Here is a 100504-nt window from a genome sequence, read left to right on the forward strand (position 1 = left end):
GTGGAGTTCCGGGTCCATGTCCCGGCCGGGCGCCTCTTCGTGCTCGGGGACCATCGGGCGAACTCGGGCGACTCCCGTTTCCACCCCGACGCGGGCTACGACGGAACCGTCGCGGAAGACGCCGTGGTCGGGCGCGCCGTCGCCGTCGTCTGGCCTCTGGGGCACTGGTCCACGCCGGGGCACAGGGAGCGCTTCGCGCGGGTCCCCGACGCGGCGTCCGGCTGGCCCGTACGCACAGAGGACTCGCATAGTCTGGCCCAGGCGCGGCCGAAGGCCGGCGTCGCGCTCCCGACCCCTGCGGAACTCCCGCTCGTTATGGGAGTGGTGGGCCCGCGCCTCCTACGGCGCGGGCAATGGCTCGAAGTGAGGAGAGAGCGTGGGGGACGTCGCGGTGGGCGCCCGGTCGGGACACGAGGGGCCGGAAGAGCCGGAGCAGGGAGGCGCGGGACCGGCCGGCGCCGGAGAAGGGCGGGAGCCTGAGGTGACCGAGTCCGAAGCGGACACCCCGCGAGGCCATGGCAGGACCAGCGCCCCGAAGAAGCCGCGGCCATTCTGGAAGGAACTGCCGCTGCTGATCGTCATCGCCCTGGTCCTGGCGCTGATCATCAAGACGTTCCTGGTGCAGGCGTTCTCGATCCCGTCCGGCTCGATGCAGAACACCCTCCAGGTGAGCGACCGGGTGCTTGTCGACAAGCTCACGCCGTGGTTCGGTTCGAAGCCCTCGCGCGGCGAGGTGATCGTCTTCAAGGACCCTGACCGCTGGCTGGAGAACGAGCCCACGCCCACGCCCAACATTCTCCAGAAGGGCCTCAGCTTCATCGGGCTCATGCCGTCCGCGGATGAGAAGGACCTGATCAAGCGCGTCATCGGGGTCGGCGGTGACACCGTCGAGTGCAATGGCACCGGCCCCCTCAAGGTCAATGGCAAGCCGCTCGACGAGCCGTACGTCTTCCAGGGGAACACCCCCTGCTCGGTTGACGAAGGCGGGCAGTTCAAGGTCAAGGTGCCCAAGGACAAGCTGTGGGTGATGGGTGACCACCGTCAGGCGTCGGCCGACTCGCGGTACCACCAGACCGACCGCAACCAGGGCTTCGTCCCGGTCGACAACGTCATCGGCCGCGCCTTCGTGATCGCCTGGCCGCCGAACCGCTGGTCCACGCTCTCGGTCCCCGACACCTTCCACCAGTCCGGCCTCAACGCCGCGGCCTCCGCCACCGCTCCGGCCGCCCTCGGCCTCGTGGGCGCCTTCCCGCTCGTGCTCTGGCGCAGGCGGAGGCTTTCTGCCGAGCGTACCGACGGGTAGGGTGCCTCCCCAGACCGGCGATCATCGCGGCCGGACGCCCCGTGTGCCGGGTGCGCCGGCCCGGTGACGCACCGTTCCATCTGGGGGCACCACCATGAGCGCATCGTCCGGTACGGCCCCGCCCGGAAGCCGTAGGGGAAACGTGCTGTCGGGCATCGTCGTCGCACTGGGATTCGTGCTGCTCGTCGGTGGTTTCGCCTGGGGGGCCTGGGAGTACCGGCCGTACACGGTGCCCACGCCCTCCATGACCCCGACCATCGACGCCGGGGACCGCGTACTCGGGCAACGCATAGCGGGCGACGAGGTACGCCGCGGCGACGTGGTCGTCTTCAAGGACCGCGCCTGGGGCGACGAGACGCTGGTCAAACGCGTCGTGGCCGTGGGCGGGGACAAGGTCGCCTGCTGCACGAACGGTCATCTCACGGTCAACGGTGAGCAGATCGCCGAGCCGTACCTCCCCACCGACGCCGCGCACCGCGGCACGCGACTGCCCGAGACGGCCGTGCCCAAGGGCCGCCTCTTCCTCCTAGGCGACGAACGCGCCGGCTCCCTCGACTCCACCGCCCACCTCGACGACGTCGCGCGCGGCTCCGTGCCCCGCTCCGCGGTCTCGGCACGCGTGGACGCCGTCGTCGTGCCGTGGCGCGGCATGCTGGAGCGCCCGAGCGGCTTCGCCGGGCTCCCGGGCGGCATCTCCACGCCTGGACCGCTGCGCCTCCTCCTCGGCTCCGTCGTTCTGGGCGCCGTACTGATCCTCGGCGGCGCGGCGTACGGCCCGATCGCGCAACGTGGCGCGCGACGCCGCGCCGCGCGACGCCGGAGGGCGGCGGCGGCGAGTGCGGCCTGAGGGCGGTGGAGACGGGCGTACGCGCCGGGACGGCGGTACGTACGCGGACGACGTGGGCCGCCGGGGCGGCGCGGGGCGTGACGACGCGGCGTGTGACGACGCGGCGCGTGAGGGCGCGGTACGTGAGGGCGCGGTACGTGAGGGCGCGGCGCGCGACGGCATGGTGCGCGGGGGCGATGGCGCGGCGGACACGCACGGCGGGTCGATGTCGCCGTCTGACGCTCCGCTCGGCGCGTACGACGCCACGCTGGGTGACGGGGTGCGACACCCCGGAGACGCCGCGCGGGCAGATGGCGCGCGCGACGTCGCGTCACGGCCTGTGCCCCAGGCGGCTCTGCCGCACGACACCACTCCACTACGCCGCGTAGCGCGCGTCGTCCTGCTCGATCCGGATGACCGCATCCTCCTGATTCACGGACACGAGCCGGGCGACGTGACCGACGCGTGGTGGTTCACCCCCGGCGGGGGCCTGGAGGGGACCGAGACGCGGGAGCAGGCGGCGCTGAGGGAGCTGAGGGAGGAGACGGGGATCACCGAGGTCGCCTTGGGCCCCCTGCTGTGGAGACGGACCTGTTCCTTCTCGTTCGCGGGCCGGCGCTGGGACCAGGACGAGTGGTACTACCTCGCCCGTACGGCGCAGACCGGTACCGTCGCGGAGGGGCTGACCGACCTGGAGCGCAGCAGCGTCGACGACGCCCGGTGGTGGACGTGCGCCGAGCTGGAGGCCACGTCGGAGACCGTGTATCCCACCCGGCTGGCCTCGCTCCTGCGACGTCTGCTGCGCGGGGGGCCGCCTCCGGTGCCCGAGATCCTCGCCACTGAAATCGCCTGAGAGCGGATGGGCAGGCGCACAATGGGGGGACGCACGGCTGAAGGAGAACCGTCATGAGCGCCGAGGACCTCGAAAAGTACGAGACCGAGATGGAGCTGAAGCTCTACCGGGAGTACCGCGACGTCGTCGGCCTGTTCAAATACGTGATCGAGACCGAACGGCGCTTCTACCTGACGAACGACTACGAGATGCAGGTGCACTCGGTGCAGGGAGAGGTGTTCTTCGAGGTGTCCATGGCGGACGCCTGGGTCTGGGACATGTACCGCCCCGCACGCTTCGTGAAGCAGGTGCGGGTGCTCACGTTCAAGGACGTGAACATCGAGGAGCTGAACAAGACCGACCTGGATCTTCCCGGCGGCTGAACAGCGACGACGAACCGACCCGAAGGGGCCCCGCGCGCGAGCGCCGGGGCCCCTTCGGCGTCCCGCCTTACCCCATGAAGACGGGTACGCGGTCCAGCCTGGGGATAACTCAGCGTTCCCGCCGACACGCATCACCCGAACGGGTGGGCGATTTTTCTTTTTCTTCGAAGTTATCCACAGATTCTCGTTCGGCCCTCCCGCGCGCCCTCGCCGTCCGTCACAGTCGGTGAGGAAGGAGGTGGTGTCCGTGAACACCAGAACGGCGCTGGGCAAGTACGGCGAGGAAGCCGCGGTGCGGGCGCTCCGCACGGCTGGGCTGCGCATCGTGGCACGCAATTGGAGGTGCGGGCGGGCCGGCGAGGTCGACATCGTGGCCATGGACGGCGACGCCCTGGTCATCTGCGAGGTGAAGACCCGCAAGGCGGAGGGTTTCGAGCACCCCATGGCGGCGGTGAGGACCGCGAAGGTGGAGCGATTGCGGCGGCTCGCGGAGTTGTGGCTGAGCAAGCACGGAGGGGCACCGCCGGGAGGCGTGCGCATCGATCTTGTGGGGGTCCTCGTCCCGCGGCGGTCGGGGACTCCGGAGATCGAGCACGTGCGGGGGGTGGGCTGAATGGGCTTCGCCCGTACCTGCTCGGTGACTCTGCTCGGAATCGACGCGGTCGTGGTCGAGGTCCAGGCCGACCTCGAACCGGGCGTCGCGGCCTTCGCCCTCGTCGGGCTGCCCGACAAGAGCTTGGTCGAAAGCCGGGACAGAGTGCGTGCCGCCGTCGTCAACTCCGGTGCCGAATGGCCGCAGAAGAAGCTGACCGTCGGACTCAGCCCCGCTTCGGTCCCCAAGAGCGGCAGCGGCTTCGACCTCGCGGTCGCCTGTGCCGTCCTCGGCGCCACGGAGCGGATCGACCCCGCCGCGGTCGCCGACCTCGTGATGATCGGCGAGCTGGGCCTCGACGGACGCGTACGGCCGGTACGCGGCATCCTGCCGGGCGTCCTCGCCGCGGCCGACGCCGGCTACCGCCACGTGGTCGTCCCGGAGAGCTCAGCGGCCGAGGCGGCTCTCGTACCCGGGATGTCCGTCCTCGGGGTACGCAGTCTGCGCCAGCTCGTCGCCGTGCTCGCCGGCGAGACGGTTCCCGAGGAGGAACCACTCGTCCCAGGCCGCCCCGATCCACTGCTCGCGGGCCTGTCGATGCCGGGCGCGGGCCTCGGGACCGGTGTGGCCCCCGGTCTCACGGACCGACAGCCGGACCTGCAGGACGTCGCGGGCCAGTACACCGCTCGCCGCGCCCTGGAGGTCGCCGCCGCCGGCGGGCACCACCTGTTGCTGCACGGGCCGCCGGGAGCGGGGAAGACCATGCTCGCTGAGCGGCTGCCCGGCATTCTTCCGCCACTGACCCGCCCCGAGTCCCTGGAGGTCACCGCCGTGCACTCCGTGGCGGGCATGCTGCCGCCCGGGCGGCCACTGGTGGAGTCACCGCCGTACTGCGCGCCGCACCACTCCGCGACGATGCAGTCACTCGTGGGTGGCGGCGCCGGGCTGCCCCGGCCCGGCGCCGTCTCGCTGGCGCACAGAGGAGTGCTTTTTCTCGACGAGGCACCCGAGTTCCATGCGCAAGTGCTGGACTCCCTGCGGCAGCCGCTCGAATCGGGGTACGTGGTGATCGCGCGTTCGGCCGGGGTGGTGCGGCTTCCGGCGAAGTTCCTCATGGTCCTCGCGGCCAACCCCTGCCCCTGCGGCCGCAGCGGCCTCGTGGGCGACCCCTGCGAGTGCCCGCCCGCCATGGTGCGGCGCTACCAGGCCCGGATCTCCGGTCCGCTGCTCGACCGGGTGGATCTGCACGTACGTGTCGATCCCATCGGCCGGGCAGAGCTCCACCGGGACCGTGCCGACAACGAGTCCACGAGCGTCGTGGCCGCACGGGTGCGCGAGGCGCGGGAGCGCGCGCTCGCCCGGTACCGCGACGAGCCGTGGCACTGCAACAGCGAGGTACCCGGCCACGAGCTGCGCACCCGCTGGCCACTCGCTCCTGGCGCGCTCGACGCTGTGGCGAGGGACCTGGAACGCGGCCTGCTGACGGCCCGGGGCCTCGACCGGGTGCTGCGCGTTGCCTGGACCCTGGCCGACCTCGCGGGTCACGACCGCCCCGACGCGGCGGCCTTGGCGCTGGCTCTCGAACTCCGTACCGGCGTACGCCGCGGAGCCGCCCTCACGACCGGAGTCCCCGCATGAGCGAGATCGCCTCAGGGCCCGCCGGGGCGGGGCACAGCGAACGCCTGGCGCGCGCCGCGCTCAGCCGGGTATTCGAACCGGGCGAGCCGAAGACCGGTGCCCTGCTGCGCACCAGTGGTGGTGCCTCGCCGCTCCTGGAACGGCTGCGCGCGGGCGGGGGGCCTCCGAAGGGCTTCACGAGGGACCGCTGGGAGGGGCTGGCCGCGCGGGCACTGCGGGCGGACCCGGAGCAGGACCTGGCGCGCGCGGCGGCGGTGGGCGCACGGTTCGTGTGTCCAGGAGACCTCGAATGGCCGTCCCAACTCGACGATCTCCAAGACACCCGCCCATTGGGACTGTGGGTGCGCGGACCCGCTGACCTGCGCGTGTGGTCGCTGCGAGCGGTCGCCGTCGTGGGGGCAAGAGCCTGCACGGACTACGGCACCTACCTGGCCGGGGCGCTCGCCGTGGGCCTCGCGGAGCGGGGCTGGGTCGTCGCTTCGGGGGGAGCGTTCGGAATCGACGGGGCAGCGCACCGCGGGGCCCTGGGCGCGACCGGAGGCACGGTGGCGGTGCTCGCCTGCGGCGTCGACCGCGGCTATCCCCCTGGTCACGCGCGCCTCCTCGCCCGGATCGCCGAGCAGGGGCTCGTGGTCGGTGAACTGCCGCCGGGTGAACACCCGACGCCCAGCCGCTTCGTGACGCGCAACCGCGTCATCGCGGCGTTGACCCGGGGGACCGTGGTCGTCGAGGCCGCGCTGCGCAGCGGGGCGCTGGTCACCGCACGTGCCGCCGAGCGGTTGGGGCGCCACGTCATGGGAGTTCCGGGCCCCGCCACCAGCGGGCTCTCCGCCGGCGTGCACGAACTCCTACGCGGCCAGGCCCACCTGGTGACGGACGCGGCAGAGATCGTGGAACTGGTCGGTGAGATAGGGGAACTGGCTCCGGAGAAGCGCGGACCCCTCGTGCCGAGAGATCTGCTGAGCCGAGAGGCGGCGACCGTGCTCGCCGCGATGCCCGCGCGCGGGATGGTGTCGGCAGAGAGTGTCGCCCTGGCCACTGTCACCGCCAAGGACGACGTGATCGCGCGCCTGTACGAGCTCCAGGCGCTCGGGTTCGTCGAACGGGACGGTGACGGCTGGAAGTTGACACGCCGGACGCGGACCACGGCTTCCCCGGGAGGGGAAAGAGGTGGTCGCCTGTGACCCGAGCGGGACGGCGGGGGCTCAAGTCCCCGCCGTCCCGGGGGCGAAGCGCGTAGCGCCGTCGCGGAGCGTAACGGCACGCGAGGTCTCGCCGGGGGAGCGGAACGTATCTGCAAACGGGTAATCCCCTAACATGCGCACATTGCGACACCGTAGTCACGCTACGCTCACGACACTCCCACTCTCAGCAGGCGGCCGGGCGGACCCCGCCCTCGCGGGCCCGGCCCGCGTCCGAATCCCTCAGACGAACACCCCAGTTCGGCCCAGAACGACCCAAGGCGACGCATGCCCCAGCAGATCTCCGACTCCGACAGCGCGGCAGCTCCCCTTGTCGCCGGTGGCGACAGTGTCCAGCGCCGCGCGCCCCAGTCGGTTGACGAACTCTGGCGCATGTACAAGACGACCGGTGACGCGCGGCTCCGAGAGCAGCTGATCCTGCACTACTCACCGCTCGTGAAGTACGTCGCCGGCCGCGTGAGCGTCGGTTTGCCCCCCAATGTCGAGCAGGCCGACTTCGTCTCGTCCGGGGTATTCGGGCTGATCGACGCGATCGAAAAGTTCGACATCGAGCGCTCCATCAAGTTCGAGACCTACGCGATCACCCGGATTCGCGGCGCCATGATCGACGAACTGCGCGCCCTCGACTGGATTCCTCGCTCCGTCCGCCAGAAGGCGCGCAACGTCGAACGCGCTTACGCGACGCTGGAGGCGAAGCTCCACCGGACCCCCACCGAGGCGGAGGTGGCGCGGGAGATGGGCGTCGGCGTGGAGGACCTGCACGCCGTTTTCAGCCAGTTGTCCCTCGCCAACGTCGTGGCGCTGGAGGAACTCCTCAGTGTCGGCAGCGAGGGCGGTGGCCGACTCAGCATCATGGACACCCTGGAGGACACGGGGGCCGACAACCCGGTCGAGGTCGCGGAGGGACGCGAGCTGCGCCGACTGCTCTCGCGGGCCATCAACTCCCTGCCGGACCGTGAGAAGACCGTGGTGATGCTCTACTACTACGAGGGGCTCACACTCGCGGAGATCGGCCACGTCCTCGGCGTGACCGAGAGCCGCGTCAGCCAGATCCACACCAAGTCCGTGCTCCAGCTCCGCGCGAAGTTGTCGAGTTTCGACTCCTGAGGCCGGCTCCGCGCGGCGAGCGCGACGTGGTCGGCCCGCTCAGGGCGGCCGCGTACGGGGCGACGGTGCCTTTGCGAGAATTTGACCTCCTTTCATGTATCGGTACCCCGCGCCCTGGGCCGACGGGTGCGGCGTCCGTAAAGTGGACGGGTGCCAAGGATTCGAGCGGCCTCCGTGGCCGAGCACCGAGCGATGCAGCGCAGTGCCTTGCTGGACGCCGCGCGGACCCTGTTGTCCGAGGGCGGGACCGACGCGCTGACCTTCCCCGCACTCGCCGAGCGCACCGGCCTCGCCCGGTCCTCGGTCTACGAGTACTTCCGTTCCCGGGGCGCCGTCGTCGAGGAACTCTGCGCCGTCGACTTCCCCGTATGGGCGGCCGAGGTCGAGCTCGCCATGACGGAGGCATCCACCGCGGCGGAGAAGATCGAGGCGTACGTCCGCCGTCAGTTGGACCTGGTCCGGGACCGCAGGCACCGCGCCGTCGCCGCGATCTCCGCCAGTGAACTCGACCGCGGCGCGCGGGAGAAGATCCGCGCCGCGCACGGTGGTCTCGTCGGTCTCGTTGTGGACGCGCTCAGCGACCTCGGCCACGAGGAGCCGCGCCTCGCGGCGATGCTCCTCCAAGGTGTCGTCGATGCCGCTGTGCGCCGGATCGAGCTCGGGGTCGCCGAGAAGCCGGGGAAGATCGCCGACGCGGCCGTCGCCCTCGCTCTGCGCGGAGTGACCGGCGGCTGACCCGCCGCTCCCGGCGTGCGGGCCGCTCCTCGCCGGCCCCGCCGTGCGTGGTGACCGCGTGCGGGCCGGGCGCAGAGACCGGGACCGGCTGTTCGGCCGGAGAAGAGGACGACGTTTGCCGCGCGGAGACCGGCCGGGCGACGTGCCGGTGGGCGGGCGGCAGCAACGGATGGGCGGCGGGGTCCGCTGAGGCGCTCGACCGCGGTGCCTCCGGCTGCGGGAGGGGGCCGGTGGGCGGGAACAGCCGGGAGGGGCCGAGGCCGAGCAGCTCGGGCGGCAGCAGGCTCAGCGGGTTGAGGTACGTCTTCCCGCGACGCAGTCCCCAGTGCAGGCACGGGGTCCCGCAGTGGTACGCGCCGGCTCCGCTCAGTACGCCGAGCGGCTGCCCCGCCTCGACGAGGTCCCCCTTGCGCACGGACGCCACGACGGGCTCGTACGTCGTCCGTAGCGGAGGGCTGCCGGTGCCGGGCAGTTCGACGCTCACCACCCCGCGGCCCCCCACCGGACCGGCGAAGACGACCCGGCCGGCTGCCGCGGCCCGGACGACCGTGCCCTCACTCGCTCCCAGATCGACACCGCGGTGGCCCGGACCGTACGGGGTGGCCGGAGGTTCCCAGCCGCGCAGTACCGGGGGCGGTGCGGAGACAGGCCAGGAGCGCGCGGCCGGGTCCAGAGTCGTGGGCGCGGGGGAGTGGGGCGACTTTCTCCCGAGGCCGCTATCGCTCGTGCCGCCGTCGCCGCCGCCCGGGGCTGTGGATTTCCGTACCGATGTACTGCTTGTCCTATGGGCGCTGGTCATACGACTGCCGGTGGCGCTGGTCGGGCGAGTGCTCGTCGTACGGACGGTAGTCGTACGAGTGGTAGTCGTACGAGTCGAAGTGGGCGGCCTCCTGTCAGTGTGGCGCTGCGGGGGGCACCCAGCGGTGTGTGTCCGGGGCGGGGACTGCGTCGGAGCCGCCGTCGCCCGGGCCCGGCTTGCCGTGCAGTCGTGTGCCGCACCCTCCGGGCCTTCCTGCGCGGCCCATGTCGCCGCCCAGGCCGCCAGAGAGGCGGCGAGGGTTGCCGAGGCGGCAGCGAGAACCGCCGTACCCAGACGCAGGAGGGAGCGTGCGCGAAATGAAGCGTCAGGAGTGGTCGCCATCAGTGACCATCGCCTTCCTCTGTGCAGGTCAGACCACCGCCCAGGCCGGACAGGCCCGCGCGTGATCACGGAGAGTGTTTCTCCATGAGTAAAGAGTGACGCATACGCAAGGTGGGGCACGCCACTTTCTGGCGATCTGTGGATAACTGGCCCGTTACGGATATCGCCGTCACCCGGAAGCGTGGCGGTCCCGTACACTTCTCGTGGCGATCCGGGGTCCCGGATCGACTTCGCACGCCCCGACATCGGTGGGATTCGTCCCGTACGAGGGTGGGTTCTCCGATGTCCGCGCTTCTCGGTCCCTTGTGGCGCAGCGCGACCGGGGCGTCAGGAGCGTTGGCCGACCGGCCGGCGCAACCGGGAAAAACAAGGAGATACGGCCATGGCCGTCGTCACGATGCGGGAGCTGCTGGAAAGCGGCGTCCACTTCGGTCACCAGACCCGTCGTTGGAACCCGAAGATGAAGCGCTTCATCTTCACGGAGCGCAACGGCATCTACATCATCGACCTGCTCCAGTCGCTGTCGTACATCGACCGCGCCTACGAGTTCGTCAAGGAGACCGTCGCCCACGGCGGCACGGTCATGTTCGTCGGCACGAAGAAGCAGGCGCAGGAGGCCATCGCGGAGCAGGCCACCCGCGTCGGCATGCCCTACGTGAACCAGCGCTGGCTGGGCGGCATGCTCACCAACTTCTCCACCGTCTACAAGCGCCTCCAGCGCCTGAAGGAACTGGAACAGATCGACTTCGAGGACGTGGCCGCCTCCGGCCTCACCAAGAAGGAGCTGCTCGTTCTCTCCCGCGAGAAGGCCAAGCTGGAGAAGACCCTCGGCGGTATCCGCGAGATGCAGAAGGTGCCCAGCGCCGTCTGGATCGTGGACACCAAGAAGGAGCACATCGCCGTCGGTGAGGCGCGCAAGCTCAACATCCCGGTCGTCGCGATCCTCGACACCAACTGCGACCCCGACGAGGTCGACTACAAGATCCCGGGCAACGACGACGCGATCCGCTCCGTCACCCTGCTCACCCGCGTGATCGCCGACGCCGTCGCCGAGGGCCTCATCGCCCGCTCCGGTGCCGCCACCGGCGACTCCAAGCCGGGCGAGAAGGCCGCCGGTGAGCCGCTGGCCGAGTGGGAGCGCGACCTGCTCGACGGCGAGAAGAAGGACGAGGCCCCCGCCGAGGCCGAGGTCCAGACCTCCGCCGAGACCGAGAAGGTCGCCGACGCCGAGGCCGTCGAGGTTCCGGCCGCCGAGGCCCCGGCCGAGACCGTCGAGGCGTCGGCCGAGCAGGCCTGACCTTCCGGGGTTGGTGACGGCGGGGGCCACGCGGCCCCCGCCGTCCACCCGTAGAATCCCGCGGTCCGAGGGTGCCCACGCCGCTCGCCCTCCGGTGGCGGCGATAGGGCCGCGCCGTACGGACCGCGCCCTCCAGACTTCGAGAAAGACTCACAGGATCATGGCTGCGAACTACACCGCTGCCGACGTCAAGAAGCTCCGCGAGCTGACCGGCGCCGGCATGATGGACTGCAAGAAGGCGCTGGACGAGGCCGAGGGCGACGTCGACAAGGCCGTCGAGCTCCTCCGCGTCAAGGGCCAGAAGGGCGTCGCCAAGCGCGAGGGCCGCTCCGCCGAGAACGGCGCCGTCGTCTCCCTCCTCGCCGACGACCACACCTCCGGCGTCCTCGTCGAGCTGAAGTGCGAGACCGACTTCGTCGCCAAGGGCGAGAAGTTCCAGGCCGTCGCCAACACGCTCGCCGAGCACATCGCGAAGTCGTCCCCCGCCGACCTGGAGGCGCTGCTCGCCTCCGAGATCGAGGCCGGCAAGACCGTCCAGGCGTACGTGGACGAGGCCAACGCCAACCTCGGCGAGAAGATCGTCCTCGACCGCTTCGCGCAGTTCTCCGGCGGCTACGTCGCGGCGTACATGCACCGCACGATGCCCGACCTGCCGCCGCAGATCGGTGTCCTCGTCGAGCTCGACAAGGAGAACGCCGAGGTCGCCAAGGACGTCGCGCAGCACATCGCCGCCTTCAGCCCGAAGTACCTCTCGCGCGAGGACGTCCCGGCCGAGGTCGTCGAGTCCGAGCGTCGCGTCGCCGAGGAGACCTCGCGCAACGAGGGCAAGCCCGAGGCCGCGCTCCCCAAGATCGTCGAGGGTCGCGTCAACGGCTTCTTCAAGGAGGTCACCCTCCTCGACCAGCCGTTCGCCAAGGACAACAAGAAGTCCGTCAAGAAGGTCCTGGACGAGGCCGGTGTCACCCTGAAGCGCTTCGTGCGCATCAAGGTCGGCATCTGAGTCCGCACCACGACCGGCTCGGCGTCCCGCCCGGCATGCGCCGGAGGGGACGCGGAGCTTCTTGTCCCGTACCCCACAGGGCGCGGGACGAGGCGCTGATCTGACGAGGAGGCCATTGCCGTGCACGGGGTGCCCACGACGCCCGCCGGCAATGGCCTTCTTGCTATGTGCATCACGAGGAGAACCCCATGACGACGGCCGAAGCCGATAAAACCACCGATTCCAGCGTGCACGGCAAGGGCGCCGGCCGCTTCTTGCTGAAGCTGTCCGGTGAGGCGTTCGCCGGTGGTGGCGGGCTCGGGGTCGACCCCGACGTGGTGCACACCATCGCGCGCGAGATCGCCGCCGTCGTACGCGACGGCGCCCAGATCGCCGTCGTCATCGGCGGGGGCAACTTCTTCCGCGGCGCCGAGCTCCAGCAGCGCGGCATGGACCGCGCGCGCTCCGACTACATGGGCATGCTCGGCACCGTCATGAACTGCCTCGCTCTCCAGGACTTCCTGGAGAAGGAGGGCATCGACTCCCGCGTCCAGACGGCGATCACGATGGGGCAGGTGGCCGAGCCGTACATCCCGCTGCGCGCCGTGCGGCACCTGGAGAAGGGACGCGTCGTCATCTTCGGCGCCGGCATGGGAATGCCGTACTTCTCCACCGACACCACCGCCGCGCAGCGCGCCCTGGAGATCCACGCCGAAGCCCTCCTCATGGGCAAGAACGGCGTGGACGGCGTCTACGACTCGGACCCGAAGACCAACGCCGACGCCGTCAAGTTCGACGCCCTCGGCTACGGCGAGGTCATCACGCGCGACCTCAAGGTCGCCGACATGACCGCCATCACCCTCTGCCGCGACAACAAGCTCCCGATCCTCGTCTTCGAGCTGCTGACCGCGGGCAATATCGCCCGGGCGGTCAAGGGTGAGAAGATCGGCACGCTCGTGAGCGACCAGGGCACTCGGGCCTGACCGCCGCGTGCTCCGGCCGCCCTCGCGGGCGAGCACGGAGCGCCGTCGCCGAGTGACGGGATGGACAAAGCCCCGTCGCTCGGACACCGTGCAGTACGGAAGCGACGCAGCCGGACCTGTGCGCCTCTCGCCCCCGCGGCGGGACGAACCTCATCAGGCCAACTCAAGACACGCAGGAGCAAGTGGTGATCGAAGAGATCCTCCTCGAAGCAGAGGAGAAGATGGAGAAGGCCGTGGTGGTCGCCAAGGAGGACTTGGCCGCCATTCGTACCGGTCGCGCGCACCCCGCGATGTTCAACAAGATCGTCGCGGACTACTACGGGGCGATGACGCCGATCAACCAGCTCGCCTCGTTCTCGGTGCCCGAGCCCCGTATGGCCGTCGTGACCCCGTTCGACAAGAGCGCGCTGCGCAACATCGAGCAGGCCATCCGCGACTCGGACCTCGGCGTCAACCCGAGCAACGACGGACATATCATCCGGGTGGTCTTCCCCGAGCTGACCGAGGAACGCCGCAAGGAGTTCATCAAGGTCGCACGGACCAAGGGCGAGGACGCGCGCGTCTCGATCCGCGCCGTGCGCCGCAAGGCCAAGGACGCCCTCGACAAGCTGGTCAAGGACAAGGAGACCGGCGAGGACGAGGTGCGCCGCGCGGAGAAGGAGCTCGACGACACCACCGCGAAGTACGTCGCGCAGGTGGACGAGCTGCTCAAGCACAAGGAATCCGAGCTGCTTGAGGTCTGATGAACGACTCCTCCTGGGACGCGCCGCCCCGTACCGGATACGGCGAGCCGTGGCCCACCTCCGGACAGGGGGCTGCCTCGGCGGGTCCCGTGTACGAAGCGCATGACGTCCAAGAGACTCGGCCCATGCCCATCGTGCCCGACGTACCCGCGAACGGCGGCGACCAGGACGACGACCGGGGGGCCGCTCGGCTGAGTGGTCCCCTGTTCCGCGACGAGGTGCCGCGGGAGCCCGGCCGACCCGAGCCCGTACCCCCCGTCTCCCCGGCCGCGCAGTCGTCCCCGACGCCTGTGCAGCCGTCCTCCGCACCGAGCCCCGGCAGGCAGAAGAAGAGCGCCGGCCGGAACCTGGGGGCGGCCATAGGGGTCGGTCTCGGTCTCGGGGTCGTTGTCGTCGCGTCGTTGTTCATCGTCAAGGCCGTCTTCGTCGGCGTCATAGCGCTCGCCGTCGTCGTCGGCCTGTGGGAACTGACCTCCCGCCTCGCCGAGCGCAAGCAGATCAAGGCGCCGCTGATCCCGCTCGCCGCGGGCGGCGTCGCGATGGTCGTCGCGGGCTACGTGCGGGGCGCCGAGGGCGCGTGGGTGGCGATGGCGCTGACGGCGCTCGTCGTGCTCGTGTGGCGGATGTTCCAGCCGCCGGAGGGCTACCTGCGGGACGTCACGGCGGGCGTGTTCGCGACGTTCTACGTGCCGTTCCTCGCGACGTTCGTCGCGCTGCTGCTCACCGCGGACGACGGGCCGCGGCGCGTGCTGCTCTTCCTCGTGCTCACTGTCGTCAGCGACACCGGGGCCTACGCGGTGGGCTGGCGCTTCGGCACGCACAAGCTCGCGCCCCGCATCAGCCCGGGCAAGACGCGCGAAGGTCTCCTGGGCGCGGTGAGCTTCGCGATGGTCGCCGGGGCGCTGCTGATGCAGTTCATGATCGACGACGGGCAGTGGTGGCAGGGGCTGCTCCTCGGCCTGGCCGTCGCTGCCAGCGCCACCCTGGGCGACCTCGGTGAGTCCATGATCAAGCGGGACCTGGGGATCAAGGACATGGGGACGTTGCTTCCCGGCCACGGCGGCATCATGGACCGGCTCGACTCGCTGCTGCCCACGGCGCCCGTCGTGTGGCTACTGCTCGTCCTGTTCGTCGGCTCGGGCTGAGCTCCGGGTGGCTCGGGCCGAGGTCTGGCTCGGGCTCGGACCGGTGTCCGTCCTTCGGCTCGGGGAGTGGTCCGGGCGCGCGTTACGCTGAAAGGGTCCGCCGTGACGTACGGCGGACCCTTTCGTGTACGGGCTCACGCCGCGTCGCGCCCAGCGGGGCGACGTCGCGCGCCCCGTACGCCGCCCCCGAGGCGCCCACCCGGCGCGTCGTCGCGTCCCCAGGGGCGCGCGGCGCCGCACCGTATCTGAGGAGTACTGGCCCATGCCGCCCGCACCGGGAGAACTCACCTTCGTCGCGCCGCGCGGTGCCAAGAAGCCCCCTCGTCACCTCGCCGACCTCAGCCCCGCCGAGCGCAAGGAGGCCGTCGCCGCCATCGGCGAGAAGCCCTTCCGCGCCAAGCAGCTCTCGCAGCACTACTTCGCGCGCTACGCGCAAGACCCGGCGCAGTGGACCGACATCCCCGCCGCGGCGCGGGGGCGGCTCCAGGAGCAACTGCTGCCCGAGCTGATGTCGGTCGTGCGGCATATCTCGTGCGACGACGACACGACGCGCAAGACGCTGTGGCGCCTCTTCGACGGCACGCTCGTCGAATCGGTACTTATGCGCTACCCGGACCGCGTCACCATGTGCATCTCCTCCCAGGCGGGCTGCGGGATGAACTGCCCGTTCTGCGCGACAGGGCAGGCCGGGCTCGACCGCAATCTCTCGACGGCCGAGATCGTGCACCAGATCGTCGAGGGCATGCGCGCGCTGCGTGACGGGGAGATTCCCGGCGGGCCGGCGAGGCTCTCCAACATCGTCTTCATGGGGATGGGGGAGCCGCTCGCCAACTACAACCGCGTCGTGGGCGCGATCCGCAGGCTCACCGACCCGGAGCCTGACGGGCTCGGGCTCTCGCAGCGCGGCATCACCGTATCCACGGTGGGCCTGGTGCCCGCGATCCATCGTTTCGCGGACGAGGGGTTCAAGTGCAGGCTCGCGGTCTCTTTGCACGCTCCGGACGACGAACTGCGGGACACGCTGGTGCCGGTCAACACGCGGTGGAAGGTCCGTGAGGTCCTGGACGCCGCGTGGGAGTACGCGGAGAAGTCGGGGCGGCGCGTGTCGATCGAGTACGCGCTCATCCGCGACATCAACGACCAGGCGTGGCGGGGCGACCTTCTGGGCCGGCTCCTGAAGAACAAGCGCGTGCACGTCAACCTGATTCCGCTCAATCCGACGCCCGGGTCGAAGTGGACCGCGTCGCGGCCGGAGGACGAGCGCGCCTTCGTGGACGCGATCGCGGCGCACGGTGTGCCGGTGACGGTGCGCGACACGCGGGGACAGGAGATCGACGGGGCGTGCGGGCAGCTGGCGGCGGCGGAACGCTGAGCACCGCGCGACGGGGTGTGGGCGCTCCGGCGGTGGCGTGGTGCCGCGGTGGTGAGGTGCGGCGTGGCGGTGGAGCGCGCGGCGTGTGGAGGACGCGGCGCGGCGGTGGAGCGCGCGGCGTGTGCAGGGCGCGGCGTGGGCAGCGTGGGCTGTGCAGGGACGCGTCGCGCGTAGGGGACGCCGCGTGCACGGCGCGGGCCCGCGCGCGACGTAGCGATAGGGTGTGCGAGCACCATCGCTCGCGGCGTGTCCGGGAGCGCGACATCTTCATACTCCGTACGACGTACACATTCCGACAGGGGAGCGCCGCAGCGCTGAGAGTGCGACATCACACCGGCAGTCGGTGTATAGGTCGCAGACCCTCTGAACCTCGCCCGGGTCATTCCGGGTAGGGAGTTCGGTCACCACTCGTGCTGTTGTGCCCTGCCCGCGGCCCCGTCGGCCGCGGGCAGGGCCGCGTCTTCTCCTGGCCAACCCCAGGAGGAATCCATGACCACCCGACGCAGGACCGTCGCCGCCATCATCGCCGCGGGTCTGGCTGCTACAAGCCTCGCCGCCTGTGGCGACGACTCGGGGTCCGATACCGGCTCGTCGAGCGGCAAGACGGTCACCCTCGTCAGCCACGACTCCTTCGCTGCCTCCAAGAGCGTGCTGAAAAAGTTCGAGCAGAAAACCGGGTACCGCCTCAAGGTCCTCAAGAGCGGCGACGCGGGCCAAGCGGTGAACCAGGCCGTCCTCACCAAGGGACACCCCCAGGGCGACGTCTTCTTCGGCGTCGACAACACGCTGCTGTCCCGCGCCCTGGAGCAAGGCGTCTTCCAGCCGTACGAGGCAAAGGGGCTCTCCGCCGTCCCCGCCGATATCCAGCTCGACGGCAAGCGGCACCGCGTCACCCCCGTCGACACGGGCGATATATGCGTCAACTATGACAAGAAGTACTTCAAGGACGAGAAGCTCGACCCGCCGCAGAGCCTCGACGACCTCGCCGACCCTGCCTACAAGAACCTGCTCGTCACGGAGAACACGGCGACATCCTCGCCGGGGCTCGGCTTCCTCCTCGGCAGCGTCGCGCAGTACGGGGAGCAGGGCTGGAAGTCGTACTGGAAGAAACTTCGCGACAACGGGGTCAAGGTCGTCGACAGCTGGGAGCAGGCGTACAACGAGGAGTTCTCGGGCTCCTCGGGGGGCCGCAAGGCCGGCGGCGACCGGCCGCTCGTCGTCTCGTACGCCTCCAGCCCGCCCGTCGAGGTCCTCTACGCGGACCCGCGCCCCAAGGACGCACCCACGGGCGTCGCGACCGGGACGTGCTTCCGGCAGACGGAGTTCGCGGGTCTGCTCGATGGTGCGCCCAACCCGGAGGGCGGCAAGGCGCTCCTCGATTTCCTCCTGAGCGACACCTTCCAGCGGGACATGCCGCTCCAGATGTTCGTCAATCCGGTCGTCAAGGGGACGCCGCTGCCGGATGTGTTCACGCGGTACGGAGCGGACGCCGACGGAGCGCGGACCGTCGCGCCGCAGAAGATCGCCGAGCACCGTGAGGACTGGATCAACGCCTGGACCTCACTGGTCGTCAAGTGAGGCCCCGCGGGACGTCGCGAGAGGCGTCGCACGAGGGACCCGTACGCGGCGTACGTCGCGGGGACACGTCGCGACGTCCCGCGCGACGTCGCCTCGCCGCGGCACGTCCCGTGACGCGACGTCGCGTCACCGTGCTGCTCCTCGTCGCGGGGCCCACCCTCTTCTTCGGCCTGTTCTTCGGCTATCCCGTCGCGGCGATCGTGGGTCGTGGGCTGCACACCTCGGCGGGGTGGCAGCTCGGCGCCGTCGCCGATGTCCTGGGGCGACGCGACATACGCGACGTGCTCTGGTTCACCACGTGGCAGGCACTGGCGTCCACGGCGCTCACCCTCCTCCTCGCCCTGCCCGGGGCGTACGTCTTCGCGCGCTTCGCTTTTCCCGGGAAAGGCGTGCTGCGCGCCGTCGTCACAGTGCCGTTCGTTCTGCCCACAGTCGTGGTCGGCAGTGCATTCCTCGCCGTGCTCGGACGCGGCGGGCTGTTGGACGAGCTGTGGGGTGTACGGCTCGACACGACGGTGTGGGCGATCCTCGCGGCCCACGTCTTCTTCAACTACTCCGTCGTGGTGCGCACGGTGGGCGGTTTGTGGGCGCAGTTGGACACGCGGCAGGAGGACGCCGCGCGCACCCTGGGCGCTTCGCGCTGGCGGGCCTGGCGGGCGGTCACGCTGCCGGCGCTCGCTCCCGCCGTGGCGTCGGCGGCGTTGATGGTGTTCCTGTTCACCTTCACGTCTTTCGGGATCGTGCAGATCCTCGGGGGCCCGGGCTACTCGACGCTGGAGGTGGAGATCTACCGGCAGACGGCGCAGCTGCTCGATCTCTCCACGGCAGCGGTGCTGACGCTCGTCCAGCTGGGCGCGGTCGTCATGGTGCTGGCCCTCCACGCGTGGGTGGTGCGCAGGGGGGAGAGCACGTTGCGGCTCGTGGACCCGTCGCGTACGGCGCGGCGGCCACGCGGCGTGGCGCAGTGGACGCTGCTCAGCGGCGTCCTGGGCGTCGTCGCGGTACTTCTCGTACTGCCGCTCGCCGTGCTCGTCCTGCGCGCCTTCGACGCCCCGGACGGCTTCGGGCTGACCTACTTCCGGGCTCTTGGCTCCTCCGACGGAGGGGCTTTTCTCGTCGCTCCCATCGCGGCGGTTGGCAACTCTCTGCGCTACGCGGCCGTGGCGACGCTGATCGCCCTCGTCGTCGGCGGACTCGCCGCCGTCGCGCTCAGCCGGGAGCGACGCGGGAAGGACGGCCGGCCGGGCGGCATGTCGCGGTTGCTGCGCGGCTTCGACGCCCTGCTGATGCTGCCGCTCGGAGTCTCGGCGGTCACCGTGGGCTTCGGGTTCCTCATCGCACTCGACGAGCCTCCACTCGATCTGCGCGCGTCCTGGATTCTCGTCCCGCTCGCCCAGGCGCTCGTGGGTGCGCCGTTCGTCGTACGGACGATGCTTCCCGTGCTGCGCGCCGTCGACCAACGGCTGCGCGACGCCGCGTCGGTGCTCGGGGCGTCGCCCTGGCGGGTGTGGTGGGAGGTGGATCTGCCGCTGGTGCGCCGCGCGGTGCTGGTGGCCGCCGGCTTCGCCTTTGCCGTGTCACTGGGCGAGTTCGGCGCCACCGTCTTCCTCGCCCGCCCCGACAACCCGACGTTGCCCGTCGCCGTCGCCCGTCTCCTCGGGCGCCCCGGCGACCTGAACTACGGGCAGGCCATGGCGCTCTCCACCGTCCTCATGCTGGTGTGCGTCGTCTCCCTGCTCGTCCTGGAACGACTGCGTCCGCGCGATCCACATGACGGCGGCACGCCCCGGTCCGCCCGGGGGCGGACCGACGCGCCCGTCGCCGCCGATCCGCGCCCGGCTTCGACACGGCGCCCGGACGTCGCACTCACTGCCCCCGCCAAGGGGCCCCGTACGAAGGAGAGGCCGCACTGATGACGCGCTTCAGTCGTGCACGTCGCGAGGACGCTGTCGAAGCTCCGGCGCGCGAGGAGGGTTCGGCGCGGGCCGCGACGTCGCGCGTCGTGCACGCTCCACGACAGGAGGCCGAGGGCGGGGCGGCGTTGCGCGTCGAACGTGTCACGGTGGGTTTCGGAAACGGACGGCCGGCGCTCGACGCGGTGGATCTGTCGGTGCGCGCGCACGAGGTGGTCTGCGTCCTGGGGCCCAGCGGGAGCGGGAAGTCGACGCTGCTGCGCGCCGTCGCGGGCTTGCAGCCGCTCGATGCGGGGAGCGTGTGGCTCGGGGGCGAAGACCAGCGCGACGTGCCGGTGCACCGGCGCGGTGTGGGGCTCATGTTCCAGGACCACCAGCTCTTCCCGCAGCGCGACGTAGCGGGCAACGTCGCGTTCGGCCTGCGCATGCGACGCGTGCCGGCCGGTGTCCGCGAGGCGCGCGTGGCCGAGTTGCTCTCCCTCGTCGGGCTGGCCGACGCGGGGCACCGCGGCGTCGGTTCTCTCTCGGGCGGCGAGCAGCAGCGCGTCGCCCTGGCGCGCGCGCTCGCACCACGACCGAGCCTGCTCATGCTCGACGAGCCCTTCGGGCAACTCGACAGGACGCTGCGCGAACGGCTCGTACTGGAGCTGCGCGAACTGTTCACCGTGCTGGGCACCACGGTGCTCGCCGTGACGCATGATCAGGGCGAGGCGTTCGCCCTCGCCGACCGCGTCGTCATCATGCGCGACGGGGCGATCGCGCAGTCCGGGGCGCCGCTCGATGTCTGGGGGCATCCCGCCGATTCCTTCGTGGCGCGTTTCCTCGGCTTCGGCAACCTGGTGCCGGCACGGATCACGGGACGTGCCGCGGAGACACCGTGGGGGCGGTTGCCGCTTGGGGAGGGCACCGCGGGCGGGGCGGGGGAGCGCACGGTGCTCGTACGGCCCGGGGGAGTCCGTCTTGTCGCGGAGGCGGACGGCCTTTCGTGCGAGGTCGTGGCACGGACTTTCCACGGCACTCATGTCTCGGTGCGGCTGCGCCCCCACGACGCGCCGGAGATCGAGGCGACGTGCGCGTTGCGCAAGGCGCCGGAGCGCGGGGACCGGGTAGGCGTCGTCTTCGACGCGCAGGACGTCGTGGTGCTGGACTGAGCGCGACGTCGATGCAACGTCGCGCGTCATGGCGCGTGCCCATGTCGCGCGCCGCGTCGTGGCGGACGCGGCGCGCGACGTAGGTGGCCCTGGTGCGACGTCGCGGGCGCCGCACGTCGCCTGACGCGACGTCGCGTGTTTCACCCCGTGCGACGCGACGTGGCGTGACTCACTCCTGGACCTGCGCCGGGTCCATCCACACGATCTCCCAGACGTGCCCGTCGGGGTCGGTGAAGGAGCGGCCGTACATGAAGCCGTGGTCCTCGGCCTCGCGCGCGGGGCTGCCGCCCGAGGCGAGCGCGCGGTCGGCGAGCATGTCGGCCTCCTCGCGGCTGCGCGCACTGAGCGTCAGCAGCACCTCGGTCGTCGCCGTGGCGTCCGCGGGCGTCTTGCCGGCCGGCGTGTACTGCGCGAAGCGCTCACGCGTGTGGAGCATCGCGATGATCGTGTCGCTGATGACCACGCTCGCGGTCTGCTCGTCGCTGAACTGTTCGTTGAGGCGGAAGCCGAGGTCGGTGAAGAACTTCTTCGAGACGGCGAGATCGTTGACAACGAGGTTGACGAAGATCATCTGCTGGTAGCTCATCAGGTTCTCCTGGTTAGGGAAAGGAAGGCGAGGGCGCGCGTAAACGCCACGGGCATGCCGCGTCAGGCGCCGCGACGTACCCGGGCGCCGCGACGTACCGGGCTCCGTATGCCGGTGATGACCGCCGCGCATGAAGGAACTCATCGGTGTCGCGCTGATGCGTTCGGTGCGGGCGGCGTAGGGGTCAGTGGCCGACCGGCAACGTCGCGAGCAACGCGACGGCCCACGTCAGTGCGAGCAGGGCGAGCAGTACGGCGCCCGCACGAACGACCACGGCCGTCCGGAGCGTCGCGGCGGGGGTCCCCGACTGCGCGAGCGCCGCGGTGATGTCCGTTCGGGCCTGACGGGACTCGACGGCGGCCAGCAGTAGTCCGATCGCGGCGCAGCCCACCACGAGGCCGATGCCGAGCGCCGTGAGTGGTTCCGTCGCCTTGTACGTCGCGTCGCCGCCGTACGCCGCGGCGAGCGCCGCACCCACCGCGACCGCGACGCCGAGGGGGCGGCCGATGCGCCGTGCCTCCTCCTGGAGGCCGCGCCCCGCGAGGAGGCGTACGGCACCGGGGCGGCCCGATTGCAGCAGCCTGCCGCACAGCCATGTGATCCCCGGGCCGGCGACGGCGAGTCCCGCGCCGATCAGCGCCCATCCGGCCACGACACCGCCCGGAACGCCGCCGCGTCCCGCGAGTGCCTTGGCGGAGAGGTCGACCGTTCCCTCGCCGAGCGTGGCACGTACGGCGAACCCGGCCGCGAGCAGCGCGACGCCCCAGGGCAGGCCCGGAGGTGCCGACGTCGCGGGCGGCGTGACGCGCGCCGCTCCCGACGCGGCGGGCACCGGAGTGAGGGCCCCGGTTGCCACCGCGGTCGTGACCGGGACGAGGGAGAGGAGCGTGATGACGGCCGCGACAGGGATGTCGAAGCCTGTGCCCAGCGCCTTCGCGGCACCGTCGCCCAGGGGCTGGACGCCCAGGCTGCCACGGCCCAGAAGGAAGAACAGCAAGGCGACGACGGAGCCCAGGGCGCAAAACACCGCGGTGGCCGTCCCCGTGAGCAGGCGCAGACCGCGAGGGGAGAGGCCGTAGGGCGGCCGGCCGCCTTCGGGACGGAGCGCGGGGTCGGTGCGGGAGACGGCGATCGCGACGTACACGGTGGCGGCCAGGGGGACGAGGCACCACGCGAGCCGCCGGACCGAGCTTGCCGCGCCGTCGTGTGACAGGGCGTGCCCGAGAGCGGCCAGGAGGAGAAAGCCGGTGCCTGCCGACGCCGCGCTCACGAGGAGACGCCGCGCTTGAACGAGCGGCCTGCCGCCGCGTACTAGACGGAGACTGAGCACGTCGCCTTCCCCTCTTCCGTACCGGGAACGTCGCCGGAGACAGGCATCGCGCGGGCGAGGCGTCCGTCGCGCAGGGAGATGGAGCGGTCGGTAAGATCGGCCGCTTCGTCGCCGTGGGTCGTGAGGACCATGCTGATGCCGTGCGTGCGCGCCGCGGTGACGAGGGTGCGCAACAGGACGGCGCGGTCGGCCGAGTGGAGCGTGGCGGTCGGCTCGTCGGCGAAGAGCAACGCCGGGGTGCCGGTGAGCGCGCGGGCCATCGCGACGCGACGTTGCTCCAGGTGGCTGAGCGCGTGGGGGCGGCGTCGCGCGCAGTGGGCGACGTCGAGGCGTTCCAGCCACTCCGTCGCGACGTCGCGTGCCGCGCGGTGCGGGACGCCGCGCAGGAGGAGAGGCAACGCGGCGTTCTCCCAGGCGGTGAGCTCGGGGGAGAGGTGCGGCTTCTCCTCCAGCCAGCCGAAGTGGTCGCGCCGTACGCGTGCGCGCCGCGCCGTCGACATGTCGTGGAGGGCCGCGCCGTCGAACCAGATGCCGCCCTGGTCGGGGCAGACCATGCCGGCGAGACAGCGCAGCAAGGTGGAGCGACCGCTGCCGCGTGGTCCGCCCACGGCGAGGATCTCACCGTGTCGCAGGCTGAGCGTCACGTCGCTCAGCACGGGGGAGCCGTGACGGGTCACGTGCAGGCCCTCGGCCCGCAGCACGTCGTCGGCCGGGGATGGCGAGGGGGCAGCCATGCAGTGCACCTCAGTTCCGCTCGGGGCCGTCGGATTCGGGACGGCGTCGCGCGGTCGCCGCGACGGTGCCGTGCCGCGTGGCGCGGGGCGGCGGGCTGACGTCGCGTTCGTACGCAGCCGTCGCGCGGAGCGCGTTGTTCGTCCCTAAATCGCCTGGAACGTAACACGCGAGGTGCGGCGTCGCGCGCCATCCGGCGCACGGCGCGACGGTGGGACGTCGCGACGTCGCGCGGCGCGGGTGTGTGGCGGACGGGGCGACGGGTTCTGCGGCGCGACGTCCGCCCGTCACGTAGCGCTGGGGCGGTGGGGACGTGGCGGTCGGCGGCGGCACGTCGCGTGCGTGGCGGCCACCTCACGTCGCGTGCGCGTGGCTACGTCGCACGTCGCGTGCGTCCCGTCGGTGCTGCGACGTCGCGTAGGGGGCACAACGTCGCGTAGGCGGCGTGTAGGGGACCGGACGTCGCGTACCGGCCCTGCGTCGCGTGACACGTCGCGGTCGGCGCCGTCGTGCCGCGTACCGGATTGCCGCCACGTCGCGTCGCCCCACGTCGCGTCGCCTCGCGCCCACGACGTCGCGTCGCCCTACGTCGCCTCGCGCCCCCCGACGCCGCGTGCCACGCCGTTCCCCCCACGCCGCGTCGCCCTACGCCTCGCGCCGCGAAAACACCTCGGCCCCGCTCTCACCCGTAAGAGTGAGTCGGGGCCGGGGTGGCGTGCGTGTGTGGTGGGGCGGGTCAGATCTTCGTCCACGCCTCGGTGAGGACCTGGCGGACGATGCCCTCGATCTCGTCGAAGGTGGACTGATCGGAGACGAGCGGGGGCGAGAGCTGGATGACCGGGTCGCCGCGGTCGTCAGCGCGGCAGTACAGGCCGTACTCGTAGAGCTTCTTGGAGACGAAGCCGTAGAGGATGCGCTCGCTCTCCTCGTCGGTGAAGGTCTCCTTGGTGGCCTTGTCCTTGACCAGCTCGATGCCGTAGAAGAAGCCGTTGCCGCGGACGTCGCCGACGATGGGGAGGTCGCGGAGCTTGTTCAGGGTGCCGAGGAAGGCGGCCTCGTTGTCGAGGACGTGCTGATTGAGGTTCTCGCGCTCGAAGATGTCGAGGTTGGCGAGGGCGACGGCGGCGGAGACGGGGTGGCCGCCGAAGGTGTAGCCGTGCAGGAAGGTGTTGTCGCCCTGGTAGAAGGGCTCCGCGAGGCGGTCGGAGATGATGCAGGCGCCTATCGGCGAGTAGCCGGAGGTCATGCCCTTCGCGCAGGTGATCATGTCCGGCACGTAGTCGAACTTGTCGCACGCGAACATCGTGCCGAGGCGGCCGAAGGCGCAGATCACCTCGTCCGAGACGAGGAGGACGTCGTACTGGTCGCAGATCTCGCGTACGCGCTGGAAGTAGCCGGGCGGCGGCGGGAAGCAGCCGCCGGCGTTCTGGACCGGTTCGAGGAAGACGGCCGCGACCGTCTCGGGACCCTCGAAGAGGATCTGCTGTTCGATCTGGTCGGCGGTCCAGCGGCCGAACGCCTCGGGGTCGTCCCCGTGGATCGGCGCGCGGTAGATGTTGGTGTTCGGGACCTTGTGCGCGCCCGGTACGAGCGGCTCGAACGGCGCCTTGAGCGCGGGCAGCCCGGTGATCGAGAGCGCGCCCTGCGGCGTGCCGTGGTAGGCGACGGCGCGCGAGATGACCTTGTGCTTGGTCGGCTTGCCGGTCAGCTTGAAGTACTGCTTCGCGAGCTTCCAGGCGGTCTCGACGGCCTCGCCGCCGCCCGTCGTGAAGAAGACCTTGTTGAGGTCGCCCGGGGCGTGGTGGGCCAGGCGTTCGGCGAGCTGGATCGCGGAGGGGTGCGCGTAGGACCAGACGGGGAAGAACGCGAGGTCCCTCGCCTGACGGTGCGCCGCCTCGGCCAGCTCGGCGCGCCCGTGACCGGCCTGGACAACGAAGAGGCCCGCCAGGCCGTCCAGGTAGCGCTTGCCCTGGTCGTCGTAGATGTAGGTGCCCTCGCCCCGCACGATCGTGGGGACGGGCGCGTTCTCGTACGACGACATGCGGGTGAAGTGCATCCACAGGTGGTCGTACGCGGTTCGGGAGAGGTCCTTGCTCACGGCTATCGGGTTCCCCACATGTAGGTCTGCTTCTTGAGCTTGAGGTAGACGAAGCTCTCGGTGGAACGCACTCCGGGGAGGGTGCGGATCCGTCTGTTGATCACATCGAGAAGGTGGTCGTCGTCCTCGCACACGATCTCGGCCAGCAGGTCGAAGGAGCCGGCGGTGAGTACGACGTACTCGACCTCCTGCATCGCGGCGAGCGCGTCGGCCACGGGATCGAGGTCGCCCTCGACATTGATCCCGACCATCGCCTGCCGCCGGAAGCCCACGGTGAGCGGGTCGGTGACCGCGACGATCTGCATGACGCCCTGATCGAGCAGCTTCTGCACGCGCTGGCGCACCGCCGCCTCGGAGAGGCCCACGGCCTTGCCGATCGCGGCGTACGGGCGTCTGCCGTCCTCCTGGAGTTGTTCGATGATCGCCAGCGAGACGGCATCGATCGAGGAGCTGCCGCTACCGGTCCTGGATTCTGAGCTGCGACTGACCACGCCCTCACTCTGCCTGAGGACTCCGCAGTTCCGCAAGCTCGAATCGATGAAATCCGTTGTTCATGGGCATTGAAAACACCGATTCCGTAGCGGACGGGGAGTGGGTGTGTCGAAAGCGTCGCCCTAGCGGCTAGGGTGGGTGTCTCAGGCTTTGGACACGGAGCTGTGGACAGGGAGCCCGGGGCACCGGACTTCGGACACCGACAGGAGGGCCGGCAGTGACCACCGAACCGCGCCGACTGCGCAACTACATCAACGGCGAGTTCCGCGACGCCGCGGACGGCGCGACCACGCAGGTCGTGAACCCGGCCACCGGCGAGGCATATGCGACGGCGCCCCTGTCGCGTGCCGCGGACGTGGACGCCGCGATGGACGCCGCCGCCGCGGCGTTCCCGTCGTGGCGCGACGCGACGCCCGCGGAACGGCAGCGCGCGCTGCTGAAGATCGCCGACGCCTTCGAAGAACGCGCCGAGGAACTCATCGCCGCCGAGGTCGAGAACACCGGAAAGCCGGTCGGGCTCACCCGCAGCGAGGAGATCCCGCCGATGGTGGACCAGATCCGCTTCTTCGCGGGCGCCGCGCGCATGCTCGACGGGCGCTCGGCGGGCGAGTACATGGAGGGGCTCACGTCCTTCGTACGGCGCGAGCCGATCGGCGTCTGCGCGCAGGTCGCGCCGTGGAACTATCCGATGATGATGGGCGTCTGGAAATTCGCCCCGGCGCTCGCGGCGGGCAACACCGTCGTCCTCAAGCCCTCGGACACGACGCCCGCGTCGACCGTCCTGATGGCCGAGATCATCGGCTCCGTGCTGCCCGACGGCGTCTTCAACGTCGTGTGCGGCGACCGCGACACGGGACGTCTCATGGTCGAGCACGACACGCCGGCCATGGCATCCATCACCGGCTCCGTGCGCGCCGGGACGGAGGTCGCGGGCTCGGCGGCCAAGGACCTCAAGCGCGTCCACCTCGAACTGGGCGGCAAGGCCCCCGTCGTCGTCTTCGACGACGCCGATCTCGCGAAGGCCGTCGAGGGCATCTCCGAGGCCGGCTACTTCAACGCCGGCCAGGACTGCACCGCCGCGACGCGCGTCCTGGTGCACGAGTCGGTGCACGACGAGTTCGTCGCCGCGCTCGCCAAGGCCGCGGCCGAACTGCGCACCGCGGGGCCCGACGACGAGGACGCCTTCTACGGGCCGCTCAACAACGCCAACCAGCTCGCGCAGGTCAGCGGTTTCATCGACCGGCTGCCCGCGCACGCCAAGGTCGAGACCGGCGGACGCCGCGTCGGCGACAAGGGCTACTTCTACGCGCCGACCGTCGTCTCCGGGCTGCGCCAGGACGACGAGATCATCCAGAACGAGGTCTTCGGGCCCGTCATCACGGTGCAGTCCTTCACCGACGAGGCGCAGGCCCTCGCGTACGCGAACGACGTCGAGTACGCCCTCGCCTCGTCCGTCTGGACGAAGGACCACGCGCGCGCCATGCGGATGTCCAAGTCGCTCGACTTCGGCTGCGTGTGGATCAACACGCACATCCCGCTCGTCGCGGAGATGCCGCACGGCGGCTTCAAGAAGTCCGGCTACGGCAAGGACCTGTCGCTGTACGGCTTCGACGACTACACGCGCGTCAAGCACGTGATGACGTCGCTCGACTGAGGCGGGGTTCTCGGGGGGAGTGGAGGCGGGGCGCGTCCGGGTTGGAGGGCGCGTCCCGCTTCTGAGAGGGGGGACGGCTCGTGTCGCGCTGGGGCGCGGTGCGGGCCGTTCTTGGTGGGGGGCGGGGCGGGGCGGTTCGGTGCGGGACGGGGGTGGGTGCGGCAGCGCGGTGGGTACGGCGCGTGGCGTTGCGTCGTCGCGTCCTCGCGTGGTGGGTGGGGACGTCGCGTGGGAGCGGAGTGACGTCGCGTGGGGCGGGCGTCGTCGCGTGGGGGCGGAGTGACGTCGCGTGAGGAGGCCCGACGTCGCGGAGGTACGGGGCGAGCTCTGGGAGGCGCGGCGTGGGCCGCGTCGTAGCGCCGCGTCGTCCCGGGCGTTCGTCGCGTCGTACCCGTACCGCCATCGACACTGTGTCTTCCCCGCGCTGCCCTGTGAGGACGCGACGTCGATTGCCGTCGGCGTGTGACGCGCGTCATGCTGCGCGCGTGCCGAAGCCATCGATACCCCGGTCCTTTCCCGCCGACTTCGCCGCGACGTCGCGTACGTCCCGGGCGGCGTCCCCGTCGCGCATGCGGGGAACGTCGCGTGCGCCGCGCGGCGTTCCGACGCGACGTGCCGTCCTGCGCGGCGGCGTCGCGGCGGCGGGGCTGCTGGGGCTCGGCGCGTGCGGCGTTCCCGCGGCGTACGTCGCGCCGGCGGACCGTACGGTCGCGGACCGGTCCGCGCGCGAGCATGTACTCGACTTCGCCAACTGGCCGCTCTACATCGACACCGACGACAGCGGACGGCACCGCCCCACGCTCGACGCCTTCACGCGACGTACCGGCATCCGTGTGCACTACACCGAGGAGATCAACGACAACGACGAGTTCTTCGGCAAGGTCAGCCCCTCGCTGATGAACCATCAGCCCACCGGCCGGGACCTGATCGTCATCAGCGACTGGATGTGTGCCCGCTTCGTACGTCTCGGCTGGGTGCAGGAGATGGACCGCGGCCGGCAGCCGAACGTCGCGCGCCACCTCGACCCCTCGCTGCGCGACCCGGCGTTCGACCCGGGGCGCCGCTGCACGGTGCCGTGGCAGTCGGGCATCACGGGCATCGCGTACAACGCCCGCAAGCTCGGCCGCACGCTGCACCACGTGTCCGAGCTGTGGGACGACGACCTCAAGGGACGCGTCACGCTCCTGTCGGGCATGGACGAGGCGTTCGCGCTCCTGATGCAGGGCGAGGGGGTCGACATCACGCGCTGGACGACCGACGACTTCCACCGCATGTGCGATCGCCTCGCACCGCGCGTGCGCGCCGGCCACATCCGCCGTTTCACCGGCAACGACTACATCAAGGACCTGTCCTCGGGCGACGTGCTCGCCTGCCAGGCGTACTCCGGCGACGTGATCCAGCTGCAGGCTGACAACCCCGATATTCGTTTCCTCGTACCGGAGGACGGCGCGGAGCTGTGGGCCGAGTCGCTCATGATCCCCGACCGTGCCGCGCACAAGCGCAACGCCGAACGCCTCATCGACTACTACTACGAGCCCGAGGTCGCCGCGGCGCTTGCCGCGTGGGTCAACTACGTCTGCCCCGTGCCCGCCGCACGCGACGTCCTCGCGGCGTCGAAGGACAAGGAGACCGCCGCGCTCGCCGAGGACCCGCTCATCTTCCCGGACGACGCGACGCGACGTCGCCTCGCCATCGCCCGCGACATCACGGCGCGGGAGCGTCCCGAACTGGCGCGTCGCTGGAGCGAGACGACGGGCGTGTGAGGCCCGCGCGGTCCCGCTCCGCACACGCGACGCCGACGCGGTTGCTCGTCACGGAGTCGACGCCCGCGGCGAGGAGACGACGCAGCGAACGTCGCGTGTCCGGCGTCCAGGCGGAGACGAGGTAGCCGTCGCGGTGCAACGACGCGACGAGCTCGCTGTCGAGGAGACCGAAGCGGTAGTTGAGCCAGCGTGGCCGGACCGCGTCGAGGAGCGCGGGACGCGGCGGGGCGAGCGTCGTCCACGTCAGCGCGATCTCCGCGGCGGGGTCCTGCGCGCGGACGGCGAGCATGGCGTCGGCGCCGGCGCAGTAGTACACGCGCGACGTCGCGCCGCTGTCACGCACGACGCCCAGTACGGCGCGTACGGTGCGCGGCGTCGCGGAGGGCAGGTCGATCATGACGCGACGTCCCGACGTCGCGTCCAGCGCGTCCGCGAGAGAGGGCACGCCGCCCGCCGTGCGCCGCGCGACGTCGGCGGCGGTGACGTCGCTCAGCCGGGCGTCGACCTCCCACAGCCGCGTGAGCGTCGCGTCGTGCAGCAGGAGAGGAACCCCGTCGCGCGTCAGCCGGACGTCCAGCTCCACGGCGTCGGCGCCGCTCGCGAACGCCGAGCGCAGAGAGGCGAGTGTGTTCTCACGGAAACGGTACGGATCGCCGCGATGTCCCACGGCGGTGACGGTGCGCATGAGGGCATGTCATCACAGCGTCAGGGCGCGAGCCAGGCGGCGAGGTACGCGTCGATCTCGGCGTGGAGCCGCGCCTTGCCCACGGCGTCGAGGAACGAGGCTTCGACGGCGTTCTTCGCCAGCTCCGCCAGACCGCGTTCGTCCAGGCCGAGGAGTGAGGCCGCGACGGCGTACTCGTTGTTGAGGTCGGTGCCGAACATCGGCGGATCGTCGCTGTTGATGGTCACGAGGACGCCCGCGTCGACCATCTGCTTGACCGGGTGCTCGGAGAGGTCCGCGACGGCGCGCGTCGCGATGTTGGACGTCGGGCACACCTCCAGCGGGATGCGGTGCTCCGCGAGGTGTGCGAGCAGCCGGGGGTCGCGCACGGCGCTCGTCCCGTGGCCGATGCGCTCCGCCCCCAGCTCGTTGAGCGCGTCCCAGATGGTCTCGGGTCCGGTCGTTTCGCCCGCGTGGGGTACGGAGCGCAGGCCCGCTGCCCGCGCGCGGTCGAAGTACGGCTTGAACTGCGGACGCGGCACCCCGATCTCCGGACCGCCCAGGCCGAAGCTGATGAGTCCGTCGGGGCCCAGCTCCGTCGCGAGGTGCGCCGTCTCCTCGGCCGCGTCGAGCCCCGCTTCGCCGGGGATGTCGAAGGACCAGCGCAGCGCGACGTTCAGCTCCTTCTCCGCGGCGTGGCGCGCGTCCTCGATGGCCTCCATGAAGGCGTGCGCGTCGATGCCACGTCGCGTCGAGCTGTACGGCGTGACGGTCAGCTCCGCGTAGCGGATGTTCTGGCGCGCCATGTCGCGTGCGACCTCGAAGGTCAGCAGCCGGACGTCCTCCGGGGTGCGGATGAGGTCCACGACGGAGAGGTAGACCTCGATGAAGTGCGCGAAGTCCGTGAAGGTGAAGTAGTCCGCGAGCGCCTCGGGCGCCGTGGGCACCCGCGTGTCGCTGTGGCGCGCGGCGAGCGCCGCGACGATGCGCGGCGAGGCGGACCCGACGTGGTGCACGTGCAGCTCTGCCTTGGGCAGACCTGCGATGAAGGTGTGCAGTTCGCTGGAGACGTTCATGGGTCCTCCCGGTCCTTCCCCGGTCAGGGCGGTGGACCGGTCCCGGCGCCGGTCGGGGATCATCGTAGGACGGCGCGCCGTGCGACAGGTGGCCGGGATGCGGGACGACGCGGCATTCCGCCGCGACGTCGGGGCAGGGGGTGCGGCAGCCGATGGGGATGGAGAAGGGGAACGGGTGGACGAGGCGGAGCAGGGCGAAGGGGACGGCGCGCGGCGCGAGGGCGGGGAGCGCGGGAGTCGCTCGGTGGGAGACGTCGCGGAGGGGCGGCGGGATGCGGTGAGCGGCGGGGACGGGGCGGTGGCCTTCGGGGGCGGCGGGGTGTCGGGGCGGGACGAGGCGGAGCGCGGGGACGGGCTGGGGGAGCGGGTTGGGGAGGCGGCGGAGGCGGGCACGGTGCGCGTCCCGGACGTGACGGACACCTTGACGGCGCGTGAGGTTGCGGGGGACGGGGACGGCGGGGATGCGGCTTCGGCCGTGCGTGACGCTGCGGGCTCCTTCCGGGCTCCCGCTTCCTGGCCGGCGCCGCTGCCGGGCACCAGGTCGCCCGACGTCGCGCCGTCAGCCTTCGCCCCGGCCGTCTCCGTCGCTGGGGTCGCGTCGCCGGTACGAGACCCCGCGACGTCCGGACGGGGCGGGGAGCCGGTGCCGGGTATACCCACGTCGCCTGAGGGCCCAGGGTGGGCCGCGTTCGGCTATCCGCTCGCCCACGGCGCGTTCGGGGGGTCGGCGCAGGCGGGGTACGCGACGTCGCCTTACGTCGCGCAGTCATCCGTGCCGCCGTCGTACGTCGCGCCGCCCGCGGCTGCTGCGCCGTACGGGCCGTACGCGCCCTACGTGGCACCTGTCGCGCCGTCGATGGCGGCCTTCCCTCCGTCCGTCGGGCTGCCGCACGGCGCGTCGTCCACATCGCACGTCGCGTCGCCGCCGGTTCCGCCGCCGCACGTCGCGTCGTCTGCGTCGCACGTCGCGGCGAGCGGTGCGTCGCCAAGGGCCGCCGGGCCGGCGCGTGCCGCCCTCTCACTCGGGGTCGTCGCGCTCCTCGCCTACGGACTCGCTTTCCCCCTCGATGCCGAGGGGGCCGTGGCATTTTGGTTTCTCGGCCTCGTGACGGGGGTGCTCGCCGTCGTGTGGGGCGCGGTGGGAACGGGGCGCGCGCGGCGCGCGGGCGGGCCGGGGCGTGGGATGTCGCTGGCAGGCCTGGTGTGCGGGGTCGTCGGGCTGGTGGCCGGGCTCGCTGTCCTGGTGGCGGCCTTCGTGCTCGCGGTGGGGGAGGAGGACGCGGACGGCGGAGCGACGCACGAGTACCACGCGCGGGCGCCGTTCGACGCGGCGAGCGGGTGGCACGCGACGTCGCGCTGATCCGTAGCGACGCGACGTCACGCACACGCCGCGCCGACACTTCGCCCCGACGTCGGGTACGCGCGCCGCGCAGCCGTTACGTCGCGACGTCGCGTACGCGTCGCACAGTCATTACGCCGCGACGTCGCGTACGCGCCGCGTAGTAATCACGCCGCGATGTCGCCTATACATCGCATCAGCGCCGCGTTCCGACCTCGCGCCCCGACGCCCCGTCACGCGTCCTCTTACGCTGCGTGGCCCGCCCCCTGACGTCGCGTCGTCCCCCCAAGCTCGCGTCGCGCCCCCCGCCGCGTCGTGTCCGTCCCTTCGCGTCGCCCCAGTCCCCTCGCGTCGCCCCCGCCCGGCCCCCCGCGCCCCCCTACCCCTCCCCGCGCAAGATGTCGCGTGCCGCCATCAGCGCGAAGCCGAGGAGGTTCTGCCCGCGCCAGCTCGTCGGCCGGGAGGCGCGGGGGTTGTCGGCGGCGAGGCCGATGCCCCAGATCCGGTCGAGCGGGCTGGCCTCGACGAGCACGCGGTTTCCCGTGCCGAGGAGGAACGCCGTGAGGGCCGGGTCGGCGGAGAACTTGTGCACGCTGCCCTCGACGACGATGCCGAAGCGGTTCCGCTCCCATGTCGCCTCGTCGAAGCCCTGGACGAGGCGACCGGCCGCCTTCGCCTGCGCGGGGCCGCGCGCCGTCAACGCCGCGTGCTCCGCCGCCACGTCGCCGAAGAGCCGTGCCTTGCGCGCCATCATCCAGTGTTCCGCCGTGGCGTACGTCGCGTCGCCGACCGTGAACGGCGCGGGCCACCACTGGCTCAAACACGCCTTGTCGAGGTTCCCGCCGCGCGACGTGTGCCCCCAGAAGTGGAGGAACTTCACGCGACGTCCCCGAGAGGCAGCCCCGTCCGCGCCGGCACCGGAGAGCCCGTCGTCCGCGTCGTGCGCCACGGGCAGCACCGTGCCACGCGCCCGGTCGAGCAACGTCGCGTAGTCCCTGGTCAACTCCTCTTCCATGAGGCGAGTTTCGCAGGCCCGCTCGGCACTTCGTCTTGATTTTCGCGGAAGACTCGACAGGTGGCCGACAGATTTCGTCGTGTAACCAAAAGGCAACAACGGAATCACTTGTTGAAGTGATGGGCCTCTGTCAGGATCGGCACTCACATTGAGCCGGAGCTACGGTGCCGCACTCTCGCGGGGCCGGAGGAGAGCGACATGCGCAACCGCTTCCAGCCACGGGACCACTTCGCCGCGGGTGCCCAGTACATCGATGGCCGCCTCGTCGCGGGAACGTCGGGCAGCGCACAGGATGTCGTGGACCCGGCGAGCGGGCGGACGATCTTCACGTACGAACTCGCGGGACCCGCCGACGTGGACGCCGCGGTCGCCGCCGCGCGCGCGGCCTTCCCCGCGTGGTCCGGCGCGACGCCCGGCGAGCGTTCCGACGTCCTGCACCGCTTCGCGACGGTGCTCGCCGAGCGCGCCGAGGACTTCGCCCAGGCCGAGTCCCTCCAGTGCGGCAAGCCGATCAAGCTCAGCCGCGAGTTCGACGTGCCGGGGACGGTCGACAACACCGTCTTCTTCGCCGGCGCCGCGCGGCACCTCGAAGGACGCGCGGCGGCCGAGTACAGCGGCGACCACACCTCGTACGTACGGCGCGAGGCGATCGGCGTCATCGGCTCCATCGCGCCGTGGAACTACCCCCTTCAGATGGCCGCCTGGAAGATCCTTCCGGCTATCGCGGCGGGGAACACGATCGTGCTCAAGCCCTCCGAGCTGACCCCCTTCACCTCGCTGCTCTTCGCCGAGGCGGCGACGGCCGCGAGTCTCCCCGACGGCGTCGTGAACATCGTCAACGGCGCGGGCCGCGACGCGGGCGAGCGCCTCGTCACGCATCCCGACGTCGCGATGACTTCGTTCACCGGGTCGACGGCGGTGGGCAAGCGCGTCGCGGAACTCGCCACCGGCGGCGTCAGCAGGCTCCACCTCGAACTGGGCGGCAAGGCCCCCTTCGTGGTCTTCGACGACGCGGACCTCGAAGCCGCCGTGCACGGCGCGGTCGCGGCCTCGCTCATCAACGGCGGGCAGGACTGCACCGCCGCGACGCGCGCCTACGTGCAACGCCCCGTCTACGAGCGTTTTGTACGCGACGTCGCGGCGCTCATGGAGACGGTGCGGCTCGGCGACCCCTTCGATCCGGCGACCGACCTCGGGCCGCTCATCAGCCACGCGCACCGCGACCGCGTCGCGGCGTTCGTGGAGCGCGCCCGCGCGACGTCGCGCGTCGTGACCGGCGGCGATGCGCCGGGCGGCGTGCTCAAGGACGGCGCGTACTACCGTCCGACGCTGCTCGCCGACGTCGCGCAGGACAGCGAGGTCGTGCAGTCCGAGATCTTCGGCCCCGTCCTCGTCGTGCTCCCCTTCGACACCGATGACGAGGCGCTGCGGCTCGCCAACGACACGCCGTACGGGCTCGCCGCCTCGGCCTGGACGCGCGACACGTACCGCGCGCACCGTGCCACGCGCGAGATCAAGGCCGGTTGCGTGTGGATCAACGACCACATCCCGATCATCAGCGAGATGCCGCACGGCGGCTACAAGTCCTCGGGCTACGGCAAGGACATGTCCGTGTACTCCTTCGAGGAATACACCCAGGTCAAGCACGTCATGTTCGACAACACAGCCGTGGCGAGAAAGGACTGGCACCGCACCGTCTTCGGGGACCGGTAGCGCAAGCGGCCGGTACCGCTGCCCCCTCATCGAGCAGGCTCACCCGGAAGGGCACAGCGCATGGAACAGTTCGATTCGGATCGACCGCCACCGGGTACGGCGCGTGCGCTGACGCGCGCGGCGCGGGGCGGCTGGACGGGGCGTCGCGGCGCGGCGCCGTGGACACCGGGACGACGCGCCGTACTGCGCGCCGTCGGCGGCGGCGCGCTCGCCGCGGGTGGCCTCGGGGGGCTGAGCGCCTGCGGCATCCCCGCCGCGGCGAAGACGGGCGACGACGCGGTCACCTCCGAGGACCACTCGCGGCAGGAGAAGAGCGTCAACTTCTCCAACTGGACCGAGTACATCGACGTCAGCGACGACAACCGCCACCGCCCTTCGCTGGAAGCCTTCGCGAAGCGCACCGGCGTCAAGGTCAAGTACACCGAGGACATCAACGACAACGTCGAGTTCTTCGGCAAGATCAAGCCACAACTCGCGGCGGGCCAGGACACCGGCCGCGACCTGATCTGCGTCACCGACTGGCTCGCGGCGCGCCTCATACGCTTCGGCTGGGTGCAGAAACTCGATCCCGCCCACCTGCCGCACGCCTACGCCAACCTCGCGCCGCAGTTCCGCAGCCCCGACTGGGACCCGGGCCGGTCCTACTCGTACCCCTGGGCCGGTATCTCGACCTTCATCGCCTACAACGTCAAGGCGACCGGCGGCCGGGAGATCACCTCCGTGTCCCAACTGCTCGACGACCCCAAGCTCAAAGGCAAGGTGGGGCTGCTCTCGGAAATGCGCGACACCGTCGGCATGGTGCTGCTCGACATGGGCAAGGACCCCGGCCGCGTGACGGCGGACCAGTACGACGCGGCGATCGCGCGCATCCAGAAGGCCGTCGACCGCAAACAAGTGCGACGCTTCACCGGCAACGACTACATCGCCGACCTGAGCAAGGGCGACCTCGCCGCCTGTCTCGCCTGGGCCGGCGACGTGGTCCAGCTCCAGGCCGACAGCCCCGACGTGCGCTACGTCATCCCCGATTCCGGCTACATGACCTCGACCGACAACCTCATGGTGCCCAACAAGGCGCGCCACAAGGCCAACGCCGAGAAGCTCATCGACTACTACTACGAACCGCCGGTCGCCGCCCGGCTCGCCGCCTGGATCAACTACGTCTGCCCGGTCGACGGCGTCAAGCCCGAACTGGCGAAGATCGACAAGGACGCGGCCGACAATCCGCTCATCGTCCCCGACCGCGCCATGGCGGCGAAGTCCCACGCCTTCCGTTCGCTCGGGACGAAGGAGGAGACGGCCTATGAGAAGAAGTTCGCCTCCCTGACGGACGGCTGACGCGGCGCGACGTGATGCGACCTGACGCGGCGCGGCACGCGGCGGCAGGGGCGGTACGGCGCGGCACGTGGGCACGTCGCGCGAGGCGGGCGACGCGGCGGCGTACGTCGCGCGGGTACGTCGCGACGTCGCGGGCGGTACGGCGCGTACGCGACGCTCGCGGCGTGCGGCGCGACGTGCCGGTACGCGGCGCGACGTGCCGGTACGCGGCGCGACGTCGTCCCAGAACACGACGCCACGTGAGGCCCGCGCGACGTCGCGCCGATGCGACGTACCCGCGCGACGTCGCCCCCGCACCACCCCGTACGAGAACTGCGCGCCGTCACCGCGCGCCGTCACCGCGCGGCGCCCCCGTCCGGACCCCGCTCGCCCGTCCCCCGAAGGCTCCACCACCGGCACCTCCACCACCGGGATACAGCTCATGACGACCACCACGCCATCCACCGACCAGACGGCCCCGACCGACCGGGGCGGCGCCGTGCGCCTCGAAGGGATCGGGAAGAAGTACGGGAACTTCACGGCGGTACACCCCCTGGACCTGACCGTTCCGCAGGGGTCCTTCTTCGCGCTGCTCGGCGCCTCAGGGTGCGGCAAGACGACGACGTTGCGCATGATCGCGGGCCTGGAGGTGCCGACCTCCGGCTCCGTGCACCTCGGCGACGAGGACGTGACCGCACTGCCGCCGTACCGCCGCCCGGTCAACACGGTGTTCCAGAGCTACGCGCTCTTCCCGCACCTCGACATCTACGAGAACGTCGCGTTCGGCCTGCGACGACGCGGCATCAAGTCGGTGAAGAAGCAGGTGGCCGACATGCTCGACCTCGTCCAGCTCGGCGATTACGCGCGTCGTAAGCCGCACCAGCTCTCCGGCGGCCAGCAGCAGCGTGTCGCCGTGGCCCGCGCGCTCATCAACCGCCCCAAGGTCCTGCTTCTCGACGAGCCCCTCGGCGCCCTCGACCTCAAGCTGCGCCGGCAGATGCAGCTGGAGCTCAAGCGCATCCAGACAGAGGTGGGCATCACCTTCGTGCACGTGACGCACGACCAGGAGGAGGCCATGACGATGGCCGACACCGTCGCGGTCATGAACGCCGGCAGCGTCGAGCAGCTCGGCGCTCCCGAGGACCTCTACGAGACGCCGCGCAGCACCTTCGTGGCCAACTTCCTCGGCACCTCGAACCTCGTCCCCGGCACCGTCGAGGACGCGACGCCGGGCGGCGAAGTCGCGCTGACGTCGCGTGGCACACGCCTCGTCGTCCCCGCCGCGCGCTGCGCCGTACCGCCGCGTGCGGGCGGTGCGCTGCTGCTCGGCGTGCGCCCCGAGAAGGTCTCGCTCGTCCCCGTCGAGGACGAGGCGCGGATACCCGAGGGGCGCAACCGGGTCCGCGGTCGCATCACCGACTCCAGCTTCATCGGGGTCTCGACGCAGTACGTGCTCGATGCCCCCTGCTGCGGGCGCTTCGAGGTGTACGCGCAGAACATCGAGCGCGACGCGCGCCTGACGCCGGGCGCCGAGGTCGTCGCGCACTGGAACCCCGCACACGGCTTCGGGCTCGACGCGGAGCAGGACATCGGCGCGGGCGTCGCCACGGCGGGCAGCGAGGGGGACGCCGCGTGAGTGCCACCGACGCGCCACCCGCGCCGCCCGCCAACCCCCCGGGGCCCGATGACGTCGCGAGCCCCACACCGCCGCGACGTCGCGGTGTCAGGGTGCGCGGCCGCCTCGTCCCGTACTGGCTGCTGCTGCCCGGGATGCTGTGGTTGCTGGTCTTCTTCGCGCTGCCGATGGTCTACCAGGCGTCCACGTCGGTGCAGACCGGCACGCTGGAGGACGGCTTCCGGGTGACGTGGCACTTCGCCACGTACTGGGACGTCTTCAGCGAGTACTGGCCGCAGTTCGTACGCTCCCTCGCGTACGCCGCCGTCGCGACGGTTCTGTGCCTCGCCCTCGGCTACCCGCTCGCGTACCTCATCGCCTTCCGCGCGGGGCGCTGGCGCAACCTGGTGCTCATCCTCGTCATCGCGCCGTTCTTCACGAGCTTCCTCATCCGCACGCTCGCGTGGAAGACGATCCTGGCCGACGGCGGCTTCGTCGTGGACGCGCTCAACACGCTGCACCTCCTGGACGCCACGAGCGCGCTCGGCATCACCGAGGGCGACCGCGTCCTCGCGACCCCGCTCGCGGTCGTCTGCGGGCTCACGTACAACTTCCTGCCCTTCATGATCCTTCCGCTGTACACGTCCCTGGAACGCATCGACCCGAGGCTCCACGAGGCCTCGGGAGACCTGTACGCCGCGCCGTTCACGACCTTCCGGAAGGTGACCTTCCCGCTGTCGCTTCCCGGCGTCGTCTCGGGGACGCTGCTCACGTTCATCCCCGCCGCCGGCGACTACGTCAATGCCGATCTCCTCGGGTCGACGGATACGCGGATGATCGGAAATGTCATTCAGACGCTTTTCCTTCGAGTCCTCGACTACCCGGCCGCCGCCGCCCTCTCCTTCATCCTCATGGCGGCCATCCTCGCGGCCGTCACGGTCTACCTGCGCAAGTCCGGTACGGAGGATTTGATCTGATGAGCACCCGGACCCCTACGGCACACGACGTCGCGCCCGCAGCGCGCCGTACGCCGCGTGACGCCGCGTCGGCGTCGCGTGCGCGCAAGCCTGGTGGACCGCTGCGCGCCGTCCGCCGCAACCTCGTCGTCATCGCCGGGATCTGCACGCTCGCGTACATGATCCTTCCGAATGTCGTCGTGATGATCTTCTCGTTCAACAAGCCCAACGGACGATTCAATTACGAGTGGCAGCGCTTCTCGACCGATGCCTGGACCGACCCCTGCGGCGTCGCCGACATGTGCGGCTCGCTCTCGCTCAGCCTCCAGATCGCGGCCTGGGCGACGCTCGGGGCGACAGTGCTCGGCACGATGATCGCCTTCGCACTCGTGCGGTACCGTTTCCGCGCGCGCGGCGCGGTCAACTCGCTGATCTTCCTGCCCATGGCGATGCCCGAAGTCGTCATGGCCGCGTCGCTGATGACGCTCTTCCTGAACATGGGTGTCCAGTTCGGCTTCTGGACGATCCTGATCGCGCACATCATGTTCTGTCTCAGCTTCGTCGTGACGGCGGTCAAAGCGCGCGTCATGTCCATGGACCCGCGCCTGGAACAGGCCGCGCAGGACCTCTACGCCGGGCCCCTCCAGACCTTCCTGCGCGTCACGCTGCCGATCGCCGCACCGGGCATCGCGGCCGGCGCACTGCTCGCCTTCGCGCTCTCGTTCGACGACTTCATCATCACCAACTTCAACGCCGGCTCCACCGTGACCTTCCCGATGTACGTGTGGGGCTCGGCGCAGCGCGGCACGCCGGTGCAGATCAATGTGATCGGTACCGCCATGTTCGTCGTCGCCGTCCTCGTCGTCCTGGCCGCCATGCTCCTCGGCAGCCGGCGGAAGCGGCGGCAGGGAGGCTGACGCGGCGGGGCGGGGCGTCGGGCGACGGGGGCGTCAGCGTGGCGTCGCGGCGTGTGGCGTCGCTTCGTACGTGGTGTCGCGGCGTACGGGGGAGGCCGTCTGGTTCGCGACGTCGCGCGCCGCGTCGGCGACGCGGGGCCGCCACGTCGCGTACCGCGCCCCGTCCGACCGTCGGCCCGTCGGCCCGTCGCGACGTCGCGACGTCGCGACGTCGCGACGTCGGGGCACGCGTCGCGTACGCCGCGTCGCGACGCACCGCCGCGCGACACGTCCCGCCCCGCGTCCCCGCACGTCGCGCACGTCGCGCGTCGCGTACGCCTCGTAGCGTCGGGGCGTACGGCCCTCGTGTGTCCGCCGGCTCCGACCGGCGCGAGGCACGCGGCAGCGATACCGCACCTTTCACCTTTCGTACCGAACGCGTTCCGCACCGCGCGGAGCGCCACCGTAGGGAGTTGACATCATGGCCGCGAGCGCCATGAGCAGCAGATGGACCACCGCCCTCGCCGACGCCCGTCCCGGCGCCTACTGGCTCGACGACCCCGGACGCCCCGAGCCCCTGCCGGCCCTCGTGGGCGACACCCGTTGCGACCTCCTCGTCGTCGGCGGCGGGTACAGCGGTCTGTGGACCGCTTTGCGGGCGAAGGAACGCGACCCCGGACGCGACGTGGTCCTGGTGGAGGCGAAGACGGTCGGGTGGGCGGCCTCCGGGCGCAACGGCGGTTTCTGCGCGGCGTCCCTCACCCACGGTCTCCCCAACGGCCTCGACCGCTGGCCGGACGAGATCGGCGCCCTGGAGGCGCTGGGTCGCCGCAACCTCGACGACATCGAGGCCACCGTCGCCCGCTACGGCATCGACTGCGAGTTCGAGCGCACCGGCGAGATCGACATCGCGACGCGGCCGCACCAAGTCGAGGAACTCGCTGAGCTGCACGAGACGGCGCGTGCGCACGGCTTCGACGACTACGAACTCCTCGACGAGACAGCACTGCGCGCCGAGGTCGACTCGCCGACCTTCCTCGCGGGCCTCCAAGACACCCGCGGCGTCGCCCTGCTGCATCCCGCCCGCCTCGCGTGGGGGCTGCGCCGCGCGTGCCTCGACCTGGGCGTCCGCGTCCACGAGCACACCCCCGGCCTCGCCCTCGCACGCGACGGCGGCCGAATGGCGCTGCGCACGCCGTACGGACGCGTCTTCGCGCGCGACGTCGCCCTCGGCACCAACGTCTTCCCCTCGCTCGTGCGCCGTCTGCGCCCGTACACGGTGCCGGTGTACGACTACGCGCTCATGACCGAGCCGCTCAGCACCGAGCAGCGCGACGCGATCGGCTGGCGCCACCGCCAAGGGCTCGGTGACAGCGCCAACCAGTTCCACTACTTCCGGCTCACCTCGGACAACCGCGTCCTGTGGGGCGGGTACGACGCGATCTACCGCTTCGGCGGCACGGTGCGTGCCGAGTACGACGACCGGCCCGCGACGTACGAGAAGCTGGCGGAGCACTTCTTCACCTGCTTCCCGCAGCTCGAAGGGCTTCGCTTCACGCACGCGTGGGGCGGCGCGATCGACACCTGTACGCGGTTCTCGGCCTTCTTCGGCACGGCGCACCGCGGGCGCGTCGCGTACGCCGCCGGCTTCACCGGGCTCGGTGTGGGGGCGACGCGTTTCGGCGCCGACGTCATGCTGGACCTCCTCGACGGGGCAGAGACGGAGCGGAGCGCGCTCCGGATGGTGCGCACGAAACCCCTGCCCTTCCCGCCCGAGCCGTTCGCCTGGACGGGGATCGAGCTGACGCGACGTTCGCTCGCGCGCGCTGACGACCACGGCGGGCGACGGAACCTGTGGCTGCGCGCGATGGACCGGATGGGGCTCGGGTTCGACAGCTGAGGCGGGCGGGGACGGGGGCGCGCCGCTGCGTCGGGGCGTGGTGTCGCGGGGCGGCGTGGGGCCGCGACGCGCGCGACGTCGCCTGGGCACGGCGTGACGTCGCGCGGCATGTGTCGCGTGACGGGGAGGACGTGGGGGGAGCGGGCAGCGGCGACGTCGCGTGGAATCGGGCGACGTCGCCTCGCCGCGTCGCCACGTCACGTCGCCTGGCCGCGTCGCCTCGCCACATCGCGCGCCGTGCTGTGACGTGTTTCACCGCTGCGGCGTCTCCGACTCGCGTAATGCCCGCCTCGGCGAGCGGTCTCTCTAGCGAGGCGTGCGCCGTGCGCGCCTCGCGACAGGAGGCAGCGTGATGACGGAATCCCAGGAGCCCCCCGAGGCGGATGAGAGGCCCACCCCGTTGGCATGGTTGGCGCGTGCCGCGCCCGATCCGGCTGACTGTCTGCGGCGGTGGGAGCGTGATCCGCGGGGGACCACGCTGCTGGCGGCGGGCCGCGTCTGGGACGTCCTGGTCCTCCCGGGATCTCTCGGAAGCGCGACGTTGGAGATTCTCGGAGGGCTGGTCGAGCGTCCCGGGCCCGTCCTCGCGGACGCCGTGCGGGACCGCCTGGGCTTCCTCGTACCGGTGGGTACCGCCGCTCAGTGGGTGGGCGGCGGGGTGCGGTGCGTGGGGCGCGGCACGTGGCTGGTGGTGCCGCGTCCCGGGGAGACGGCGGACGGCATCAGATGGACCGTTCCGCCGGACGGATCGGGAGTCCTCACCGACGCGGCACAGCTCGAACTCGCGCTGCACGAGGCCGCGGCATGCCGCGACGAGGAGGGACGGGCCGAGTAACCGCGTGGCGTGCGGCGAGGGGCGACGCCGCGTGGTGCCGGGGATACGTCGTGGGGGTCGGGGCACGTCGCGGGGGGGGGGGGGGCTACGCGACGTCGCCGCGTTCCGGATCGTCCGCGCGACGTTCCCGCTGCCGTCGAGCCCTGCCGTCCCGGACCGGGGTCCGCGGCCGCTCCCGCGCCCGTACGAGAACCACTGCCGCGACCTGCAGCACCGCGCCCCCCAGGCACCAGCTCGCCGCGACATCCAGGGGCCAGTGGTAGCCCTGCCGCACCAGTCCGTAGCTCACGCACAGGACGAGCAGCAGCCACGTCGCGGCGAGAGCGCGCCGTACGTCGCGCCGGTGCGGCGGGACGGGCCCCGCGAAGAGCAGCAGAAGGGCGACGCCGTACGCGACGGTCGCGGTCGCCGTATGGCCTGACGGGTAGTAGCCGAGACCCTCGGCGGAGGGCTGGCCCGGGCGGTCGAAGATCTCTTTGAGAGGGAGCACGAGCGCTGGGACGACGAGGATCGCGGTCAGAGCCGTGAGCGCCGGCCACCACGCGACGCGCCCCGTGTCGCGACGTACCCACCACGTGACTGCGGCGGCGCAGAGGGCGAGCGCCGGTACGGCGACCGCCGTGTTGCCCAGGTCGGAGAAGAACTCGGCGAGGGGATGCGGCAGGCCGACGCTGTCGTGGAGTCGTACCCCGAGGCGCTCGTCGAGGCGACGCAGGGGACCGTGGACGACGAGCTGCCAGGTGAGAAGGGCGAAGACGACAGCGCAGAGGGAGAGGACGACAGCCGGACGCCCCGGGACCGGGGGGCTGGTTCCGGGGCGTCCGGGAGGACCGGGAAACCGCGCGCCCCGGGGGGTGTGGGGCGGGCGGCCGTCCGATCGGTGAGGATGTCCGGGACCTGGGGCCCCGATGTGCGCGAAGGCACGGCCGGTACGCGACTGGGGAGGCCACGCGACGGCACCACCCGCGGTCTCCCGCGGGCGGGGTGTTTCGTTCATCTGCTGAGAACCTACGGCAGGGAACGACGGCCGGGACAGGGACCGACCCATCCCGCCATCGCCCTCGCACACCTTCTTCACAAGCCTGGTCACGTCCTCACGATGCCTGACGGAGCGGGCACGGGCGAGCGCGACGGGCGGGGGCGGGGCAGCACGTCGCGTGCCGGGGGCGTGGCGAGGTCGCGCGGTCGGAGGCCGCGACGCCGCGTCGCCACGCGACGTTCCGCCGTGATGCCACGTCCCCGGCGTGACGCGACGCGACGTAGCGACGTGATGCCGCGTCCCAGGCGCGACGCGACGTAGCGACGTCGCGGGCGGCGACGTCCCCCGGCATCCGCCACGCGTCGTCGCCGCCCGCCGCCGCGCCGTCCCCGCTCAGACCGACGCCGCCAGCGCCTGCTCGAAGACGTCGAGCGCGTCGTTGAGGAGGTCCTCGCCGATGACCAGCGGCGGCAGGAAGCGGACGACGTTGCCGTACGTGCCGCAGGTGAGGACGAGGACGCCCGCGGCGTGGCACGCCTTCGCGACGGCCCCGGTGGTCTCCGGGTCCGGCTCCTTGCCACCCGGCTTGACGAACTCGGCCGCGATCATCCCGCCGCGCCCGCGCACGTCGCCGATGACCTCGTACTTCTCCTGAAGCGCGACGAGCCGGCCCTTCATGATCTCCTCGATGCGCTTCGCCTTCGCGTTGAGATCGAGTTCCTTCATGGTCTCGATGGCGCCGAGCGCCGCGGCGCACGCGACGGGGTTGCCGCCGTACGTACCGCCGAGGCCGCCGGAGTGCGCGGCGTCCATGATCTCGGCGCGCCCCGTCACGGCGGAGAGCGGCAGGCCGCCGGCGATGCCCTTGGCGGTCGTGATGAGGTCGGGGACGATGCCCTCGTCCTCGCACGCGAACCACTGGCCGGTACGGCAGAAACCGGACTGGATCTCGTCCGCGACGAAGACGATGCCGTTCGCCGTCGCGAACTCGCGCAGCGCCGGCAGGAAGCCCTTCGCCGGCTCGATGAAGCCGCCCTCGCCGAGCACCGGCTCGATGATGACGGCGGCGACGTTGTGGGCGCCGATCTGCTTCGTGATCTGGTCGATCGCCTGTGCGGCGGCTTCGGGGCCGGCGTTCTCTGGACCGGTCGGCCAGCGGTACGCGTACGCGACGGGCACGCGGTAGACCTCGGGAGCGAAGGGGCCGAAGCCCTCCTTGTACGGCATGTTCTTGGCGGTCAGCGCCATCGTGAGGTTGGTCCGGCCGTGGTAGCCGTGGTCGAAGACGACGACCGCCTGGCGCTTCGTGTACGAGCGGGCGATCTTGACGGCGTTCTCGACGGCCTCGGCGCCCGAGTTGAAGAGCGCGGACTTCTTCGCGTGATCGCCGGGGGTGAGCTCGGCGAGCTGCTCGGCGACGGCGACGTAGCCCTCGTACGGCGTCACCATGAAGCACGTGTGCGTGAAGTCGGCGAGCTGCGCGCTCGCGCGACGTACGACCGCCTCGGCGCTCGCCCCCACGGTGGTCACGGCGATGCCGGAGCCGAGGTCGATGAAGCGGTTGCCGTCGACGTCCTCCAGGATGCCGCCCTCGGCGCGCGCCGCGAACACGGGCAACGTCGAGCCGACGCCGGCCGCGACGGTGGCGGCGCGGCGGGCCTGGATTTCCTGCGACTTCGGGCCGGGGATGGCCGTGACGACGCGGCGCTCCTGCGGAATGGCGCTCATGAGGGCTCCTGAGGTCCTTGGTTGTCCGTGATCCGGGTGGTGCTGACCCGGCTGCCCGGTTCCGGGGCGTGGACGCGTGACGTTCGCCTGTCGGGCCGGGGATGAGGCGCTCCGTCGCCGACGGTGCTTCCGCTCGTCGCCGGGGCCTGTTCGCAGGCTAGGGGGCGCGGGGGCGGGACGGGATGCGCCGTTCGGGAGAAGTGGGACGTGTCGGTTGTCCTTCGTGGAGCAGGGGATGGGGGTGGGCGCTCGGGCCGGGACGGGACGAGACGTCGCGTGGGTGTGCGGCCGGGCTGGGCGGAGGTGCGCGCTACGTCGCGTGGATCGCGCGGCGTGTTGCTGCGCGGCCGGCGCCCCGTGGGCAGGGGACGTCGCGTCGTGGAGGCGGTGCGCGCGGGGGCGCCGCGCGCGGCGTCGGTGCGCCGCACGTCGCGGCGCGACGGGGCTCCGCGTCGGTCTGTCGCCCGGCCGAAATTCGGGTACAACTCGTGTGCGTCGTCCCCGGCGGCGCGTGGGGACACTAGATTGAGCCGCGATCGATGATCGACCCGCGCCGCGCGAGACGGTACGACGGACCGGCAGGTCAGGGGGCTGGGCATGGACAGGGACGGTACGTACGGATCGCGGGCACCTGGGAACGGTCCCGCGCCCGGAGGCCCACCGGCCGGTTCCGTGCCGCCACCGATGCCGCCCGTTCCCGATGGCCCGCCAGGGGCCACGGGGGTACCTGACGCGCGTCAGGGCGGCGCGGTGCCTCCCGTACCGCCACGCCCCGCCGGGCCGCCGCCCGGCGCGACAGCGCCCCCGCCGCCCGCCGCGCCAGTCCCGCCTCCGCCGCGCGGACGCCCTGCCGCCTACGGCGCGCAGGTGCCGCCGCCCACGCCGGGGTGGGGGCCGGGGGTGTCTCCCGGAGGGGGCACCCCGGAGCGGCCTCCTGGGGCGGACTTCCTCGACTGGCTCCGTACGCCGCGACCGCCGGCCCTCCCCGGCATCTGGCGCTTCGGCCACCGCCCGCGGCCCGAGGTCGAACCGGAGCGGACTCCTGGGCGGCAACTCGTCAGCGGCGCGTTGATCGCTTTGCTGGTGGGGTGGCTGTTCTGGTCGCTGTTGTACAACGGCTATCTGTGGGGCAACTGGTGGCAGGCGCCACTGACGGTGCTGATCAAAACGACCCCTCTCGATTCGCAATCGACCGGCGCCGCCTACGTCTCGTGGGCCTACATCGTCCTTGTCGCCGCCTTGGTCACGGTGATGGTCGCCCGGCTGGGCCGCTGGCCCGAGCTCTGGCGCCGCTACAGCCCCTGGTCCCGCACCCGGCGTGAAGCCGACAGCGCCGCGTCCCCGCCCCCCGCGCCCACCCCCGAGGAAGACCCCGCCCAGTGGCCCGAGCTGCGCGCGGCCGGTGAGCACGCGGTGGCCGACAGGCTCGCGGACGAGGCGTACGCGGGCCGGCTGCGCGACGTCGACCACGCGCGGCTCGTACGGGCCTGGCGCTCCGTGCAGTCCGGACAGCTGCCCGTCGAGGCGTTCCGGCGCGACGTCCTGCGCGACGGCGCCGCGGCGTTCCCGCACCCGTCGGGCCGCCGCGATCTCCCCGCGCGATCCGTGCCGCACGACCTCGCCACGGGGCAGGTCCGCCTGGGCGCGACCCTGGACGACGCGCGCAACTCCTACGCGTACCGCACCGCCGGTTTCGCGCTCGGCTCGGAACTCCTCGCGACGTCCCTCGTCGCCGTCGGCCCCGCGGGCTCGGGCAAGACCGCCACCGTGGTCTGCCCCGTCGCCGAGGCGCTGTGCCTGCAGGCCCTGGCGGGCCGTGCCGCGGTCGTCGTGGTCGGGGCGGAGGGAGCGGGGCTCGGAACCGCTGACAACTACGACATCGTCATCCGCCTCGGCCACCCCGACTCCGTCTACGACCTCGACCTCTACGGCGGCACCCACGACGCGGAGGAAGCCGCGACGTTCCTCGCCGAAGCCCTGGTCGGCGATCTTCCGCAGGCGTCCAGCTCGGGGCGACGCCCCAGCACCGTCCTCGCCCAGGTGCTGGGCCCCTTCCGCGCCGTCCACGGGCGGTTCCCGTCCGTACCGGAACTGCGCCTCCTCCTCGACGGTTCCCCGAAGCACCTCGCCGCGCTACGGGCCGCTCTCGCCGCGGCGGGGCACAGTGCCCTCCTGCGCGACGTGGAGTCGCGCGAGCGCCAGGCCGGTCAGCCCGGCGACGCGGCGCCGTTGCTCGTCGACCGCCTCGCGCTGCTCGACCGTCCCGCCTTCGCCGACTTCTTCGACACCTCGGGCGAGGGCGCGCCCTTCTCCTTCCGCGCCCTCGACCATCCGGTACGCGTGCGGATCGAGCTTCCGGCACGGGGCCACTCCGACGCCGCGCGCGTCCTGGCGCGGCTGGTGCTTGCCCAGTTCACGGCGAGTGTGCTGGTACGCCGCGACGTCTCGCTCTTCGCGTGCCTCGCGCTGGACGACGCGGCCGGCGTCGTGACGGCCGAGTCCGTACGCGGCATCCAGTCGCTGCGCTCCGCCCACGCGGGCGTGCTCCTCGCGCTGCGCACGCTCGACGACGTACCGCAGGAGCTGCGTGGTCCGCTCCTCGGCGCCGCCGGGTGCCGTATGGCGCTCGCGGGGGTCGCGCCCAGGGACGGGCAGGACTTCGCCGCGGCGTGGGGCACCGAGTGGCGTGAGATCCGCGATGTCACGGACCGGCAGATCGTCGCTGACGAACCCCTCACCAAGGTCAGCCACTTCCTGCGGAAGGCCATCACCGGCAAGGCGCCGACCGCGCAATCCGTCACCGTGCGGCAGGTGGAGCGCGAGCGCTGGTCGGCGTCGGAGCTCGCCCACGCCCTGCCGCCGGGGCACGCCGTCGTCTCCCTCACTACGGTGCGGGGCGAGCACGCCCCGCCCCTCCTGGTCGACCTGCGCCACTGACGACGCGCGGCGGGCGGGCCGAGGCCTGAGGACTTGACGCGACGTATGCCGCGGGGCGTACCACGCGACGTATGCCGTGGCGCACCACGCGACGCACGTACGCGACCACGCGACGCGAGCCGCACGCGACGTACGACCGAGCGTCGCGCCACGTCCCGCTGCGTACCGTGCGCCCGCCGACGCCGCACCGCCGACGCCGCCCCGCCCCGGCGCGCCGTCCCCACCTCCGCGCTCCCGCACCCCCGTCCCACCCCCAGACGCCATGCATACAGTGAGGCAGACTTGGAAGCGTCGCTCATACGCGACGGCCAAGAACCCAGCAGCACGTTCGTGCGTGCCCCGCGCGACGCCCGGAAGGTCTCATGCCGCCCACGCTCGCCTCACTCGTCCAACACTCCGCGCTCAAGCTCAGCGTGCTGGCCGGAGCGGACCGCCTGGACACCCCTGTCCGCTGGGCGCATGTGAGCGAGCTGATCGATCCGGTGCCGTACATGAACGGGGGAGAGCTGCTTCTGACTACCGCGCTCACCCTCGACGCCCGGAACCCCGAGGAGGTCCGCCCCTACGTCCGGCGCCTGGCGCGCGCGGGCGTCGCGGGGCTCGGCTTCGGCAGGGGCGTGAACTACGAGGAGGTGCCCGCCGCGCTCGTGGCGGCGGCCGAGGCGGAGTCGCTGCCGCTGCTCGAAGTGCCGCGACGTACCCCCTTCCTGGCGATCACGAAGGCGGTCTCGGCGGCGATCGCGGCCGAGCAGTACCGCGCCGTCACCGCGGGCTTCGCCGCGCAGCGCGAACTCACGCGGCAGGTACTCGGTGAGGGCCCCGAGGGCCTCATCGCCGCGCTCGCCGCGCAGCTCAACGGCTGGGCCGCCGTCTACGACGCGTCGGGCGCCGTCGTCGCCGCCGCGCCCGAGTGGGCCGCGCGACGTGCCGCCCGCCTCACGCCCGACGTACGCCTCCTGCGTGACCGCCCCGCGCCCGCGAGCGCGGTCGTGGCCGCGGCGGAGGACCGGGTCGAGCTGCACTCCCTCGGCGCGGCACGCCACCCCCGCGCGGCCCTCGCCGTCGGCACCGAGGGCACGCTCGGCACGGCGGAGCGCTACTCGGTGCACGCCGCGATCTCCCTGCTCACCCTCACCATGGAGCGCTCCCGCGCCTTCCAGGCCGCCGAGCAGCGCATCGGCGCCGCCGTACTCGGAATGCTGCTCGCCGGTGAGTCGGGCCACGCGCGCGCCGCGGCGGGGGACTTGTACGGCGCGCTGCTCGACGCGCCGTTCCGCCTCGTCATCGTCGCGGGGACGTCGCCCACGTCGCGGCCGCGGGCGACGTCCCCGGCTACCGCCGCCGAAACAGGCTCCGCCTCCACCGAGGGCAGCGCGCCGCCCGAACCCGCGGCGGACCCCTGTGCGGCCATGGTGGAGCTCGTCGAAACCGCCGCCGCTCGCGCCGGTGAGCCCGTCCTCGTCGTACGCGAGGGCGACCGCCTCGTCCTCCTCGCCGTCGACCAGGGCGCCGTCGCCGACGCCTGCGCGACGTACGCCGGGGAAGCGGACCGTGCCCGCGACGCCGGGGCGACGCCGCAGCCCACCGCCGACAGCGCTCTCGTCATGGGCCTCTCCGCCCCCTCGGGCCCCGTGGCCGCCGCGACCGCGTACAAGCAGGCCGAACAGGCCCTGTCCGTGGCGCGACGTCGCGGCCGGACACTGGTCGAGCACGAGGACGTCGCGGCCGGCTCCGTGCTTCCGCTGCTCGCCGACGACGCGGTACGCGCCTTCGCGGACGGTCTCCTGCGCGCGCTCCACGACCACGACGCGACGGGGCGCGGCAACCTCGTCGCCTCCCTGCGCGCATGGCTGGGCCACCACGGCCAGTGGGACGCCGCGGCGGCCGAGCTGGGCGTCCACCGCCACACCCTCCGCTACCGCATGCGCCGCGTCGAGGAGATCCTGGGACGCTCCCTCGACGACCCAGATGTACGGATGGAACTCTGGCTCGCACTCAAGGCGACCACCACGCCCGGCGGCGCCGCCTGACGGACACGGCGGTACGGGGCGACGTCGCGTCCTACGTCGCGTGAAACCGGACACATGCCGCGCCCCCCGCACGCGACGTACACAAGCGACGTACACACGCGACGCCGCGCGCCGCGCGAGGGCCCGACGCCGCGCCGTGCGCGTACACGTCGCGCCCCCCGCCGCCCCGTAAGCCCTCACGTCGCGCGCCCCCGTCGTCGCCCCGTCGGCTCCGCCTCCCCCCGTACGGCTATCGCCAATACGGCGCGTCCCGCTGCCCGGCCGCTACGCGACGGACAAACGACGCGGCGCGACGCGGCCCTTACGGTGGGCCTGCTGAGGCGTACCGCCTCGCGCGACGCCGCGCCACGCGACGTACGCACACCCACCACTGCACTGCGGAAGGGCCGGGACTCGCGATGACTTCCACCCATGCCTTCTGGCTCGCCGGCCGCCAGGCCACGGGCGAGACCACGTTCGTCGTCACCTCGCCGTGGGACGGCCGCCTCGTCGGGAAGGTCGGCATCCCCACCGAGGCGCAGGTCGAGGAGGCGGTCGCCGCCGCGTACGCGGTGCGTGAGGAGTTCGCCGCGAGCCCCGCCCACGTACGCGCCGCCGCGCTCGACCATGTCGCGAAGCGGCTCACCGAGCGCACCGAGGAGATCGCGCGGCTCATCTCCGCCGAGAACGGCAAGCCCATCAAGTGGGCACGTGGGGAGGTCGGCCGCGCCGTCTCCGTCTTCCGCTTCGCGAGCGAGGAAGCCCGGCGCTTCAACGGCGGCGAGGGTCTTCGGCTCGACACCGACGCGGGCGGCGAGGGACGCATCGGGCTCACGCGGCGTTTCCCGCGCGGCGTCGTCCTCGGCATCGCGCCGTTCAACTTCCCGCTCAACCTGTGCGCCCACAAGGTCGCCCCCGCCCTCGCGGCCGGCGTGCCGATCATCCTCAAGCCGGCCCCCGCGACGCCTCTCTCCGCCCTGGTCCTCGGCGAGATCCTCGCCGAGACGACACTGCCCGCCGGCAGTTGGTCCGTCCTGACCGTCGAGAACGACCGCATGCCCGCCCTGGTCCAGGACGAGCGGCTCCCGGTGATCTCGTTCACGGGCTCGGAGAAGGTCGGCTACGCGATCATGGACTCCGTTCCCCGCAAGCACTGCACACTGGAACTCGGTGGCAACGGCGCGGCCGTCGTCCTCGCGGACTACGCCTCGGACGCCGACCTCGACTGGGCCGCGAGCCGCATCGCGACGTTCTCGAACTACCAGGGCGGCCAGTCCTGCATCTCCGTGCAGCGCGTCATCGCGGACGCCGCCGTCTACGACCGCCTGGTCGACCGCGTCGTCAAGGCCGTCGAGGCCCAGGTGACGGGGGACCCCTCCGACCCGGCGACCGAGGTCGGCCCGCTCGTCAGCGAGGACGCCGCGCGGCGCGTCGAGTCCTGGGTCGACGAGGCGGTCGCCGCCGGCGCGACGCTTCTGACCGGCGGCGAGCGCGACGGCGCGACGTACGCCCCCACCGTCCTCGCCGACCTCCCGGCCGGTACGACCCTCGCGCGCGAGGAGGTCTTCGGCCCCGTCCTGTCCCTGATCAAGGTGAACGGCGAGGACGAGGCGTACGCCGCGGTCAACGACTCGAAGTACGGTCTCCAGGCCGGCGTCTTCACGCACGACGTGCAGGCCGCGTTCCGCGCCCACCGCGCCCTGGAGGTCGGCGGTGTGATCATCGGCGACGCGCCCTCCTACCGCGCCGACCAGATGCCGTACGGCGGCACCAAGCTCTCCGGCGTCGGGCGCGAAGGCGTCCGCTCGGCGATGGAGGACTACACCTACGAGCGGATCATGGTCTTCACGGGCGTCCAGCTCTGAACCGTCCGGACCGTAGACCCGACCCGTACACCCCGGCACTCCGACCCGCGAGGACGCGGCGTCCACGCGACCGACCATGGCGCGGGCGCCGCGTCGTGACGGGGCCGTGCCGCCACGTCGCGTCGACGTCGCGCGCGGCCACGGTGTCACGCCGCGACGCCGCGACGTGGCATGTGCCACGTCGCGTGTGAGCTGGGAAAACGCCGCGACGTCGCGGCGGCCCCGCGTGCCGGCTAAACCCTTTGACCAGGACCCCGCCGCGCGCCATGGTCACCCCCATGAGCAACGCACCGACACCGCGTCCCACCCCCTCGCCCGACGAGTCTTTCCTCGCGGACGAGGAACTCCGCCGCACCCTCCTCGCCGCCTACGACACGCAACTGCGGGGCGAGAACGAGTTCGCCGACCCGCGCGCACGCGTCGAGCGCGACGGGCCCCTCGTGCGCTTCACCGGCATCGAAACCGGCTACATCACCGGGCCGAGGGACCTCGGCGTGGAGGGCGACGCTCTGGACGCGCTGATCGCCAGGCAACGCGACAGGTACGCCGAGTTGGGCATCGAGACCGAGTGGAAGACGCGTGGCCACGACGCCCAGAAGGATCTGCCGGAGCGGCTCTGCGCGGCGGGCTTCGTCCCCGACGAGCCCGAAACCGTTTTCGTCGGCCGCACGGAGGACCTCGCCCGGCTCGAACCCCGCCTGCCGGACGGCCTCAGGATGCGGAGCGCGACGTCGCTCGCCGACCTCCGCGGCATCGACGCCATGAACGAGGAGGTCTGGGGCGAGTCCCGTCCCCGCGCCGACGAACTCCACCGCATCCTGACCACGTCGCCCGAGAACATGACCGTCCTCCTCGTCGAGCCCGACCCGGATGCCGCGCCCGCGGTCACGTCGCGTACGACGCGCCCCCAGACACCAGACGCCGCGTCCGACGCAGCCTCCCGCGCCGCGCCCGACATCGCCCCCGCCCCGTACGCCGCCCTGCGCGACGTCCCTGCCCCCGCCACGCGGGCCGCCGAGCCCGCGACCACCCCCGCACCGCTTTCCACCCCCCTCCACGCCGCCCGTATCGAATTCGTCCCGGGCACCGACTTCGCCGGGCTCTGGGGCGGCTCCACGCTCGCCGCGTGGCGTGGGCGCGGCCTGTACCGCGCGACGGTCGCGGCACGTGCCCGGACCGCCGCCGCGCGCGGCGTCCGGTACCTCCAGGTGGACGCGAGTGCCGACAGCGCGCCCATCCTGCGCCGCCTCGGCTTCCTGGAGCTCACGACCACGACGCCCTACATCTGGACGCCGCCCGCCGGGTGACTTCCGGGACTCGCTGTCCTCTCGCACAGGTCTTATGGCGAGAATGGGGGGATGACCGACAGTCCTGCTCCACTCGCCGACCCCCACCTCCGCTACGACGCCACGCCGGGACGCCGCGACATCGTCGTGCTCGGCTCCACGGGCTCCATCGGTACGCAGGCCGTGGACCTCGTCCTGCGCAACCCGGACCGCTTCCGGGTCACCGCGCTCTCCGCGGCGGGCGGCAGGGTCGGCCTGCTCGCGGAGCAGGCGTACCGCCTGCGCGTGGACCACGTCGCGGTGGCGCGCGAAGACGTCGTGCCTCAGCTGCGCGAGGCACTCTCCGCGCAGTACGGCGCGGAGCCGCTGCCGGAGATCCTCGCGGGCCCCGACGCCGCGACGCGCCTCGCGGCGTCGCCGTGCCACACGGTCCTCAACGGCATCACCGGGTCCATCGGCCTCGCCCCCACGCTCGCGGCACTGAAGGCCGGGCGCACGCTGGCGCTCGCCAACAAGGAGTCGCTCATCGTCGGCGGCCCGCTCGTCAAGGAACTCGCGGCGCCGGGCCAGATCATCCCCGTCGACTCCGAGCACGCCGCGCTCTTCCAGGCGCTCGCCGCCGGCACGCGCGCCGAGGTGCGCAAGCTCGTCGTGACGGCCTCCGGAGGCCCCTTCCGCGGCCGTACGAGGGCCGAACTGGCCACCGTCTCCCCGCAGGACGCGCTGGCCCACCCCACGTGGTCCATGGGCCCGGTCATCACCGTCAACTCGGCGACGCTCGTCAACAAGGGTCTGGAAGTCATCGAGGCGCACCTCCTCTACGACATCCCCTTCGACCGCATCGAGGTCGTCGTGCACCCGCAGTCCTACGTGCACTCGATGGTCGAGTTCGTGGACGGTTCGACGCTCGTGCAGGCCACGCCGCCCGATATGCGCGGCCCCATCGCGATCGGCCTCGGCTGGCCCGAGCGCGTGCCCGACGCCGCGCGCGGATTCGACTGGAGCACCGCGTCGTCCTGGGAGTTCTTCCCGCTCGATGACGACGCGTTCCCCTCGGTCGGACTCGCCCGGCACGTGGGGCGGCTCGCGGGGACGGCGCCGGCGGTGTTCAATGCCGCCAACGAGGAATGTGTGGACGCCTTTCTCAAGGGCGCCCTCGCCTTCAACGCGATCATGGACACGGTGACCGCCGTGGTGGCCGAGCACGGCACGCCCGCCGCGGGAACCGCCCTGACGCTTGAGGACGTTCTCGACGCGGAGACCTGGGCACGGGCCCGGGCACGCGAACTTGCTGCGAAGGCGACAGTGGAGGCCACTGCGTGACCGTATTGATGACGATCCTCGGCATAGTCGTCTTCGTGATCGGGCTGCTGTTCTCGATCGCCTGGCACGAGCTGGGGCACCTTTCCACCGCGAAGCTCTTCGGCATCCGCGTGCCGCAGTACATGGTCGGCTTTGGGCCGACGCTCTTCTCGCGCAAGAAGGGCGATACCGAGTACGGCGTCAAGGCCGTGCCCCTCGGCGGCTACATCCGCATGATCGGGATGTTCCCGCCGGGCCCCGACGGACGTATCGAGGCGCGCTCCACGTCGCCCTGGCGCGGCATGATCGAGGACGCCCGCTCCGCCGCGTACGAGGAACTCGAACCGGGCGACGAGACGCGCATGTTCTACACGCGCAAGCCGTGGAAGCGCGTCATCGTCATGTTCGCGGGCCCCTTCATGAACCTGGTGCTCGCCGTCGCGATCTTCTTCGGCGTCATGATGACCTTCGGCCTGAACACGCAGACCACCACGGTCAGCACGGTCTCCGACTGCGTCATCAACCAGAGCGAGAACCGCGACACCTGCGCCAAGGGCGACGCCCCCGCACCCGCGAAGGCCGCGGGACTCAGGCCGGGCGACAAGATCGTCGCGTACAACGGGCAGTCCGTCGACGACTACAGCGTCCTCCAGTCCCGCATCCGCGCCTCGCACGGCGCGGCGACGATCACGGTCGAACGCGACGGCACGCGCCGTACGCTCCACGCCGACGTGATAGAGAACCAGGTCGCCAAGACGGACGGCGACGGCGGCATCGTCGACGGCCAGTACGTCACCGCGGGCTTCCTCGGCTTCACGCCGGCCTCGGGCATCGTCAAGCAGTCCTTCGGGCAGTCCGTCGACCAGATGGGCACGATGATGGAGAACGGCGTCCAGTCCATGCTGGCGCTGCCCTCCAAGATCCCCGACCTGTGGAACGCGGCGTTCGACGGCGGGGAGCGCAAGCAGGACTCGCCCATGGGCGTCCTCGGCGCGGCGCGCGTGGGTGGCGAGGTCTTCACCCTCGACATCCCGCCGGAGAACCAGATCGCGATGATGCTTTTCCTCGTCGCGGGCTTCAACCTCTCCCTGTTCCTCTTCAACATGCTGCCCCTGCTGCCCCTCGACGGCGGCCACATCGCGGGCGCGCTCTGGGAAGCGGTCCGCCGCCACACGGCCCGCGTCTTCCGCCGCCCCGACCCGGGCCCCTTCGACGTCGCGAAGCTGATGCCGGTGGCGTACGTGGTCGCGGGCATCTTCGTGTGCTTCACGCTGCTCGTGTTCATCGCGGACCTGGTGAACCCGGTCAAGATCACCTGACGGCGTATGTCGCGCGCCGTCCGTCGCGCGCCACGCGGAGACGACGCGTGGCGCGCGACGGCGCGTCGGGCGCGTGGCGAGCGCGGCGCGGCACGCATCGTGCCTCGTCACACGCGACGTGGCATATGCGACGTCGCGTCGTGGCGGACGCGTTTCCGCTACGTGTCCGAGGGCGCCGCGCTCGTACACGTCGCGACGCCGCCCACGCCGCGGCGCCGGCCCCACGCTGCGTCCGCGCCTCGCGCCTCGCGTCGTACGTCGCATCTCGTCCGTTCCGACGGCGCGACGTACGACGCGCGACGTAGCGCCCCGTACGGCAGCGCGCGACGACGTCAGGACGCGACGTACCGCCACGCGACGTGGCGCCGTACGCGGCCGGGACGAGGCGGTACGCGACATACCGCCGTGGTCCGCGCGGCGCCGGGCAGGTGGCGCGCGACCGACGAACAGGTGACCCGGTGCGGGTCCGTGTTCCCTCGATCCGGTAGTGACGTAACCTCGGGTGACGGAGCCCGAGGATTCCGGGACCGATATCCACACGTTGGGGTTGCACTGCAGATGACTGCGATTTCACTGGGAATGCCGTCCGTTCCTACCCAGCTCGCCGAGCGCAGGAAGAGCCGGCAGATCCAGGTCGGGAGCGTCCCCGTCGGTGGCGGCGCCCCCGTGTCCGTCCAGTCGATGACCACCACACGTACCTCCGACATCGGCGCGACGCTCCAGCAGATCGCCGAGCTGACGGCCTCCGGCTGCCAGATCGTGCGCGTCGCGTGCCCGACGCAGGACGACGCCGACGCGCTGCCCGTCATCGCGCGCAAGTCGCAGATCCCCGTCATCGCCGACATCCACTTCCAGCCGAAGTACGTCTTCGCCGCCATCGACGCCGGCTGCGCGGCGGTCCGGGTGAACCCGGGCAACATCAAGCAGTTCGACGACAAGGTCAAGGAGATCGCCAAGGCCGCGGGCGACGCGGGCGTGCCGATCCGTATCGGCGTCAACGCCGGGTCGCTCGACCAGCGGCTGCTCCAGAAGTACGGCAAGGCCACCCCCGAGGCGCTCGTCGAGTCCGCCCTGTGGGAAGCGTCGCTCTTCGAGGAGCACGGCTTCCGCGACATCAAGATCTCGGTCAAGCACAACGACCCCGTCGTGATGGTCAACGCCTACCGCCAGCTCGCGCAGGCGTGCGACTACCCCCTTCACCTCGGTGTCACCGAGGCCGGACCGGCCTTCCAGGGCACCATCAAGTCCGCCGTGGCCTTCGGCGCACTGCTGGCCGAGGGCATCGGCGACACGATCCGCGTCTCCCTCTCGGCGCCGCCCGCCGAGGAGGTCAAGGTCGGCCTCCAGATCCTGGAGTCCCTCAACCTCAAGCCGCGCCGCCTGGAGATCGTCTCCTGCCCCTCCTGCGGGCGCGCCCAGGTCGACGTCTACAAGCTCGCCAACGAGGTCACGGCGGGGCTCGAAGGCATGGAGGTCCCGCTGCGCGTCGCGGTCATGGGCTGCGTCGTCAACGGGCCGGGCGAGGCTCGCGAGGCCGACCTCGGTGTCGCCTCCGGCAACGGCAAGGGCCAGATCTTCGTCAAGGGCGAGGTCATCAAGACCGTGCCCGAGTCCAAGATCGTGGAGACCCTCATCGACGAGGCGCAGAAGATCGCCGCCCAGATGGAGGCCGACGGCATCACCTCCGGTGAGCCCGAGGTCTCCGTCAGCTGAACCACACCGCTGACGGCCCGGGGACGCTCACGTCCCCGGGCCGCTTGCGCGTGTGCCGGCGATTCGGCGCGACGGTGCCACGCCGTGACGCTGCTACGCGGTGACGGTGCTACGCCGCGACCGCGCGTGCGACGACGTCGCGTCAGTGGGGTCGCCCTGCGGCATCGTGCCTGGTCACACGCGACGTCGCATATGCCACGTCGCGCGAGGATGCGGGGACGGGGGCTGAGAGTGCGCGGCGCATCGCCCCCTGCTGAGGCTACATCGCATGCGCCGACGGCATATGCGGCGCCGCGGACTGCTGCACGACCCAGCCCCGCGCCCGCGCTCCGTGCTGCCGCTCGGCCCGGTGCTCCCCGTCCCCGGAGCGCGTCGTCCCCGCGGCGGGTACAGTGCCAAAACCAGTAGCCCGTACGGTGAGGCGCTTCGAACGTGTTGACTCAGACCACCACCAGGGTCCTCGGTCCCGAAGACCTGGACGCCGCGTTGGCAGTCCTGCATCAGGACCCGGTGGCGAATGCCTTCGTCACCTCCCGCGTCCAGGTGGCCGGTCTCGACCCCTGGCGGCTCGGTGGCGAGATGTGGGGCTGGTACCAGCGCGGGCACCTCACGTCGTTGTGCTACGCGGGCGCGAATCTCGTCCCCATCTGCGCGACGCCAGACGCTGTACGCGCCTTCGCGGAACGAGCTCGTCGCGCGGGCCGGCGCTGCTCCTCGATCGTCGGTCCGGCCGAACCCACCCGCTTGCTCTGGTCCCTGCTCGAACCGTACTGGGGCCCCGCGCGCGAGGTCCGGGCCTGCCAGCCGCTCATGACCACGGACCAGCCCTCCGAGACGCTTCCCGACCCGCTTGTACGCCGCGTGCGCCGCGACGAGGTCGAGACGCTGATGCCCGCCTGTGTCGCGATGTTCACCGAGGAGGTCGGCATCTCGCCGCTCGCGGGCGACGGCGGGCTCCTCTACCAGGCGCGCGTCGCCGAACTGGTCAACGCCGGGCGCTCCTTCGCCCGCATCGACAACGGCAAGGTCGTCTTCAAGGCCGAGATCGGCGCGGCGACCCCCGAGGCGTGTCAGATCCAGGGCGTCTGGATCGATCCGGAGTACCGCGGTCGTGGACTCGCCGCCCCCGGCATGGCGGCGGTCCTCGCGTATGCGCTGCGCGACATAGCCCCGGTGGCGAGCCTGTACGTGAACGACTTCAACACCGCCGCGCGCGCGACGTACCGCCGGGTCGGCTTCCAGGAGACGGGCACCTTCGCGAGCATCCTCTTCTGAACGGAGCGCCGGCCCCGTTCCGCGATCTTGGCCCCAACACCCGGGCGCCGGACACGGCTCCGGACGACGCGACGTCGCGCCCGCGCGAAGCGACGTTCGTGCAGGTCGCACGCGACGTGTTGCGCAACGCGGCACCGGCCGCCCGCCCCTGCCCTGCGCACGCCCCGTGCCAGACGCCCCCACCCCCGAGAAGCGAGGCAAGACATGACTGACCCCACCGACGGCGCCCGCGCGAACGGAGACGCCGGCGCCCACGACATCGCGAGGGACTACGCCGCCTGGGACGACTGGCGCGCGCGACGTCGCGCCGCCCTCACCGCCCCACAAGGAAACCTCGCCCTCGTCGAGACCCGCTGGTCCCCGCCGGGCGAGCGTCCCGACCTCGACGCGGCGCGGGCCGAACTGGAGGAGGGGCAGACCCTCACGACCCTGGAGCGCACCGAGCCGGTCAGCGGACGCCCCGAGTACGGACTGCGTCGCTGGGACCCGCGCTCGCCCGCCATGCGTCACTTCGACTCCGTCGACGTGTTCCCGTACCGCCCCGACTGGGTCCTGGAGGCCGAGTACGAGCCGGTGGAAGGCGCCAGGACGGTCCCCTTCGAGCACATCCGCGACAACGGCGGTACGCGCGACCTCGTCGTCCCCGGCGACCTGCGGCTCACTCTCGACGGCGCCGCCTACACCCTCAGCGCCTTCGACGACGACGGCACCCTGCTGCTCGTCTTCGGCGACCCGACGAACGGGACGAGCACCTACGGCGCGGGCCGCTTCCTCTTCGTGCACCGCGACGAACGGGACGTCGGGCCGCAGCGCGTCGTGCTCGACTTCAACCGTGCCTTCGTGCCCCCGTGCGGCTTCTCGGACCAGTACAACTGCCCCATGCCGCCGCGCCAGAACAGACTGCGCGTGCCCGTCGATGCCGGCGAGAAGGTGCCGGTCTTCCGAGACGGGTACGGCGCGCACTGAGCGTCGGCACGGCGCGCACTGAGCGTCGGCACGGCGCGTACTGACCATCGGCACGGCGCGTACTGACCGTCGATGCGGGCGTGGCGGTCGCGGCGGGCGACTGGGGCGGCGCCCCCGCGACGTACAACTCACGCGAGACGTACAACTCACGCGACGTGTTCCCGAGTTGGCGCTCCACGTCGCGCGAGGAACAGAGCGTCGCGCGCGACGTCGCATATGCCACGCGCACCGTCCCGTCCCGCGCCGAACGAGGTCGCCTGCGGCCTCACCCCACGTCTCGCCACGCGCCCCGTCCCGTCCCGCGCCGAACGGCGCCGCCCGCGGCCCCCCCCACATCTCGCCACGCGCACCGTCCCGTCCCGCGCCGAACGACGTCGCCCTCGCCCCCACCCCATGCCCCGCCCTCGCGCCCCGCTCCCTCCCCGGCGCCCCGCCCCCCGGCGCCCGGTAGTCTCCCCGCATGTCGAGCAACCCCGGGCACACCCCCAGGACCCCGGACGAGATCACGGTCGGCCCGCTCGATCTGGCCGCCCGCGTCGACGAGGCACTGGCCGTGCAAGCCCTCGCCTTCGGCCTCACCGACGAGGAGATGGACGTACGGCACCACATCGTGCTGCGGCACCTCGGCGTTCCCGGCGCCCGGGCGCTCGGCGCCACGACGGCCGAGAACCGCCTCGTCGGTTTCGTCTACGGCCTCCCGAACGACCGCGCCCACTGGTGGTCGACGGTCGTGCAGCCGTACCTGCGCAGACTCGGCAACGACGAGTGGCTCGACGACTCCTTCGTGATCACGGAACTGCACGTCCACCCGCGTCACCAGAACCGCGGCATCGGCCGTGCCCTCATCACCGGCCTCACCGACGCCGCGCCGCAGCCCCGCTCGATCCTCTCGGCCATCGACCGGGACACTCCCGCGCGCGGCCTCTACGCCTCGCTCGGCTACCGCGACCTCGCGCGGCAGATCGCCTTCCCGGGCGCGCCGTTGCCGTACGCGGTGATGGGGGCGACGTTGCCTCTGCGCGGCCCGCGCCCCCACGGGGCATAACCGATTTCCGCCAGCCCCTGGGCCCCGGCTAACCTCGTAGCCATCACCCTTTCCTCGCAGGAGTTCACCATGGCCCAGGTCCAGCGCATGTCCCGATTGATGGTCAAGACACTGCGTGACGACCCGGCGGACGCCGAGACGCTCAGCCACAAGCTCCTGGTCCGCGCCGGCTACGTGCGCCGCACGGCCGCCGGTATCTGGTCCTGGCTGCCGCTCGGCAAGAAGGTCCTCGACAACATCTCCCAGATCGTCCGCGAGGAGATGGACGCCATCGGCGCGCAGGAGGTGCTGCTGCCCGCGCTCCTCCCGAGGGAGCCCTACGAGGCGTCCGGGCGCTGGGAGGAGTACGGCGACCTGCTTTTCCGGCTCAAGGACCGCAAGGGCGCCGACTATCTGCTCGGTCCCACGCACGAGGAGATCTTCACGCAGGTCGTGAAGGACCAGTGCACCTCGTACAAGGACCTGCCGGTCATGCTCTACCAGGTCCAGACGAAGTACCGCGACGAGGCGCGTCCCCGCTCCGGGGTGCTGCGCGGCCGCGAGTTCGTCATGAAGGACTCGTACTCCTTCGACACGACCGACGAGGGCCTCGCCGAGTCGTACGCGCTGCACCGCGAGGCGTACCGCAAGATCTTCGCGCGCCTCGGCCTCGACTACCGCATCGTCTCCGCCGTCTCGGGCGCCATGGGTGGTTCGGCCTCCGAGGAGTTCCTCGCCCCTGCCGCCGCCGGTGAGGACACCTTCGCCGACTGCCCCAACTGCGGTTTCGCCGCGAACACCGAGGCCGTCACCTTCAAGGGCGCCGCGGTGGACGGTTCCGCGCACGGCCCGGTCGAGGAGCTGGACACCCCCGACACGCCGACGATCGAGACGCTCGCCGAGCACCTCGGCGTCCCGGCCTCGGCGACGCTCAAGAACCTGCTGGTCAAGGTGGACGGCGAGATCGTCGCCGTCGGCGTCCCGGGCGACCGCGAGGTCGACCTCGGCAAGCTCGGCGAGCACCTGGCGCCCGCCGTCGTGGACATCGTCACGGCCGAGGACTTCGAGACGAACCCCGAGCTGGTACGCGGCTACGTCGGCCCCCAGGGCCTGAAGATCCGCTACATCGCCGACCCCCGCGTCGCCCCCGGCACCGCCTGGGTCACGGGCGCCAACAAGCCCGACACCCACGCGCGCAACGTCGTCGCCGGCCGCGACTTCGAGGTCGACGACTACCTCGACGTCGTCGTCGTCGAGGAGGGCGACCCCTGCCCCAACTGCGGCCAGGGGCTCCACCTCGACCGCGCCATCGAAATCGGCCACATCTTCCAGCTCGGCCGCAAGTACGCCGACACCTTCCAGCTCGACGTCCTCGGCCAGAACGGCAAGCCTGTCCGCGTCACGATGGGCTCCTACGGCATCGGTGTCTCGCGCGCCGTCGCCGCGCTCGCCGAGCAGACCGCCGACGACAAGGGCCTGTGCTGGCCCGCCGAGGTCGCGCCCGCCGACGTGCACGTCGTCGCCGCGGGCAAGGTCCTCCAGACGGAGCTGGCCCTGGAGATCGCCGACAAGCTCGCCGCCGCGGGCGCGCGCGTCCTCGTCGACGACCGTGCGGGCGTCTCGCCGGGCGTCAAGTTCACGGACGCGGAGCTCATCGGCGTCCCGAAGACCGTCATCGCCGGCCGCCGCGCCGCTGAGGGCGTCGTCGAGCTCAAGGACCGCCGTACGGGCGAGCGCGAGGAACTCCCGGTCGAGGAAGCCGTCGCCCGCCTTACCGCCTGAGCCGGCCGAAGACCCCCGGCACCACCCACCCCGAAGCGCGGGACGTCATGCGGCGTCCCGCGCTTCGGCGTGGGTGCGCGGGTCCGGTGAGGGGAACAGTGCGGTACGGGGACGGCGAGGTGCTCGCCGCGGGTGCGTGCCGTCCGCCAGGGGTACGTCGCCCTGCCGGGCGTCACGCGACGTCCCGCCGCACCCCGCCGCATCGTGCCTGGTCGCACGCGACGTACGCGGCGGGACGTCGCGACGTGGGGGCGTTGCGCGTACGCGACGTACGGCGCGCGCGTACGCGACGTGGCGGGGATCGCGTACGCGACGTGCCGTGCCGCATCCGTACGCGGCGTCGCGCCTGTACGCGACGTCGCTCCGCTCACGACGCCGTCGCGGCCAGCCGCGCTGGGCCTCACAGCCAGGCCGCGAACTCCAGCAGTGTCTCGCCCTCCTGTCGGCGCCCCGCCGCGAGCGCGGCCACGCCGGCTGCCGTCGCGCGGAAATGGGACCAGCCCTGGACCCGGTCGCGGTCCAGGTCGAGGGCGTCCGCGAGCTTGGCGACGCGACGTCGCGCGGTGCTCGCCCCGCCGTCGCTCGCGACGAGGTCCTCCAGTCGGTCACGCGCCAGGCGTGCGACGTCGTAGGCGCGTTCCCCGATCACGGGCTCGGGTCCGACCGCGAGCCACGGCAGCCGCTCGCCCGCGAGGACCTTCGCCTGCCGGAAGGCGCCGTGCAGCAGCACGCGTTCCGCGTCCGGCCGCGTGGCGTCGCCGAGCAGGTCGCGTCGTACCGCGAGGGCGTTCTCGACGAGGGGCAGGACGAGCGGGCCCGCCGTCTCGCGCATGCGGGCGGCCTGCCGCTCCGTGCGTGCGGCGAGCGTCTCGTACGGCGACTCGTCGGCCACCGGCACCCACAACCTGCGCACCGTCTCCGCGGCTTCGAGCATCGCCTTCGCCTGCGGCAGGGAACTCAGCGAGATCTCAGGGCGCAGACGCTCCAGGAGCAGGCCGCGTTCACTGGCGAGCGCCGTCGCCCCGCACCTCGTCAAGTCCTCGGGTGCCGCGTCGTGCCCCGCACCCTCCTCCGCGCCGTCTTCCGTGCCGGCCGCGGGGGCGGCGAGAAGGCGGCATGCGCCGAGTCCGCCCCACCGCGCGAGCGCCGCCGCCTCGGCGGCAGGACGCGCGTGCGGCGGCGCGAGCTTGAGAACGGCGGGCGTGCCGTCCGCGCGACGTACCAACAGGATCACGCCGCTGCGCCCGCCGGGCTGGAGGAGCCGCTCCACGCGGACACCGTGGTGGTGCGCGGCGACCTCGGCCAGCTCGGGGAGCCGGTCCAGCCAGGCCGCCGCGTCGTCCGCGCCGGGGTCCTCCGCCAGGGCCCGTACGAGTCGCCGGGGAGGTTCGAGGACCATGCGGGGCGCATCCTTTCGGCGGGTACCGGGCGGTCAGTCCTGCGGTGACGGGGAAGCCGGAGGCTCCTTCCCGGACTCCTTGGCCGAATTCGATCGTTCCGCCAGACCTGGGAAGGCTACGCCGTCGCCGCCCCAGCGCACCGCGCGGACCGCCGCCTCGCGCAACGCGGCGGCGGCGTCCGCGCGACGTTGCCCCGATGCCGCGCGCACGAGGTCGGCGTACACCGCCGCGACGCGCTCTTCGAGGGCCCCCGCCAGCCTCAGCGCCGCCGCGGCGTCGGGTACCGCGAACGGCAGCGTGTACGCCGCGGCGGCGGGCTCCGGCGTGCCGCCGAGGTCGGTGACGTCGCGCTCCAGGGCGTCACGTCGCGCGCGGTGCGCGTCGTACGCCGCCCGCGCGTCGTCGCGGCGCGTCGCGGCGACGCGCCCGCCGACGACGCCGTAGCCGTAGACGGCGGCGTGCTCCGCGCGCAGTGCCGCCTGCGCGGCCTTGCGCTCCCGCTCCCTGGCATCGGATTTTCCGACGCGCGTACGAGCATTTTCAGACACCGGCGACTCCTCCTGCTGGCTCCTGGTCCACCCGCTCCCGTGCGGGGCGGCTCGCACGCGGCCTCACGTGGCCGCGGCGCCGAGTACGTAGGCGTGTGCGGCGCCGGCGGCGGCCACCGAGGCGAGCAGTCGCGCCAGTTCTCCCGGAGCGTCCACGAGGGCGCGTGCACGGTGGTCCGCGAGCTTCCTCTCCGCCGTGGCGAGGTCGCGCAGCGCCGTCTTCTCGTCGGACGCGACGGTGGGGGCGGGCGACGCGCTCGCGGCCGCGGCGCCCGCCGCGCGCCCCGGGGCGGAGGACGAAGCGTCCGGCGACGGGGTACCTGTCGCCCCGCGCCCTGCGGCGTCGAACGCCTCGCGGTGTCGCGTCACCTGCGCGCGCAGCGGGCGCAACGTCGCGTCGAGCCGGGGGTGCGCCGCGAGCGTCGCGTCGTAACGCGCCGTCAGCTCGGCACTGTCGCGCGCCGCCACGCGGCTCAGCTTCTGCGCGGCGGTGGTCTCGGCCTTCGCGCGACGTCGCGATGCGGCGGCGCCGGAATCGTCCGAGCAGCCGGTCAGCAGGCTCGCGCCCGCGAGCGCCGTACCCGAGGCGAGCAGCAGACGGCGCGAAGGGCGGGGGAGGGGTAGCGGACCCGGGGTGGGCGGTGGCGGCACGGCGTACTTCCTCGGCGGATTCGGTGCCGACGTCGCGCGCCCGTGGCGCCGTCGCCCGCGCCGACGACGCCACGTCGCGTGGGGACGCGGCGCGCGAGGCGGTCCGGGGCGGTGACGTACGAAGGCGGCGAGAACGGCGGACGGACGACGACGGACGGGGCGACAGCGATACGGGGCGACAGCGATACGGCGGAGCGGGGCGACGAGGCGGCGGTGCGGTGCCGTCACAGCTCCGGAGCGCGCGACGTAGGGCCCGACGCGACGTACGGCCGACGCGACGTGTCGCCGACGCGGCGCGTACGCCCCGCCGGACGTCGCCCCGCGCCGGACGTCGCCCCGCGACGCGGCGTGCACGCCGCGACGTCGCGGCGCCGGGCGACGCGGCGTCCACGCCTCAGGCCCCGCGCCGCGCGACGTGTGCGTCGCGTCACGTCCACGAGGCGGCGTCGCGTCGTGGACGAGGTACCGCCCGTTCAGGAGTGTGGTGGCACTGCGGTGATCACCGTACCCGCGTCCGCGCCTCGCACAGAGGCACGGGCCGCTCGTACGCACCGTTCGTCCACCGGAAGGCGGCATCGGGGCGGCGACGTCGCGCCGACGCCGCGTCACGACGGGGCGATGGCGCCGCGCGCGACGTGTCGCGCGACGTCGCCCCGATGCCGTAGCGGGATACACCCGGTCGAGTGGCGCCACTCCGCGTCGCGACCGGATACCCTTTGAGCCGAGACATGACGCATCACAACAGCACACGCGGCCGAGGAGTCACCCGGATGAGCACCACCCAGAGCGAGAGGCTGCGGGAACTCCTGGAGCCCCTCGTCACCGCCAGGGACCTCGATCTCGAAGAGATCACCGTGACTCCGGCAGGCCGGCGCAGAGTGCTGCAGATCGTCGTGGACGGGGACTCGGGCGTCTCGCTGGACACGTGCGCCGAGCTGAGCCGCGAGATCTCCGCCGTGCTGGACGACACCGACGCCATGGGCGAGAACGAGTACGTCCTGGAGGTCACCTCGCCCGGTGCCGACCGCCCCCTCACCGCCCATCGCCACTACGTGCGCGCCACCGGCCGCCTCGTGCGCTTCCAGCTCGCCGAGGGCGGCGAGCTCGTGGCCCGGGTGCTGAAGACGGACGACGCGGGCCTCGATCTCGAGGTCCCCGGCGTCAAGGGCCGCAAGCCGACCAGTCGCAGGCTGGAATTCCCCGAGATCTCCAAGGCGCGCGTGGAGATCGAGTTCAACCGCAAGGAGAGGACGGCCGAGGCCGCTCCTCAGCACGCCGAGCAGGCCGAGGCCGAGCAGGCACCGAAGCCGAAGGAGGCGTAGCCGTGGATATCGACATGAGTGCCCTGCGGGGTCTGGTCCGGGAGAAGGAGATCTCCTTCGACCGTTTGGTCGAGGCGATCGAGTCGGCGCTCCTCATCGCGTACCACCGCACGGAGCACAGCCACCGCCGCGCCCGCGTCCACCTCGACCGCGAATCCGGCCACGTGACGGTGTGGGTGAAGGAAGAGGAGGCGGACCTCGCCGATCTCGGCGAGGACGCCCGGCCGCGCGAGTTCGACGACACGCCCTCCGACTTCGGCCGCATCGCGGCGACGACGGCCAAGCAGGTCATCCTCCAGCGGCTGCGCGACGCGCAGGACGACGCGACGCTCGGCGAGTACGCCGGGCGCGAGGGCGACATCGTGACCGGCGTCGTCCAGCAGGGACGCGACCCGAAGAACGTCCTCGTGGACATCGGCAAGCTGGAGGCCATCCTGCCGGTGCAGGAACAGGTCCCCGGCGAGGAGTACACGCACGGCATGCGGCTGCGTTCGTACGTCGTACGCGTCGCGAAGGGCATGCGCGGTCCCTCGGTCACCCTGTCGCGCACCCACCCGAACCTGGTGAAGAAGCTCTTCGCCCTGGAGGTTCCCGAGATCGCCGACGGGTCCGTCGAGATCGCCGCCATCGCACGCGAGGCAGGGCACCGGACCAAGATCGCGGTCCGCTCCAACCGCTCCGGGCTCAACGCCAAGGGCGCGTGCATCGGCCCCATGGGCGGCCGGGTGCGCAACGTGATGGCCGAGCTGAACGGCGAGAAGATCGACATCGTCGACTGGTCCGACAACCCGGCCGACCTCGTCGCCCACGCGCTCTCCCCGGCGCGCGTCAGCCACGTCGAGGTCGTCGACCTCGCGACGCGTTCCGCGCGCGTCACGGTGCCCGACTACCAGCTCTCGCTGGCGATCGGCAAGGAGGGCCAGAACGCCCGCCTCGCCGCCCGCCTCACCGGCTGGCGCATCGACATCCGCCCCGACACTGAGACGCCGGAGGAGGACGGGAACGCGAACGGGCGCGAGCCCCGCGCGGGGGACCGGCACGGTGGCCGCGAGCCCGGCGCCAACGCTCCCGCCCGCGGCGCGGACCGCCGACCGGCCCGGGGCTGACCTCGCGGGGGAACCGCCTGGAAGGTGACGCAAAGGGGCGGCACGCCGCGGCTGTGGCGTCGCGGCTGTCGCACCGCTTGGCTCTCGCGCCCCTGCGCGCCGCACGGGCGTCGCAACGTCCGCCCACCACGCGCCGTGGAATACGCCACGGCGCGTAACGGTTCGGGCCACGTAGCGACGTCGCCCCGGCGTACAGCGACGCCCCCCGCCGTACGTGGCGACGTCGCGCCGCGCGGCCCCCGCGCCGTAGGAGCGACGCGGCAACGGCGCACGGTACGGCCCCGTCGCGCGCCGCGACGTGGCCCCGCCCCTCCACCCCGCCCCGCACGGCTCGGCACCCGCCCCCGCCCCGAAGAGCCCGATACCCACGTGCACCACCCCGCCCCCGCAAGGCACGATCACCCCAGTGGCCTCGCACCCCGCGCGGTCCGCGGGGAACACGCACGCGGAACACAGCACAGGACGAGCGGAGTCCGCCCGCGCGGCGCTTCGCCACAGATGGCCGTTCGATCTTTCCCCCGTAGGGATGGGGTCGTTACGGGGAGGTAGACTGAAGAGTGTCTGGTCGGACGCACGCCCGCCCCTGCCCTGAACGCACCTGTGTCGGGTGCCGGGAGCGAGCGGCCAAGAACGAACTGCTGCGCACTGTGATGGTCGACGGAGTCCTGCTCCCCGACCCGCGCGGTACGCTGCCCGGCCGGGGTGCGTACGTACACCCCGTACCGGCCTGTACGGAGCTGGCGGTGCGCCGCCGCTCATTCCCCCGGGCCCTCCGGGTCCAGGGACCGCTCGACACGGCGGAACTCCGTCGCTATGTCGAGCAGGCAACACCGTAAGAAGCGCCGCGCGGAACCGCCGTGCGGCCCAGGTACCTCGCGAGTCGGAAGTAGGTCGAGATTGCGATGAGCACTCGATGAGTACGCGATGAGTACGCCCATGAAGTAGCGACGGTCCGGCGCCCCCCGGACCTCAAAGGAGCGAAGTGGCTAAGGTCCGGGTATACGAACTCGCCAAGGAGTTCGGCGTAGAGAGCAAGGTCGTCATGGCCAAGCTCCAAGAACTCGGTGAATTCGTCCGTTCGGCGTCCTCGACGATCGAGGCGCCGGTGGTGCGCAAACTGACTGACGCATTCCAGCAGGGCGGTGGCTCCGGCAAGTCCGGCCCCCGTCCCGGCGCGCCGCGCAAGCAGGCGCCCGCACGGCCGGCGGCACCCTCGCCGTCCGCCCCCACCCCTTCCCCGGCGCCGCGTCCCGCGGCGCCCAAGCCGGCCCCGGCGCGCCCCGCCGCGCCCGAGGCCCCCGCCGCGCGCACCGAGGCCCCGGCCTCGCGCCCGGCTCCCGGCCCCCGTCCGGGCCCGGCCCGTCCGGCCGCCCCGGCGCCGTCCACGCCGGAGTTCACCGCGCCGCCCGCCGCGCCCGCGCAGAGCGGCCAGTCCGCTCCGTCGGCTCCGCGTCCCGGTGGCGCGCCCAAGCCCGGCGGCAGCCGTCCCCAGCAGGGTGGCGGCCAGCAGGGCGGTCAGGGTCGCGGTGACCGCCAGGCCCCGCGTCCCGGTGGCCAGGCCCCGCGTCCGGGCGGTCGTCCCGCCGGACCGCGTCCCGGCAACAACCCCTTCACCTCCGGTGGCTCGACCGGCATGGGCCGCCCGCAGGCGCCCCGTCCCGGTGGCGGCGCCCCGCGTCCCGGCGGTGCCGGTGCCCCCGGTGGCCCGCGCCCGCAGGGTGGCGGCGCCGGTCAGGGCGGTCCCCGTCCCCAGGGCGGCGCGCGTCCGACCCCGGGCGGCATGCCCCGTCCGCAGGCCCCGCGTCCCGGTGCCGGGCCCCGCCCGAACCCGGGCATGATGCCGCAGCGTCCCGCCGCCGGCCCGCGTCCCGGTCCCGGTGGCCGCGGTCCCGGTGCCGGTGGTCGTCCCGGTGGCGGCGGCGGTCGTCCCGGCGGCGGCGGTTTCGCCGGTCGTCCCGGTGGCGGCGGCGGTGGCGGCTTCGCCGGCCGTCCCGGCGGCGGTGGCGGTGGCGGCGGCTTCGCCGGTCGTCCCGGTGGCGGCGGTGGCCGTCCCGGCTTCGGCGGCCGTCCCGGTGGCCCGGGTGGCCGCGGTGGCACACAGGGTGCCTTCGGGCGTCCCGGCGGTCCGGCGCGTCGTGGTCGCAAGTCGAAGCGGCAGAGGCGCCAGGAGTACGAGGCCATGCAGGCCCCGTCGGTCGGCGGCGTGATGCTGCCGCGCGGCAACGGCGAGACCGTTCGCCTGTCGCGTGGTGCCTCGCTCACCGACTTCGCCGAGAAGATCAACGCCAACCCGGCCTCGCTGGTCGCGGTGATGATGAACCTCGGCGAGATGGTCACGGCGACCCAGTCCGTCACGGACGAGACGCTGGAACTCCTCGCCAACGAGATGAACTACAAGGTTCAGATCGTCAGCCCCGAGGAGGAGGACCGCGAGCTCCTGGAGTCCTTCGACCTGGAGTTCGGCGAGGACGAGGGCGGCGAGGAGCTGCTCACGGCCCGCCCGCCGGTCGTCACCGTCATGGGTCACGTCGATCACGGCAAGACCCGCCTGCTCGACGCGATCCGCAAGACCAACGTGATCGCGGGCGAGGCCGGCGGCATCACGCAGCACATCGGCGCGTACCAGGTGACGACCGAGGTGAACGGCGAGGACCGCCGCATCACCTTCATCGACACCCCCGGTCACGAGGCGTTCACCGCCATGCGTGCCCGTGGTGCGAAGTCCACCGACATCGCGATCCTCGTGGTCGCGGCGAACGACGGCGTCATGCCGCAGACGGTCGAGGCGCTCAACCACGCCAAGGCCGCCGAGGTGCCGATCGTCGTCGCCGTCAACAAGATCGACGTCGAGGGCGCAGACCCGACCAAGGTGCGCGGCCAGCTCACCGAGTTCGGTCTCGTCGCCGAGGAGTACGGCGGCGACACGATGTTCGTCGACATCTCCGCGAAGCAGGGCCTGCACATCGACAGCCTCCTGGAGGCCGTCATCCTCACGGCCGACGCCTCGCTCGACCTGCGCGCCAACGCGGAGCAGGACGCGCAGGGCATCGCGATCGAGGCGCACCTCGACAAGGGCCGCGGTGCCACCGCGACCGTCCTGGTGCAGCGCGGCACCCTGCGGGTCGGCGAGACGATGGTCGTGGGCGACGCCTACGGCCGCGTCCGGGCCATGCTCGACGACCTGGGCAACACGGTCGAAGAGGCCGGTCCCTCGACGCCCGTCCAGGTGCTCGGTCTCACCAACGTCCCCGGCGCCGGCGACAACTTCATCGTCGTCGACGAGGACCGCACCGCCCGCCAGATCGCCGAGAAGCGCGCGGCCCGCGAGCGCAACGCCGCGTTCGCCAAGCGCACCCGGCGCGTCTCCCTGGAGGACCTGGACAAGGTGCTCAAGGAGGGCGAGATCAAGCAGCTCAACCTCATCATCAAGGGCGACGCCTCCGGTTCGGTCGAGGCCCTGGAGTCCTCGCTGCTCCAGCTCGACGTCGGCGAAGAGGTCGACATCCGGGTGCTGCACCGCGGCGTCGGTGCGGTCACCGAGTCGGACATCGACCTGGCGACCGGCTCGGACGCCATCGTCATCGGCTTCAACGTGCGCGCCGCAGGGCGTGCCACGCAGATGGCCGAGCGCGAGGGCGTCGACGTCCGCTACTACTCGGTCATCTACCAGGCGATCGAGGAGATCGAGGCGGCCCTCAAGGGCATGCTCAAGCCGGAGTACGAAGAGGTCGAGCTCGGCACGGCGGAGATCCGCGAGGTCTTCCGCTCCTCCAAGCTCGGCAACATCGCGGGTGTCCTCATCCGTTCCGGCGAGGTCAAGCGCAACACCAAGGCCCGGCTCCTGCGCGACGGCAAGGTCATCGCGGAGAGCCTCAACATCGAGGGCCTGCGTCGCTTCAAGGACGACGTCACCGAGATCCGCGAGGGTTACGAGGGCGGTATCAACCTCGGCAACTTCAACGACATCAAGGTCGACGACGTCATCGCGACGTACGAGATGCGCGAGAAGCCGCGCGTCTGAGACGCCGAGCCCCGCGTCGGCCGTGCGTGCGTGAGCACGGCTGACCCGGGCCGCGGCTGACACGGTCGAGCACGGGGCCGGTCGGCGGAGAATTTCCGTCGATCGGCCCCGTGCGTCGCGTGTACGGTGGGGAGGTTGCCGCCGCACGGAGGCGGCGCCTCGTACCCCGAACCGGCGGGACATCCGGACCAGCATGTATGTGGGGACCCTGTCCTTCGATCTGCTCCTGGGCGACGTGCACTCGCTCAAGGGCAAACGCTCCGTGGTCCGCCCCATCGTCGCCGAGCTCCAGCGGAAGTACGCCGTGAGCGCGGCCGAGGTGGGTGCGCAGGACCTCCACCGCAGGACCGAGATCGGCCTCGCCGCCGTCTCGGGCGACGCGGGCCACCTCAGTGATCTCCTCGATCGCTGCGAACGCCTCGTCGCGGACCGTCCCGAGGTGGAACTGCTCGCGGTGCGCAGACGCTTTTACGGGGACGAGGACTGACCGCCTGTCCTGCCCCGACGAGCGCCGTCGCGTCGCGCGCGGCGTCGCGTCATGCTCGTGCGGTGCGCGACGTCGCTCCGCACGACGCGCACCGCACGAGCATGACGCGACGCCGCGCACGCGACGTACCCCGGAGGCCCAGCCCTCCACCCAGACCAACCGAGACAGAACAGCACCAAGTAGGGAGACGGACCGGTGGCCGACAACGCTCGCGCCCGCAAGCTGGCCGATCGCATCCAGGTCGTGGTCGCCCAGACCCTGGAACGGCGTATCAAGGACCCGCGACTGGGCTTCGTGACCATCACCGACGCACGCGTCACCGGTGACCTCCGGGAGGCCACGGTCTTCTACACGGTCTACGGCGACGACGAGGAGCGCGCCGCGTCCGCCGCGGCGCTGGAGAGCGCCAAGGGCGTGCTCCGCTCCGAGGTGGGCCGGCAGACCGGGGTGCGCTACACCCCCAGCCTCGCCTTCGTGCCCGACGCGCTGCCCGACACGGCGCGCACCATCGACGACCTCCTGGACCGCGCCAGGCTGCGCGACGAGGAGGTGCGCCAGGTCTCGACCGGCGCCGCGTACGCGGCGGGCGCCGACCCGTACCGCAAGCCGGCCGACGAGGACGAGGACGGCGTGGCCGGGGAGGGCGTGGCCGAGGACGGCCCGGCCGGGGACACCTCGGCGGAGCAGGGCAGGGGCAGCGGCACCGCATGACCACGCAGCGCACCACGACCCCGGACGGCCTCGTCATCGTCGACAAGCCGTCCGGGTTCACTTCCCACGACGTCGTCGCGAAGATGCGCGGCATCGCCGGCACGCGACGTGTCGGCCACGCCGGCACCCTCGACCCCATGGCGACGGGCGTCCTCGTCCTCGGGGTGCAGCGCGCCACCAAGCTGCTCGGCCACCTCGCCCTCACCGAGAAGGAGTACGTCGGCACGGTCCGGCTCGGCCAGGACACCGTCACCGATGACGCGGAGGGCGAGATCACCTCGGCCACCGATGCCTCCGGCCTCACGCGCGAGGCGATCGACGCCGAGGTCGCGAAGCTGACGGGCGACATCCTCCAGGTGCCGTCCAAGGTCAGCGCCATCAAGATCGATGGCAAGCGCTCCTACAAGCGCGCGCGGGAGGGCGAGGACTTCGAGATCCCGGCCCGCCCCGTCACCGTCTCCTCCTTCCTCGTGCACGACGTGCGCCCCGAGACGGCGGCCGACGGCACCCCCGTGCTGGACCTGCTCGTCTCGGTGACGTGTTCGTCCGGTACGTACATTCGCGCCCTGGCACGCGACATCGGCGCGGCACTCGGCGTCGGCGGGCACCTCACGGCGCTGCGTCGCACGCGCGTCGGCCCGTACCGCCTCGACGTGGCGCGCACCCTGGACCAGCACCAGGAGGAGCTGACCGTCATGCCCGTCGCGGAGGCCGCCGACGCGGCGTTCCCCCGCTGGGACGTCGACGCGCGCCGCGCCGGCCTCCTCCTCAACGGCGTGCGGCTCGCCATGCCCGAGGAGTACACGGGACGCGGTCCTATCGCCGTCTACGGCCCGGACGGGGCCTTCCTCGTCCTCGTCGAGGCGGACCGGGGGAAGGCGAAGAGCCTCGCCGTCTTCGGCTGAGGCACGGGCGGCTGGCACCGTGGCGACGCGGCAGGCGGACGCGCGACGTGGCGGGCGCGGTGGGCACCGCGTCGCGGCGACGTCGCGTGTCGGCGACGTCGCGTGTCGGCGATCGGGGGACGTCGCGTCGGCGGCGCGACGTCGTACGGGCAAAAGGCCAGGTCGCACGCGACGTGGCAGGCGGTGGCGCGCGACGTGCCGCGCGACGTTGGACGTGGTACGGCGCGGCGTGGCGCGCGACGTCGTACGTGGTGGGGCGCGACGTCGGCCGCTCGCGCGACGTCGTGGGCGCGCCGCCCGCCCGTTGCCATGTGCACGCGACATGGCACTCTTAGACCTGCGGATTCGTGGAATCCCGACAACCGGCTCATCCCACAGGTGCGACAAGGAGCGGTCACAGTGCAGCGCTGGCGTGGCTTGGAGGACATCCCGCAGGACTGGGGGCGCAGCGTCGTCACGATCGGGTCCTACGACGGGGTGCACCGCGGACACCAGCTCATCATCGGCCGCACCGTGGACCGCGCCAGGGAACTGGGGCTGCGCTCCGTCGTGGTCACCTTCGACCCGCACCCGAGCGAGGTCGTCCGCCCCGGCAGCCACCCGCCGCTCCTCGCGGCGCACCACCGGCGCGCCGAGCTGATGGCGGATCTGGGCGTGGACGCGCTGCTGATCCTCCCCTTCACGACGGAGTTCTCGCGCCTGTCGCCCGCCGACTTCGCCCGCACCGTCCTCACCGAACGTCTCCACGCCAAGGTCGTCGTCGAGGGCCCCAACTTCCGTTTCGGCCACAAGGCCGCGGGCAACGTGACTCTGCTCGCCGAACTCGGCCGCGAGGACGATTTCGAGGTGGACCTCATCGACCTCCACGTCAGCGGCGACGCGGGCGCGGGCCAGCCCTTCTCCTCGACTCTCACGCGCCGCCTGGTCGCCGAGGGCGACGTCGCGGGCGCGGCGGAGATCCTCGGCCGCCCGCACCGTGTCGAGGGCGTCGTCGTGCGAGGCGCGCAGCGCGGCAGGGAACTCGGCTACCCCACCGCCAACGTCGAGACCCTCCCGCACACCGCCGTCCCCGCCGACGGCGTCTACGCCGGCTGGCTGCACGTCGCGGGCGAGGCCATGCCCGCCGCGATCTCGGTGGGCACCAACCCGCAGTTCGACGCCAAGCACCGCACCGTCGAGGCGTACGCCATCGACCGCGTCGGCCTCGACCTCTACGGCCTGCACGTCGCGGTCGACTTCCTCGCCTACGTGCGCGGCATGGAGAAGTTCGCCTCGATCGACGAACTCCTCGCGGCGATGGCCGACGACGTCAAACGCTCGCGCGCGCTGGTCGCGGAGTACGAGGCGCGCCACCAGGACTGAGGCCCGCGACGCGGGCGACGTGGGTACACCGCGACGTGGGTACGCCGCGTCGGCCACGCGCTACGTCCGGACCGCGTACGCCGCGTGGGGACGCGCCCCGTCGCGACGTGACCCGTGCGGGAACGTCGCGCCTGGACACAGGGCGGCGCCCCTCCTCTGGCTGATGCCGGGGAGGGGCGCCGCCCTGTCGCGTACGTGGCTACGTGGCCTGCCGCCCGTACGCGACGCGACGTCGCGCAGGGACGCCACGTCGCCTACGCGTCGTCGTGGGTACGCGACGTATCGCCCGTACGCGACGCCTCCCCGGTACGCGACGTGTCGCCCTCACGCGACGTCGTCGCCCCCGCGCGTGCCGTCGCCCAGTGGCACGCGACGCCCGCTTCGTGGCCGTCCAGGACGGGAAGGTCCCTCGTCCGGCACGCGTCCGCGACGCCGGCCTGTTCCGCCTCGCCCGAGGCGAGGATGTGGCACCGCGCGTGGAAACGGCAGCCGCCCGGGATGTTCGTCGGGTCCGGCGGCTCACCGCTCAGCACCACGGGCTCTCCCGGCGCCTCGGGGAGCACCGAGAGCAGCGCCTGCGTGTAGGGGTGGCGTGGCCGCGTCAGCACCTCCTCGACAGGGCCCGCCTCGACGATGCGGCCGAGGTACATGACGGCGACACGGTCGGCGATGTTCCACGCGAGCCCGAGGTCGTGCGTGACGACCAGCGCCGAGAGCCCCAGTTCCTCGCGCAGCCGCAGCAGCAGCGCCAGGATCTCCCCGCGCACCGACGCGTCGAGCGAGGCGACGGGTTCGTCCGCGACGATGAGCTCCGGCTCCAGGGCGAGTGCACCGGCGATGACGACGCGCTGCCGCTGCCCGCCGGACAGCTCGTGCGGATAGCGCAGGAAGAACCGCTCCGGCGGGCGCAGTCCGGCGAGCGACAGGGCCCGAGCGACGGCGGCGCGTTCGTCGCCCGGCGTGCGGTGGATGCGCAGTCCCTCGGCCACCGCGTCGTACACGGTGTGGCGCGGGTTGAGCGAGCCGCTCGGGTCCTGGAGCACGAGCTGGGCCCGCTTGCGGTAGGCACGCAGCGCCCGCGAGCCGTACGAGAGCGGCTCGCCGGCGAAGGTGATCCGCCCCTCGGTCGGCGGGACGAGGCCGAGGAGGGAGCGCGCGAGCGTCGTCTTGCCGCAGCCCGACTCCCCGACGAGCGCGACGATCTCCCCGGTGCCGATGTCGAGGTTGACCCCGTCGACGGCGCGCGCGTGCGGCGCGCCACGCCGCCCGGGAAACGTGATGCCCAGGTCGCGTGCCCCGAGCAGGGCCTGCTCCCGCGTGGTCGTGCTCATGCCTGCGTGCTCCTTGCCTCGTCGGCACCGTCGTGCCCCGCGTCCCCGGACCCTGACGCCGCGTCGCGCGCTTCGTTCGTACGCGACGTCGCGTCGTCGTCGGCAGGTGGCGTCGCGTCGTCGGTACGTGACGTCGCGACGTCCGGCTCCGTCTCGCCCTCCCGCGACGTCGCATCACCCGCTCCATCCCGCGACGTCGCCCCGTCCCGCGACGTCGCCTCGAACCCCACATCGACGCGCACGCACGCCGCACGGCGCCCCGGCCCCGCCGCGCGCAGCGGCTGCGGCTCCGTCGCGCACGACGGCAGCGCCACGGGGCAGCGTGGGTGGAAGGTGCACCCCGACGGCAACGACGCCGGGTCCGGCGGGTCGCCCGGCAGCCCGCGGGGGGCGTAGCGCGAAGCCGGGTCCCCGATGCGCGGGAACGCCCCGGAGAGCGCCGCGCCGTAGGGGTGCAGCGCGCCGTCGTACACCTCCCGCGCCGGGCCCTCCTCGACGACGCGTCCGGCGTAGATGATCGCGAGCCGGTCGCACGTGTCGGCGAGCACCGCGAGGTCGTGACTGATCATGACGAGGCCGATGCCCTTCTCCGCCACGAGGCCCTCGATGAGCCGCAGGATCTGGGCCTGGATCATGACGTCGAGCGCGGTGGTCGGCTCGTCCGCGATGATCAGCTGCGGATCGCAGGCGAGCGCCATCGCGATCATGACGCGTTGCCGCTGCCCGCCGGACAGCTCGTGCGGGTACGCCGACGCGCGCGACACCGGGAGACCGACGTGGCGCAGCAGCTCCTTGACGCGACGTCGCCCCTCCTCGGGGCCGGCCAGGCGGTGCAGGAGGATCGGTTCGAGGATCTGGTCCCCGATGCGGTGCACGGCGTTGAGCGAGTGCATCGCGCCCTGGAAGACGATCGACGCGCCTGCCCAGCGCACGGCGCGCAGCCGCCCCCACGCCATCGTGCGGACGTCCTCGCCGTCGAGCAGGATCTCGCCCTCCAGCGTCGCGCCCGGCGGCAGCAGGCGCAGCAGCGCCATCGCGAGCGTCGACTTGCCGCAGCCCGATTCCCCGGCGATGCCGAGCTTCTCGCCCGCGCGCAGCGTGAGGTCGACGCCGCGCACCGCCGGTACGGCGCGCGCGCCGCTCCCGTACGTGATGCGCAGGTCGCGCACATCGAGCAACGGACGCGACGTGTCCCCCGACGTCGCGTCGCCCTCGCCGCGGGGCGTGGCGTCGCCCTCCGCGCCCGTACGCGACGTCGCGTCGCCCTCCGCGCCCGTACGCGACGTCGCGTCGCCCTCCGCGCCCGTACGCGACGTCGCGCCGTCAGGCACCGTCGCGTCGTCCCGCGACGTCGCGTCCCGCGCTCCCGCGGCGGTCGCCCGCGAGGGAGCGGGGACCTGCGTGCCCCGTGTGGTCGGTTCAGTCATCGTCGGTCCCCCAGCTTGGGGTTGAGCACGGACTCGATGGCGCGTCCGCACAGGGTGAAGGCGAGGGCCACGAGCGCGATCGCGAGGCCGGGGGGCGCGAGGTACCACCAGTCGCCCGAGCTGACGGCGCCCGCGTCGCGCGCGTCCTGGAGCAGCCCGCCCCAGGACACCATGATCGGGTCGCCGAGCCCGAGGAAGGCGAGCGTCGCCTCGGTGAGGATCGCGTTCGAGATCACCAGGGTCGTCTGCGCGAGCACGAGCGGCATGACGTTGGGCAGGACGTGCCGCAGCATGATGTGCTTGTGCCCGCCGCCGAGCGCTCTGGCCCGCTCGATGTACGGGCGCGACTCGACGGACAGCGTCTGCGCCCGTACCAGTCGCGCCGTCGTCGGCCACGTCGTGACGCCGATGGCGAGGATCGTCGTCCAGATGGAGCGGTCGAGGACGGTGGCGAGCGCGATGGCGAGGACCAGCGTCGGCATGACGAGGAACCAGTCGGTGACGCGCATGATCACTGTCGCGTACCAGCCTCGGAAGTGCCCAGCCGTGACACCGACGAGCGTCCCGATCGCGACGGTGAGAACCGCCGCGAGCAGACCGACGGCGAGGGACACGCGCGCGCCCCACACCATCAGCGCGAGCAGACTGCGCCCGAACTGGTCCGTCCCGAGCGGGAAGTCTTCGCTCGGCGACTCCAGCGACTTGCCCGGGGCCTCGGTGACGCTGCGCGAGTCGCTCCCGACGAGCAGCGGCGCGGCGAGCGCGACCACCGCGATGAGCAGCAGCACGACGAGGCCGACCAGGCCGCTGCGGCGCGTACGGAACTCGCGCCAGAAGTCGGCGAGCGCGCGACGTCGCCGCGCCCACGCGAGCGCGCGCGGCGAGGCGACGTGTGCCGCGTCGTCCGGCTCGGGAGCCGCGCCGTCGCGCGGCGTGGCCACGTCTTTCGTGTCGGTCGTCATCGGCCCACCCGGGGATCGAACAGCGGATAGATCAGGTCGGCGAGGGTGTTCATGACGATCACCGCTGCGGCGAAGACGAAGAACAGCCCCTGCACGAGCGGCAGGTCCGGGATGCTCAGCGCCTGGTAGAAGAGCCCGCCGAGCCCCGGCCAGGAGAAGACCGTCTCGACCAGGATCGCCCCGGCGACGGTGTTGCCGAGGTTGACGAAGAGGAGCGTCACGGTCGGCAGCATCGCGTTCGGTACGGCGTGCTTGCGTCGTACGTTGTCGTCGCGCAGGCCCTTGGCACGCGCCGTCGTCAGGTAGTCGCTGCCCATCTCGTCGAGGAGCGAGGACCGCATGACGAGCAGCGTGCGCGCGTACTCGACCGCGACGAGCGTGAGGACCGGCAGCACCATGTGGTGCGCGACGTCCGTGACGTACGCGAAGCCTTCCTTGCCGCCGGTCTCCATGCCGCCGGTCGGGAACATGCCGGGTATCGGCCCGATGCCCACCGACAGGACGATGATCAGCAGCAGGCCGAGCCAGAAGGACGGCACGGAGTAGAGCGTGAGCGCGAACGCCGTGTGGAAACGGTCCCCGAAGCGCCCGTGCCGCCAGGCGCCGCGCGAGCCGAGCCAGACGCCGAGCGCCGTGTACAGCACGAACGCGGTCCCGGTCAACAGCAACGTCGCGGGCAGCGCCTCGGCGATCTTGTCGATGACCGGTGTGTGGAACTGGTACGAGGTCCCGAGGTCCCCCGTCAGCGCCTTGCCGCAGTAGTCGGTGAACTGGTGCCACAGCGGCAGGTCCAGTCCGAACTCCCGGCGCATGGAGTCGAGCTGTTCCTGGGAGACCTGCTTGCCGCCGGTCATGGCCTTGATCGGGTCTCCGGGGATGAGCCGGAAGAGGAAGAAACTGGTGACGAGTACGGCGAACAGGGACACGACCGCGCCGAGCAGTTTGCCCGCCACGTAGCGCAGATATCCCGTTCCCGAGCGCCTGCGGGGGCCACGGGGCGTGGCCGCGGCAGGAGCCGCGACCACGCCGCCCGGGTCCCGCGCGGGCGCGGAGGTGCTTTCGGTGCTCATGGGCTGATCGGTCTTCCGCTGAGTGGGGCGTCCTTCCGCGAGGCGCCGTAGCGCGGGGCGCGGCGCGGGGAGGAGGACCGGACGGAGGGGAGCGACGCCGGCGCGCGGTGCGCCGACGGCTCCGGAGGAGGAGGTACGTCGCGTGGGATGCCACGGCGGTACGGGCGGGGACGCGCGGTACGCGGCGGGGTCGGGGCGGTGCGGTGCGGTACGTCACGGGGGCGGTGCGAGGCGGGTGCGACGTCGCGCGGTACGTGCGCGAGTCGCGCGACGTCGTATATGCCACGTCGCGTGCGACCTGCGAAAACGTCGCGACGTCGCGTGGGCCGCCCGGACCGTTCAACGCGTCGCGCGCGACGCCGCGACGTGGCGACGCCGTTGGGGGACGGGGCGCCGGTCGAGACGCCGCGACGCCTCCCGGGCGACGGGGCGCCGCCGCGGCGCGATGCGGACTCGCACCGCGCCGCCCGACGCCCCGTAGCGCGCCGCACGTCGCGTCACCGCGAGGTCACCACGGCGTCGCGACGTCGCCGCGTCACCGCGACGTCCCGAGTCGCCCGCCCCGCGACGTCGCCCGCTACTCGCGGTCCCAGGCCGTCGCGCGTCGCCGCATCCCGAAGAACACGCCGCCGCCGACGAGGAGGACGACCACGACGCCGATGCCGATCCACAGGCCGGTGTTGGAGCCGGAGTCCGAGTCGGAGGAGGCGTCCTCGGTCGCGCCGGAGGAGGCGCCGCCGGCGGGGACGGCCGACCACCAGCTCCAGTAGCCGTCCTGGCCGTAGATGTTGCCCGCGGCCGTGGGCATGGTCTCGATCGACTTGATCTGGTCGGTGCGGTACGCCTCGACGGCGTTCGGGTACGCCATCACGTTCATGTAGCCCGTGTCGTAGAGCCGCGACTCCATCTGCTTGACGAGATCCGCGCGCTTGGCGGGGTCGTACTCGGCGAGCTGCTTGTCGTACAGATCGTCGTACTTCTTGTCGCAGATGAAGTTGTCGGTCGCCGCGACGGCCTTCGGCTTGGTGGGCAGCGCCGCGCACGTGTGAATCGACAGGACGAAGTCCGGGTCGGGGTTGACGGACCAGCCGTCGAAGGCGAGGTCGTAGTCACCGGCGACCCAGGGGTCGGTCACGTTGTCGAGGCAGTCGACCTTGAGACCGATGCCGAGGTCGCCCCACCACTCCTGCAAGTACTTGCTCACGGCGCGGTCGTTGGGGTCCGTCGCGTGGCACAGCATGCGGTACGAGAGGGGCTTGCCGTCCTTGCCGACGCGCTTGCCGTCGCCGTTCTTCTTGTAGCCCGCTTCGTCGAGCAGCTTCGCCGCGGCCTTGGGGTCGTACTTCAGTTCCTGGTCGGCCGAGGGCTGCCAGGCGTAGTCACCGAAGCGCGGCGGGATGTACCCCGCGCCCTCGACCGCCTGTCCCTGGAAGACCCGGTCGACGACGGTCTTGCGGTCGACGGCCATGAACAGCGCGTGCCGGACCTTCTCGTTGAGCAGCGAGGGGTCGCCCGTGCCGAACTTCTCGCCGTCCTTGGTACGCGCGCCCGGGTTCGTGGCGATGGCGTAGAAACGGCGCCCGGGACCGTCGTTGACCTTGATGTTCGAGGCGCCCTTGAGCGACTGCGCCTGCGCGGGGGTCAGGGCCGGACTGCCGGCGACGAACGAGACCTCGCCCTTGCGGAGCGCGGCGACGGCGGCGTCCTGGTCCTTGTAGTACCGGAAGACGATGTTGTCGAACTTCGGGCTGCCCCGCCAGAAGTCCTTGTTGGCCTTGAGCTTGACGTAGCTGTCGACCTTGTAACCCGTCAGGATGAACGGCCCGTTCCCGACGATCGGGAACTTCTGGTCGTTGTTGAACTTCGATAGATCGTTGACCTTTTCCCACACGTGCTTGGGCACGATCGGAACGTCCAGCGCCGTCATGGTCGCCTGCGGCTTCTTCAGCTCGATGACGAGCTTGTCCTTGCTCGGCGCCGTGACCTTCTTGAAGTTGGTGACGAAACTGCCGTTCGCGGTGGCCGCGCCCTCGTCCGTCATCATCTTGTTGAAGGTCCAGGCGGCGTCCTCGGCCGTCGCCTGCTCGCCATCGGACCACTTCGAGTTCGACCGGATCTCGTACGTCCAGGTCAATTTGTCCTTCGACGCTGACCACTTGGTGGCCAGCCCGGGTATGACGTGGTTGTCCTTGGCGTCGTAATTGGTCAGGAAGTCGTACATCAGCCGGGAGACGCTGGTGCTGACCAGGCGCGTCGCGAGGAAGGGGCTCAGCGAGTCCACGCTCTGCGCGAGCGCGACAGTCAGCGTCGTCTCCTTGTCGGCCGCCGCAGCGGTCGCCGTCGCGGGACTGAGCGGCGTGGCGAGTCCCGCGGTGAGCGAGAGCGCCGCGACCCCGGCCGCCGCGACGAGCCGGAACCGGCCACGCGCGCCCCGCCCGGGCGCCGGTCCCGCTGGTAGTGCTCTGCCGTACTGATCTGCTCTGCTCATGGGCCGCTGACCTCGTGTCATCGCTCGCGCTTCGTTAACTGGCGCATCACTGTGAGCCGTTGGGGTGATGTGAGTGTCTACCAGCGCTGGTCTAAACATGTCAACGATGCGTGAACACTGTGTGGCCTGCGACAACGGCCGAGGGCCCGCACCATTTGACCGGTACGGGCCCTCATTGGTCTAGTCCGTTGAAACCTCTGCGGTAGGGGCGGTGTTCAGGTGGCGGAAGGAGGCTGCGGCGGCCACTGCGCCTCGTTACCGCCCCCGTCCTCGCCCTCCTCCGGCACAGCTCGCGCCGCCTCGGTCGGACCGGCGTACGCCGACGGATTCGCGCCAGGTGCGGGCGCTCCCTGCCGCGGCGCGGGGTACCCGTACGGCGCGGGCTGAGCCTGTCCCGGATACCCGTACGCCGCACCGGGCCCGGCCGGCGGCCGCGCGGACGCCTGGGGCTGCGGCGGATACGGGTACGAGTACGGAACCGCGCCGGGTTGCGGCGGCTGCGGGGCGTGCGGGTCGGGCGCCGCGCCGGGTTGCGGCGGCTGCGGGGCGTGCGGGCCGGGGGCTCCGCCGGGTTGAGGCTGCGGCGAGGCGTACGGGCCGGGAGCTCCGCCGAGTTGCGGCTGCGGCGAGGCGTACGGTTCCCCGCCGGGCTGGGGCTGCGGCTGCGCGCCGGGCTGGGGCTGCGCGCCGGGCTGGGGGTGGGGCTGCGGCTGCGCGCCGTACGGGGCCCCGGGCGCGGGCGGCGGCTGCGACGATGCCGCGCCCGGCTGAGCGGGATACGCGGCGTCGGGCCATGGCGGATACGCCGCGCTGGGCTGCGGAGCGTAGGCCGCGTTGGGCTGCGGAGCGTGCGCCGCACTGGGCCGTTGCGGGTACGCCGCCTGGGGGTTCGGCGGATACGTCGCGCCGGGCTGGGCCGGGTACGTCGCGTGCGGGGGCTGCGCGACGTGTGCCGCGTCGTGCGCGGCGCCGGGGGCCGGGGGAGCGGCGGGCGGCAGCGCGGCTCCGGGTGCGGACTGCGGCCCCGAGCGCGGGTAAGGCACGCCGGGTTGCGGCATCCCACCCTGTGACGTCCCTGCTTGCGGCATCCCGGGATGCGGTGCGCCGGGATGCGGTGCGCCACCAGCGCGCGGTGCGCCGGCGCGCGGTGCGCCGGGCCCCGGCGCGCCTACCTGCCCCGTACCGGGCTGCCCCGCCCCGTACGGTGTGCCCGGCCGGGGTGCCTGGGGCGCTTGCGGCGGAACCTGGCCCGGCAGCGGGGGAGCGGCGACGGGCGGCGGGTTCCCGTCCGAGGTCCACAGCCCCTGCGCCTGCTGATGACGCGCGAAGTCCTCGGCGACGACGGCCGCGAGGTCGAAGTACGCCTCGCGCACCTTCGGCCGCATCATGTCGAGGTCGACCTCCGCGCCGGCCGCGAGATGCTCGTCGAACGGCACGACCACGACTTCCCGGCACCGCGTCCTGAAGTGCGACACGATGTCGTCCACCTTGATCATCTTGCCGGTCTCGCGCACCCCGGAGATCACCGTGATGCTCCGCGCGACCAACTCGGCGTACCCGTGCGCCGCGAGCCAGTCGAGCGTCGTGCTGGCGCTCGACGCCCCGTCCACGGAGGGGGTCGAGACGATGATCAGCTGATCGGCCAGGTCGAGCACGCCACGCATGGCGCTGTAGAGCAACCCCGTACCGGAGTCCGTGAGGATCACCGGATACTGCCGCCCCAGGACGCCGATCGCGCGCCGGTAGTCCTCGTCGTTGAACGCCGTCGAGACCGCGGGGTCCACGTCGTTCGCGATGATCTCCAGACCCGAGGGCGCCTGCGAGGTGAAGCGGCGAATGTCCATGTAGCTGTGCAGATGCGGGATCGCCTGCACCAGGTCGCGAATGGTCGCGCCGGTCTCGCGCCGTACGCGACGTCCCAGCGTTCCCGCGTCCGGATTCGCGTCGATCGCGAGGATCTTGTCCTGCCGCTCGGAGGCGAGCGTCGCACCGAGCGCCGTCGTCGTGGTGGTCTTGCCGACGCCGCCCTTGAGGCTGATGACGGCGATCCGGTAGCAGGACAGGACGGGGGTACGGATCAGCCCGAGCTTGCGCTGCCGCTCCGCCTCCTCCTTGCGCCCCCCGATCCGGAACCGCGAGCCGCCACCCGCCGGACGGCTGCTGCGCGCCTTCTGCTTGTTGCCGCGCAACAACCGGTCCGAGGACAACTCGACGGCCGCCGTGTATCCGAGCGGCGCCCCCGGGTGGGTGCGCTGCCGCTGATCGTGCTGCATCGGCTGCGGCCACGCCGCGCCGAGCCGCGGGTCCGCGGGCCCCGACGCCTGCTCGGGGCCGGGCCGCGACGCCAGCCGGGGGTCCTGCCCCTGCTGGGGCGTCTGGGGCGGCTGCGGTACGTCCCATCGCGCGCCCGCTTGCGGCACGCCGGGCGAGGCGTCCGGTACGTGTGGCGCGGACCCCACCTGCGGGGGCAACGGTTGCGCCGGCACGGGCCTCGGCGCGACCGGGGCCTGGGGTGCGGCCTCCGGCGGCGCGCCGCTCTCGGGCGCGACGGGTTTCTCGGGCGCGGGTACGTCGCCGGGCGGCGTCGCGGGGCGCACCCGGTGCAGACGCGTCGTCTGCGGGTCGGCCGGTGGCGGGTCGGCGGCGGGTGGCGCGGCCGGCGGCGCCTCGGCGGCGGGGGCCGGATAGCCGTAACCGTCCTCGGCCCCGCGCGGCGGGAATCCGTACCCGGCCCGCGCGCCGGCGGAGGAGGACGGCGCGGGGAAGCCGTACCCCGCACGCGGCGTATCGGAGCGCGGGAAGCCGTAACCGGTGCCCGGTCCCGGGCGCGACGTGTCATGCGATGGCGCGTCCGCGTCGGGTTCCTTCTCCTTGCGCGCGACGTTGGCGTGCGGCGGTGGGACGAGCCCGGGCAGATCCTGCCCGGCGAGGGACGGCGGCGGCCACGGACGCCGCGTCTGCGGCGGCACCAGGGGGCGCGGCGGCGCGGCGTCCCGCGCAGGCGCGGTGCCTTGCGGTGGCGCGACGTCCTGCGTCGGCGAGGGGGCCTGCGGCGTGCCTTCGCGCGCCGCGGACGGCGCGTCGTCGACCGTGGCGCCGTCCTGTGGCGTCGCGCCCTCGGCAGCGTCGCTCGCGTCGGCAGGCGCGACGTTGGAGGGCGCGCCGTTGGGAGGCGCGCTGTCGGCGGGCGCTGCATCGGCGGGTGCGAAGGCGGGCGGCAGTGACAGGCCACCGGGGGGCGTCGTGGGGCGGGCCCACGCGTCGCTGTCCCCGGCCACGTCGCGCGGCGCGGCCGCGACGTCGCTCGCCGCCCAGGAGTCCGTCGCCGCGACGTCACCGGGCCGCGTGCCCGGGGCGTCCGCGACGCCGCGCGCTTCCGCGACAGCCGCCTCGGCGACGTCGCGCGGCTCCGTACCCGCTACGTCGCGCCGCTCGGCGTCGATGCCGTCGGAGGTGTCGGGGGAGTCGGATGGGTCGGACGTTTCCGTGTCCGTCGCGCCCGCGACGTCGCGTGGCGCCACGCTCTCCGAGTCCACGTCGCCGCCTGGCGCCGCGCCCGCGACGTCGCGTCGTTCCGGGGCCGCTCCGTCGCGTGCCGCGACGTCGGCGAAGGGCGCCGTGCCGCGCGGCGTCGCGTTGTCCGCGTCGTTCACGTCGCGCGCCGTCGTCGCGTCGTCCCCGCGCGACGTGTCCTCCGCGCGCCGCGCGGAGGGGATTGAGAAACGCATCGTCGCGCCGCTCTCCAGGTCGCCGCCGGGAGCAGGCGACTCGGCCGGCACGAAGCCGCTGCCCTCAGGCAGGCGCGGGACTGCCGAGATGGTGCCGGGCGGAGGCGTGAACCCTGTCGCGGTCGGTGGGGTGGTGGGCATGGGCGGCAGCATGAAGTAGTCCTCGTCCACTTCGCGCCGACCGGGCGCGGACTCGTCCGGGGACGCCGCCTCGTCAGGTACTGCCTCGCCACTCGTGGCGTCGCCCCGTACCGCCTCACGTCGTACTGCTTCGTCCCGGGCCGCGTCGCGTCGCACTGCGTCGCCCCGGCCCGCGTCGCCCCGGCCCGCGTCGTCCCGACCCGCCTCGCCCCGCGCCGCCTCGCCCCACGGTGTCTCGTCCGGTGCTTCCGGCGGGGACGTCGCGGCATCGGGCACCGACGCCGCGTCGTCCTCCGGCGCATCGTGGTCACGCGGCGTCGCATATGCCACGTCGCGCATCTCGCGCACCGCGACGTCGTCCTGGGTCTCGTCGCGACGTCGCGTCCCGTCGGGCCCCGTCGCAGCGCCACGTTCCAAGCCTTCGGCCGCTTGGTCGGCCGCGACGTCGCGCGTCTCGCCGCCGCTCGCCGCGACGGCCCGCGCCTTCTTCTCGTCGCGCTCCGCGCCCGGGTTCCCGAAGCCTGTCCAGGGCAACGCGGCCCCGATGGACCCGTCACTCCCCTCGGCACCGGAACCGGTCCCGAACGGAAGTCCCGCCAGCCCACCGAGCGACGTCGCCGTCCAGGAGGCGTCACCCCCGACCGGTTCCGCGTCGCGCTCGCTCCTCGCCGGCTCCCCGAGGACATCCGCCCCAGGCTCGCCCGCCGCATCGGTCGAAGGCCCGGCCAGGCCTTCCCCGGCTCTCCACCCCGCCTCGGCGCCCCCCTTATCGGCGCCGCCGGTTTCGCCGCTGCCCTGCTCGTAGCCGCGCGACGCGTCTCCGCCCGTCTCCTCGGGGCCCGTCTCCTCGCGGCTCGTCTCCTGGCGCCCCGTTTTCTCGCGGCCCGCGTCTTCGTCGCTCGTCGCCGCCGTGGCCGTGTACCAGGCGGTCGACTGGTCGAAACGGAATTCGCCGGTGGTCTCGACGACGGATTCCTCGTGGTCAGCGCCGGAAGCCGAGCGGCCCCCGCGATACGCGTCCCGGTCGCTGCTCACAGCTCCTCCAGGTGATTCGGCACTCGTGCGTCAGGGTGGCGGCGTCACGTTCCCCCGCCGTGTCCATGGGCCTGGAGAACCGGCCCTCCCCGTGGGGCTCCGTGGACCCGGAAGGTCCCGCAGCGCGCCCGACACCAGACTAGTCATCACGTATGCCGAATAGCAGTGCTGTTCACGTGCATCGGGTAACCATCGGGGCGCCTCCCCGCTCGATGATCCCCTGAAGTCACGCGACGTGTTCCCGAGTTGGGGATGCGGCTCGCCCACGCCGGTCACCCCGAACGCCCAGGCCGAGTACCGCGAAACCGCGCCATGGCGGGCCGAGCTGCCTCCAGGGGCCGGACAATACGAAGGCCGGGCGCCCGTTTGCGGGGCCCGGCCTTCACACCATCGGGTTACGCGAGGTCGAACTCGCCGTCACGCGCGCCGAGCACGAAAGCGGTCCACTCGGCCTCCGTGTACCGCAGCACCGTGTCGTGGTCGAGCGAGGACCGCATGGCCACGCCGCCTCCCGGCAGATAGGCGATCTCGACGCGCTCCTCGTCGGGCGAGGTACCGGGCGGGCCGATCCACTCGACACCCGAGATGTCGAGCGAGTACAGCTCGTTCTTCTCCCGCTCCTTACGCGCCTTCGTCTCCTCGTCCAGCTCCACCGGCGCGGCCGGTGCCGTGGCCTCGTGCTCCTCGGACATGAATGACTGGCCCTTCCCCGAAGTGGTCCTGTATCCAACGCGCCCGTACGCGGCGCGCAAAGCGCGCGCCAACGGCGAGCGGCCTCAGCGTACTTGCAGCGAGGACGCCACGTACGCGATTCGGCAGGCTGTATGACAAAGCGGATGACGCCCGGGGAGCCCTTCACGAGCCACTCACTCGCCCCCTCCCGGCCACCCTTTGGGCCGCCCCTCCGTCCCTGGCTACCCGCCCGAGCCACCCGTCCCTGGCCACCCGCCCGAGCCATCCGTCCCTGGCCACCCGCCCGAGCCACACGCGATCACGCCACGTAATCAAGTCGTACGAGCACGTCGCGCCCTGTCCCACACCTCCACCGCGTCGCACACCTCCGCCCCACCGCACACCTCCGCCCCACCGCACACCTCCGCCCCACCACCCCCGCGCACCCCCTCGCGCCACCCGCGAAACCCCGCCCTCTCCCACCCTGCTAACCTTGACATCGGCCGTATGTGTACGCGCTCCCGGAATCTCTGGGAGCAGCGCCCAGCGCGCCCCGCCTCCCGAGTAACGGAAGCTCCCCGGCGATGCAGACCCGGGGCACTCGGTGGCTCATTGGATTCACTAGGAGATCGCGTGTCGCTCGACGCCGCCACGAAGAAGCAGATCATGGGCGAGTTCGCCACCAAGGAGGGTGACACCGGTTCTCCCGAGGTGCAGGTCGCTCTGCTCTCGCGCCGGATCTCGGACCTGACCGAGCACCTCAAGACGCACAAGCACGACCACCACTCCCGTCGTGGCCTGCTCATCCTGGTCGGCCAGCGTCGCCGGCTGCTCCAGTACCTGGCCAAGAAGGACATCGCGCGCTTCCGCGTGCTCGTCGAGCGCCTCGGCATCCGCCGCGGTGCGGCGGGCGCCCGCTGAGGTCGTCGTGAAGGGAGCGGTTCCCCTGCACAGGGAACCGCTCCTTTTGTCGTACGTGCGACAGGGGCCGCTCAGTTTGTAGGCTGGACCCCGTACGCAAACAAATGAACAGGAGAAGCGACTCCACGCCGCCGCCGGTCCTCGGTAGTGGCCCCCGGCAAGGCCCACAGGCCCCAAGGCCTGAAACGGCCCGCGGGCCGAGTAAGGCCCCGCAGGCCGAGCACGACTCGTACAGCCCGCAAGGCCCGTACGAACCGTACGGCCCCGGAGCCGGAGCCCCCGGGTGCTTCGATCGAAGACCGGCCAGCAACCAGGAGCCGCTTCTCCACCGGCTGCACCGCGACCCGCCAAGGGCGGACCGCACCCCGCGCCCCCCGGGCCGCACCCCGCGACCCGCCACGGGCCGCACCCCGCGACCCGCCACGGGCCGCACCCCGCGACCCGCCACGGGCCGCACCCCGCGCCGCCCCCTCCCCGGAGGGGCCCCGCACCCCCGCGAGCCCCGCGCCCCACCCGGACGCGACCTCGCACCGCACCACCCGCACCACCCGTGCGCCCCTCCCCGGAGGGACCCGCACCACCCGCGCGCCCCTCCCCGGAGGGACCCGCACCACCGCGACCCGCCACACGGGCGAGGCCGCGCGAAGACGAGACGTAAACGGAGAAACCCCTGGTGGAGAACGAGACCCACTACGCCGAAGCCGTCATTGACAACGGTTCCTTCGGCACCCGCACCATCCGCTTCGAGACGGGCCGCCTCGCCAAGCAGGCCGCAGGGTCCGCCGTCGCGTACCTGGACGACGACACGATGGTCCTCTCGGCCACGACCGCGTCCAAGAACCCCAAGGACCAGCTCGACTTCTTCCCCCTCACGGTGGACGTCGAGGAGCGGATGTACGCGGCCGGCAAGATCCCCGGCTCCTTCTTCCGCCGGGAGGGCCGCCCCTCCGAGGACGCGATCCTCACCTGCCGCCTGATCGACCGCCCGCTGCGCCCCTCCTTCAAGAAGGGCCTGCGCAACGAGATCCAGGTCGTCGAGACGATCATGGCGCTCAACCCCGACCACCTCTACGACGTGGTCGCGATCAACGCCGCCTCCTGCTCCACGCAGCTCGCGGGCCTGCCCTTCTCCGGCCCCATCGGCGGCACCCGCGTCGCCCTCATCAAGGGCCAGTGGGTCGCCTTCCCGACGCACACCGAGCTTGAGGACGCCGTCTTCGACATGGTCGTCGCCGGTCGCGTCCTGGAGGACGGCGACGTCGCGATCATGATGGTCGAGGCCGAGGCCACCGAGAAGACGATCCAGCTCGTCGCGGGCGGCGCCACCGCCCCCACCGAGGAGGTCGTCGCCGCTGGTCTGGAGGCCGCGAAGCCCTTCATCAAGGTGCTCTGCAAGGCCCAGGCCGACCTCGCCGCGAAGGCCGCGAAGCCGACCGGCGAGTTCCCGATCTTCCTGGACTTCCAGGACGACGTGTACGAGGCGCTCACCGCCGCCGTGCGCGGCGAGCTGGCCCAGGCGCTCACCATCGCGGGCAAGCAGGAGCGCGAGGCCGAGCTCGACCGCGTCAAGGGCCTCGCCGCCGAGAAGCTGCTCCCGCAGTTCGAGGGCCGCGAGAAGGAGATCTCCGCCGCCTACCGCGCCCTCACCAAGGCCGTGGTCCGCGAGCGCGTGATCAAGGACAAGAAGCGCATCGACGGCCGCGGCGTCACCGACATCCGCACCCTGGCCGCCGAGGTCGAGGCGATCCCGCGGGTCCACGGCTCGGCGCTCTTCGAGCGTGGCGAGACGCAGATCCTCGGCGTCACGACGCTCAACATGCTGCGCATGGAGCAGCAGCTGGACACCCTCTCCCCGGTGACCCGCAAGCGCTACATGCACAACTACAACTTCCCGCCGTACTCCACCGGCGAGACCGGCCGCGTCGGCTCCCCCAAGCGCCGCGAGATCGGCCACGGCGCCCTCGCCGAGCGCGCCCTCGTGCCCGTCCTGCCGACGCGCGAGGAGTTCCCCTACGCGATCCGCCAGGTCTCCGAGGCGCTCGGCTCCAACGGCTCCACGTCGATGGGCTCCGTCTGCGCCTCGACCATGTCGCTCCTGAACGCCGGTGTGCCCCTCAAGGCCCCCGTCGCCGGTATCGCCATGGGCCTCATCTCCGAGACGCACGGCGGCGAGACGCACTACGTCACGCTCACCGACATCCTCGGTGCCGAGGACGCCTTCGGCGACATGGACTTCAAGGTCGCCGGTACGAAGGAGTTCGTCACCGCGCTCCAGCTCGACACCAAGCTCGACGGCATCCCCGCCTCGGTCCTGGCCGCCGCGCTGAAGCAGGCCCGGGACGCCCGCCTCCACATCCTCGACGTGATGATGGAAGCGATCGACACCCCGGACGAGATGTCCCCCAACGCCCCGCGGATCATCACCGTCAAGATCCCCGTGGACAAGATCGGCGAGGTCATCGGCCCGAAGGGCAAGATGATCAACCAGATCCAGGAGGACACCGGCGCCGAGATCACGATCGAGGACGACGGCACCATCTACATCGGTGCCGCCGACGGCCCGGCCGCCGAGGCCGCCCGCACCACGATCAACAGCATCGCCAACCCGACGATGCCGGAGGTCGGCGAGCGCTACCTGGGCACGGTCGTCAAGACCACGACCTTCGGCGCGTTCGTCTCGCTGCTCCCCGGCAAGGACGGCCTGCTGCACATCTCGCAGATCCGCAAGCTCGCCGGCGGCAAGCGCGTGGAGAACGTCGAGGACGTCCTCGGTGTGGGCCAGAAGGTCCAGGTCGAGATCGCCGAGATCGACTCGCGCGGCAAGCTCTCCCTCATCCCGGTCATCGAGGGCGAGGACGGCGACGAGAAGAAGGACGACACGGACAAGTGACGTCACGCAGTCCGCGTACGACGGCCCGCCCCTCCACCAAGGGGCGGGCCGTCGCCCGTACCACCGAAACCACGCAGCCCACCGCGGAAGCCGCGCGGCGCGCCGCCAAGGCCCGCACCCAGACTCTCCTGCCCGGCAAGGACGGCGTCGGCACCGTCCGCCGCACCACGCTCCCCGGCGGTCTCCGCGTCGTCACCGAGACCCTGCCCTCGGTCCGCTCCGCCACCTTCGGCATCTGGGCGTCCGTCGGCTCCCGCGACGAGACCCCGACGCTCAACGGCGCGACGCACTACCTCGAACACCTCCTCTTCAAGGGCACGAAGCGCCGCACGGCGCTCGACATCTCCGCCGCGCTCGACGCGGTCGGCGGCGAGATGAACGCGTTCACGGCGAAGGAGTACACCTGCTACTACGCGCGGGTCCTCGACACCGACCTCCCGCTCGCCATCGACGTCGTCTGCGACATGCTCACGGGCTCGACCCTGGACGCCGCCGACATCGACGCCGAGCGCGGCGTCATCCTCGAAGAGATCGCGATGACCGAGGACGATCCGGGCGACGTCGTGCACGACCTCTTCGCGCACACCATGCTCGGCGACACCCCCCTCGGCCGCCCCGTCCTCGGCACCGTGGACACGATCAACGCGCTCGGCCGCGACCAGATCGCCCGCTTCTACAAGCGCCACTACGACCCCACGCACCTCGTCGTCGCCGCCGCGGGCAACGTCGACCACGCGAAGGTCGTACGGCAGGTACGCGCCGCCTTCGACCGCGCGGGCGCCCTCGCCCGCACCGACGCGGTCCCGCTCGCGCCCCGCGAGGGCACGCGGCTCATCAAGGCCGCCGGCCGCGTCGAGGTCCAGAACCGTCGCACCGAGCAGGCCCACGTCGTGCTCGGCATGCCCGGCATCGCCCGTACCGACGAGCGCCGCTGGGCCCTCGGGGTCCTCAACACGGCCCTCGGCGGCGGCATGTCCTCGCGCCTGTTCCAGGAAGTCCGCGAGAAGCGCGGCCTCGCGTACAGCGTCTACTCGTACACGTCCTCCTTCGCCGACTGCGGCCTCTTCGGCGTCTACGCGGGATGCAGGCCCAGCCAGGTCGACGACGTCCTGAAGATCTGCCGCGACGAACTGGAGACCGTCGCCGCGCACGGCCTGGAGGACGACGAGATCCGCCGCGCCGTCGGCCAGCTCGCCGGCTCCACCGTCCTCGGCCTGGAGGACACCGGCGCGCTCATGAACCGCATCGGCAAGAGCGAACTGTGCTGGGGCGAGCAGCTCTCCGTGGACGACATGCTCGCGAAGATCGCCGCCGTCACCCCCGACGAGGTCCGCGCCGTCGCACGTGACATCCTCGGTCAGCGCCCCTCGCTGTCGGTGATCGGACCGCTCAAGGAGCGCCAGACGGCGCGCCTGCACGAGGCCGTCGCCTGAGCGACGCGCGACGTGGCACCGGAAACCGGGCGACGTCGCGCACCGGCCCCACCGCCGCGCGACGTCGCGCCGTCGACCCGACGCGACGCGACGTCGCGCGGCACCGGGCGTCGTACGCGACGTCGCGCCGTCCCCACGCGACGTCGCGTACGACGCCCGCCGATCCATCCGCCCGACCCGCCCGCCCCGGCCCCCGTACGCACCCGGAGGAAGACACCACATGAGCAAGCTGCGCGTCGCCGTCATCGGCGCCCGGGGCCGGATCGGCTCCGAGGCCGTCCGCGCCGTCGAGGCCGCCGACGACCTCGAACTCGTCGCCGCGATCGGCCGTGAGGACCCGCTCACGGCGCTCACCGACGCCGGCGCCCAGGTCACCGTCGAGCTGACCCGCCCCGACGCCGTCATGGACAACCTCGCCTTCTGTCTCGATCACGGCATCCACGCCGTCGTCGGCACCACGGGCTGGACCGAGGAGCGCCTCACCGAGGTGCGCGAGCGGCTCGCGGCGTCCCCCGGCACGGGCGTCCTCATCGCCCCGAACTTCTCCCTCGGCGCCGTCCTCACCATGAAGTTCGCGCAGGTGGCCGCGCCGTACTTCGAGTCCGTCGAGGTCATCGAGCTGCACCACCCGAGGAAGGCCGACGCGCCCTCGGGCACCGCCGCGCGCACCGCGCAGCTCATCGCCGAGGCCCGCGAGGCGGCGGGCAGCGCCGCCATGCCCGACGCGACGCGGACGGCGCTCGACGGCGCCCGCGGCGCCTCGGTGGACGGCGTGCCGGTGCACTCCGTACGACTGCGCGGACTCCTCGCCCACCAGGAGGTCCTGCTCGGCGCCGAGGGCGAGACCCTCACCCTCCGGCACGACTCGCTGCACCACAGCAGCTTCATGCCGGGCATCCTGCTCGGCGTACGCCGCGTCGTGAAAACCCCAGGGCTCACCTTCGGCCTGGAACACTTCCTCGACCTGAGCTGAGCGGAACCCGATGCGCGCCAAGCTGACCTACGCGGTCACCGCCCTCGTCCTCGTCTTCTACTTCGTCCTCGCGGGCGACCGCGGCGTCCTGCTCATCCGGCAGGGCACCGCGGTCACCGTGCTCTTCGGCGTCGCGGTGCTGATCCTGCCGCTCATCGGCGTCTGGTTCCTGTGGCAGAACACGCGCTTCGTCACGCGCGCCAACGCCCTCGCCGCCGCGCTCGACGCCGAGGGCGGCCTCCCGCCCGACGAACTGGAGCGCACCCCCTCGGGCCGCATCGACCGCGCGTCGGCCGACGCCGTCTTCGCGCGCCGCAAGGCCGAGACCGAGGATCACCCCGACGACTGGCGCTGCTGGTTCCGCCTCGCCGTCGCCTACCAGGACGCCCGCGACACCCCCCGCGCCCGCAAGGCCATGCAGCACGCCCTGCGCCTGCGCGACAGGGAGCGCGCCGCCGCGCCGTCCCCGGCCCCCCGCGACTGACCCGGCGGGGGACACGCGAGAGGGGCGGACGGCACGTCGTGTGCCGTCCGCCCCTCTCGTCGTACGGGGCGCCTCAGCGCCGCCCGGCCGCCTGCCCCGTCACGTACTCGTCCGCCCACGCCTCCAGCGTGTCCGCCGCGCGCTCGAAGCCCTCGGAGCGCGAGAGGAAGTCAGCGCCGTGATCCGTGAGCAGCGGTCCCGTGACCGTCTGCCGCCGCGCCGTCAGCACGACGGCCTGCCCCTGCACGCTGCGCGGCAGCCCCAGGACCCTGACCGGCTGCTGCACGGTGCGCACCGCGCTCACCTGGCCCCAGGGATACGTGCGCGTGCGCAGGAAACCGGTGCGGCGTACGCCGCGCGCGCTCACCCAGGCCCCCATCCGCAGCCCGCGCAGCGCGCCGGCTATCAGCACCGCCGCGAAGATCACCGAACCGAGCGCGCCGCTCGTGTTCTTGGCGAGACCGATCGCGAGCGCGGCGACGAGCACGAAGGAGGCGAGCAGCAGGACGAGCGCGGCGAGCGCCACGCGCCAGGGCCCGGGGCGGTACGGGCGACGCCACACCTCGCGGTCGTGGTACGGCAGCGCGACGTCGTCGGCGCCCTCCTCGAAAGTGCGGTCCGCCGTCAGAAAGGGCAGGGGCACGACTGTTTCCTCACTCATTCCGCGCGCACAGGGAGTTGTGCCAGGGGGCTGTGAGCGGTGAGGCTACAGAGACCCCCGGCGGTTCACCACTCCGGGGGTCTGTGCGAGCAAACGTGCGAATCCCCTCACAGGGGACGCGAGCACGCGAAGCGGATCAGCGGGGATCGGACGCCTCGGAGTGCTGCGTGTGCTGCGGGGCGGTCTGCTCGGAGAGGGCCGGCAGGCCGAAGAGCAGGCTGCCGACCAGACCGCCTACCACGGTCAGCCCCACGAGCGTGCGCACCATGAGCTGGCCCCGGTCGACCCGCTCGCGAGGCGGGGGCTCGACGTTGCTGCGGTACTTCTCCGCCTCGGCCAGGAAGGCGAAGGGAACAGGCTCACGCCGTCGGAACATGGAAGGCGCTTCTCCTCGGAAACTCGTCGTGGACGGGTGCGGACTGCCCGGAAAGAAGTCGGAAAACCCGCATATCAGACTACGGCCTCGGTGTGCTTCCGAACACACCGGCCCTATTCGTACAGACGCGTGGGGGACGTCTGCGGTGCCCGTTTTGGCGAGTTTCCGCGAAAAATGTCATGAGAGACCTCCGGTCGGGGGAGTGTCGTACCCGGACCGTAGAGTGGTCGCCGCCCCCACGAAGCGACTGGAAGGACCATCGCCGGTGACCGAGACCTCTCAGGTGACCCCCGCCGAGACCGTCAAACCCGCGTTCCGCAGCGAGATCTCGGTGGAACTGGTCAAGCACGCCGCCTCGGACCAGGACGTGCTGTGGGCCGCGAGGGTCTCCACGGCGGGCGAGCAGTCCCTGGACGAGCTGAAGAAGGACCCCGAGCGGTCCAAGGGCCTGATCAACTACCTCATGCGGGACCGCCACGGCAGCCCCTTCGAGCACAACTCGATGACGTTCTTCATCAGCGCCCCGATCTTCGTCTTCCGCGAGTTCATGCGGCACCGCGTCGGCTGGTCCTACAACGAGGAATCCGGCCGCTACCGGGAGCTCCAGCCGGTCTTCTACGTGCCCGGTCCCGCGCGCAAGCTCGTCCAGGAGGGCCGCCCCGGCAAGTACGTCTTCGTCGACGGCACCCCCGAGCAGCACGGCCTGGCCGAGCGCTCGATGCAGGAGTCGTACCGGCAGGCGTACGAGTCGTACCAGGAGATGCTGGCGGCCGGTATCGCCCGCGAGGTCGCCCGCGCGGTCCTCCCGGTCGGCCTCTACTCCTCGATGTACGCGACGTGCAACGCGCGCTCGCTCATGCACTTCCTCGGGCTGCGCACGCAGCACGAGCAGGCGAAGGTGCCGAGCTTCCCGCAGCGCGAGATCGAGATGGTCGGCGAGCGGATGGAGGAGCTGTGGGCGGGGCTCATGCCTCTCACCCATGCGGCCTTCAACAAGAACGGCCGCATGGCGCCCTGAACCGCCCCGGTCGCCAGCGGGGGGGCTGGCTTCGGGACGGAGGCGGGCACACATGTGCGGGCAGGAGCGAAAGTGTCCGGATTGCGGCTTTTCGCATGGTTCAACTAGCCTGGCCGCACGGGCCCGGCGCCGCGTGAACCCCCGAGCGCGCGGCGCCGGGTTCCTCTGAGCCGATGCCCCTGTCCCACCCGCCGCGACGCCCCGAGGGCCGGAGCGGAGCCGAGCACCGAGTAGCGTGTTACCCATGGCTTTGACCTCCACTCCGCAGACCCCCTTCGGGCGGGTCCTCACCGCCATGGTCACGCCCTTCACGGCGGACGGCGATCTCGACCTCGACGGCGCGCAGCAGCTTGCCGCGCAGCTGGTGGACGCGGGCAACGACGGCCTGGTGATCAACGGCACCACCGGGGAGTCGCCCACCACCAGCGACGCGGAGAAAGCCGATCTCGTCCGGGCGGTGCTGGAGGCAGTGGGGGACAGGGCACACGTCGTCGCCGGTGTCGGGACCAATGACACGCGCCACAGCATCGAGCTGGCCCGCTCCGCCGAGGTGGTCGGCGCCCACGGGCTGCTCGCGGTGACCCCGTACTACAACAAGCCCCCGCAAGAGGGGCTCCTGCACCACTTCACGGCCCTCGCGGACGCCACCGGGCTGCCGGTCATGCTCTACGACATCCCGGGCCGCAGCGGAGTCCCGATCTCCACCGAGACGCTGGTCAGGCTCGCCGAACACCCGCGCATCGTGGCCAACAAGGACGCCAAGGGCGACCTGGGACGCTCGGGCTGGGCGATCGCCCGCAGCGGCCTCGCCTGGTACTCGGGCGACGACATGCTCAACCTGCCGCTCCTGTCGATCGGCGCGGTCGGTTTCGTCTCGGTCGTCGGGCACGTCGTGACCCCGGAGCTGCGCGCGATGCTCGACGCGCACCTGGCGGGCGACGTGCAGAAGGCCCTGGAGATCCACCAGCGGCTGCTGCCGGTCTTCACGGGTATGTTCCGCACGCAGGGTGTCATGACCACGAAGGCCGCGCTGGCCCTCCAGGGCCGGCCGAGCGGCCCGCTCCGGCTGCCGATGGTGGGGCTGAGCGAGGAGGAGACGGCCCAGCTCAAGATCGATCTGGCCGCCGGCGGGGTAGAACTCGCACCACGGACTTCATAACCGAATAGCCCGCCCGGCCCCGGGCGGACGCGGAGTCCTCCGCACCCACCGGGCCCGGGCACGGCACTGCTCACACAACAGCACGAACGTCACACACGCCACGTGCCCCGCACGTGGCGTGTGTGGTTGAGGAGAGTCTTTTGAGTCATCCGCACCCTGAACTGGGCCCGCCCCCGAAGCTCGCCGAAGGCGGCCTGCGGGTCACCCCGCTCGGCGGCCTCGGTGAGATCGGCCGCAACATGACCGTCTTCGAATTCGGCGGGCGTCTGCTGATCGTCGACTGCGGAGTGCTCTTCCCCGAGGAGGAGCAGCCCGGAATCGACCTGATCCTGCCGGACTTCACTTCGATCCGGAACCGGCTGAACGACATCGAGGGCATCGTCCTCACCCACGGTCACGAGGACCACATCGGCGCGGTGCCGTACCTGCTCCGCGAGAAGCCGGACATCCCGCTGATCGGCTCCAAGCTGACCCTCGCGCTCATCGAGGCGAAGCTCCAGGAGCACCGCATCCGCCCGTACACCCTGGAGGTGCGCGAGGGGAACCGCGAGCGGGTCGGTCCCTTCGACTGCGAGTTCATCGCGGTCAACCACTCCATCCCGGACGCCCTCGCGGTCGCGATCCGCACCCCGGCGGGCATGGTCGTGCACACCGGTGACTTCAAGATGGACCAGCTTCCGCTGGACCACCGGCTCACCGACCTGACGACCTTCGCGCGCCTCGGCGAGGAGGGGATCGATCTCCTCCTCACGGACTCGACCAACGCCGAGGTCCCCGGCTTCACCCCGCACGAGCGGGACATCTCCAGCGTCCTGCGACAGGTCTTCGGCGGCGCGCGCAAGCGCATCATCGTGGCGAGCTTCGCGAGCCACGTGCACCGCATCCAGCAGGTGCTCGACGCCGCGCACGCCTACGGCCGCCGGGTCGCCTTCGTCGGCCGCTCGATGGTCCGCAACATGGGCATCGCCCGCGACCTGGGGTACCTCAAGGTCCCCGCGGGGCTCATCGTCGACGTCAAGGCGCTCGACGACCTGCCGGACGAGGAGGTGGTGCTCGTCTGCACCGGCTCCCAGGGCGAGCCGATGGCCGCGCTCTCGCGCATGGCCAACCGCGACCACCAGATCCGCATCGTCCAGGGCGACACCGTCGTCCTGGCCTCCTCGCTGATCCCGGGTAACGAGAACTCGGTGTACCGGGTGATCAACGGCCTGACCCGGTGGGGCGCGAACGTCGTGCACAAGGGCAACGCCAAGGTGCACGTCTCGGGCCACGCCTCGGCCGGCGAGCTGCTGTACTTCTACAACATCTGCAAGCCGAAGAACCTGATGCCGGTGCACGGCGAATGGCGCCACCTGCGCGCCAACGCCGAACTGGGCGCTCTCACGGGCGTCCCGCACGACCACATCGTCATCGCCGAGGACGGCGTCGCCGTCGACCTGATCGACGGCCGTGCCCGCATCAGCGGCAAGGTCCAGGCGGGGTACGTGTACGTGGACGGCCTCTCGGTCGGCGACGTGACCGAGTCCTCGCTCAAGGACCGCCGCATCCTCGGGGACGAGGGCATCATCTCGGTCTTCCTCGTCGTCGACTCCACGACCGGCAAGATCACGGGCGGCCCGCACATCCAGGCGCGCGGCTCGGGCATCGAGGACGCGGCCTTCGCGGGCGTCATGCCCAAGATCGACGACGCCATCGGGCGCGCGGCCCGCGACGGCGTGCTGGAGACGTACCAGCTCCAGCAGCTCATCCGCCGCACCGTCGGCAAGTGGGTCTCGGACAACTACCGGCGCCGGCCGATGATCCTCCCGGTCGTCGTGGAGGTCTGACCGCGCGTCAGCGCGTACGAGGGAGCGGGGCACCCGGATTTGCATCCGGGTGCCCCGCTCCAGTACGTTTGGGGACACCGCCGCTTCGGAGCCCGGCACCAATGTGTGCCCGAGGAACCGTAAGAGGGCGGGAAATCCGGCTCAGAACTTCTGATAAAGTCGGAGACGCCGAAAGGGAAACGGAAAGGCCGAAAGGCCGGGCCGGGAACCGGAAAGCACCGAGGAAATCGGGCCCGAGAGAGTCTGATAGAGTCGGAAACACGAAATACCGAAGGGAAAACGCCCGGAGGAAAGCCCGAGAGGGTGAGTACGA

The 100504-nt window shown here is 72.1% G+C and carries 78 protein-coding genes, 1 pseudogene and 1 riboswitch (1 of these 80 cut by a window edge); of the genes and pseudogenes, 56 read left to right on the plus strand and 23 right to left on the minus strand.

Features of this window, described 5'->3' with window-relative positions; genetic code table 11:
• The 10 genes from lepB (ACIP4O_RS15010) to ACIP4O_RS15055 form a co-directional block, all read left to right on the plus strand.
• A protein-coding gene (gene lepB, locus ACIP4O_RS15010; RefSeq protein ID WP_401574848.1) for a signal peptidase I crosses the window boundary here: on the plus strand, positions 1-480 show its final stretch. It extends 897 nt beyond the left edge of the window; the window shows 480 of its 1377 coding nt (coding positions 898-1377); the start codon falls outside the window, past its left edge; it ends in the stop codon at positions 478-480.
• The gene (lepB, locus tag ACIP4O_RS15015) at positions 377-1303 is read left to right on the plus strand and encodes a signal peptidase I (RefSeq protein WP_361330264.1); all 927 of its coding nucleotides are present in this window, start codon (positions 377-379) and stop codon (positions 1301-1303) included. The genes lepB (ACIP4O_RS15010) and lepB (ACIP4O_RS15015) overlap by 104 nt, the downstream gene beginning before the upstream one ends.
• 94 nt (positions 1304-1397) lie before the next feature.
• Positions 1398-2150, plus strand: coding sequence for a signal peptidase I (lepB, locus tag ACIP4O_RS15020; protein WP_401574849.1), 753 nt, complete (start codon positions 1398-1400; stop codon positions 2148-2150).
• Positions 2151-2355: 205 nt separating this feature from the next.
• A complete protein-coding gene (locus ACIP4O_RS15025) occupies positions 2356-2982 on the plus strand; it encodes an NUDIX hydrolase (RefSeq protein ID WP_401574850.1) in 627 nt (208 codons plus the stop codon).
• 53 nt (positions 2983-3035) lie between these two features.
• A complete protein-coding gene (locus ACIP4O_RS15030) occupies positions 3036-3344 on the plus strand; it encodes a DUF2469 domain-containing protein (RefSeq protein WP_007821609.1) in 309 nt (102 codons plus the stop codon).
• 247 nt (positions 3345-3591) lie between these two features.
• A complete protein-coding gene (locus ACIP4O_RS15035; protein ID WP_401574852.1) occupies positions 3592-3957 on the plus strand; it encodes a YraN family protein in 366 nt (121 codons plus the stop codon).
• On the plus strand, positions 3958-5574 hold the full coding sequence (locus ACIP4O_RS15040; RefSeq protein WP_401574853.1) for a YifB family Mg chelatase-like AAA ATPase: 1617 nt from the start codon (positions 3958-3960) through the stop codon (positions 5572-5574).
• Entirely contained in the window at positions 5571-6758 is a 1188-nt protein-coding gene (dprA, locus tag ACIP4O_RS15045) for a DNA-processing protein DprA (protein ID WP_401574854.1), read from the plus strand. Before ACIP4O_RS15040 ends, dprA begins: the two co-directional genes overlap by 4 nt.
• A gap of 285 nt (positions 6759-7043) precedes the next feature.
• Positions 7044-7883 carry an RNA polymerase sigma factor WhiG gene (whiG, locus tag ACIP4O_RS15050; protein WP_401574855.1) on the plus strand — a complete coding sequence of 280 codons (840 nt, stop codon included), beginning with the start codon at positions 7044-7046 and terminating at the stop codon, positions 7881-7883.
• A 174-nt stretch (positions 7884-8057) separates the two neighbouring features.
• Complete coding sequence (locus ACIP4O_RS15055; protein WP_401574856.1) at positions 8058-8618, plus strand: TetR/AcrR family transcriptional regulator; 561 nt, start codon at positions 8058-8060, stop codon at positions 8616-8618.
• A gap of 349 nt (positions 8619-8967) precedes the next feature.
• On the opposite strand, the pseudogene ACIP4O_RS15060 reads toward ACIP4O_RS15055, so the two are convergent.
• Positions 8968-10005: pseudogene (locus ACIP4O_RS15060) on the minus strand (peptidoglycan DD-metalloendopeptidase family protein); the annotation flags it as partial.
• A 136-nt stretch (positions 10006-10141) separates the two neighbouring features.
• On the opposite strand from ACIP4O_RS15060, the gene rpsB reads away from it, so the two are divergent.
• From rpsB to ACIP4O_RS15105, 9 genes are all read left to right on the plus strand, one after another.
• The gene (gene rpsB, locus ACIP4O_RS15065; RefSeq protein ID WP_401574857.1) at positions 10142-11056 is read left to right on the plus strand and encodes a 30S ribosomal protein S2; all 915 of its coding nucleotides are present in this window, start codon (positions 10142-10144) and stop codon (positions 11054-11056) included.
• Positions 11057-11216: 160 nt separating this feature from the next.
• Positions 11217-12056, plus strand: a complete 840-nt coding sequence (gene tsf, locus ACIP4O_RS15070) for a translation elongation factor Ts (protein ID WP_401574858.1) — start codon at positions 11217-11219, stop codon at positions 12054-12056.
• A gap of 188 nt (positions 12057-12244) precedes the next feature.
• Complete coding sequence (gene pyrH, locus ACIP4O_RS15075) at positions 12245-13018, plus strand: UMP kinase (protein ID WP_361330291.1); 774 nt, start codon at positions 12245-12247, stop codon at positions 13016-13018.
• A gap of 185 nt (positions 13019-13203) precedes the next feature.
• Positions 13204-13761 (plus strand): ribosome recycling factor, encoded by a 558-nt coding sequence (gene frr, locus ACIP4O_RS15080; protein ID WP_361330294.1) that lies wholly within the window; start codon positions 13204-13206, stop codon positions 13759-13761.
• Positions 13761-14906, plus strand: a complete 1146-nt coding sequence (locus tag ACIP4O_RS15085; protein ID WP_361330297.1) for a phosphatidate cytidylyltransferase — start codon at positions 13761-13763, stop codon at positions 14904-14906. The genes frr and ACIP4O_RS15085 overlap by 1 nt, the downstream gene beginning before the upstream one ends.
• 262 nt (positions 14907-15168) lie before the next feature.
• Positions 15169-16278 carry a 23S rRNA (adenine(2503)-C(2))-methyltransferase RlmN gene (gene rlmN, locus ACIP4O_RS15090; RefSeq protein WP_401574859.1) on the plus strand — a complete coding sequence of 370 codons (1110 nt, stop codon included), beginning with the start codon at positions 15169-15171 and terminating at the stop codon, positions 16276-16278.
• A gap of 287 nt (positions 16279-16565) precedes the next feature.
• Positions 16566-16691: riboswitch (TPP riboswitch) on the plus strand.
• A 76-nt stretch (positions 16692-16767) separates the two neighbouring features.
• Positions 16768-17856 carry a thiamine ABC transporter substrate binding subunit gene (locus ACIP4O_RS15095; RefSeq protein ID WP_401574860.1) on the plus strand — a complete coding sequence of 363 codons (1089 nt, stop codon included), beginning with the start codon at positions 16768-16770 and terminating at the stop codon, positions 17854-17856.
• A gap of 110 nt (positions 17857-17966) precedes the next feature.
• On the plus strand, positions 17967-19769 hold the full coding sequence (locus tag ACIP4O_RS15100) for an ABC transporter permease (RefSeq protein WP_401574861.1): 1803 nt from the start codon (positions 17967-17969) through the stop codon (positions 19767-19769).
• A complete protein-coding gene (locus ACIP4O_RS15105) occupies positions 19769-20920 on the plus strand; it encodes an ABC transporter ATP-binding protein (protein ID WP_401574862.1) in 1152 nt (383 codons plus the stop codon). Before ACIP4O_RS15100 ends, ACIP4O_RS15105 begins: the two co-directional genes overlap by 1 nt.
• Before the next feature lie 169 nt (positions 20921-21089).
• On the opposite strand, the gene ACIP4O_RS15110 is transcribed toward ACIP4O_RS15105, so the two are convergent.
• The 5 genes from ACIP4O_RS15110 to ACIP4O_RS15130 all read right to left on the minus strand — a co-directional run bounded on the left by ACIP4O_RS15110 (position 21090) and on the right by ACIP4O_RS15130 (position 26157).
• Complete coding sequence (locus tag ACIP4O_RS15110; protein ID WP_401574863.1) at positions 21090-21506, minus strand: VOC family protein; 417 nt, start codon at positions 21504-21506, stop codon at positions 21090-21092.
• Positions 21507-21690: 184 nt separating this feature from the next.
• The gene (locus ACIP4O_RS15115) at positions 21691-22836 is read right to left on the minus strand and encodes a hypothetical protein (RefSeq protein ID WP_401574864.1); all 1146 of its coding nucleotides are present in this window, start codon (positions 22834-22836) and stop codon (positions 21691-21693) included.
• Positions 22818-23570 carry an ABC transporter ATP-binding protein gene (locus ACIP4O_RS15120; RefSeq protein ID WP_401574865.1) on the minus strand — a complete coding sequence of 251 codons (753 nt, stop codon included), beginning with the start codon at positions 23568-23570 and terminating at the stop codon, positions 22818-22820. Before ACIP4O_RS15120 ends, ACIP4O_RS15115 begins: the two co-directional genes overlap by 19 nt.
• 734 nt (positions 23571-24304) lie before the next feature.
• A complete protein-coding gene (locus ACIP4O_RS15125; RefSeq protein ID WP_401574866.1) occupies positions 24305-25684 on the minus strand; it encodes an aspartate aminotransferase family protein in 1380 nt (459 codons plus the stop codon).
• Complete coding sequence (locus ACIP4O_RS15130) at positions 25669-26157, minus strand: Lrp/AsnC family transcriptional regulator (RefSeq protein WP_164287311.1); 489 nt, start codon at positions 26155-26157, stop codon at positions 25669-25671. Before ACIP4O_RS15130 ends, ACIP4O_RS15125 begins: the two co-directional genes overlap by 16 nt.
• Before the next feature lie 218 nt (positions 26158-26375).
• Between ACIP4O_RS15130 and ACIP4O_RS15135 the strand changes: the two genes are divergently transcribed.
• Both ACIP4O_RS15135 and ACIP4O_RS15140 read left to right on the plus strand, forming a co-directional pair.
• The gene (locus tag ACIP4O_RS15135) at positions 26376-27812 is read left to right on the plus strand and encodes a gamma-aminobutyraldehyde dehydrogenase (protein WP_401574867.1); all 1437 of its coding nucleotides are present in this window, start codon (positions 26376-26378) and stop codon (positions 27810-27812) included.
• A gap of 569 nt (positions 27813-28381) precedes the next feature.
• On the plus strand, positions 28382-29575 hold the full coding sequence (locus ACIP4O_RS15140; protein ID WP_401574868.1) for a spermidine/putrescine ABC transporter substrate-binding protein: 1194 nt from the start codon (positions 28382-28384) through the stop codon (positions 29573-29575).
• Here the strand turns inward: ACIP4O_RS15140 and ACIP4O_RS15145 are convergent.
• Positions 29517-30260 (minus strand): glycerophosphodiester phosphodiesterase, encoded by a 744-nt coding sequence (locus ACIP4O_RS15145; RefSeq protein ID WP_401574869.1) that lies wholly within the window; start codon positions 30258-30260, stop codon positions 29517-29519. The genes ACIP4O_RS15140 and ACIP4O_RS15145 overlap by 59 nt on opposite strands.
• 20 nt (positions 30261-30280) lie before the next feature.
• A complete protein-coding gene (locus ACIP4O_RS15150; protein ID WP_401574870.1) occupies positions 30281-31315 on the minus strand; it encodes an adenosine deaminase in 1035 nt (344 codons plus the stop codon).
• 1081 nt (positions 31316-32396) lie between these two features.
• On the opposite strand from ACIP4O_RS15150, the gene ACIP4O_RS15155 reads away from it, so the two are divergent.
• Complete coding sequence (locus ACIP4O_RS15155) at positions 32397-32675, plus strand: DUF4190 domain-containing protein (RefSeq protein WP_401574871.1); 279 nt, start codon at positions 32397-32399, stop codon at positions 32673-32675.
• 358 nt (positions 32676-33033) lie between these two features.
• On the opposite strand, the gene ACIP4O_RS15160 is transcribed toward ACIP4O_RS15155, so the two are convergent.
• Positions 33034-33669 carry an NADAR family protein gene (locus ACIP4O_RS15160; protein WP_401574872.1) on the minus strand — a complete coding sequence of 212 codons (636 nt, stop codon included), beginning with the start codon at positions 33667-33669 and terminating at the stop codon, positions 33034-33036.
• Between the two features lie 198 nt (positions 33670-33867).
• Between ACIP4O_RS15160 and ACIP4O_RS15165 the strand changes: the two genes are divergently transcribed.
• The 7 genes from ACIP4O_RS15165 to ACIP4O_RS15195 all read left to right on the plus strand — a co-directional run bounded on the left by ACIP4O_RS15165 (position 33868) and on the right by ACIP4O_RS15195 (position 42898).
• On the plus strand, positions 33868-35382 hold the full coding sequence (locus ACIP4O_RS15165) for a gamma-aminobutyraldehyde dehydrogenase (protein WP_401574873.1): 1515 nt from the start codon (positions 33868-33870) through the stop codon (positions 35380-35382).
• A 60-nt stretch (positions 35383-35442) separates the two neighbouring features.
• On the plus strand, positions 35443-36717 hold the full coding sequence (locus ACIP4O_RS15170; RefSeq protein ID WP_401574874.1) for a spermidine/putrescine ABC transporter substrate-binding protein: 1275 nt from the start codon (positions 35443-35445) through the stop codon (positions 36715-36717).
• A gap of 421 nt (positions 36718-37138) precedes the next feature.
• A complete protein-coding gene (locus ACIP4O_RS15175; RefSeq protein ID WP_401574875.1) occupies positions 37139-38332 on the plus strand; it encodes an ABC transporter ATP-binding protein in 1194 nt (397 codons plus the stop codon).
• Positions 38329-39288, plus strand: a complete 960-nt coding sequence (locus ACIP4O_RS15180) for an ABC transporter permease (protein ID WP_401574877.1) — start codon at positions 38329-38331, stop codon at positions 39286-39288. Before ACIP4O_RS15175 ends, ACIP4O_RS15180 begins: the two co-directional genes overlap by 4 nt.
• Positions 39288-40184, plus strand: a complete 897-nt coding sequence (locus ACIP4O_RS15185; RefSeq protein WP_401574879.1) for an ABC transporter permease — start codon at positions 39288-39290, stop codon at positions 40182-40184. The genes ACIP4O_RS15180 and ACIP4O_RS15185 overlap by 1 nt, the downstream gene beginning before the upstream one ends.
• 460 nt (positions 40185-40644) lie before the next feature.
• Positions 40645-42063: an NAD(P)/FAD-dependent oxidoreductase gene (locus ACIP4O_RS15190; RefSeq protein ID WP_401574881.1), complete on the plus strand. Its 1419-nt coding sequence runs from the start codon at positions 40645-40647 to the stop codon at positions 42061-42063.
• Positions 42064-42415: 352 nt separating this feature from the next.
• Positions 42416-42898 carry a hypothetical protein gene (locus tag ACIP4O_RS15195; RefSeq protein ID WP_401574882.1) on the plus strand — a complete coding sequence of 161 codons (483 nt, stop codon included), beginning with the start codon at positions 42416-42418 and terminating at the stop codon, positions 42896-42898.
• Positions 42899-42983: 85 nt separating this feature from the next.
• On the opposite strand, the gene ACIP4O_RS15200 is transcribed toward ACIP4O_RS15195, so the two are convergent.
• Both ACIP4O_RS15200 and gabT read right to left on the minus strand, forming a co-directional pair.
• Positions 42984-43895 carry a phosphatase PAP2 family protein gene (locus ACIP4O_RS15200; RefSeq protein ID WP_401574883.1) on the minus strand — a complete coding sequence of 304 codons (912 nt, stop codon included), beginning with the start codon at positions 43893-43895 and terminating at the stop codon, positions 42984-42986.
• Positions 43896-44270: 375 nt separating this feature from the next.
• The gene (gene gabT / locus ACIP4O_RS15205) at positions 44271-45605 is read right to left on the minus strand and encodes a 4-aminobutyrate--2-oxoglutarate transaminase (protein WP_361330363.1); all 1335 of its coding nucleotides are present in this window, start codon (positions 45603-45605) and stop codon (positions 44271-44273) included.
• A gap of 597 nt (positions 45606-46202) precedes the next feature.
• On the opposite strand from gabT, the gene ACIP4O_RS15210 reads away from it, so the two are divergent.
• The 11 genes from ACIP4O_RS15210 to ACIP4O_RS15260 all read left to right on the plus strand — a co-directional run bounded on the left by ACIP4O_RS15210 (position 46203) and on the right by ACIP4O_RS15260 (position 63083).
• Positions 46203-48542 (plus strand): ATP-binding protein, encoded by a 2340-nt coding sequence (locus ACIP4O_RS15210; RefSeq protein WP_401574884.1) that lies wholly within the window; start codon positions 46203-46205, stop codon positions 48540-48542.
• Between the two features lie 362 nt (positions 48543-48904).
• Entirely contained in the window at positions 48905-50572 is a 1668-nt protein-coding gene (locus tag ACIP4O_RS15215; protein ID WP_401574885.1) for a PucR family transcriptional regulator, read from the plus strand.
• Between the two features lie 398 nt (positions 50573-50970).
• On the plus strand, positions 50971-52416 hold the full coding sequence (locus ACIP4O_RS15220) for an aldehyde dehydrogenase family protein (RefSeq protein WP_401574886.1): 1446 nt from the start codon (positions 50971-50973) through the stop codon (positions 52414-52416).
• 278 nt (positions 52417-52694) lie between these two features.
• Positions 52695-53723, plus strand: a complete 1029-nt coding sequence (locus ACIP4O_RS15225; protein ID WP_401574888.1) for an acetyltransferase — start codon at positions 52695-52697, stop codon at positions 53721-53723.
• A gap of 51 nt (positions 53724-53774) precedes the next feature.
• Positions 53775-55025 (plus strand): 1-deoxy-D-xylulose-5-phosphate reductoisomerase, encoded by a 1251-nt coding sequence (dxr, locus tag ACIP4O_RS15230; RefSeq protein ID WP_401574890.1) that lies wholly within the window; start codon positions 53775-53777, stop codon positions 55023-55025.
• Positions 55022-56323, plus strand: coding sequence for a site-2 protease family protein (locus ACIP4O_RS15235; RefSeq protein WP_361330381.1), 1302 nt, complete (start codon positions 55022-55024; stop codon positions 56321-56323). The genes dxr and ACIP4O_RS15235 overlap by 4 nt, the downstream gene beginning before the upstream one ends.
• Before the next feature lie 558 nt (positions 56324-56881).
• A complete protein-coding gene (ispG, locus tag ACIP4O_RS15240; RefSeq protein WP_401574891.1) occupies positions 56882-58036 on the plus strand; it encodes a flavodoxin-dependent (E)-4-hydroxy-3-methylbut-2-enyl-diphosphate synthase in 1155 nt (384 codons plus the stop codon).
• A gap of 432 nt (positions 58037-58468) precedes the next feature.
• Positions 58469-59311 (plus strand): GNAT family N-acetyltransferase, encoded by an 843-nt coding sequence (locus ACIP4O_RS15245; protein WP_401574892.1) that lies wholly within the window; start codon positions 58469-58471, stop codon positions 59309-59311.
• A 204-nt stretch (positions 59312-59515) separates the two neighbouring features.
• Positions 59516-60277 carry a DUF1684 domain-containing protein gene (locus tag ACIP4O_RS15250; RefSeq protein ID WP_401574893.1) on the plus strand — a complete coding sequence of 254 codons (762 nt, stop codon included), beginning with the start codon at positions 59516-59518 and terminating at the stop codon, positions 60275-60277.
• 460 nt (positions 60278-60737) lie between these two features.
• The gene (locus ACIP4O_RS15255; RefSeq protein ID WP_401574895.1) at positions 60738-61322 is read left to right on the plus strand and encodes a GNAT family N-acetyltransferase; all 585 of its coding nucleotides are present in this window, start codon (positions 60738-60740) and stop codon (positions 61320-61322) included.
• A 69-nt stretch (positions 61323-61391) separates the two neighbouring features.
• Entirely contained in the window at positions 61392-63083 is a 1692-nt protein-coding gene (locus ACIP4O_RS15260; protein ID WP_401574896.1) for a proline--tRNA ligase, read from the plus strand.
• Positions 63084-63483: 400 nt separating this feature from the next.
• On the opposite strand, the gene ACIP4O_RS15265 is transcribed toward ACIP4O_RS15260, so the two are convergent.
• From ACIP4O_RS15265 to ACIP4O_RS15275, 3 genes are all read right to left on the minus strand, one after another.
• On the minus strand, positions 63484-64482 hold the full coding sequence (locus ACIP4O_RS15265) for an aminoglycoside phosphotransferase family protein (protein ID WP_401574897.1): 999 nt from the start codon (positions 64480-64482) through the stop codon (positions 63484-63486).
• 33 nt (positions 64483-64515) lie between these two features.
• Entirely contained in the window at positions 64516-65031 is a 516-nt protein-coding gene (locus ACIP4O_RS15270) for a ferritin-like domain-containing protein (protein ID WP_401574898.1), read from the minus strand.
• Between the two features lie 63 nt (positions 65032-65094).
• The gene (locus tag ACIP4O_RS15275) at positions 65095-65682 is read right to left on the minus strand and encodes a hypothetical protein (RefSeq protein WP_401574899.1); all 588 of its coding nucleotides are present in this window, start codon (positions 65680-65682) and stop codon (positions 65095-65097) included.
• Positions 65683-66452: 770 nt separating this feature from the next.
• Here ACIP4O_RS15275 and rimP point away from each other — a divergent pair.
• The 8 genes from rimP (at position 66453) to ACIP4O_RS15315 (ending at position 75596) form a co-directional block, all read left to right on the plus strand.
• Positions 66453-67004, plus strand: a complete 552-nt coding sequence (rimP, locus tag ACIP4O_RS15280; RefSeq protein ID WP_401574901.1) for a ribosome maturation factor RimP — start codon at positions 66453-66455, stop codon at positions 67002-67004.
• Positions 67005-67006: 2 nt separating this feature from the next.
• On the plus strand, positions 67007-68110 hold the full coding sequence (gene nusA / locus ACIP4O_RS15285; protein WP_401574902.1) for a transcription termination factor NusA: 1104 nt from the start codon (positions 67007-67009) through the stop codon (positions 68108-68110).
• A 557-nt stretch (positions 68111-68667) separates the two neighbouring features.
• Complete coding sequence (locus tag ACIP4O_RS15290; RefSeq protein ID WP_164290752.1) at positions 68668-68946, plus strand: YlxR family protein; 279 nt, start codon at positions 68668-68670, stop codon at positions 68944-68946.
• 146 nt (positions 68947-69092) lie between these two features.
• The gene (infB, locus tag ACIP4O_RS15295; RefSeq protein ID WP_401574903.1) at positions 69093-72131 is read left to right on the plus strand and encodes a translation initiation factor IF-2; all 3039 of its coding nucleotides are present in this window, start codon (positions 69093-69095) and stop codon (positions 72129-72131) included.
• Between the two features lie 193 nt (positions 72132-72324).
• The gene (locus ACIP4O_RS15300) at positions 72325-72618 is read left to right on the plus strand and encodes a DUF503 domain-containing protein (RefSeq protein WP_401574904.1); all 294 of its coding nucleotides are present in this window, start codon (positions 72325-72327) and stop codon (positions 72616-72618) included.
• 195 nt (positions 72619-72813) lie between these two features.
• On the plus strand, positions 72814-73329 hold the full coding sequence (rbfA, locus tag ACIP4O_RS15305; protein ID WP_009068968.1) for a 30S ribosome-binding factor RbfA: 516 nt from the start codon (positions 72814-72816) through the stop codon (positions 73327-73329).
• Positions 73326-74234: a tRNA pseudouridine(55) synthase TruB gene (gene truB, locus ACIP4O_RS15310; RefSeq protein ID WP_401574905.1), complete on the plus strand. Its 909-nt coding sequence runs from the start codon at positions 73326-73328 to the stop codon at positions 74232-74234. The genes rbfA and truB overlap by 4 nt, the downstream gene beginning before the upstream one ends.
• A 399-nt stretch (positions 74235-74633) precedes the next feature.
• Positions 74634-75596 carry a bifunctional riboflavin kinase/FAD synthetase gene (locus ACIP4O_RS15315; protein ID WP_401574907.1) on the plus strand — a complete coding sequence of 321 codons (963 nt, stop codon included), beginning with the start codon at positions 74634-74636 and terminating at the stop codon, positions 75594-75596.
• Positions 75597-75850: 254 nt separating this feature from the next.
• On the opposite strand, the gene ACIP4O_RS15320 is transcribed toward ACIP4O_RS15315, so the two are convergent.
• The 7 genes from ACIP4O_RS15320 to ACIP4O_RS15350 all read right to left on the minus strand — a co-directional run bounded on the left by ACIP4O_RS15320 (position 75851) and on the right by ACIP4O_RS15350 (position 88470).
• Complete coding sequence (locus ACIP4O_RS15320; RefSeq protein ID WP_401574908.1) at positions 75851-76927, minus strand: ABC transporter ATP-binding protein; 1077 nt, start codon at positions 76925-76927, stop codon at positions 75851-75853.
• On the minus strand, positions 76924-78105 hold the full coding sequence (locus ACIP4O_RS15325) for an ABC transporter ATP-binding protein (RefSeq protein WP_401574959.1): 1182 nt from the start codon (positions 78103-78105) through the stop codon (positions 76924-76926). Before ACIP4O_RS15325 ends, ACIP4O_RS15320 begins: the two co-directional genes overlap by 4 nt.
• Before the next feature lie 245 nt (positions 78106-78350).
• Positions 78351-79316, minus strand: a complete 966-nt coding sequence (locus ACIP4O_RS15330; protein WP_401574910.1) for an ABC transporter permease — start codon at positions 79314-79316, stop codon at positions 78351-78353.
• Positions 79313-80386: an ABC transporter permease gene (locus ACIP4O_RS15335; RefSeq protein WP_401574911.1), complete on the minus strand. Its 1074-nt coding sequence runs from the start codon at positions 80384-80386 to the stop codon at positions 79313-79315. The genes ACIP4O_RS15330 and ACIP4O_RS15335 overlap by 4 nt, the downstream gene beginning before the upstream one ends.
• Positions 80387-80963: 577 nt before the next feature.
• Positions 80964-82874, minus strand: a complete 1911-nt coding sequence (locus tag ACIP4O_RS15340) for an ABC transporter substrate-binding protein (RefSeq protein ID WP_401574912.1) — start codon at positions 82872-82874, stop codon at positions 80964-80966.
• Between the two features lie 215 nt (positions 82875-83089).
• Positions 83090-87778, minus strand: coding sequence for an AAA family ATPase (locus ACIP4O_RS15345; RefSeq protein WP_401574913.1), 4689 nt, complete (start codon positions 87776-87778; stop codon positions 83090-83092).
• A 395-nt stretch (positions 87779-88173) separates the two neighbouring features.
• Entirely contained in the window at positions 88174-88470 is a 297-nt protein-coding gene (locus tag ACIP4O_RS15350; RefSeq protein ID WP_007821465.1) for a DUF397 domain-containing protein, read from the minus strand.
• A gap of 613 nt (positions 88471-89083) precedes the next feature.
• Between ACIP4O_RS15350 and rpsO the strand changes: the two genes are divergently transcribed.
• The 5 genes from rpsO (at position 89084) to ACIP4O_RS15375 (ending at position 95151) form a co-directional block, all read left to right on the plus strand.
• Positions 89084-89371 (plus strand): 30S ribosomal protein S15, encoded by a 288-nt coding sequence (gene rpsO, locus ACIP4O_RS15355; protein ID WP_007821463.1) that lies wholly within the window; start codon positions 89084-89086, stop codon positions 89369-89371.
• Positions 89372-90044: 673 nt separating this feature from the next.
• On the plus strand, positions 90045-92261 hold the full coding sequence (locus ACIP4O_RS15360; protein WP_361330443.1) for a polyribonucleotide nucleotidyltransferase: 2217 nt from the start codon (positions 90045-90047) through the stop codon (positions 92259-92261).
• Positions 92258-93694 (plus strand): M16 family metallopeptidase, encoded by a 1437-nt coding sequence (locus ACIP4O_RS15365; RefSeq protein WP_401574914.1) that lies wholly within the window; start codon positions 92258-92260, stop codon positions 93692-93694. The genes ACIP4O_RS15360 and ACIP4O_RS15365 overlap by 4 nt, the downstream gene beginning before the upstream one ends.
• Before the next feature lie 220 nt (positions 93695-93914).
• A complete protein-coding gene (dapB, locus tag ACIP4O_RS15370; RefSeq protein WP_401574916.1) occupies positions 93915-94667 on the plus strand; it encodes a 4-hydroxy-tetrahydrodipicolinate reductase in 753 nt (250 codons plus the stop codon).
• A 10-nt stretch (positions 94668-94677) separates the two neighbouring features.
• On the plus strand, positions 94678-95151 hold the full coding sequence (locus ACIP4O_RS15375; RefSeq protein ID WP_361330451.1) for a hypothetical protein: 474 nt from the start codon (positions 94678-94680) through the stop codon (positions 95149-95151).
• A 73-nt stretch (positions 95152-95224) separates the two neighbouring features.
• Here the strand turns inward: ACIP4O_RS15375 and ACIP4O_RS15380 are convergent, their stop codons facing one another.
• On the minus strand, positions 95225-95794 hold the full coding sequence (locus ACIP4O_RS15380) for a hypothetical protein (protein WP_401574917.1): 570 nt from the start codon (positions 95792-95794) through the stop codon (positions 95225-95227).
• Positions 95795-95948: 154 nt separating this feature from the next.
• A complete protein-coding gene (locus ACIP4O_RS15385) occupies positions 95949-96188 on the minus strand; it encodes a hypothetical protein (protein WP_401574918.1) in 240 nt (79 codons plus the stop codon).
• Between the two features lie 265 nt (positions 96189-96453).
• On the opposite strand from ACIP4O_RS15385, the gene thyX reads away from it, so the two are divergent.
• The 3 genes from thyX to ACIP4O_RS15400 all read left to right on the plus strand — a co-directional run bounded on the left by thyX (position 96454) and on the right by ACIP4O_RS15400 (position 100191).
• Positions 96454-97206 (plus strand): FAD-dependent thymidylate synthase, encoded by a 753-nt coding sequence (gene thyX, locus ACIP4O_RS15390; protein ID WP_401574919.1) that lies wholly within the window; start codon positions 96454-96456, stop codon positions 97204-97206.
• A 244-nt stretch (positions 97207-97450) separates the two neighbouring features.
• Positions 97451-98365 (plus strand): 4-hydroxy-tetrahydrodipicolinate synthase, encoded by a 915-nt coding sequence (gene dapA, locus ACIP4O_RS15395; RefSeq protein WP_401574920.1) that lies wholly within the window; start codon positions 97451-97453, stop codon positions 98363-98365.
• Positions 98366-98505: 140 nt separating this feature from the next.
• Positions 98506-100191 (plus strand): ribonuclease J, encoded by a 1686-nt coding sequence (locus tag ACIP4O_RS15400; protein ID WP_164288363.1) that lies wholly within the window; start codon positions 98506-98508, stop codon positions 100189-100191.
• The last annotated feature ends 313 nt before the right edge of the window (positions 100192-100504 follow it).

This window comes from Streptomyces sp. NPDC088923, from assembly GCF_044749745.1.
Classification (GTDB): domain Bacteria; phylum Actinomycetota; class Actinomycetes; order Streptomycetales; family Streptomycetaceae; genus Streptomyces.

What these genes read in the sequence shown, in the direction of transcription:
- lepB (WP_401574849.1), top strand. Translation starts at nt 1,398, where the DNA reads ATGAGCGCATCGTCCGGTACGGCCCCGCCCGGAAGCCGTAGGGGAAAC.
- ACIP4O_RS15025 (WP_401574850.1), top strand. Translation starts at nt 2,356, where the DNA reads ATGTCGCCGTCTGACGCTCCGCTCGGCGCGTACGACGCCACGCTGGGT.
- ACIP4O_RS15030 (WP_007821609.1), top strand. Translation starts at nt 3,036, where the DNA reads ATGAGCGCCGAGGACCTCGAAAAGTACGAGACCGAGATGGAGCTGAAG.
- ACIP4O_RS15040 (WP_401574853.1), top strand. Translation starts at nt 3,958, where the DNA reads ATGGGCTTCGCCCGTACCTGCTCGGTGACTCTGCTCGGAATCGACGCG.
- dprA (WP_401574854.1), top strand. Translation starts at nt 5,571, where the DNA reads ATGAGCGAGATCGCCTCAGGGCCCGCCGGGGCGGGGCACAGCGAACGC.
- whiG (WP_401574855.1), top strand. Translation starts at nt 7,044, where the DNA reads ATGCCCCAGCAGATCTCCGACTCCGACAGCGCGGCAGCTCCCCTTGTC.
- rpsB (WP_401574857.1), top strand. Translation starts at nt 10,142, where the DNA reads ATGGCCGTCGTCACGATGCGGGAGCTGCTGGAAAGCGGCGTCCACTTC.
- tsf (WP_401574858.1), top strand. Translation starts at nt 11,217, where the DNA reads ATGGCTGCGAACTACACCGCTGCCGACGTCAAGAAGCTCCGCGAGCTG.
- pyrH (WP_361330291.1), top strand. Translation starts at nt 12,245, where the DNA reads ATGACGACGGCCGAAGCCGATAAAACCACCGATTCCAGCGTGCACGGC.
- ACIP4O_RS15085 (WP_361330297.1), top strand. Translation starts at nt 13,761, where the DNA reads ATGAACGACTCCTCCTGGGACGCGCCGCCCCGTACCGGATACGGCGAG.
- rlmN (WP_401574859.1), top strand. Translation starts at nt 15,169, where the DNA reads ATGCCGCCCGCACCGGGAGAACTCACCTTCGTCGCGCCGCGCGGTGCC.
- ACIP4O_RS15095 (WP_401574860.1), top strand. Translation starts at nt 16,768, where the DNA reads ATGACCACCCGACGCAGGACCGTCGCCGCCATCATCGCCGCGGGTCTG.
- ACIP4O_RS15105 (WP_401574862.1), top strand. Translation starts at nt 19,769, where the DNA reads ATGACGCGCTTCAGTCGTGCACGTCGCGAGGACGCTGTCGAAGCTCCG.
- ACIP4O_RS15110 (WP_401574863.1), bottom strand. Translation starts at nt 21,506, where the DNA reads ATGAGCTACCAGCAGATGATCTTCGTCAACCTCGTTGTCAACGATCTC.
- ACIP4O_RS15120 (WP_401574865.1), bottom strand. Translation starts at nt 23,570, where the DNA reads ATGGCTGCCCCCTCGCCATCCCCGGCCGACGACGTGCTGCGGGCCGAG.
- ACIP4O_RS15140 (WP_401574868.1), top strand. Translation starts at nt 28,382, where the DNA reads ATGCGGGGAACGTCGCGTGCGCCGCGCGGCGTTCCGACGCGACGTGCC.
- ACIP4O_RS15145 (WP_401574869.1), bottom strand. Translation starts at nt 30,260, where the DNA reads ATGCGCACCGTCACCGCCGTGGGACATCGCGGCGATCCGTACCGTTTC.
- ACIP4O_RS15150 (WP_401574870.1), bottom strand. Translation starts at nt 31,315, where the DNA reads ATGAACGTCTCCAGCGAACTGCACACCTTCATCGCAGGTCTGCCCAAG.
- ACIP4O_RS15160 (WP_401574872.1), bottom strand. Translation starts at nt 33,669, where the DNA reads ATGGAAGAGGAGTTGACCAGGGACTACGCGACGTTGCTCGACCGGGCG.
- ACIP4O_RS15165 (WP_401574873.1), top strand. Translation starts at nt 33,868, where the DNA reads ATGCGCAACCGCTTCCAGCCACGGGACCACTTCGCCGCGGGTGCCCAG.
- ACIP4O_RS15170 (WP_401574874.1), top strand. Translation starts at nt 35,443, where the DNA reads ATGGAACAGTTCGATTCGGATCGACCGCCACCGGGTACGGCGCGTGCG.
- ACIP4O_RS15175 (WP_401574875.1), top strand. Translation starts at nt 37,139, where the DNA reads ATGACGACCACCACGCCATCCACCGACCAGACGGCCCCGACCGACCGG.
- ACIP4O_RS15185 (WP_401574879.1), top strand. Translation starts at nt 39,288, where the DNA reads ATGAGCACCCGGACCCCTACGGCACACGACGTCGCGCCCGCAGCGCGC.
- ACIP4O_RS15190 (WP_401574881.1), top strand. Translation starts at nt 40,645, where the DNA reads ATGGCCGCGAGCGCCATGAGCAGCAGATGGACCACCGCCCTCGCCGAC.
- ACIP4O_RS15195 (WP_401574882.1), top strand. Translation starts at nt 42,416, where the DNA reads ATGACGGAATCCCAGGAGCCCCCCGAGGCGGATGAGAGGCCCACCCCG.
- ACIP4O_RS15200 (WP_401574883.1), bottom strand. Translation starts at nt 43,895, where the DNA reads ATGAACGAAACACCCCGCCCGCGGGAGACCGCGGGTGGTGCCGTCGCG.
- gabT (WP_361330363.1), bottom strand. Translation starts at nt 45,605, where the DNA reads ATGAGCGCCATTCCGCAGGAGCGCCGCGTCGTCACGGCCATCCCCGGC.
- ACIP4O_RS15210 (WP_401574884.1), top strand. Translation starts at nt 46,203, where the DNA reads ATGGACAGGGACGGTACGTACGGATCGCGGGCACCTGGGAACGGTCCC.
- ACIP4O_RS15215 (WP_401574885.1), top strand. Translation starts at nt 48,905, where the DNA reads ATGCCGCCCACGCTCGCCTCACTCGTCCAACACTCCGCGCTCAAGCTC.
- ACIP4O_RS15220 (WP_401574886.1), top strand. Translation starts at nt 50,971, where the DNA reads ATGACTTCCACCCATGCCTTCTGGCTCGCCGGCCGCCAGGCCACGGGC.
- ACIP4O_RS15225 (WP_401574888.1), top strand. Translation starts at nt 52,695, where the DNA reads ATGAGCAACGCACCGACACCGCGTCCCACCCCCTCGCCCGACGAGTCT.
- dxr (WP_401574890.1), top strand. Translation starts at nt 53,775, where the DNA reads ATGACCGACAGTCCTGCTCCACTCGCCGACCCCCACCTCCGCTACGAC.
- ispG (WP_401574891.1), top strand. Translation starts at nt 56,882, where the DNA reads ATGACTGCGATTTCACTGGGAATGCCGTCCGTTCCTACCCAGCTCGCC.
- ACIP4O_RS15250 (WP_401574893.1), top strand. Translation starts at nt 59,516, where the DNA reads ATGACTGACCCCACCGACGGCGCCCGCGCGAACGGAGACGCCGGCGCC.
- ACIP4O_RS15255 (WP_401574895.1), top strand. Translation starts at nt 60,738, where the DNA reads ATGTCGAGCAACCCCGGGCACACCCCCAGGACCCCGGACGAGATCACG.
- ACIP4O_RS15260 (WP_401574896.1), top strand. Translation starts at nt 61,392, where the DNA reads ATGGCCCAGGTCCAGCGCATGTCCCGATTGATGGTCAAGACACTGCGT.
- ACIP4O_RS15265 (WP_401574897.1), bottom strand. Translation starts at nt 64,482, where the DNA reads ATGGTCCTCGAACCTCCCCGGCGACTCGTACGGGCCCTGGCGGAGGAC.
- rimP (WP_401574901.1), top strand. Translation starts at nt 66,453, where the DNA reads ATGAGCACCACCCAGAGCGAGAGGCTGCGGGAACTCCTGGAGCCCCTC.
- ACIP4O_RS15300 (WP_401574904.1), top strand. Translation starts at nt 72,325, where the DNA reads ATGTATGTGGGGACCCTGTCCTTCGATCTGCTCCTGGGCGACGTGCAC.
- truB (WP_401574905.1), top strand. Translation starts at nt 73,326, where the DNA reads ATGACCACGCAGCGCACCACGACCCCGGACGGCCTCGTCATCGTCGAC.
- ACIP4O_RS15320 (WP_401574908.1), bottom strand. Translation starts at nt 76,927, where the DNA reads ATGAGCACGACCACGCGGGAGCAGGCCCTGCTCGGGGCACGCGACCTG.
- ACIP4O_RS15330 (WP_401574910.1), bottom strand. Translation starts at nt 79,316, where the DNA reads ATGACGACCGACACGAAAGACGTGGCCACGCCGCGCGACGGCGCGGCT.
- ACIP4O_RS15335 (WP_401574911.1), bottom strand. Translation starts at nt 80,386, where the DNA reads ATGAGCACCGAAAGCACCTCCGCGCCCGCGCGGGACCCGGGCGGCGTG.
- ACIP4O_RS15340 (WP_401574912.1), bottom strand. Translation starts at nt 82,874, where the DNA reads ATGAGCAGAGCAGATCAGTACGGCAGAGCACTACCAGCGGGACCGGCG.
- ACIP4O_RS15350 (WP_007821465.1), bottom strand. Translation starts at nt 88,470, where the DNA reads ATGTCCGAGGAGCACGAGGCCACGGCACCGGCCGCGCCGGTGGAGCTG.
- dapB (WP_401574916.1), top strand. Translation starts at nt 93,915, where the DNA reads ATGAGCAAGCTGCGCGTCGCCGTCATCGGCGCCCGGGGCCGGATCGGC.
- ACIP4O_RS15375 (WP_361330451.1), top strand. Translation starts at nt 94,678, where the DNA reads ATGCGCGCCAAGCTGACCTACGCGGTCACCGCCCTCGTCCTCGTCTTC.
- ACIP4O_RS15385 (WP_401574918.1), bottom strand. Translation starts at nt 96,188, where the DNA reads ATGTTCCGACGGCGTGAGCCTGTTCCCTTCGCCTTCCTGGCCGAGGCG.
- dapA (WP_401574920.1), top strand. Translation starts at nt 97,451, where the DNA reads ATGGCTTTGACCTCCACTCCGCAGACCCCCTTCGGGCGGGTCCTCACC.